We start from the raw sequence: 110,050 nt of genomic DNA, 5'->3' as shown, positions 1-110,050 counted from the left end.
CAGGCCCACGGGCATTCTATGAAGATCGTGAGGGCTACTTCGCCGAGCTCAAATCCGTTGGCACAACGGACGGGGAAATAGCGGAAATTCGGCGCTACGGGACGCCCGTGCTGCACCAGCGCATCGAGACCGCGGCCACCAGGGCCGCCCTCGCCGGTGTCGAGGGGACAGGTGAGATCGTCGGCTACCGCGGCGTTCCGACGCTCGCGTCATGGGGGCCGCTTGCGATCGCCGGCGTCAACTGGGGTGTTGTCGCCAAGATCGACAGCGCCGAAGCCTTTGCGCCGATCGACCAACTGCGCCGGGATCTGATGGTGGTTGGCGGGTTGGCATTGCTCGCCTTGACCGCCGCAGCCGCCTGGCTTGCGCGTGCGATGCTTGGGCCGCTTAGGGAGCTTACGGCCGGCGTGAAACGCTTCGCCGCGGGCGACTACGAGACCAGCGTGCCGGTTCGCACCGGTGACGAGATCGGGCAACTTTGTTCGGCTTTCAACGGCATGGTTGAGGACCTGCGCGAAAAGAACGTGGTGATCGAAAACAAGAACCGTGAGAACGAGGAGTTGTTGCTGAACGTGTTGCCCGCGCCGATCGCCAACCGGCTGCGCGGCGGCGAGGAACGGATCGCCGATGGGTTCGCGGAAGTCACGGTCGCCTTTGCCGATCTGGTGGGCTTTACCGAGCTTTCGTCCAACATGCCGCCGCATGATGTCGTGACGTTGCTCAACGGGCTGTTCACCCGTTTCGACGCGGCGGCGCAGGATCTCGGCATTGAGAAGATCAAGACGGTCGGCGATGCCTACATGGCGGTTTGCGGCCTACCCGAGCCTGTATCCGATCACGCCGAGCGCATGGTGCGCATGGCCATTCGCATGATCCATATCAGCCGCGAGCACGCGCTGGAACACAACACGTCCTTGAAGCTGAGAGTGGGCATCAACAGCGGCCCGGTGGTGGCCGGCGTCATCGGCAAGAGCAAGTACATTTACGATTTGTGGGGCGACACGGTGAATCTCGCGAGCCGAATGGAGGCTGCGGGCGTTCCGGATTCTGTTCAGGTGACGCGCACCGTTTACGAGCAGCTCCAAGGCCAGTTTGTTTTCGAGGCGCGTGGCGCGATCGAAGTTAAAGGTAAAGGGAAGGTGGAGACCTGGCTCCTCAGGCTGTAGCGATCTTCGACATCACCAGCAGAAGGTCAAGTCACCCGACATCAGCACTGGCCGCTGGGTCTATCTGCACGTGGTCGACACCGTGGGTCTCGTCCATGCGATGATCCTGCGCATGCAGGCGCTGATGCTGCCGGTGCAGACGCTGGTGCTCGGCGGCCATTGAGGGGCGGTGTAGCCTCTGAAGTGCCGCTGCGGCAGTCAATAGAAAAGGCCCCGACTGGAAACGGTCGGGGCCTTTTGCCTTTGCCTATTCTTCAAAATGATTGAGCCTCCGCGGGGAACGGAGGCTCAAGCGCGCAATAAAAACAAATAAAGCAATTGCACGGCAATAAAAACGCAACCACACTACTCTTCCGGAGATTGCATGTATGCGGTGTGCAATTACAGGTACAGTGTGACAAAAGCGGTGCCTGAAATCAATAAAATTTAAGAGGCATTTGAGTAGTCAATTAGGGCTAGGCAAGCCCGCAAGATGCCTGCCCAAGCGGGTTATGGAGGCTTCGATGGGGGTTAGGCGCCGTTCCGGGCCGCATAGCCGGGTGGCTCCTCAGCTTTCGCAGCCGCCCGGAACGGCCTCGACCGGCATCGTCCAGGGCTCCCAGATCGTATCTTGGCTGCCGCCTTCGCGCCGGTAGAAACGCTTGGCGGCGTCGTTGCTCGCCAGCACCGTCCAGTTGATGCGCGGCGCGCCGATCATGGCCGCGTGACGCTTCAGAGCCGCGATCAATGCGGCGCCTGCGCCTGAGGAACGTGCTGTTTCCTCGACGAAAAGTTCCTTCAGCACCAGTGCAGGCTTCAGGTCGTAGGTCCAGGGGATGACGTAGTGGACGGCGATGCCGACCGTGCGGCCGCAAAGCTCCGCGAGCAGCACGCCGAAGCGCGGGTTGTCGCCAAGCCCGTGTTCGACCAGATCCGCTTCGGTCACGCGGAATTTGTCGATGTAGCCCTCGAAGATTGCAAGGCCGCGCATCAGCCGCAACACGTCGGGCACGTCGTGGCGTTGGAAAGGGCGGACGGCGAGGGGTGATGCGTGCATCTCGACATCTCGTGCAAAGGGGTGATCCGTCAGGCGCGGGTTACTGAATGCCGGCGGGGGCAAGCTCAGCGGTGCTGCAAAGTGCTGCGGCGGGCTTCGCGCGTCTGGCGACGCGCGAAGCAATCGTGTGGTCTGACCGCCGGCTCAGGCGGCGAGCAAGGCCTGCGCTTCACCGGGCGCGGAGCCGGTGGCGAAGGCCAGGCCCTCATCCTCCCAGCCGGTGATGCCGCCGATCATGATCTTCACGGGGCGGCCGAGCCGGGCGAGCTTGAGGGCCGCCTGGTCGGCGCCGTTGCAGTGCGGGCCGGCGCAGTAGGCGACGAAGAGCGTATCTTCGGGCCACTCGGCCATGCGTTCGGCGCTGATCTGGCGATGGGGCAGGTGGATGGCGCCCGGCACGTGGCGGCGGGCATAGGCGGCTTCGGAACCCACCACATGCAGCAGCACGAAATCCTGTTCGCCGCTCTTCAGCGCATGGGCGACGTCCGAGCAATCGGTCTCGACGCTGAGGCGCTTGGCGAAATGGGCAATGGCGATCTCGGGGGAAGCGGCGGGGGTTTCGGTGACGATGCTCATCGGGCTCTCCTCAGGGGTTCATGCGGGTTGACGAGGAGACGTGTAGCAGCGCTTGGCGGGGACTGGCAGTTGGCAACATTGCCATATATGCTCAAGATCATGCCAAAGTCGTTTTCCGCTACCCCATCGCTTCAAAATCCGCTCGTCGTGGCGCTTGCCTATGATGGGCTCTGCACCTTCGAGTTCGGCGTCGCCGTCGAGCTGTTCGGCCTCCCGCGGCCGGAAATGGGCGAGGGCTGGTATCGCTTCGCCGTCGCTTCTGTCGATCCCGGCGAACTTAGGGCGACCGGCGGCGTGCGCCTCGTCGCCGACGGCGGCATCGCGCTTCTGGCCGAAGCCGGCACGATCATCGTTCCCGGCTGGCGGGGCGCCGACCAGCCGGTACCGGAGGCGCTCTGCGTCGCCTTGCGTGAGGCGCATGATCGCGGCGCGCGTGTCCTTTCCATCTGTTCCGGCGTCTTCGTGCTGGCGGCGGCCGGCCTGCTTTCGGGCCGGAGGGCGACGACCCACTGGCGCCATACCGACAAGCTGAAGGCGCTTTATCCTGATATCGAGGTGGTGCCGGATGTGCTCTATGTCGACGGCGGCGCGGTGCTGACTTCGGCCGGCAGTGCCGCCGGCATCGATCTCTGCCTGCATCTGATCCGCCGCGATTTCGGCAGCGAGGCCGCCAATCGCGTCGCCCGCCGCCTCGTCGTGCCGCCGCATCGCGACGGCGGCCAGGCGCAGTTCATCGAGCGGGCGGTGCCCGACATGCATGAGAGCGCCCGGCTCGGGCCGTTGCTCGACCGCATGCGCGAACGGCTCGGCGAGGATTTCTCGATCGCCGTGCTGGCGAAGGCGGCAGGCATGAGCGAGCGCACGTTCCTGCGCCGCTTCGAGGCGGCGACCGGCACGACGCCGGCGCGCTGGCTGCTTTCCGAGCGGCTGTCCCGCGCCCGGCAATTGCTGGAGGAAACGGCGCTCGGCATGGAGCAGGTGGCCGAAGCCTCGGGCTTCGGCTCGACCCAGACGCTGCGCCACCATTTCCGCCAGCAGCTTTCGACGACACCCGCCGCCTACCGCGCCGCCTTCGGACGGATGGCGGGGCCGGCGCAGGCTGCAGAGGTTGCGGCCGAGTAACGCAAGACCGCAGTACATTTTTGCGCGGCATGCTCTACGCCTCCGACAGGGCGGGTTCGCCACCCTCCTTGCGGAAGAAGGAGCGGAAGAACACCCTGTCCGGCGCGGAACTGATGACGCGGGCGACCATGGCCGTTGCCACGATGGCAAAGAGCAGGCGGCCGAAGAACACGCTGGCGAAATCCGCACCGAGGGCGACGACGACCAGCGTATCCTCGATGAGGCTGTGGCCGAAGCCCATGAAGACGCAGGCGAGGAAGACCTGGCGCGGTTCCACCCTGGCTTCGCGCGCCTCGCGGATCAAGAGCGCACCGCCATAGGATATGCCGAGGAGCACGCCGACGGCGGTGAACGGCACCGTCTCGGACCTTATGCCGGCCAGGCGGAAGAGCGGTGCCATGCCCCGGTTCAGCCAGCCGAGGATGCCGACGAGTTTGAGGATCTCGATCGTCCAGCTCAAGGTGAGCAGCACGACGAGCATGGTCGCGAGCGTCTTCAGCGTGCCGAGCGCGAAAGCGATCCAGCCCGAGCCCTCGTTGACCGGGATCCATGTGGGGTTCAGCGGCGTGGCGAGCCATCCGGTCACCGCGAAGACCTGGTGCAGCAGCGCCGCGAAGACGAGGCCGCCGCCAATCCTGAGCGCGCCCGTGACGAGGAAACTCGGGCCTGCCTTCTGGATGATGCGCTGCTCGATCGGGATGGCATGAGCCACCAGCATCAGTGCCGAAAAGACCGTCATGTCGGCGGTCGTCAGCTCCGAAACCGGCACCAGCGCGAAGACGACCACCACGGCGCCCCAGATGCCGACAAGCAGGCCGGTCAGCCAGGCGAAGGCGAGTTCGGGCGGCAACCCGACCACGGTCATCAGCGGCTCGAAGGCGGGCGCGACGGCCCTGATCACCCCGAGTTCCTGCAGCACATGCGTGACGATCGTCACGGGGACGATGATGCGTACGAGGTCCCAATAGACTTCGAGTGTGGCGAGCGTCTTGCGGTAGAGGATGATCAGAACGGCCATGACGGTGTCTCCTTGACTGGCTGTCCAAGGACTAGCGCGAGGCCATTCGCAGTTGTGGTCAAAATATGCGAGTTCGTGCAATAAAATTGCAAAAGGCTGCAACGGGGAACCGGGATGGACAAGATCGACAGCAAGCTTCTGAGGCTCTTGCAGCAGGATGCGTCGCGCACCAATGCCGAGCTTGCGGCCGAAGTCGGCCTGTCGCCGTCAAGCTGCCTGCGCCGCATCAGGCGGCTTCATCAGACGGGCGTCATCGACCGGGTGGTGGCGGTTCTCAATCCGGCCAAGGCGGGCCGAACAATGAAGGCGATCATCACCGTCGAGCTCGAGCGCCATGGCGAACAATATGTCCGCCGCTTCCTCGACATGGCCGCCAAGGAGCCGGCGGTCGTCCAGGCCTATAGCGTCAGCGGCGAGGCCGACGCACTGCTGATGCTGCGGCTCAAGGACATGGACGAGCTCGATGCGCTGACTGAACGGCTCTTCCGCGAGGAGAGCAATGTCGCGCGCTATTACACCGCGTTCGTGATCCGCACGGGCAAGGAGACCACGGAGATCCCGATCTGAAGGGTTGCCGGGGACAAGCGATTGTTCCGGATGCCGGCATTGGCGCGCCAGGGCAGCCTGCCCTGGCGCCTGTTGGGCCCTTGGCGCCCGTCACTTCACCGCGGCGTTGCCGCCATCGGCAAAGAGCGCCGCACCCGAGACGAAGCTTGCCATCGGGCCTGACAGGAAGAGGGCGGCCTGGGCGATCTCTTCCGGCTGGGCGATGCGCTTCATCGCGTGCAGGCCGGCCGCCCATTCCTTCTGCTCCTTGCTGCCGCCTGCCGGCGTATCGACGCCGCCCGGAAGCAGGGCGTTGGCGCGGATGCCGCTTGCGCCATAGTCGGCGGTGATGCCCTTGACGAGGCCCATCAGCCCGGCTTTCGCCGCGCCATAGGCGGCCATGCCGGGGATGCCGACGCTGGTGCCGACGAAGGTGGAGGTGAAGACCAGCGACCCGCCATCACGCTGCAGCATGGCGGGGATCTGGTGGCGGGCGGCGAGGAAGGCGGAGGTGAGGTTGGCGGCGAGCGTCTCCTGCCATTCGGAGGCGGTGATTTCGGCAATCGGCCTGACGGCACCGACGGAGCCGGCATTGTTGACGGCGATGTCGAGGCCGCCGAACTGTTTCAGCGCCGCTTCCACCAGCCGGATATGGGTCGCTTCCTCGGTGACGTCGCCACTGACGGCAATCGCTTCGCCGCCGTCCTCGCGGATCGCTTCGACGACGGCTGAAAGCGGTGCTTCGCCGCGGGCGTTGGCGACGACCTTCGCGCCCTCGGCGGCGAACAGCCTCGCGACCGCGCGGCCGATGCCGGACGAGGCACCGGTAACGATCACGATCTTGTCTTGCAGCATGGTCATGGACTTATCCCTTCTCTTGGTTGACGTGCGCCCTGACTACTGCCGGCGGACGGCAGCGCCCACCCGATTTCCGATCGGTGATTGTGGCGGTGCAGATTTTCAATCGCACCGGTGGCATAGTCCGGGCCGAAAGGGAGGAACGGATGCTGAGGACCTATAGCGGGAGCCATTGCGGCGCCGTGCACATCGAGGCGCCGAACATGACCAACGGGCCTTACTACTACATCACCGTCGCGTTGCCTCGACGGCGTCGATACCGACGAGCTGGTGACCGCCCCCGTGACCTATTGCGACGGGCTCAACGACAACTGGCGCGAGCCCCCGGCCGAGGTGCGGCATCTCTAGCGAGTTTCCGGGCCATGCTGCGCGTTCTCGTCCTCGTCCAGATCCGACAGCGTTCTCAAGGCCGCCAGGGTTTCGCGCAGCGCCCGGTCGAGTCGTTTGTCGCGGCGAAGGACGAGGGCGGAGCGGCGTGAGAAAGGTGGCGTGACCGGCCGCACCTCCAGCCGCTCGCGATCCCCGGCGCGGAGCGCGATTTCCGGCACGAGCGCTGCGCCGAGGCCGGCGGCGACCATCTCCTTGATCGCGTCGACGCTGCCGAACGACATGAGCGGTCTGACGTCCGTGCCGCCCGAAAGCAGCCATTCGTCGGTGATCCGGCGGGTGTTGGCGCCCGGCTCGTAGAGGATCAACGGGTACGTCGCCAAGGTTTTGGCGGTCACGCTGTCAGGCAGGTCGGTTCCCAGAGGGGCGATGGCGACGAAGCGTTCGTCGAAAAGCGGGGCCACGTCGAAGATGCGGCCGGTGACGGGAAGGGTGACGAGCCCGATATCAAGCAGATTTTCGTCCACCGCCTTGACGATGTCGGCGCTGTTGCCGGTCGTGACCGTGATGTCGAGATCGGGAAAGCGGCGCTTGAGATCGGCGAGCAGCGGCGGCAGCAGGAAGGCGCACGGGGTGGCGCCGGTGCCGAGCCGCACGCGGCCGAGGACGCCCTTGGCGTGGCGGGCCACCGCCTCGATGGCCTGGTTGGTTGCAGCTTCGATGCGGCCCGCATGTGCCAGCAGTTCCTCTCCCGCCGCACTCGGCCGTGCGGTGCGGCCGACACGCTCGACGAGGCGCACGCCGAGCTGCTTTTCCAAAGCGCGCACCTGCAGGCTGATCGCCGGCTGGGTGAGCCCCAGCCGCTCGGCGGCGGCCGAGAAGCTGCCGAGATCGGCGACCAGCGCGAAGGTTCTGAGATAGTCGAGGTTGAGCGCACCCATATCAAAGTTTTCCTTATGCATTGAATAGGAATGCTAACCTTCATTTGTGGAATGTCGAGGCGCAGACTGTGCCCATAATCAGGAACAAGACATGGGTATTCGACATGTTCAGGGAAATCGGTCTCTATCTCGTCGCCTCGCCGCGGTCGCGGTACCGGCAGTTGCAGCAGTTGCGTGAACTCGACGCGGAGCGCCTCGCCGACATCGGCATCACCGCGGGAGAGGCGCAACTGGGCAGGCGCAACGTCGCCTTAGCGCCGCTGCCGGTGCGGAAAAGAGCGGTCGCGCCACGCCACGCGGGTGCCGCGCGGGCGGCGGATATCGGCATCGGCGGCCGTTTCGCCGCTTGAGACCGCGAGACGAATGCCGCCGGCGAAACGCGTCGCAGTCTCGGTTCAATCCGCCGTCATATCCCAGCCCTCGATCCGGAGGCCCGGCCAAAAAGCGCTCCAGCGGTTGACCTTCCGCTCGTATATCTCGCGTGTGATCTGTCTCCTGTTGGCCCGCACGATGGGGGCCAACAGGTCGCCAAGGCCGAAGGGTGCGCAAATATCGAGCCCGTCTCCGGCCGGGCGAATGCCGACCGCAGTGGCCGTGGTCGGGAATGTCGCGATCGCCTCTTCGATCGAAGCATAGGGCTTGATCGGGCTGCCGAACTTCTCCTCGTACCAGAGGTGAACGCGCGCCTCGTTCTTGACGTCGATCGAGACAGGCAAATCGGCGAATAAATTTCTGATCCGGGTCGCATGCGCCGCCTCCGCATCCTCGGAAAGATCGGCGCCGTCGAGATAGACGATGTCGATGTCGTTGATGCCGTAAGCGGGTGGAAAGCCGAACGCATGGTTCCAGACGGTCTGCGCGATTGCCCCGGCCACCAGCCAGGCGTCCGGCAGGGCAATCCGGTTCCAATTCCCGAGGATCGGAGACAAGAGAGGGCTCTTGCGGACGATGATGCAGGTCAACGCGCTGGCTCATCGAATGGCACTTTCGAGGCAGGGGCGGGTTTAGAGCGTGCTGCATTTTTCCGGAATCGGGGATTCGCAAATCAGTTGGGATGTGATTCCCTGTCCATGCCGGGAGGATGGCCGGCATGGATGACGCGAGCTTATTCCGAGGACCTGCGGGAGCGGGCGCTGGCCCGATTGCGTAGCGGGGAGACGACGCGGTCGATCGCGGCCGCGCTTTCGATTGCTCCCTCCTGCGTTTCAAAATGGAAGCGGCGTCTTGCCGAGACCGGCTCTCTTGAGCCCGGCCGTGTCGGCGGACGCAAGAAGCGCACCCTGTCGGGCGAGCGGGCGGACTGGTTGCGTGAACGCTGTCAATCCGGGCCGTTTACGACACGGGGATTGGTGGCGGAATTGGCCGAACGTGGCATCAAGACCGACCGTCGAGCGGTTTGGGTCTTTGTTCGAGCCGAAGGCCTGAGCTTCAAAAAAAACAGTTCTGCCGGCTGAGCAAACGCGAGTGGACATTGCCCGCAAGCGGCTGCGATGGAAGACCCACCAGCATCGGATCGAAGCCCGTCGGCTGGTCTTTCTCGATGAAAGTGTGCTGCAGAGCAGCGGAAGGAGTTCAACATGAACTAAGACCGTAGCGTAAAGCTGCGTGAATGATGGGGGACGGCCCCCCGGGATCGGCTTTCAGGAGCGGGTCTCAAACCAGTCCGAGCTGCTGCGGTAAAGAGCCGTGGTGGTGAGCGTCGGATGAAAAGTTCGGACGAGATCCGAGCAGGTGGGTGTCCGAAAGACGAACGAAAGTGAACCCTCCGAAGACGCGTCGTTATGAATTTAAGCGTCGTCGAAACCAGGACCGTTTCATCATCCTGGGACAAGTCCGCCAGATGCCTGATGACAGGGCGGGCGGCGACCGGCGTAGAGGGGGCGTGAGTCGGACACAGGCATTCACGCGGAACTGCAGGAACCAGGCTCCTGATGCCAAGGGAGAAGCCCAAGCGGAGCAAACCGCAAGGCGAGAGTACCGATGCAGGAGACTGGGGCGGACCGATCCGTATGAGCGTTGAGGGCTCTGTAATGGGGCCGGAGCAAAGGGATCGGATCAGGTGGTCGTATTGCTTGGAACAACTGGAAACAGGATGACTTCGATAGGTACGACAGACAAGCCGTTTCGAATTGAGAAACGGCGAGTGTATGAGGCTTACAAAGCGGTCAAAACCAACCGTGGCGCAGCCGGGGTGGACGGTGAGACCTTGGAGATGTTCGAGAAAGACCTTGCAGGAAACCTCTACAAGATCTGGAATCGGATGTCTTCGGGGACTTACTTTCCGCCGCCGGTGCGCGCCGTCTCCATTCCGAAGAAGACTGGAGGGGAAAGGGTTTTGGGTGTGCCGACGGTCAGCGATCGGATCGCGCAGACGGTGATCAAGCAGATGATTGAGCCGGATTTGGATTCCCTCTTTCTTCCGGACTCCTACGGGTACAGGCCGGGAAAATCGGCTCTGGATGCCGTTGGGGTGACGCGTCAGCGGTGCTGGAAGTACGATTGGGTTCTGGAATTCGACATCAAAGGGCTGTTTGACAATCTTCCGCATGATCTCTTGCTAAAGGCGGTCAGAAAGCACGTCAAATGCAACTGGGCTCTGCTCTACATCGAAAGATGGCTGGCCGCGCCTATGGAAAAGAACGGAGAAGTCATTGAGCGAACGCGCGGTACCCCGCAAGGGGGCGTGGTTAGCCCGATCTTGTCGAATCTCTTCCTGCATTATGCGTTTGACGTCTGGATGACCCGGACACATCCGGATCTTCCATGGTGTCGGTATGCGGACGATGGTCTGGTGCACTGCCGGAGCGAGCAAGAAGCAGAGGGCCTCAAGGCCCAGCTTCAAGCCCGGCTGGCAGCATGTGGACTTGAGATGCATCCGACCAAGACCCAGATCGTCTACTGCAAAGATAATCGGCGTCGAGCGATGTATCCGGCTGTCAAATTTGACTTCCTTGGATACCAGTTCCGGCCGCGACAGGTGGCGACGTCACAGCGGAACGAGTTCTTCTGCGGCTTCACCCCAGCGGCCAGCCCGGCGGCGCTAAAATCGATGCGGGCCACGATCAAGAGCTTGAACATTCCGCGGCAAACGCCGGGGACGCTGGCTGAAATCGCCAAACAGATCAATCCGCTCCTCCGGGGGTGGATTGCCTATTATGGGCGCTTCAGTCGTTCGGCCCTGTTCTCTCTGGCTGACTATGTCAATCGGAAGCTCAAGGCCTGGATCATGCGAAAGTACAAGCGCTTTCGGTTCCACAAAACTCGGGCTTCGCAGTTCCTGCGGCAACTTGCCCGAGATAGACGGGATCTCTTCGTACACTGGCAGGCGTTCGGAACGAACACGTTTACCTGATGGGAGCGGTGTGAATCGAGAGGTTCACGCACCGTTCTGCGAGAGGCCGGCAGGTGAAACTCCTCCGGCCTACTCACCCCTGGATCAAGACGAATATGGCGGCGCTCAGGGGCTGGGCGCCGCGCGGCCGGCGGCTCGCTGCGCCGGTCCCACACGGCCACTGGAAAACCCTGACCTTCATCGCCGCCTTGCGCTGCGACCGTATCGATGCGCCTTGGGTCATCGACGGGCCGATCAACGGCGAGCTCTTCACCCTCTATGTCAAGAAGGTCCTCGTGCCCACGCTCGCCAAGGGCGACATCGTCGTCCTCGACAATCTCGGCAGCCACAAGGGACAAGCCGTCCGTCGCGCCGTCAGGGCCGCAGGGGCGCACCTCTTCTTCCTGCCGCCCTACAGCCCCGACCTCAATCCCATCGAGCAGGTCTTTGCCAAACTCAAGCATCTCATCAGGAAAGCAGCCCCACGGACCGTCGAGGCAACATGGCGCAAGGCCGGTGAATTGCTCGACACCTTCTCGCCAGCCGAATGCGCCAATTATCTCAGAAACTATGCTTCCGAATGAAAGCAGCATGCTCTAGCGACGCGCAACGGGATGGGTGCGGTCAGATCTGCAAAATCGCGAAACGGTCGAACGCGATCTCGCCCGGCGCACGCACGGTTCCCCCGGCGATCCAGAGTGGGCGCCCGATGCACTCGATCCGCCCGCCGGTCACAACGATGCCGTCGCCGTCATTGCAGGCAACGATCGGCCTCGGCGTATGCGTGCTGTAGCGGAGAAGCGCGGGAAGGTAAGTGTCGTCGTCGTTGAGATGCGGGAAGAACGCGAAGGGCACGAGGTCGAGCGCGCCGCCATCCGATAGGTCCTCGGGTCTCAGACCGATGAAGAGCGCATCGGTCGCGATCGTCGGAGCCATGAGGATGGCGCCGGCGCTGACGCCGATGAGGATGCCGCCGGACAGCGCCCAGTCGCGGAGCGGCCCGAGCATGCCGCTTCGCTTCAGCCGTTCGAGAAATCCGCCGGTATGGCCGCCGGCGAGGTGAATGGCATCCGAGGCGAAGAGTGCGGCGATGTCTTCAGCCGAGCGCGGCTGATCGAGATCGAAGAACAGCGCAAGGTCGAGGCCGTATCGGCCGTAGTAGGTTTGGGCGGCAAGGAAGAAGCCGCGATCCGGCTCCGGGCCGGAGGCGACATAGGCGATGCGCTTTCCAGCACCGCTTGCCGCCAACATCTCCACGAGCCTGCGGTCGATCGCCGCGCAGGCGGGGACGATCTGGTCGCTATAGAGGACGAGATTGAGCATTTTGTCTCCCCTGCTGGCGAATGGTTCGTAGTCGGAGGCCGGCAACCCGTCAGCCTGCCGGGGAGGGATGTAGCGTCGCGCGGCGGCCATAGCGCCAGATGCCGAGCCAGCTGAAATAATTGACGACAAATACCGGCAATAACCAGATGAGACCGATGCCCCCCTCTTTGCTTCCCGGCTGAGGCATGAAGTTCACGACGCCGATCAGCGACAGGCCGACAAGCCAGACGCCGAGGAACCAGCCGAACGGGCGCCAGAGGGCGGGAGGAGGGACGTTCAGGTCGAAGGCGTAGCCGAGGAGCCCGATCGTGGTCAGGAACGCTATGACCACGCCGGCGCAAATAAGGGCCGCAAAAGCAAGCGCCAGCTGCCGTTCCGCATGGGCGAGCAGGAGATTGGCGATCACGACCATGCCGAGAATGAAGCTGAAGCCGTAAACGACGGCAAATGCTCGCCACATCGCGAATCCTCCCCAAGTTGTACCTCTGCGATCTTGGGTTTTGGTGTGCGCTTTGTCCATCAGCCGGCGGGCGGCATTGCGCCACGCCTCAATCCGCACTCAACGCCACCGCCGGCTGCAGCCGTGAGGCGTTGCGGGCGGGCAGGAAGCCGAAGACGAGGCCGGTCAGGAAGGCGCAGGCGAAGGCGAGCGCCACCGGGCCGAGGGTGAAGGCGACGGGCATGCCGAACTGGCCGGCAAGCGCCCCGGTGCCGAGCCCGAGGAGAACGCCGAGCGTGCCGCCGATCGCCGAGACGACCAGCGCCTCGATGATGAACTGCAGGAGGATGTCGCGCTGGCGGGCGCCGGTCGCCATGCGCACGCCGATCTCGCGGGTGCGTTCGCTGACCGAGACCAGCATGATGTTCATGACGCCGATGCCGCCGACCAAGAGCGAGATCGCCGCGACGGAGCCGAGGAACAGTTTCATCGTGTTCGAGGTCTCGGTGAAGGCCTCGCGCACGGAGGACATGTTGGTGATCTGCGTGTCCTGACGCTTGTGGCGCTTATCGAGCAGCGCCTGGATCGTCTGCTGGGTGATGTCGATCGCCGAGCCGTCCTTCACCTGCACGGTGATGGTGCGCACGTTGCGCTGGCCGAAGAGGCGGATGCTGCCGGTGGTCAAAGGCACCAGCACGACGTCGTCCTGGTCGGTGCCGAAGGCGGTGGCGCCCATTTCCGCCATCACGCCGATGACCTGGAAGGGGATCTTGTTGACCAGCACATATTGCCCGATCGGGTTGTCGCCATCGGGAAAGAGCGTTTTCACCACCGTCTGGCCGAGGACGGCGACCGGCGCATAGGTGTCCATGTCGTTCTGGTTGATGAACTCGCCCTTGGCCATCTTCCAGGATTTCGCCGTCGTGAACTGCGGCACGGTGCCATTAGCGGTCGTCTGATAGTCGACATTGCCGCGGCGGAGCGTGACGCTGCTGGTCATCTCCGGCACGGCGAAGGCGACGTTCGGCACTTCGAGGATCGCATCGGCATCGGCCGGAACGAGCGTGACGTTGCTGCCGCCGGCGCTGCCGCGGAAATTCGCCATGCTCGGGCGCACCACCAGGAGGTCCGAGCCCATGGAGGAAATGCGGCTGAGGACCGAATCCTGCGCGCCGGTGCCGATCGCCAGCATGGCGACGACCGAGCCGACGCCGATGACGATGCCGAGCAGCGTCAGGATGGTGCGGAAGAGATTGGCCTTCAGCGCCCGAAGCGCCATCTTCACCGCTTCGGTGACATCGGCGATCGCCGCCGAACCCTCGCTGACATGGCGGGCAAGGGCGGCAGCACCTTCGGCGTTGCTGCGGCTCTTCTTGGCGCGGTCGGCGACGATGCGGCCGTCATGGATCTCGATCAGCCGGTCGGCCTGCTCGGCGACCTCGCGCGAGTGGGTGATGACGATAACCGTATGGCCCTGGCCGTTCATGTCGCGCAAGAGCGCCATCACGTCCGAGCCGCTCTGGCTGTCGAGCGCGCCGGTCGGCTCGTCGGCAAGGATCACGCGGCCGCCGTTCATCAGCGCGCGGGCGATCGAAACACGCTGCTGCTGGCCGCCGGAGAGCTGGTTCGGCCGGTGGTCGAGCCGCTCGCCAAGCTTCAGCGCTTCAAGCAGCGCCTCGGCGCGATCGTGCCGGTCGCGCGCCGACATGCCGGTATAGACGGCCGGCACCTCGACGTTTTCCTTGGCGCTGGCCGTGGGAATGAGGTTGTAGCTCTGGAAGACGAAGCCGAAGGTGCGGCGGCGCAGCGCCGCCAGCTCGTCGGTGTCGAGGTCGGCGACGCTTTCGCCGTCGATCAGATAGTCGCCGCCGGTCGGCTGGTCGAGGCAGCCGAGAATGTTCATCAGCGTCGATTTGCCGGAGCCGGACTGGCCGACGATCGCCACGAACTCGCCCGCCTCGATATCGAGCGAGATGCCGTGCAGGACCTCGACGGCGAGATCGCCGTTGAAATAGGTCTTGCTGACGTGCTTGAGCGAGATGAGCGGGGACATGGCCGGCAGCCTCAGAACATCGGCGGCATGCGCATGCCGCGCAGGCTGCGGCCGTCACGGGCGTTGCCGCTGCCGCCGGAGCCGGTGCCGGTGCTGACGACGATCTTCTCGCCCTCTTCGAGGCCGCTCCTGATCTCGGCGCTGACACGGTTGCGGATACCCACTTCGACGTCGCGGGTTTCGAGCGCGCCGGAGGCGGTGACGACGGTGACCTGCGCTTTGCCGACCTCACCACGCGCGCCATCCGTTTGGCTGCTTCTCTGCCCGTCACGTCGGCCGCCGCCCTGGCCCGCCGCATCGCCAGTGCCCTTGGCCGGGCGGTTCAAGGCGGCGCTCGGCACGATCAGCACGTCCTTGGCGGCGGCCTGCACGAAGAACACCTGCGCGCTCATCGACATCATCAGCTCGCCGTCGGGATTGGGGACGTCGAAGAGGGCGTAATAGAGCACGACGTTATTGGCGGTGTCGGGCATCGGCTGGATCTGCCGGAGCTTGCCGACGAAGCGCTTTCCCGGCTGGCCGAGAAGCGTGAAATAGGCGTCCATGCCGACCTTCAGCCGAGTGACATCGGCTTCCGACACCTGCGCCTTGACCGTCATGGTCGAGAGGTCGGCGATGGTGACGATGGTCGGCGTCGTCTGGTTGGCGTTCAGCGTCTGGCCTTCCTTGGCCGGGTTGGCGACGATGGTGCCTGATATCGGCGCATAGATCTTGGTGTAGCCGAGATCGACCTTGTCGCCGGCAAGGGTCGCCTGCTGCTTGCGGATCTGCGCCTCGATGGCGTTGACGTCGGCTTCGGCCGCGGCGAGATCGGCGATCGCCTGGTCGAGCGTCGATTGCGCCACGCTCTTCGCTTCGACGAGATTGCGCTGGCGGTCGATATTGGCCTGCTTCAGAACGAGCTGTGCCTTCTTGGAGATGAGCTGCGCCTGGAGGTTGGCGAGCTCCGCCTGGTCGATCTCGATGCGGTTTTCGATCGTCGCCGGGTCGATCTCGGCGACCAGTTCATTCTGCGTGACCTTGTCGCCGATCTCGACATGCAGCGCCTTCAACTGGCCGGAGACCTGCGCACCGGCATCGACGGAGTTGACCGCATCGAGCGTGCCGACGGCGGTGACGCTGTTTTCGATGTCGCCGCGCGTCACCACGTCGGTCACCATCGCCGCCGCTGCCGGCTCCTCGCCGTAGCGCACCCAGCCGTAATAGGCGGCGCCGGCGACGGCGAGAGCGACGGGCAGCCACAGCCAGGAGCGCGTGCGACGCTTGCGCTTCGCCTTCTGCACTGCACCGGGAATGAAGGTGACGTTGGGGGCCGCGTCGTCGCGGGGGGTGGTGTCGGCTCGCGCCGTCTTTGCTGTCTTGCTCATCGCTTGCGCCTAACCGGCATCGCCGATGCCAAAATGGATAGGTCAAAAATAGAAGCGATTGGGCGCGGCGAAAAGCATTGAGATCATTATATTTCCGTAACCTTCCGCCTCTGCGCTGCGGCAAAGGGCGCCCACGATCGGCGGGCGCCCGGGGTTTCGACGACCGATCAGCCGCGCGGCGCGATCAACGCGGCGACATCGACGACGGCGCCGTGGTGATCGGCAAGGCCGGCGAGCTCGGCATCATGCAGGGCACGCGCCGGAATGGTTCCGGTCGGCGAGGGAAGGTCGCGGGTGGTGCAGGCATCGGCCGCGATCGTGATGCCGTAACCGAGGTCCTTGGCGGCGCGGGCGGTCGAGGAGACGCAATTGTGCGTCATGAAGCCGGCGAAGATGACCGGCGTTCCGGCCGGACCGACGATCTCCGAGAGATCGGTGCCGGAGAAGGCGTTGGGCCGCGGCTTCTCGACGACGGTTTCGCTTGGCAGCGGCGCCAGCGCATCGACGATCGCGCCGCGATGCTGAGCCCGGTCGAAGACGCCGCCGGCAGCACCGCGATGGGCGACGTGGATGATCCTGGCGCCGGCAGCACGAGCGGCGACCAGAAGCTGCCGCGCCTTCTCGATCGCCGCTTCGGGGTCGACGAGACGCAAGGGGCCGGCCAGATATTCGTTCTGGTAGTCGATCAGGACCAGCGTCGCCTCGCCAAGCGGGGGCGGCGCAAGCGTGACGCCGGCGAGCGTGAAGAGGGTTGCGGGGGCGGGCGAAAGGGTGGCAGCGGTCATCGTCAGGCTCCTTGCTTTTCGAAGCGGGGGTGTTGATGGGCTTGATCTTATCGACTGCACTGATGCAGAGTGAGCCGAAATATTCGGAGGCAAATCTGCATGAATGCAGGGACATGGGCAGATCTCGAACTGCTGGACCATCTGGTCCGCGGTGCGACGCTGAGCCAGGCGGCGCGTTCGCTCGGCGTCGACCAGACGACGGTGTCGCGAAGGCTGGCGGCGCTGGAGCGGCGGGTGGGGGCGGCGCTCTTCGACCGCATCGACGGCCGGCTGACGCCGACGCCGGTGCTTTCTCCGGTGGTCGAGCGGCTGCGGACGATGTCCGAGGAAGCGTCGCTGTCGCTCGCGACGCTTCTGCGACGGACGGCGGAGCTGAAGGGCCAGGTGCGGGTGACGAGCATCGGCTTCGTGCTCAGCGCCATCCTGGCGCCATCGCTTGCCCGGCTGGAACAGCGCCATCCCGGCCTGACGCTCGATCTCATCGCCGACAACCAGATGCTGAGCATCGAACGGCGCGAGGCCGACATCGCCATCCGCATGGCGCGCACCGGCGAAGACACCGTGCGGGTGAAGAGCCTCGGCACGCTCCGTTTCCGCTTGTTCCGGCCGAAGGGGCAGGGGGAAGGCCCATGCCCGGTCGTGCGCTACGGCCCGGCGCTCGCGCATGTGCCGGAGATGCAGGCGCTGGACCGGCTGCGCCCCGGCGCCCGCGTGGCGCTGACCGCCGACAAGCTGGAGATCCTGATGGAGGCGGCGCTCTCGCTCGGCGCCGAGCTGATGCTGCCGGAGGTTTCGGCGATGCGAGATGCTCGCTTCGAGGCGGCGGACGAGCCGGGTGCGACGGCCGAGCGCCCGGTTTACCTGATGATGCATCCCGAACGGGCGCGGGTGCCGAGCGTGGCCGCGGTGGCCGCCTTTATCGAGGAGGCGGTGCGCGGGTGGAGGTAGGCGCTTGGATTTGCCACTCCCTGCAACTCTTCCGGGATTGGCTTGAAAATTCTATGCCAAGTGGGAGAATGTGCGCGGTAAAGGAAGCGCCTGTGGCGTACAGGCGATAATTGCCGTGAGCCCGGACACGTCAATGGACACCAACATCCCCAGCGGCCAGCTTGCTGCACTGTCTTTTCTGGTGTTCTGGGTGCTGCTGGCGATCCTGCTCTTCAGTGGCGTGTATTCTGGATTGAGCGCAGAGCTAAGCGACGATGATCGGTCCCAAGTGGGCGATCGTCCCAGCGGACGCATAGCTCGCTATCTGAATGAAAACAACAGGGCGCTTAGAGTCGCGGGGCTGGCCGTCGAAGCCAAGGCTAGTTCCCATTTCGCGCGCCGCATCGGCAAAATCCACCTGACAGCGCTGGCGTTCTTCGCGGTGACGACATTGCTTCTGACGCTCTGGAACCTGCATGAGGTCAAGTTGAAGCGGCCGTCTGAAATTGAAATCCTGTCGCCGTCGCAGCGCGTTCAGATGACCAATTTGGCAGCGATTGCTGGATAGTTCCGCGTTTGGATCAGGGTTGTGGCCGTTGCGGGGGCAGGGTGCAGGGGTGAAGGTAACCGGAACCACGCTTGTCGGCGTGCGGTGCTATCCGTCTTTTTCGATTTAAGGACATAGGTGGTGGTGGGCTTTGCCCCTCACCCTAGCCCTCTCCCGGCAGGCGGGGCGAGGGAACGTGACGACGAGGAGAAGGTCCCGGCAGGGGATAAGCGGCGGCAACAGACGTGCACCAAGACTGTCCCGCCACCTCCGCCGAAATTTCGCCCCCTTGTAAGAATCGTCTTGACGCTCCCAGGCCTCTTCACTAGAAGAATGCGAACCGTACCGTACGGTACTGATCGGGAGCGAGGCGACGTGCAGATGACTGCGGCGATGAGGGAGGCGAATGCCGGGGAGGGGCTGACGGAACGTCAGGGCGCCGTTCTCGAGCAGGCATTGCGCCTTCTGGTCGACGGCGGCGAAAAGGCGCTGACGACCGCTGGCATCGCGCGTGCGGCCAATTGCTCCAAGGAAAGCCTCTACAAGTGGTTCGGCGATCGCGATGGGCTGATCTCGGCGATGATCGGCTTCCAGGCGAGCAAGGTGCGCACCCAGGACGTTGCCGCCAGGGCGCTCGATGCCGAGAGCCTTGAGCGTCATCTGATCGTCTTTGCCAAGGATCTGCTCGAGGTTTTGGCCGGCGACGTGTCGCTGGCGCTGAACCGGCTGGCGATCGGCCAGGCAAGCCGCGACGGCTCCAAGCTCGGCCATATGCTGCAGGAGCGCGGGCGCCGGCAGATCGGCCGCCGTGCGGCGGCCTTGCTCGAGGCCGGCCGCAAGGCAGGGCTGCTCGCTTTCGAGGATGCCGACGAGGCCTATGGCGCCCTCTACGGGCTCATCGTCTCCGACTGGCACCTGAAGATGCTCTTGGGCGAAGAGGCCGGCGAGATGAAAAAGGGTTTTGGCCGCAAGGCGGAGCAGGCGGTTTCAGCCTTCCTCGCGCTTTACGGCACGAAAAGGTAACTGCAGCGCCGCGCTTCGAACGAAGTGCAAAGGCCGCTGCAGCACTGAAATTGCAGCGCCGCGCTTCGAAGGAAGCGCAAAGGCCGCTGCAGCACCAGGAATTGCCGTAGGGCGTCTGAGCCGATCCCGGTTCTGGCGCCCTATGGCGGAGACAACTGACAACAACGGGAAGGACCACAAAAATGCGCGTCTATTACGATCGTGATGCCGATATCAACCTGATCAAGTCGAAGAAGGTCGCCATCGTCGGCTATGGCAGCCAGGGCCGCGCCCATGCGCTGAACCTCAAGGATTCCGGCGCCAAGGAAATCCGCATCGCGCTGAAGCCGGGTTCGGCAACGGCTGCCAAGGTCGAGGCCGACGGCCTCTCGGTTCTCTCGGTTGCGGAAGCCGCCAAGTGGGCCGACCTCATCATGATGGCGACGCCGGACGAACTGCAGGCCGAAATCTACAAGGCCGACATCGCCGGCAACATCCGTGACGGCGCTGCGATCGCGTTTGCTCACGGTCTCAACGTTCACTTCGGCCTGATCGAGCCGAAGGCTTCGGTCGACGTCGTCATGATCGCGCCGAAGGGCCCGGGCCACACGGTTCGCGGCGAATACCAGAAGGGCGGCGGCGTTCCCTGCCTCGTTGCCGTTCACCAGGACGCCTCCGGCAACGCCCTCGACCTCGCGCTCTCCTACGCCTGCGGTGTCGGCGGCGGCCGTTCGGGCATCATTGAAACCAACTTCAAGGAAGAGTGCGAGACCGACCTCTTCGGCGAACAGGTCGTTCTCTGCGGCGGTCTCGTCGAACTCATCCGCGCCGGTTTCGAAACGCTGGTTGAAGCCGGCTACGCTCCGGAAATGGCCTATTTCGAGTGCCTGCATGAAGTGAAGCTGATCGTCGACCTGATCTATGAAGGCGGCATCGCCAACATGAACTACTCGATCTCGAACACGGCCGAGTGGGGCGAATACGTCACCGGTCCGCGCATCATCACCGAAGAAACCAAGGCCGAGATGAAGCGCGTCCTCAAGGACATCCAGACCGGCAAGTTCACCTCCGAGTGGATGCAGGAATACAAGTCGGGTGCCGCCCGCTTCAAGGGCATCCGCCGCGTCAACGACGCTCACCAGATCGAGGAAGTCGGTGCCAAGCTCCGCGGCATGATGCCCTGGATCGGCAAGAACAAGCTGGTCGACAAGGCGAAGAACTAAGCCTTACCGAACGGTCGAATGAAGAAAGCCGGGGCAATGCTCCGGCTTTTTTCGTTGGCGAGGTGTTCCAGTCTTCGGACATAAGTTCGCGTCATCGCCTTTGCCAGGGGCGGCCGGAGAGCGGTTCAATGCCGGTGGAAGATGAGGTCGCAGGCGGCCCTTATGTCGTCGACGACCGTGGTAGGCGCCGGCGCGAACCGGTTTTCGTCGCCCTCGCGATATTTGCCGCTGCGTACCAGGATCGCGCTGCCGATCCCGGCGGCAAGCGCGCCGGCTGTATCGCTTTCGGCATCGTCGCCGATCATGGTCACATCGGCCGGGTCAAGGCCCATGCTCGCTGCCGCTGCCCGGAAGAAATCAGCGGCGGGTTTGCCGAAGAGCTTCGCCTTGATGCCGCTCGCATGTTCCAGCGCCTCGACGAAGGGGCCGGCATCGAGGCTCAGTTCGCCGTCGCGATCCCGGAAGAAGCGGTTGCGGGCGAGCGCCAGCAGCGGCGCGCCGGCCATCAGGGCGCGAAAGGCGGCGTTGAGCCTGCCGTAGCTGAAGCGCTCCGCGGCATCGCCGACGACGACGGCGATGGGGCCGTCCATGCGGCAATCGGCGAAGTCCTCCTCAAGTGCTGGATGAACGAGCAGGTGCGGCTGGTGGCCGTTCGCCTCGAGCCAGGCGCGCGCGGCAGCGACCGGCGTGAACACCTCGTCGGTGGCACAATCGAAGCCGAAACGCTGGAGCTGGGCGACGAGCTGGCGCTTCGATTGCCGTGTGGTGTTGGTCAGGAAGCGGAGGGGCAGGTCGGCGGCTCTGAGGCGCGAGACCGCCGCGACGGCACCCGGCAGCACCGTGTCGCCGTCATAGAGCACGCCGGAGAGATCGAGCAGCACGCCTCTGGCCATGGCAAGAGACTGCCTGAGCCCCAGGCCATGGTCAACGGTGGGCAGCGGATGCCTGCCAATCGGTCCGCGCCTATCGCGCCGGCAGCTTGGGGACTGGCGGCTGTCTTTCCGCTGCATGCGGGAAGGGGCGGCGGTGCCTAACGCATGTCGCGCAAAAGTGTGCGGCGGTTTTGCGATAACGACATGCGAAATATCAAAGACTTAAAGCAAAGGAGCGAATCTGAAAGATCGCGACGCGCTTTAAACGTCAGGCGGCCTGCCAGGCCTGCAGCCGTTCGACCGTCGTCGTCGCGCCGCCGCAGACGATCGCCAGCACCCGCTCGAAGCGCTGCAACTGATCGGCGTGGGTATAGGCGACCGCGAGAGCCGCGCCGCAGGCGGGCTCCACCAGCACGCGATGGTCGTCGAGGAAGCGGGTGCAGGCCTCGATGACCGCCCGGTCGCTGACGACGACGCATTCAACCGGGCGGTTCTGGCTGATCTCGAAGGCACGCTCGCAGACCTTTCGGGCGCCGAGCGAGGTGGCGATGCCACTGATCGAGGGAAGCTCCGACAGCCTTCCCGCCTTGACGGAGGCTGCGAAGGATGCGGTGCCCTCGGTCTCGGCGGTGATGATGGGAATATCCCGCAGTCCGTTGCGCTCCAGCCCCTCGGCGACGCCCGAGAGCAGCCCGCCGCCGCCGACCGAGAGCACGACGGCATCGAAGGCGAGGCCGGCCTTGACGACCTCGTCGATAACAGTGGCGTGCCCGGCCCACAGCAGCGGATCGTCGAAGGGATGGATGAAGGCAGTCTCGGCATCGACCGACGCAAGCGCGCGGGCATTCGCCTCGTCCCAGCCGGCGCCGTGGACGATCACTTCGGCGCCTTGCTGGCGGATCAGCGCCTTCGCCCGCTCGGTCGTCGTTTCCGGAACGAAGACGGAGACGGGAATGGAGAGCCGGCGGCCGGCATAGGCGACCGCCATGCCGGCATTGCCGCCGGAGGAGGAGACGAAACGCCGCTTGCCGTTTCGCGCATGGTGCTCGCAGGCCGCGCCGACGCCGCGGATCTTGAACGAGCCCGGCGGTTGCAGCGCATCCATCTTCAGCCAGACGGAGCAGCCCGATGCCTGGCTTAGCGGCAGGGATTCGATCAGCGGAGTTTCGAGGTGCAGTGCCATGGGAGGTCCCGTTGAAAAGCGCAATTGGGGCAATTGCCGACTACAGCGCCGCGCGTCCGATAAGACGCGCGGCGCTGTAGTGGTGCGCGCGAAGGGGTAATGCTCGCGATGCTACCAGAGAAGGCCGCTGAAGATAACGAAGGCGACGAACAGCAGCGACAAGACCAGTGACACCTTGATTGCCGCAAGCGTGTAGTCGTACCGGCGAATTCTATGTGCGAGGTCCTGGAACATGTGGTCGTCCAATCCTGGTATTGCCTGCGCGCGTCGTCGTGCAGGCGGCCTGTGCGGCGGTCGGACGTCCCGACGGAAGTGTCGCGCTTGGCGCAACGTGCTTTCATTCCGTCGAGGCGTCGCCTCGTGCTTTCCCGTGCGTGCGCAAGATGGGACTCGATTCTGCCGGTCCGCCTGCGCTCGCGCGCGGCATTCCAGTCGCGCAAGCTTAGCCGTCGATAATGGGAAATTGGCGGGCCGTCGACCTCTTACGCCGCGAAAAGCCAATTAGGCCACTGTCGATGCATGAACCATGCGCTTCAAATACGCCCAATACAAGTTCGTTCTCTCGGGCGATGGGGCGACAGCTGCGGGTTCCTGTCGTGATCGATCACGGTCGCCGCGTCTTGCGGGAGGTCGTGGGTGCGGGAGCTGGTGCCTGCGGCTCGGCGGCGGCGCGTTCGAGGCGGAGCGCCTTCAGCTTCTCCGTTTTCTTGTCGCGAGCGACCTTTTCGGCGGCGATGATGTTCTTCGCCGAATGATCGTTGGCGCCGGCCTTGTCTGCGGCCGGAGCCTTGCCGGGTTTGAAGAGATTGCTGCCGGTAAACGCCATGACTTGTCTCCGCAGGATGGGCGTGATGCCACAAGAGGGCGGACACGCCGCAGGAGTGCTGTCTTGCTGTCAAAACCGCTGCGCTTGGGCGCAACGTTCGCTGTAGCCTTTTGATTCTCGGGGTAATTTTACCTGCAAATCGCGTCGGACCTAAAGAAAAATCGCCGACGGGATGCAAGGTTCGTTCGGGCGGTTCAGCCTCGCCCAGGGACACGCCCGGTATCCGGTCCCGGTGGCGCCTCGGCGCCACCGGCCTTGTCTTCTCGCACGTCCCGCAAGGCGGGACTGTAGCGCGATCAGCGCGACTTTGCAGCCCGCTTGGGCGCCGGCAGCAGGCCTTCGCGCTGGAGTTTCTTGCGCTGCAGCTTGCGCTGGCGCCGTACCGCTTCGGCCTTCTCGCGGGCGCGCTTTTCCGACGGCTTTTCGTAGCTGGTGCGCGCCTTGAATTCGCGGAACAGGCCTTCGCGCTGCATCTTCTTCTTCAGGACGCGCAAAGCCTGGTCAACGTTGTTGTCTCTGACAAGTACCTGCAAAATACGTTCTCCTTCATCGATTCACGGGCAGCATCAAACGATGCCGTGACTTCTGACTGTCGGCCTATCGTGTGCTCAAGGACTGAGCCAAGGTCGAGCGGTGGTGGCGGTCCGACCCCGTTGCTTCGGGGCGGAAAGCCGGTGCGGCGCAGGCCGAGAGCGCGGCTTATTCGCTCAATGCGCAGGCTTGCGGCACGATGATCTCCTTCACCGGAGATCGAAGGATCCAGAGACGCAAAAAGGCCGGGTTGTTTCCCCGACCTCTTCCCGTCATTCAAGCGCTTCCCTGCCAGTACATCCGTGGTCAGGGGAGAGCGAATGACAAATCAAGCCGCTCTGAGGTTGTCGGCCGAGCTCTTGCCGGTGCGGCGGTCGGCGACGACGTCGAAGGTGACCTTCTGTCCCTCGGCGAGCGAGCGCATGCCGGCCCGTTCTACAGCCGAGATATGGACGAACACGTCGGTGCTGCCGTCATCGGGCTGGATGAAGCCGAAGCCCTTGGTGCTGTTGAACCACTTTACAGTGCCCGAAGCCATGATGATTTCCTTTCATTCGTTGAGTTTTCCGGAAGATATTCTCCCGGCCGTAATCGATATTTGAGAGGAAATCTGGCCGCGCGGAAGCGCTTCGTCAAAGGTCACAAGCAATATTCGATGCGACGATATATAGGCGATACTTTTTTCAGTTCAACATAAATATCCGGTTTTGCGTTTTCAGGCGTTTGCGAAAACCTCTCTACGACCCTGTAATACCGAGCTTTTCGTCCGATTATTTTTCTTGGCCGAGCCGGCACGCGTCTTATTGCGGGCCGGGCCAGGAGGCTCGCGACGAGGCCGGCGCGCGGCGTCGACGGCCGATCGGCCGGGCCGGCTGCCTACAGCGCCGCGCGTCTTATCAGACGCGCAAAGGCCGCTGTAGAACTTTGACTTGCTGCATGTCTTCGTCCTTAAATCGAGGTCGATTTAAGGAGACATGCAGTAGTGACGGAATGTGTTGGCTTTGGTGGCGTGACCGGCCTCTGGAGCGCCGCGTTCGGATGACGCGGGCTTTTGCCTGGTTGCCGCCGGCTCGGCTGGAGGCGGAAGGCGGCGGCGCGCTTGTCTTTGGCGCACCGCCGCCGCTTGTCAGGCGGCGTTAAAGGTCTGCGGCGAGACCTGCAATGCGGCGGCGATGCGCTGCAGCTTGGCGGGATCGGTATCGGCGCCAAGCTCGATCTTCGAGATTTCGATTTCCGTCAGGCCGGTCGTGACCGAGAGATCGTCGACCGAATAGCCGGCAGTTTCACGCGAACGCTTGATGGCGGCTCCGATATTGACGCGGGACAGAGATGCGCCGGGGGCCTTGGTTAGGTCTTTCTTAAAGGACATGAAGTGTCTCCTTCGTTGGTCCACCGACAAAGAACGCTGTCGGTTGAAGGGGGCCCAAAACTGAAATGCGACTCGGACAGACGAGCGCGAACCTAGGGCGTCGCTAATATAAGCGAGAAGTTCTTGGGCGCAAGTTTGCGACCGAATTTTTGTGAATATCATAATTAAATCAGTTGTTTAGCCTGTGTTTTCCGGCCCCGGAAGGGCGTGAATCGCGCCGATCGGGGGCGTCATTTTCGCGGCGCGCCGGTGTCCGACTCAGCGCGAAAACGACACGGAAATTCACACGAGGCGCGCCTCGATCAGAAACGGTCCGCGCCGCGACAGCGCGGCATCGAAGAGGGCGGCGAAGGCTTCGCAGGAGGTGGCGACGGCGGCTTCGACGCCGAAGCCGCGGGCGAGCGAGACCCAGTCGAGCGCCGGCTGGTCGAGGTTCAGCATGCGGCGGGCATTGGTGCCGATCTCTTCGACGCCGACGTTGCGCATCTCGGCGTGGAGGATCGCGTAGGCGCGGTTGGAAAAGATGATGGTGACGATGTCGAGGTTTTCGCGCGCCTGGGTCCACAGGCCCTGAATGTTGTACATGGCGCAGCCATCGGCCTCGAGGCAGATCACCTTGCGTTCGGGGCAGGCGATCGCGGCACCGGTCGAAAGCGGGATGCCTTCGCCGATGGCGCCGCCGGTCTGCATGATGAAGTCGTGCGGCGCCGAGAAGGCCGAAAGCGCGAAGAAGCGCCGGGCCGAGGTGGCCGCCTCGTCGCAAACGATCGCATTTTCCGGGACCTTCCGGGCGACGATGACGGCGACTGCGTCTTCCGTCAGCGTGCCGGAAGGTTCGCCCTCGTCGGTGGGGGCGCCGGCTGCGGGCAGCGGCAGCGTTGCGCTGATACCGAGTTCGTCGCGCAGCGCTTCGAGCGTTGCCTTGAGGTCTTCGCCGTGGCGGGCAAGCGTCACGACCGCGCAGCCCTCCGGCACCAGGCGGCCGGGCTTTCCCGGATAGGCGAAGAATGCCACCGGTTCCGGTGCGCCGACGAGGATCAGAACCTTGACGTCGCTAAGCGTCTCGAGCGCCATGTCGATCGGGTAGGGGATGCGCCGTGGCGCCAAGCGCCCGCGGCCGCGCTGGGTGTGGGCGACGAGCACCTCGTTGAAAAGCTGGACATTGTGTACGGCCGCGATCCGTCCGGCGACGGCGAGGCTTTCCGCCTTCGCGGCGGCGCCGCTCAAGACCATGGCGACCCCTGCAGGATGGGCACGGATGAGACCGGCGACCTCGCGGATCGTTTCGGCGCTTGCCGGGCGCGGTGCTTCGAGGTGCACCTTTTGCGGTGGCGCGTCGGTGGAAAAGGCACCCCAGGACGCGTCTGCCGGCAGGATCATCGTGGCGACGCCCGGTGGCGTCAACGACGCGCGATAGGCGCCCGCCGCCGTCGGCCCCACGTCCGCGGGATCCTTCACCCGTCGCACCCAGTTCGACATCGGGCGGGCCAGGCTCTCGATATCGCTGGTTAGCGGTGCGTCGAGGGCAAGATGGTAGGAGGCGTGGTCGCCGACGATGTTGAGGACAGGCGTGCGGGCGCGCCGCGCATTGTGCAGGTTGGCAAGGCTGTTGGCGAGGCCGGGGCCGGTGTGGAGCAGGGTCGCGGCCGGGCGGCCGGTCATGCGTGCATAGCCGTCGGCCGCACCGGTGACGACGCCTTCGGAAAGGCCGAGAATGCAGCGCATCTCAGGTTTGCGATCGAGGGCGGCGACGAAGTGCATTTCCGACGTGCCGGGATTGGCGAAACAGACGTCGACGCCGTTTGCGAGCAGCGTATCGACGAGCATATCCGCGCCCGTGGTGCGAATTGGTTGGCCGCCTTCTCTCATGCGCCTGTCCCCCCGATTGGCCCTCGGGCGCATGATAGCTGCGCCTTGACCCGGCGCAAGCGCGGTGCGCCGGCCTCAGGAGGTGAAATCTTGCGCGCGTGGCCTCAGGCCCGCCGCCCTAGGTCCGCTGCAAGGCGAGATGGGCGCCAAGGCCGATCAGCACCGTGCCGCCGGCGCGCTGCAACAGGCGCTGTGCCCGGGTGGAGCGGCGCATCTTGACGACGACGGCATCGGCGAGGAACACGCAGGCGAGATCGGCGGAGGAAAACATCAGGTTGACGGCGGTGCCGAGCAGCAGGAACTGAACCCACACCGGGAAGGTCGCGGCGGCATCGGTGAACTGTGGCAGGAAGGCGACGAAGAAGATCGCGGTCTTCGGGTTCAGCACCTCGACGGTGATGCTCTCGAAGAAGGCGCGGCGGGCCGATTTCGCCTCGACCGCGGGCAGGTGACCATCGCCGCTCGCCTTGGCGCGCATCAGCGTGAAGCCCAGCCAGACGAGATAGGCGGCACCGGCAAGCTTCACCGCGAGATAGAGCGTCGGCACCGCGTGGAACAGGATGGAAAGGCCGGCGGCGGCCGCGACGACGTGCACGTAACCCCCGAGATGGATGCCGAGCGAGGCCATCAGCCCGGCGAAGCGGCCGCGTGCCATCGTCTGTGCGGCGGCGTAGAGCATCGCCGGTCCCGGGATATAGGCGAAGATCGCCGTGGTGACGAAGAAGGTGAGGAGAATGTCGAGCGATGGCATGGAATGCACCTCGTCTGCTGATGCGCGGCCTCTTTCGGGAGTCGTTCTACTGCATAATTCCCTAAATCGGAATCGATTAAAGGGCAAATTATGCAGCAGATCTAAAGTGTTACAGCGACGTTAGCGCGTCGGCGCTGTAAGGTCTTGCGCGGGAAAGTCGAAGGAAAGTAACAGCCGTTTCGGCAATGGGGCGCGAGCGCGATCCCGACCAGCCTCAGACCGGTATCTCCGCGGCGACTAGGCGATCCTCGGGGCGGGCGCTGGCTGCGAGCCCGGCGGCGACGCCCTCCCGGTCCTCGGCGCTGCGGTTCTGGCTGAACTTGCGCTTGCCGTCGAGCCGGTCGATCGGCAGCCTGAGGCCGGTGATGCCGCGAAGATGGGCCTTGACAAAGGCGGGGGGCGCGTCGCTCACCTGCCAGGGTTCGGCACGGACCGCTTCGTGGCGATTGGTCAGGCGGGTGACGACATCGAGAAGCCGGTCCTCGTCGGCGAAGAACTCGACCGCGCCATAGGCATGCACGGCCGAATAGTTCCAGGTCGGCACGACCTTTCCGTGTTCGCGCTTGGAGGCGTACCAGGAGGGCGTGACATAGGCGTCCGGCCCCATGAAGGTCGCCAGTGCGGCGCCGATCGGCGCCGTCGTCCCTTGCGGATTGGCGCGGGCGAGGTGGCCGTAGAGCGTGCCGTAAGGACCCTCGTCGCGATCGAGCAGCAGCGGCAGCGGGGTCGCAAGCAGGCCATCGGCGGTTGCGGTGACGAAGGTCGAAAGCGACGCGGCCTCGATGATCGCGTGCAATACGCTCAGTTCCTCCTCCTTGAAGGCCGGGGGTGTGTACATGATCTCGCTCCTTGTGCTTGCCCCTTCATAGAGGCAAACTGGACCGGACCGTATATCCAGTTTCTGTATAAATGAATGGGCCAGTTGGTGACGGAGATGAATGAGGCGAGGGGCGGGACCACCCGGCGGATCTACGAGGCGCTGAAGGCGCAGATCCTCGGCGGCACCTACGGCCCTGAGGATCGGCTGCCGTCGACGCGGGCGCTGGCGGCCGAGCTCGGCGTGTCGCGCACCACCGTGACCTCCGCCTATGAGCAGCTTCTTTCCGAGGGGTTTCTGGAAAGCCGGCAGGGCGCGCCTTCTCGGGTGGCACTGCTGCATGAGCGCGGGGGTGCCAAGCCGCTCCCCGAAGGGACGCCGTCACGGTCGGCGCCGAGATCGGCGGCACCCGTTCGGCTGTCGCGCTTTGGAGCGGCGCTTGGCGAGGGACCGACCTGGGTCCCACCGCAGTCCGGCAGGTTGATCGCCGATTTTCGCTATGGCGACCTGTCGGCGGCCGACTTTCCGGCAGAGGCTTGGCGGCGGGCGGTCAACGCCGCGCTTCGGCGGCGCCGGCCGCGGCTCGCCTATGACGACCCCGGCGGCTCGGCGGAACTGCGCGCGGCCCTTCAGGCCTATCTCTGGCGGGCGCGGGGGCTCAGATGCGCGCCGGACCAGATCATCATCGTCAACGGCTCGCAGCAGGGGCTGGACCTTGCCGCCCGCGTCCTTGCCGATCCCGGCGACCGGGTCGCGGTGGAGGATCCGGGCTACGTCATGGCGCGCCGGGTCTTTGCCGCCGCCGGCGCCGAGGTCGTTCCGATCGCCGTCGACGGGGAGGGCTTGCGAACCGAGGCGCTCGAAGGGCTCGAAGACGTCAGGCTCGCCTATGTCACGCCCTCGCACCAGTTTCCGCTCGGCAGCGTGCTCTCGGCCCGGCGCCGGCAGGAGCTTCTCGCCTGGTCGGAACGCTGCGGAGCCTATGTGATCGAGGACGATTACGACGGCGAATATCGCTACGATATCCGCCCGATCCCGCCGCTGCAGACGATGGCCCATGCGGAAAACGTCATCTATCTCGGCACGATTTCAAAAAGCCTCTCGCCGATGTTGAGGCTCGGCTATCTCGTCGTGCCGCCGCCGCTTCGTGCCGTCTTCGCCGCCGCCAAGCAACTGGTCGACCGCCATTCTCCTGTTCTCGAGCAGGAAGCCCTGGCGGCGATGATCGCAAGCGGCGCCTATGAGCGCCACATCCGCCGCAGCCGGCGCAGCAATGGCCGCCGCCGTGAAGCGTTGCTTGCGGCGCTCACGGCGGAACTCGGCGACCGGGTGACAGTCGCGGGCGCCGATGCCGGCCTGCACGTCGTCGTCTGGTTCGATCGGGTCGACAAGGCGCAGGAAGGGGAATTGATCGCGCGGGCGAGGGCGGCCGGCATCGGCCTCCATCCGATCTTGCCGCTCTACGGCGCGGATAAGGCCGAGTATCGACCCGATCGGGCCGGCATCGTCATGGGCTATGCAAGTCTCGAGCCGGCCGAGATCGGCAAGGGCGTGGCGGCGCTTGCCGAGATGTTGCGTAGCTGGGGCGGCTACTGCATGTCTCCTTAAATCGACCTCGATTTAAGGACGAAGACATGCAGCAAATCAAAGTTCTACAGCGGCCTTTGCGCGTCTGATAAGACGCGCGGCGCTGTAGTGGGCGGCGCGCGGCGCGGCTGTAGTGTGACGCTACCATCTCCGCTATAGTCTATTGGTGCCGCCGCGGGCGTGGAGCCCTCATGCGCAACGCGCTCCGTGGGCACCCGCGCGTCCGGGCATGTCCAGCCCGGGATGGATTTTTGGGGATTTGCGGAAGAGCGGCGTAATCAGGAGGCGAGGCCGATGGCAGAACGGAGCGTGCAGCCGTTGCAGCCGGGAGAACCGGCACCCGACTTCACGCTTCCGAGCGCCAATCGCGATGCTCCGGTTTCGCTCGCCAGCCTCAGCGGGCGTCCGTTTCTGATCGGCCTGTTCCGCGGATTGCATTGCCCCTTCTGCCGCCGTCAGCTCCGGCAGTTTTCCGCTGTCGAGCCAGCACTTCGCGCCGTCGGGGTGGAGACCTTGGCGGTGGTCAACACGCCGGTCGAACGCGCGCGCCTCTATTTCCGCTACCAGCCGACGCCGGTCACGCTGCTTTCGGATCCGGAATGCCGAACGCATCGGGATTTCGGTGTGCCGCGCGGCGTGTTCCTTCCGCCCGAAAGCCACGAGCCGCCGCAATGGCCGGATCGTGCCAGGCTGGCCGATTTCGAGGCGGCGCGCATCAACCCCACGGGCGAAATGCCGGAACCGGTGCAGCCGATGCGGGCCAATGATCTGCTCAATGCCATGGACGGCTTCGAGCCCAATGAAATCGACAACCGCATATACGCGGAGCATGGCACGCAGCTTGTTGGCCACTTTCTCATCGACGCGGGCGGCATTGTGCGGTGGAGCGAAATCGAGGCCCGCTTCGGGCCGGAAGAGATCGGCGTCTTCCCGACTTCGCGCGAGATCATGCTTGCCGCCGGCAAGGTCGCCGGCTGAGCGGGCGACCAGCAAACCCGTTTGAACCGCCCCCGATCGCACGGGATGCATGGCTGGCGAGTGCACTTGCCTGCCGCCGGCATCGGTGCCGGCAACCGCCATGCCGCGCGATGTCGCATTATTTTAGCGATGCTGCGGATAGTCAGCGCGGCGGATCGGGACTAAAGTTCCTCCCACCGGGGCGTGCATCGCCGAACCGGAAAGGGCAGGATGGTCGTTCCATGGTTGACGAGCGGGTTCAGCGCAGGCTTGTCGCAATCCTCGCCGTCGATGTCGTCGGCTATTCGCGGCTGATGGAATATGACGAAGCCGGAACCTTGGCCCGCCTCAAGGCGCTGCGGTGCCTTGTCGTCGATCCGGCCGTCGCGCGCCATGGCGGCCGCGTCGTCAAGCTCATGGGCGACGGGGCGCTGGTGGAGTTCGCGAGCGCCGTCGAGGCCGTGACCTGCGCGATGGAAATCCAGAAGATGGTGCCCGAACAGGAGCCCGACGCTGCACCGGGAAAGGGCATCCGCTTTCGCATCGGCATCAATGTCGGCGACGTGATCGTCGATGGCGACGATATCTATGGCGACGGGGTCAACGTTGCGGCGCGCATCGAGGCGCTGGCGGAGCCGGGCGGCATCTACATTTCGCGGGCGGCGGCCGATCAGGTGCGCGACAAGATCCCGGTCGCCATCGAAAGCTGCGGTTCGCAGACGGTGAAGAACATCGCCCGTCCGATCGAGATCTTCGCGCTCGTCGCCGACCGCCACGGCCAGCCGCGGGCGGCGCACGCTGCTGGCCGAGCCGCAGCCGAGAAGGCGTCAATCGCGATCCTCGCCTTCACCAATATGAGCGGCGATCCGGACCAGGAATATTTCTCCGACGGCATAGCCGAAGACATCATCACGGACCTTGCCAAGCTCTCGGACCTGCATGTCATCGCGCGCAACTCCTCCTTCGTCTACAAGGCCAGCGCGGTTGCCGTCAGCGAGGTCGCGCGGGCGCTCGGTGTGCGCTACGTGCTCGAAGGCAGCGTGCGCAAGGCCGGAAACCGGGTGCGAGTCACGGCGCAACTCATCGACGCGACCACGAGCGGCCATGTCTGGGCCGACCGCTACGACCGCGACCTCACCGATATCTTTGCCGTGCAGGACGAGTTGACCCGCGAGATCGTCGCAGCACTCAAGCTCAAGCTGACGCGCCGCGAAACCGAACGTATCGTCGGGCGCCGCTTCGCCGACATAGAGGCCTACAACTACTTCCTGCTGGGCCGCGAGCAGGTGTGGCTCCACACCCGCTCAGGCAACAAAAACGCCCGCGCGCTGATGGCGAAGGTGAGCGAAATGGAGCCCAGCTGTGCCGCCGCGCCGGCATTTTCTGCCTTCACGCTCGTCAATGACTATGTGAACGGCTGGGCAGAGGATCCGGACCAGGCGCTCGCGACCGGCCTCGATCTCGCTGAACGGGCTGTCGCCATGGACGACGAGGATGCCGACGCGCATCTCGCCATGGGCGTCGCGCTGTTGTGGTCGCGGGAGCTCGACCGGGCCTTCGAGGCCGCCGCCCGCTGCCTTGCCCTCAAACCGAACGGCGCCGAGGGACTATTGCTGCGCGCGCATGTCCAAAACTTCAACGGCGATGCCGCAGAGGCGCTGGAGACGCTCGAGAGGTACATGCTGCTCGATCCCCACTATCCGGAAATTGCGCTGCAGTTTCTGGCCGAGTCCCATTTTTCGCTCGGCCGTTTCGAGGTGGCGGCGGAGACGCTTCGAAGGCGGATGGAGCGCAATCCGGACTCCGCCACGGCGCACGCCCTGCTTGCATCGTGCTATGGCCACCTCGGTCGAATAGAGGAGGGCCGATCCGCTTGGGCGCAGGTGGCAAAATCCGACCCCGCCTATTCGGTGGAGCGCCGGCGGCGTGTGCTGCCGTTCAGGAATCCGGCCGAGTTCGAAAAGCGCGTGGACGGCCTGAGGCGGCTTGGCCTCGACTTCTGAGATCGTTGCCGCCGCCACCCGTGAGCGTGCGCGCTCATGTCGGCTTGCATCGCAGTTGTGTCATGCCATATTGAACAACCATTGTGGTGTGGCCTTCATGAAATCCCTTCGCATTCATCCCCATCTTCACGACGTCTTCGGCGAGGAGCAGCCGCCGGCCTATCTGCTGGCGATCCTCCTCTTCGGGGTCGGGGTTGCGGCTGTCTTTGCCCTTTCGTCCCGGCCGCTTGTCGCTGGCTTGTCCTGGTGGCGGGCGGTGCTGGCGCTTCTTCTCGTCCTCGACATCGCGGCCGGCTGCGTCGCCAATTTTACCCCGTCGACCAACGACTTCTACGCGGCACGGCCGCGCAATCGCTGGATATTCATTGCGATCCACGTCCATGTGATCATCGTTGCCGCGCTGCTTTGCGCCGGTGTTGGCGCCTCGGTCGCCGTCTGGGCCTATACGATCGCCGGCGCGGCGGTCGTCAATCTGCTTGCCGGACATGCCGCGCAGACCTTCGTCGGCGGCCTGCTGCTGGCGGCCGGCCTTGCGGGGCTGCCGCTGCTTCCGGGCCTGACGCCGGCGATGGCGGTGGTCTCGGCCCTGTTCCTGCTGAAGGTGCTTTTCAGTTTTGCGGTCGATCACTATCGTCCTCATCCGTCCAAAAGCAGGTGACCGGGCCGTCCTTGCCTTGCACGGCGGTCTTCACTAGCCTTTGAAGCGGCAGATTCGAGGAGAGACTTGATGGCGGTTTCAGCGGCAGACGTGGCATTGCGCATTCCGACATTCGAGGACGTTCAGAGAGCGAGCAGCCGCATCGCCGGCGTGGCGCATCGGACGCCGGTGCTGACCTCGCGCACGGCCGATGCCGCGACCGGGGCGCGGCTTTTCTTCAAGGCGGAGAATTTCCAGCGCGCCGGCGCCTTCAAATTCCGCGGCGCCTATAATGCGATCGCCGCCTTGCAGGAAAGCGGCCAGAAGCGGGGCGTCGTCGCCTTTTCCTCCGGCAACCACGCGCAGGCGATCGCCTATGCCGCGCGGCTCCAGGGCGTGGCCGCGACGATCGTGATGCCGAAGGATGCGCCCGAAATGAAGGTGGCGGCGACCCGCGGCTATGGCGCCGATGTCGTGTTCTATGACCGCTATACCGAGGACCGGTCGGCGATCAGCGCCAGGCTGGCGGCCGAGCGCGGCGCCGTCCTCATCCCGCCCTTCGACCATCCCGACGTGATCGCCGGGCAGGGCACGGCGGTCCTTGAACTGATCGAGGAGGTCGGCGAACTCGACCTGATCGTGACGCCGCTCGGCGGCGGCGGGTTGCTGGCGGGTTCGGCGCTCAGCGCCCGGGAGCGTTCGCCCGGCGCCGTCGTCATCGGTGTCGAGCCGGAGGCTGGCAATGACGGCCAGCAGTCGCTCAGGAAGGGCGAGATCGTTCGTATTCCGGTGCCGAAATCGATCGCCGACGGGGCGCTGACCAACCATCTCGGCGAACACAATTTCCCGATCCTCAAGCGCGAGGTCCGCGAGATCGCCACGGTGAGCGACGCCCAGCTCGTCGAGACCATGCGCTTCTTTGCCGAAAGCATGAAGATCATCGTCGAGCCGACCGGATGCCTGGCGGCGGCGGCCGTGTTGCACGGGGTGCTGCCCTCAGCCGGGCAAAGGGTGGGCGTCGTGATCAGCGGCGGCAATGTCGATCTCGCCACGTTCGGCGCACTGTTGCGGGAGAGCTAACTCCCATCACCCCAGAACGCCTGGTGGTGGCGCCGGCGCGCCATCCGGACGCCGCAGCGCCCGTCTTTCCGGTTGCCTTAAACGGCAAAAGTGGCACACTGGGCATCGCGCTTTGGCGCCGTGCTTGCCTGCGCGGGGCAGGGCTGCTGTAACGATATGATTTCCTAAAGGAATTTTTCCTCCGGGCGGTCGTCGCCGGAGTATAAACCATGGACGAAAGCAGAGGATTACAGCGGCCTTCTGGCGCCTTGCCGGGCGCGGCGCTGTCAAGAAAATAGAGTGCTTCCATAGCGCCCGGGCGGGCGCAGCGCTCACACACATTGGAGGGTATCGTGACGCTTGCAATCAATGACCTCGCACCGGACTTCGAGGTCGAAACGACCGATGGCACGATCCGGTTTCACGACTGGATCGGCGACTCCTGGGCGGTCCTGTTCTCGCATCCGAAGGACTACACGCCCGTCTGCACGACCGAGCTCGGCTACATGGCGCGCATCAAGCCGGAATTCGACCGGCGCGGCGTCAAGATCATCGGCCTCTCCGTCGATCCGCTCGACCGGCACGCCGGCTGGGCCGCCGATATCGAGGAGACGCAGGGCCATGCGCCGAACTTCCCGATGATCGCCGACGTCGACTACACCGTCTCGAAGCTCTACGGCATGCTGCCGGCGCCCGTCTCCGGCGATCCGACGCTCAGGACGCCCGCCGACAACCAGACGGTGCGCAACGTCTTCGTCATCGGCCCGGACAAGAAGATCAAGCTGATCCTCGTCTATCCGATGACCACCGGCCGCAACTTCGACGAGGTGCTGCGCGTCATCGACTCCCTGCAGCTCACCGCCAAGCACAAGGTGGCGACACCGGTGAACTGGAAGCAGGGCGACGACGTCATCATCGCCGGTTCGGTCAGCGACGAGGATGCCCGCAAGGTGTATCCGGAGGGCTGGCGCGCGCCGAAGCCCTATATCCGCATCGTGCCGCAGCCGAAGGGCTGAGGCATCGTATCGGCAGGCCCTGAGGGCAGTGCCCTTCATCTTCGCGGTGTGGGCTGCCCCTTCATCCGCCTGCCGGCACCTTCTCCCCGCCAGCGGGGCGAAGGGAGGTTGCCGCGCTCTTCGAGTTTCCCTCTCCCCGCCTGCGGGGAGAGGGTAGGGTGAGGGGCCATTCGGTGTAAGGGCCATTCAGCCCTGCGTTCGCCGCGGGGCGCCTCGATTTGGAAGCCTGCGTTATCCTCTGCAAGGGAGCCGCCGATGATCTTCCGCCAGTTGTTCGACAGCGTATCCGGCACCTACACCTACCTGATCGCCAGCCGTCAGGGCGGCGAGGCGTTGATCATCGACCCGGTCCTGGAAAAGGTCGAGCGCTACCTGCAGCTCGTCCGCGAGCTCGACCTCAGGCTGGTCAAGGCGGTCGACACCCATCTCCATGCCGATCACATCACCGGTCTCGGGGCACTGCGCGACCAGACGCATTGCATCACCGTCATGGGCGAACAGACCGCGGCCGACGTCGTTTCCATGCGGGTGACGGAGGGCGATCGGGTGTCGATCGAGGGGTTGAGCCTCGACGTGCTCTATACGCCCGGCCACACCGACGATTCCTATTCCTTCCTGATGGGCGGCGACATGGGCCGGCGGGTCTTTACCGGCGATACGCTGCTGATCCGCGGCACCGGGCGCACCGACTTCCAGAACGGCGACCCGCGGCAGCAATATGACTCGATCTTCAACAAGCTGCTGAAGCTGCCCGACGAGACGTTCGTCTACCCGGCGCACGACTACAAGGGCGACACGGTCTCGACCATCGGCGAGGAGAAGCGCTTCAACCCGCGGCTTCGGGTGAGATCCGTCGACGAATATGTCGAGCTGATGAACAATCTCAATCTGCCGAACCCGAAGATGATGGACGTGGCGGTGCCGGCCAACGTCCATATCGGCCTGCACCAGGACGAGATCGCGCGGCGCGGCTGGGCGCTTTCGGCAAAGGAAGCGCTGGCGCTCTGCGGGCGGGCGAAGATCGCGCTCGTCGACCTGCGCGAAAAGGCCGAGCGGGAAAAGCACGGGGTCATTCCCGGCTCGCTGCACGCGCCCTATCCGGACCTCGAGCAGAACATCGCCGCCGGCGGCGTGCTGCACGAACTGGCGGCGGCGACCGGAAAGCGCATCGTCTTCTACTGCGCCTTCGGCGAGCGCTCCGCCATGGCCGTGGAGGCCGCTCAGGCGGCCGGCCTCACCACCGCCTGCCATATCGAGGGCGGCATTGCCGCCTGGAAGAAGGCGGATGGGCCAGTAACGCATTGATGCCGACGCATTGACGTCGGCTCCGCGCGCACCATCTCCATCTCGAAGCGTTGCGGTTATCGAAACGCGCAAGGGACAGGTTTGGGGCCATGCACAAGTTCGCTGTCAGCGTTGCCAGGGAGTTCGAGGCCGATACCGCCGAGGAGGCGGCCTTGCTGATGTACCAGTATCTGACCCGCGAGCCGGCACCGCTGTTCTATTCCGTCACCGATGAAGCGAAGAACATCACCAGCCTGACGCTCGACCGGGAAAAGGCGGACGAATTCGCCACCATCGATCACACGGCAGACCCCGGCAACTGGTAGGCATCGGCGAGGCGTTTCCTTGCGATATCGCATGGGCGCGCGGCGCGCAGAAGAGGACATGGCGCGCACGACGGCGCCGCGCGTCGTGTCAGATGTGCAAAATGTCGCTCGGGCACTTTGAATTGCTGCATGTTTTGTCCTTTGACTGGCTACGATCAAGGGAAACATACAGTGGCCGCAGGTTCAGTCGCCGAGACTGAAGAGCGTCGCGGGATCGGCGGCCACCGGCGGCCTGAAGGTCAGCCGTACCGCATCCAGGATGAGGAGAGGCGGTGCCATTTCGCCGGCAAGCCGGCTGATCCAGTCTTGCGGGTCGCATGCCTTGTCTGCGTTACCAGCGGCAAGATCGTTCGTTTCGGACGTATCGGAAGAAAAAGTACCGCGACCCGGGTGCCGCCATGCGTGCGTCGGGGGCGGGGCCGAGATGCGACAGAAGGTTGTGCCTGTGCGGAGGCGGTTCATTCATTGTGCATTGCCAAAGGAAAAATGCTGCTATGCAATAGTATCCATGAATATTTACCTGTCAGTTGAAGTATAGTTATCGATGCGCCTTTCAATTTGCCTGAATCTGTGCTCTCATAGGTTTAGTTGGAAGGAGGAAATGCCATGTTCTCGTTCTTTGAGCACTTCGCACTTTTCGACGCCCTGATCGTTGCTGCGATCTGCACCTTGCTGATCCTGAGTTACTTCAGCCGCGAGGCTTGAGGCAAAGCGGGTTCCGGAATTGTTGCCCGCCCTTCCTGCTCGGGCAGTATCGTTTGAATGTGCCGGCCGTCAGCCCGCACGGATCGCAGACACATGCAACCAGCGGGTCGGCTCGCCGTCATAGCCGCCGCCATCCGCCTCGCCGATGCCAACCTCCGACCAGCCAGCTTCCTCGAACCGGGCGTGCAGCCATGCCGCTGACGGATAGTTGAAATAGCGGCCGAAGCGGTCGTTGCCCTCGGCTTCACCGGCCTTGAAGCTTGCTTGGAGAATGCCGCGCGGGCGCAGGGCCTGGCGGAGGCGAGCGAGCACATCGCCGAGTTCCGCGCGCGGCACATGCAAGAGCGACGCTTCGGCCCAGATGCCGTCGAAGCGATCTTGCCAGTCGATCTCCTGAAACCTGACGACTTCGACCTCGCGGCCGATCCGGGCTTCGGCTTCACGCGCCAGCTCCGCCGAGCCGTCGCAGGCGGTGACGTCGAGACCTCCTTCCAGCAGCGCCAGGCTGTCGTGGCCGCCGCCGCAGCCGAGATCGAGCACGGCGGCGCCGGACGCAAGCCGGCGCATGAAGGCGTCAAGCCGCGCCGCCGGTGGCTGGCGCTCCCGCCCCGCATAGGTGGCGGCGTTGTCGCGGTAGAAGGCGAGGGTGTCGTCGGGTTCGGGTTTTGTCATGGATACTTTTCGGCTGTCGTCGCTGGAAGAAAGAGGTGGAGTGTAGGAGGGGATTGCCTGGGGCTGTGTAGAGGATGCATTGCGCCGAGGTGATAGGCTTCCAGCGTTCCGCCCTGCCACTGCGCGATCTGCAGACGTAGGGTTTTACCGCTTACCGCTTTCTCCTGCCAAGGTTCTCTCCTGCCGATTTTGGCGACAGACTAGACCAAGATCGCGACAGGCGGAGAAAAATGTCGGCATGCCATCGGCAAACAGGCTGATCGACAGGCCGGCCGCTTCTGCGTAAGGATGCGGCAACGCATCTACCCGGACATTGCCATGGCTGATCTTCCTGTTCTGCTGACCTTCGTTGCGGCCCTTCTCGTTCTCGAGATCACGCCCGGCCCGGACATGATGCTGGTGCTTGCGCGCGGGATCGGGCAGGGGCGCCGCGTGGCGCTGCTGACGGTCGTCGGCATGGTGTTTGTCGCCGGTGTGGTGCAGGTCGGGCTCCTGGTTCTCGGTGTCGCCTCGCTGCTGAAGGCCTATCCCGCCGGTCTCATGGCACTTCAATGGGCGGGGGCCGCCTACATGCTCTATCTCGGCGCGCGGACGCTCTCATCGAGTTTCCGCAAGGCCGCCGCGAAAAAGCGGCTGGCGGCGAGCGATGTCTCCGACTGGCGCGCGGTGCGCGAGGGAACGATCAACAGCCTGACGAACCCGAAGTCGCTGCTCTTCATGTTCGCCTTCCTGCCGCAGTTCATCGACCCGACTGCCGGCCCCGTTTGGCTGCAGCTCGCCGTGCTCGGCACCGTGCAGAAGCTTGCCGGCATTCTTTCGCTCGGGTCCATTGCGCTTGCTTCGGGCACCGTCGGGCAGGCGCTCCACCGTTTTCCGCGGCTGCTCGTCTGGCAGCAGCGCTTCACCGGCGCCGTCATGTTTGCGCTCGGGTTCCGGCTTTTGTTCTCGGGCAGCGGCAGCGCGCCGGCGGTCAGAACATAAAGCCATCCTCGCCCCACTGATGGCGAGCATCGCGCGCTTGACCCTGCTGTAATGGGCAGAGTGCGCCGGCGCATTGGGCCGGGCTCTGCCTCGCCGTGTCGATCGTGGCCGGGGGGTAGACCGGCAATTCCTACGGTCTCACTTGGCGGCCTGGGTGGCGCCCAGAACGTAGCTTCCGTCCCAGTGCCAGATCTGCTTGTCGTCGACAGTGACTTTCACGACCGCCTGGAAGCCGGCGAGCGTGCCGCTGCCGGCGTGGAAGGCGCAGGTTCCAAGCGGGGGGCTCGCCGTATCGTAGACGACGCAGTATCCGAGCGCCGAGTCGCCGTTGCCGACCGCGATCACCGCCGTGCTGCTGGAGAACAGCGGATTGGCGACCACCGGCCCATAATAGAGGATCTTGGTGCCGGCCGGGATCGCCTCAAGGTTCGATTCCGTGATGGTGCAGAAGCTCGGGGTGTCGCCTGTGAACTGGCTGCACTCCTTGGAGATCTTGAGGGGTTGTGTCGCGGGTGCCGCAGGTGCCGCAAACGCCGTGGATGCCAGCGCCAGGGCGGCGCCAGCCGAGAGGATAAACAGACTGCTCATGGCCTAGTCCCTCCGGTCGAATTGACGCCGGAATTCTACTCTTGACCTCCACCTCCGACAATTTGCCCCTTTGGATCATAGGCAGGCCGAGCGATCCCATGGGAGCCAACAAACGCCATCCCGCGAGCGCCGCTCAGCGAGATGGAAGGGGCGGGGACATCGTGAAAGGGCGGCGGCCGCCATGTCCGTCCCAATGAGCGCACTGACATGACGATCAGTGAGCACGTGACTGTGTGCCGACGTCGAAACGGGCGGCAGCGATACCAGTCGGGGTCTGCTTGCATTGCGACGGGCCGCGTGGCATTCGGCTTGGGCTGACGTAACGTCAGGTCCTGGACGCTAGGGACAAAGAGCTCGAAAAGTCCGAAAAACGCACGGAATTAGGTCAATAATATTGACATAAATTAGCCGTCGTGGTCCTGTCGCTTCGCCGTCTGCAATGACGCGGGAGGAAGCGGAGAGCCGCTTTCGGCACCATAATCTCTGAGGAAACAACCCATGCTGGATTGGGAACACATATTCGCGACGCGCTCGAGCCGGATGCGCGCCTCGGAAATCCGCGAACTGTTGAAGCTGCTCGACCGTCCGGACATCATCTCGTTCGCCGGCGGCATTCCCGATCCGGCGCTGTTTCCGGATGCGGAATTCAAGGACGCCTATGCGGAGATCTTCGCAGGCCCGGCCGTCGGTGCGGCCCTGCAATATTCGGTCAGCGAAGGCTACAAGCCGCTGCGCGAATGGCTCGCCAAGCAGATGGCGGATCTCGGCATTCCCGCCGGCGCCGACAACATCTTCATCACCTCCGGTTCGCAGCAGGGCCTCGACTATCTTGGCAAGCTGTTCCTGTCGCCGAAGGACACCGCGCTCGTCACCTGGCCGACCTATCTTGGCGCCCTGCAGGCCTTCAACGCCTATGAGCCAACCTATGACCAGCTGAACCCCAACGGCAACCGCACGCCGGAAGCCTACCGCCAGGCGGCGGGCGAGGCGGGCGGCCGCGTCAAGTTTGCCTATCTCTCGGCCGATTTCGCCAACCCGACCGGTGAGACCGTCGACCGGGCCGGCCGCGAGCGCGTGCTGGCGCTGGCCGAAGAGCTCGACATCGCCGTCATCGAAGACGCGGCCTACCAGTCGCTGCGCTACGACGGCGAGCCGGTTCCGCCGATCCTGGCGCTCGAAATCGCCAAGAAGGGCGACATCAACAATACCCGCACCATCTATTGCGGCTCGTTCTCCAAGACGCTGGCTCCGGGCCTTCGCGTCGGCTGGGTCGTCGCCTCGGACAAGGTGATCCGCAAGCTGGTGCTGATGAAGCAGGCGGCGGATCTTCATTCCTCGACGATCAACCAGATGGCGATCTGCACGGTTGCCGAGCGCGGCTTCGACCAGCAGGTGGCGAAGATCCACCGGGTCTACAAGCAGCGCCGCAACGCCATGCTGGCGGCGCTCGAAAAGTACATGCCCGAGGGCGTTTCCTGGACGAAACCGGAAGGCGGCATGTTCGTCTGGGTGACGCTGCCGAAGGGCATGGACGGTGCGGCGCTGCTCGCGAAATCGATCGAGACCGCCAAGGTCGCCTTCGTTCCCGGCCGCGCCTTCTTTGCCGACGGTTCGGGCGAAAACACGCTGCGCGTCTCCTTCTCCTGCGCCAACGACCAGATGATCGACGAGGGCATCCGCCGTCTCGGCGACCTGATCCGCGGTGAGGTGGCGCTCGCCGCTTAAGGCGCGCAACTTCCTGTCTCTTAAGAAAACGCGTCCGTTCCGGCGGGCGCGTTTTCTTTTGGCCGCCGCGCCTGTCGTGACGCGGCCAAGATGACGCATTGCCCGGTATTTCCGGATGCGATAGACCGATTTGCGTGAAATGACCGGGCGTATCCCGGCCACGTAAGCGTTAACGTCACTCAACGCGTATGATCGAACGGCTCCAGCGGCTTCGATCTGCGCGACTGTGTCCTGCGGATCGAGGTTTTCGAGCCCAAAGGATGCAAATGGACAATCTTCTCAGCTATTCCGATCTTCCAGCACCGCGCATCGAGCGTGTTCGCCATGAACTGAGGCGCCGCTCGCTCGTCGTTTCCGGCATCGAGCGCGTCACGCCGGGCATGCTCCGGATCACGCTTTCCGGCGAAGACCTCGCGGACTTCGTCAGCCTTGGGGCGGACGACCACGTCAAGGTCTTCGTGCCGGGCGCTGACGGGACCGAGGAGCGCCGGGACTACACGCCGCGGCGCTACGACAACGACGCGCGCCTGCTGGCGCTCGATTTCGCGCTGCACGAGGCCGGACCGGTGACCGCCTGGGCGATGAACGCCCGGGTTGGCGACCGGCTCGAGATCGGCGGGCCGCGCGGCTCGGCGGTGGTCTCCGGAAATTTCAGGCGCTGGCTGCTGATCGGCGACGAAACGGCGCTGCCGGCAATCGGGCGACGGATCGAGGAGACGCCGGCCGGCCACGCGATCACCAGCATCGTGGCCGTTACCGGGCCGGACGAACGGCAGACATTCCGCAGCGAAGCGGCGCTCACATGCCATTGGGCCTATCGCCCGCTCGACAGGGCGAACGACCCTTCCGCGCTGCTCTCAGCCGCGCGTTCGGTGAAGCTCAAACCCGGCACCTTCGTCTGGATCGCGGCCGAGGCCGCGGTGACTCGGGCGATCCGGTCCCATTTCGTCGAGGAGCGCGGCCTGCCGCTGACCTGGCTCAAGGCGTCGGGCTATTGGGTGAAGGGCAGGGCCGACAGCACCGAGAAGTTCGAGTAGCGACGACGAGGACCAAGGGCCAGCGGTCCGGACCGTGCGGCTCTTCCGTCGTGGCCCCGTTGCACGTACGGGCCTCGGGCTTATGCGCGCGCCGGATCGAGGCTGCGAAAACCGTGCGGTCGGCTCGCTACAGCGCCGCGCGTCCTATCAGACGCGCAAAGGTCGCTGTAGGCTTTGATTTGCTGCATGTCTTCGTCCTTAAATCGAGGCCGATTTCAGGAGACATGCAGTGGGCATTTGCGTTGCGCGCGAGAGTCAGGTCATGTCGCAGGCCGACGCGACGATGATCCGCCCGGATCGTGAGATCGTTGCTTTCTTGTTTCACTTCAAGGGGTAGGGCAGGCTTGGACCTCAACGACGAGACGGACGAGAGCGATCAGCCGACGCCGCGCATGTATGCCTGGGCGCGCAATTCGGCTGCCTATCGGCTCGCCCGCCAGATGCATACGGAAAAGCAGCTTTTCGACGCGATTGCGCGCAAGGCGCGGGAGAAGTTCGAGGATATCAGCGTCAACCAGGTGGAACTGCTGGCGGCGGCGGCTGTGACCTTCGCCTATGACAATGGCGCGCTCAACGACGCGGCCTATGCCGAGGTCAAGACCCGCTCGGCCATGCGCGGCGGCAAGTCGAAACGGGCGATCGCGCAGACACTGGTGCAGAAAGGCATTGCCAGGGACGATGTCGCGGCGGCCATCGAGGAGGCCGACGACCTCTATGCCGCCGTCGTTCTTGCCCGCAAACGCGCCTTCGGACCGTTCCGCAAGGCGGCGCTCGACGAGAAGCGCTCGGCAAAGGAGCTTTCCGCCTTTGCGCGTGGCGGCTTCAGTTTCGAGATCGGCAGACGCGTCTTCGCGATGTCGTTCGAGGAGGCGGAGGAAATCCTGATTGCGGGCCGCTTGCTCTGACGAGCGTGCAACGCCCGTTCTTCACCCGCGTTTCAGCGCGGGGTCGTCGAGCGCCGGATTGTAGAAGAGCGAGAGCGTCAGGCTTCGGGCGATGCGCTCGGCCGTTGCCATGAACCACGCCTTGGCCTCCTGGTTCGGGGCGATGTCATCGAGCGTCGAGGAGAAGAGGGCCAGCCATTTCGGGAAGAGATCCGGCGTCATGTTGGCGACGCCGACATGGGCCTGCACCGGCTTGCCGCCATAGGCGCCGTTGCGGAAGGCGACGGCCGACCAGAAGCGCTTCATCTTTTGCATGTGCTCCGGCCAGCGCCCGGAAAGCCTGGCGTCGAAGTCCGGGCCAAGCTCGGGATGGGCGAGCACCCGCGCGTAGAACGTATCGACCAGATGGCCGATGAAGGTCTCGTCGACGCCGATCGCCTTCATCTCGGCTTCCGCCCGCTTGGCGATCGCCGCGACATGGGCGGCGCGGCCCTGCAGTTCGTCGTTCATCTCATGCCCTCGGCTTTACCGATCTCATATAGTCGATGCCGACGCCGGCGCCAAAGGCCGAGCGTCGATTGCGGCAATCTGTCGTCGACGGCGGGCGAGCGCTTGCGGCTTGGACGGCATGTTCAGCGCGGCACGAATTCGACCAGCAGAGATTTCAGCTCGATTTCGCGGACACGGCGCGCGGCCTCGTCCGGACTGACCCAGGCAAGGATGCGCTCGCCGCGCTCCTTGAAATCTTCGGCGATTTCATCGACCTCGATCTGGAAGATATCGACCACGCAGGGCACGACGTCGCCGTCGTCGAGCGACTTGAGATAGGTGTAACTGCCGACCGGCTTCTTCCTGACCTTGCCGCGCACGCCCGCTTCCTGCCAGGCCTCGATCGCGGCGGCCTCGTACGGCTTCTTGCGCTTCATCGGCCAACCCTTGGGAATGACCCAGCGGCCGCTCTCGCGCGAGGTGACCACCAGGATCTGGATGTCACGGCTTCCCTTCACGCGGCGGAAGCACAGGGCGGCGATCTGCTGGCGAAACGACCCGGAAAACAGCTTCTCGGGCGATCTCGCAAGTTGCTGCAAGATCGTTCCGGCCTTGCCGGTCTTTTGTCCGCTGTCCTTCCTGGTCGGCTTCATGCGTTCCTTTACTGTCGCGCGCCTTTCCCGAGCGCCGGCGATTTGCGGCGCGAATACTAATGGCAACCGCCTGTTACGCGGAAGCGGCTACGGATGGCAACCGGTTCGTCGGCTGCGTTTCATCCACCGGATAGTTGCGCCCGCGACACGGCCAACGCCGCGCGCCAGGCTTGCCCCTTCGTAACCGTTACGTACTTGTCCCGTTCTCATTGCGGCGCATCATCTCGCGCAACCGGAAATCGCAGTGCAATTCACCCCATCGACTTGAGCCAAGGAGAAAGCAATGAGCGCGCATGACGGTAAGGCCAATTCCGCGACGGCCGAGAATGGTTGCGGGGTAACGGATGTCAGTCGCCGTGACCTGCTCTTGAGCGGAACCATCTTCGCGGCAGCCTCGCTGGTCGCATCCGGCACTTCGGTAAGCCCGGCAAAGGCGCAGCAATCCTCGTCTTCGAGCGGCAAGCCACCGAACATTCTGGTGATCTTCGGCGACGATATCGGCATTCCGCAGATCAGCGCCTATACGATGGGGCTGATGGGCTATCGCACGCCCAATATCGACCGGATCGCCGCGGAAGGCGCGATCTTCACCGACAGTTATGGCCAGCAGAGCTGCACCGCGGGCCGCGCCTCCTTCATCCTCGGCCAGGAGCCGTTTCGGACCGGGCTGCTGACAATCGGCATGCCGGGCGATCCGCACGGTATCCAGGACTGGATGCCGACGATCGCCGATGTCTTGAAGACCAAGGGTTATTCCACCGGCCAGTTCGGCAAGAACCACCTCGGCGACCATGACGAGCACCTGCCGACCGCCCACGGCTTCGACGAATTCTTCGGCAATCTCTACCATCTCAATGCCGAGGAAGAGCCGGAAGGTTATTTCTATCCGAAGGATCCGGAGTTCAAGAAGAAATACGGGCCGCGCGGCGTCATCAAGTCGAGCGCTGACGGCAAGATCGAGGATACGGGTGCGCTGAACACCAAGCGCATGGAGACCGTCGACGAGGAGTTCCTGGCGGCCGCCAAGGACTTCATCGACCGGCAGGTGAAGGCCGACAAGCCGTTCTTCTGCTGGTTCAACTCGACGCGCATGCACGTCTTCACCCATCTGAAGAAAGAGTCGCTCGGCAAGACCGGCAAGGGCATCCATGCCGACGGCATGGTGGAGCATGACGGCCATGTCGGCCAACTGCTGAAACAGCTCGACGATCTCGGCATCACCGAGAACACCATCGTGCTCTACACGACAGACAATGGCGCCGAGCTGGCGCTGTGGCCGGATGGCGCCATGACGATGTTCCACGGCGAAAAGGGCACCACCTGGGAAGGCGGCTTCCGCATTCCGATGATGGTGCGCTGGCCAGGCGTGGTGAAGCCGGGAACACAGATCAACGACCCGGTGACGCTGATGGACTGGATGCCGACTTTTGCGGCCGCCGCCGGCATCGCCGACGTCAAGGAGGAGATGAAGACCGGATTCAAGGGCACTTCGAAGACCTTCAAGGTGCATCTCGACGGCTACGACCTGACGCCGTTGCTGAAGGGAGAGGCGAAGGAGCCGCCGCGCGACACGGTCTATTATTTCGACCAGGGCGGTAACCTCAACGCCATCCGCTGGAACGACTGGAAGCTGAGCTTTGCGATTGCCAGCCACGGCAATATCGCGACGGCGACCCGCGAAGTGCCGAGCTGGGCGCTGATCTCCAATCTGCGCATGGATCCCTATGAGCGCGGCATGGAGGAGGGCGGTGGCGCCACGGACTTCCTCGCCCGCAACATCTGGCTGCTGGTGCCGATCCAGGGCAAGATCAAGGCGTTCTTCGCGGACTTCGATCAGTACCCCTACCAGGCTGGAAATTCGCTGAATGCCAGCGGCATCAACTACGGCCTGCTGCAACAGCAGGCGGCGATGAAGAAGCTGAACGAGCTGGAGCAACTGACCCCACGCTGATCGAACAAACCCCGCCGCCGGGATCGCTGGCGGCGGGGCCCGTTCCCCTGGTTGCCTGGCGCAGCGCGTCGTACTAGCTTCTCGCGAAACTGCGGAAGCTGGGCCATGCAAATTCGACCTGCGGTCAAGGACGACCATCCGGCGCTCTGTGCGATCGACAGCGTTGCTGCCGACGATCCGAAGCGCAGCGACGACATCGCCAACTGGATCGAAACAGGGTGTTGCCACCTGGTCGAAATCGATGGCGCGCTCGCGGCCTATGGCGTGCTGACCTACCAGTTCTTTGGCCACGGCTTCATCGAGATCGTGATGGTCGGTGCTGCCTATCGGCGCCGCGGTCTTGGCGCTGCGTTGATTGCCTATTTCCAATCGATATGCGCCGGCTCGAAACTCTTCAGTACGACGAACATGTCGAACCGCCGCATGCAGGAGCTCTTCATCAGGGCCGGGTTCCGGCCAAGCGGCTATATCGACAATCTCGACGAGAACGACCCGGAGATCGTTTTCTTCAGCCGCCTCAAGCCGATCGAGGCTTGAGGGAACCGCTGCGACAGCGCGGGGAAACGGTCGAGCCCTATGCGGCTTCGCCGAGCTGGGCGAGGTGACCGGCGAGATCGGTGCCTTTGCCGCCGGCGTTGATCGTATCGAAATACTCGTGCCAGCCCGATTGCGCGATCCCCGAAACGAGGGCTTCCAGTGCGGTGGCATCCGGGCAGCGCCACACGGCGAAGAAGGTCTGCGAGGCCGCATGCAGCTTGGACTGGTCGACCTTGCCGAAGGTGATCAGCTCCACGCCGAGCGCCGTGAGCGCGGGCATGGCGGAACCGATCGCGGTGAAGAACTGCTGGCGCCCCTGTCGGGAAAGGGCGAGCCACGCCGGTTTGGCGCTGTAGAGTTCGGTCAGGTAATGCGGCATATTCTGCTTTCGTGTCTGTTTGTCAGTCTGAAGTCGCGGCGTTCCGGACGGTGAACCGTTTCATGCCGCTGGAATTTCAGAGTCAACACGCTGTTTCCTGTTGGCTGTGGATGGAGATCCCGGTCGCCGGCTGGAGCGGCACGCCTGCAACTATGCAGATGGCACCACAGCGCCGCCTGCCTTGGCAGGCGCACCCTACTCACCGCAACTGACCCACCGTCATGCCCGGGCTTGACCCGAGCACCCTGAGCTGTGGTCTGAATGGTTCGCCCTGGGTGGGTATGGACCCTCGGGTCAAGCCCGAGGACGACGGGTGGGGATGTGGCACGAAGGAGGCTCTACGACAACAGGATCGTGTTTACCGCCCGATCATCCGTTCCTGCATTTCCTCGCCGATGAAGCAATTGTAGTCTTGGCCGTTTTGGGCCTGGCGCACCATCGCCGGCGACAGGCGGCTTACCTCCTGGCCGGAGATCTCGGTGATGAGCTTGCGCAGGATGGCTCTGGCGAACTCGCCCGTATCAGACACTTTCACGAGGAAGGCGCCGTCGCCGCCGATGACGCATTCGCGGTAGTAGGCGTCGAGGTCGGGGATCGAGGCGGTATCCGGGTGCGACTTCAGCATGATCGGCAGGCCATCGATGACGATGCCGCGGGCGACGGTGGAGTTGCGGGCGACCGGCGCCGGGACGCCCGAATTGTTCGGCCCGTCGCCGGAAATATCGATGACACGGCGGCTGCCCTGGAAGGAGCTGACATCGAACAGCCGCCGCGTGAAGGCCAGCGTGTTGGAGATCGAGGTGAAGGCGATCCGCCGGATCGGCTGCTGGCGAAGCGCTTCGGCAAACTCAGCCGCCGTCGCCCGCCCGTCGATCAGCGTCCAGGGCGTGACCTGCACCGCTGCGCCGCCCCATTCGACATAGGTGACGGCGATGCGGCCAAGAGGGCCGTTCTCGATCGCCTGGATCAGGTCGGGTTCCAGAAAGGCGGCGACATAGCCCTGCCGCTGCACCTGCTGCTCGTCGAGTTCCATCGAATAGGAGACGTCGACGGCCAGCACCAGTTCGAGATCGACGCGAAGCGGCGGCTCGGCGGAGGCGTCGCCGCCGAGAAGGCAAATACAGCCGATAAGAGCCGATCGCAGTTTCATCGCCGCCGAGATCCGAGCGCAAACAGGGGGACCATGCTACGCCCAAGGCGGCCGTTGGCAATGTGAAGCGTCAGCTGCCGGCGTCAGCGGCCGAGCTTGTCCAGAAGCGGTTCCAGTGCCGCGATCAGCGGTTCGGGCGTCACCGGCTCGCCGCCCTCCGACCAGGCGTTCTGGAACTCGGCGATTTCCAGCCCGATCACTTGGCTCCTTGTAAGGACCGCGCAGGCTGCGCGCAGATCATCGAGCGACAGCCCGTCGTCATGCCGGTAGTCGGTCGGGACGATGCCGGGGTTGAGCACGTCGCAGTCGAGGTGGATATAGACGGGCCTGCCAACGACGGCCTCTGCCAGCCTTTGCGCAAGGTCGGCGCCGGGGCGGATATGCGGAATGCGCTTGGCCGCGATGAGGTCGGTTTCGAAGGGATCGAGGTCGCGCTGGCCGACCAGGACGACATTGCCGATCGAGAGCCCGTCGCCGAGGCCGGACTGCCAGAGGCCACAGGGCCCTGAAAGCGCCAACCCGCCGAGATAGCCGGTGCTGCTGACGTCAGGCGTGTTGAGGTCGCCATGCGCGTCGAACCAGACGATGACGGCTTGCCTGTGGTGCTTCGCGACGGCAGGCAGGGTTGCCAGCGAGACCGCGCAACGGCTTGTCGCCGCCAGGGAAAAGGCTCCCCCGGCGTAAACCGTGTCCAATCGATCCCGCATGCGCGTCAGCGCCGGCATCGCGGCTTCGAGCTCGACCGCCCAGTGGCCATTCAGCGCCGGTTCCGGATCTCCGATCACGACGGCATCGAGACCGAGCTTTTGTGCAAGATGGGTCGCGATGGACCTGGCGCCGGGAATCCCGAGGTCGTTGTGGTCGCCGGCGCGACCCTGGAAGCAGGTGAGGGCTATTGGCATCGATCACTCCAACTCGCGTTCGGACGGAACGATGCAAAGCACGGGGGCCGCTGATTTGACAAGGCCGGACGCCGAACGCCGCAGCGCGGATGCGCCGTTCGGTCGTTCCCTTACGCCGTCGCAGGACCGCCCCTGCGTTGGCTGCTCTCTATCCGAAAACCAGCGAGCGGTGCAGTTGCGCGCCCGCCCAGGCGCCGTCGCCGACGGCGAGCGAGACGGAGTGGGGAACGCGGCCGACGTCGCCGCAGGCATAGGCGCCGGGGATGGTGGTTTCCCTCGCGGCCGTGGCCCGGATCTGCAGCCCCATCGGTGTTTCCTCGATTTCGCAGTCGAGCCGTTCGGCGATGTCGCTTGCGGGCGTGGTGCGGGTGGCGACGAAGATGCCCGAGAAGGGCAGGCGGCGGCCATCGGTCAGCACCACGTCGGCATGGCCTTCGAGCCTGGCGACCGGGGTTTCGTCGATGGTGACGCCGCGTTGGGCGAGGTCGGCGCGCGCCGCGGCATCAAGCGTAACGGCGCCATTGGTGAAGAAGGTGACCTTGCCCCATTCGGGAATGAGCTGCGCCTGGTGGATCGACATCGGGCTTGCGGCAATGACGGCGATCTCGCCCTCGTTCAGCTCGTAGCCGTGGCAATAAGGGCAATGGAAGGCGCTCTTGCCCCAGCGCTCGGCGAGCCCGTCGATCTCGGGCAGGCCGTCCTTGACGCCGGTCGCGAAGAGCAGGCGCCGGCCTTCATAAGACGCGCCGTCGCTGGTGGTGACGACAAAGGCGTCCTGCTTGCCGCTGGCTTTCTCGGCGCGGCCATCGACCCAGGTGAGCGTCGGGTAGGCGGAGAGCTGCGCCCGCGCGGTGGCGGCGATCTCGCCGGGCGCGATGCCGTCCTGGCCGAGGAAGCCGTGGGAGTGGCTGGCGAAACGGTTGCGGCGAATGCCCTCGTCGATGACAGTCACGCGCCGGCGGGCGCGCAGGAGCTGGAGGGCGGCGGCCATGCCGGCATAGCTGCCGCCGATGATGATGACGTCCTGTTGCATGGATCTTCCTTTCGGTTGAGCGCAGGTCGGCCCACCGGCTTTCTGAACCAGTGTGTCGACCCGAGCTTTGGGCAATGGAATTCCGACCGGAAAACCGCGTTTCAGGCGGCTCCGGGATGGGCGGATGTTTCGGGATCGATCACGTCATGACGTGGGTCGATCGGCTGCTTTCATTGCGATCGAAGCCGGTGCCGCCGTGCGAAATCCTCGGCAAGGTCGGCGAGCGTCACATGGGCGAAGCGGTCGAGCAGCAGCGCCTCGGCCTCGGCAAAGGCGGTGTCGAGGGCGGCGTTGACCGCCTGTTCGACCAGGCATTCCGGCATCTCCTGCCGGTTGCCGATGGCAAAGATCGCGGGCTCGCCGAGCGTCTCGTGCAATTGCCGGAGCGTCACGGTCTTGAGGTCGGCGGTGATCGCCCAGCCGCCGGCATGGCCGCGGGCGGAGGAAACGATGCCGGCATCCCTGAGAAAGCCCATGGTGCGGCGGACGACGACCGGATTGGTGCGCATGCAGAGCGCAAGCTCGTCCGAGGTCAGCGGTTCGCCGCGCTCGGCCATGTGCAGGAGCGCGTGCAGGACGGAGGAAAGGCGGCTGTCTTTTTTCATGTAACTTCAATTATTACGAATCCGCGCGCGAAGCAAGGGGGCGTGGCGGGCAGGGGCGGATGGGTTTCGAATCCCGGCTTGCGATTTCAAGTCACGCGGTATGGTATTTCCGCAGCCCTCATTCCTGCGCTTGTCACGGTTGCCAGCCGTGCCGCGTCCGCGGCGCGAGGAACTTCTTCCCGCAAAGCCGGGAAGACCCCGCGCCGGGATCGCCTATTGCGCCGCGCCGAGGCGCGGCTGCTGGATCTCTGCGACGAGCACAGAGGCGGGGTCCGGTGGAGGCTTCCCTAAACGTGCCCCGGCTTCTGCGCCCTGGCGACGATGACGATGCCGAGCAGCGAGACGACGAGGCCGCCGGCCATGCTCCAGGAAAGCGCTTCGGAAAACATGATCCATGCCCAGATCATCGTCACCGGCGGGCTCAAATAGAGGATTGCCGTGACGCGGGCGGGTGAGGATTTTTTCAGCGCCAGGTAATAGAGGCTCCAGGCGCCGAAGGTGGCGACGAAGACCAGCCAGAGGATGCCACCGACGAAGCCCGGATCGAGAACGGGCAACACGCTGCCCTCGTGCCAGGCGAAGAGGGCGAAGATCGCAGCGGCCGAAAGGCACTGGATGCAGAGGCTCTGGTGCACCGGCATGGCGCCCGCCGGACTGCGCTTCTGCAGGAGCGTCGCCAGCGCCAGCGACAGGGTGCCGAGAACCGGCAGGCCGTAGGCCCAGGGCGGGACGTCGCCGAGCTCGACCGACCAGCCGGAGGCGATCAGCACGCCGGCAAGACCGATGAACGAGCCGAGCCATTGGCGGGCGGTCAAGGCCTGACCGAGAACGGGCCAGGAGAGGATGGCGACGGCCAGCGGCAGCATGTCGGCGATCAGCGCCACGAGACCGGTCGGCACCCCATGGGAGATGGCAAGCGCGAAGCCGGCGAGATAGCCGGACATGGCGAGCGCGCCGAAGACGATCTGCGGTGCCGCATCCTTCAGCCGGATCTTCGGCCCGATCGTCAGCGCGAAGGGAAGCAGCAGCAGTCCGGAGACGAGGCTTCGCCAGAGCAGGATCAGGAAGATCGGCGCGTGGTCGATGGCAAAGCGGATGCCGACGAAGCCGGCGCTCCAGGAGATCACCAGCGCCGCCTCGACGAGGACCAGCAGGAGGACGGCCAGGAGCCTGTTTGCCCGGCGATCGGGCAGCGCCGCGCAGTCGGCCATGTTTCAGGCGTCCTGCGTCGATGGCGTCGCGAGGACGGAGGATGCCTCGGTCTTGCCTCCCCTGGAGGGTGTTGCGCCCGGCGGGGGACGCCGGCCGGGCATCCGCACCGTCAGGATGAAGAGCGAGCCGACGATCAGGCCGATGCCGGCCCAGCCCTCGGCCGGCAGGCGCTCGCCGACGATCGCGACCGCGAGCACGGCGGCGATGACCGGTTCGAGCAGCGAGAGCGTCGTGGCCATGGTGGTGGAGACGCGTGCGAGGCCATAGGCGAAGAGCACGTAGGCGACGAGCACCGGCACCAGCGCCATGTAGATGCCGACGGCGATGTTCGTCCAGGAGGCGAGCAGCGGCGCGCCGGTGAAGGCGAGGACCGGCAGGAGAGCCGTGCCGCCGATGCCGAAGACCGAGCCCATGGCGGCGCGCGGCGGAATGCCGGCCTGCATCAGCCGGCGCGCCACCCAGGAATAGAGCGCGTAGAGCAGGCCGGAGACGAGGCCGAGCAGAATGCCGTAGAGGACCGCCGTCGCATCGGCCGGGCCAGCGCTGCCGTGGCTTTCCGAGAAGACCAGAAGCACGGCGCCGGCAAGCCCTGCGGCAGCGCCCAGCAGCCATCGTGTCGTCAGCCGCTGGCCGTCGAAGATGCGCTCGATCAGCGAGGCAGCCAGCGGTGCCGAGCCGATGGAGATGACGGTGCCGATGGCGACGCCGGCGAGATGCATGGAAGAGTAGAAGGCGAGCGGATAGATCGCGACCGAGAGCGAGCCGAGCAGGAGCATCGGCCATTGTGCCGCGATCCGGCTGCTGCTCTTGACGATCGAATGCAGCGCCGTCAGCGCCAGCAGCAGGCCGCCGAAGCCCATGGCGACGGCGCCGATGCCGAGCGGGCTGACACCCGAAGCGAAGGTGGCGGTGGTGCCGGTCGTGCCCCAGAGGGCAGAGGCCACCAGCACGCAGGCGAAGCCGACGAAAGAAGCGGAATTGTGGGAAGTCATAGCTGGTCCATGATCGAGATGGCGATCCTGCGCGCGCTCTTCAGCCTGAGGTCGTTGCCATCAAGCCCGGCGCGCGACATGGCGCCTTCGAGCAGGAAGGAGAGATGCTCCGCGGTCTCGTCGATCGCCGGTCCCGCATCGGGCCGCATTTCGCGGAGATATTGCTTGAACAGCGTTTCCACCTCGTCCTTCTGCGTGGCGACGATGGCGCGGGCGGGATCGCCGACGGAAAGCTCGGCGGCGGCATTCAGCAGCCCGCAGCCGCGGAAGCCCCAGCTATAGGCCATCTCGGCGTGGTCGACGTAGCTGTCGAAGATCGCCAGCACGCGTTCACGCGGCGTTGCGGCGTGCGCCAGGCGCTCACGGTAAAGTTCCTGCCATTCCCTGTGGCGGGCCTCGATATAGGCGTTCACCAGGTCGGTCTTGGACGCGAAGTTGTTGTAGAGGCTCATCTTGGCGACGCCCGCATGGGCCGTGATCGCATCGATGCCGGTGGCGCCGACCCCATCGCGATAGAACAGTTCGGCGGCCGCCTTCAGCAGGCGCTCGCGCGCCGGCGCTTTCTCGCTCATGAGCGTCTCCCAAGTTGCTAGGTAGACCGATCTACCTATTTTGAACCGGAGTCAAGGGAGCACCTGGTTTGCGCAGTGGAATTGGCGAAGCCGGGCCCGGTATTCTAATGTAACCGTTACGTACTTCCGCGCCGAACGGGCGAGGGGGTCTACTTCGCAGCGCATCATCGGCTGGCTGGGCATGTCGCATTGCGTCTGGCGGTCCAGCGGCCATTGCCGAAAGTGAGGATCGTGATGCTTCGGGCTGCCTTTACAGCGCTTGCGCTTCTTGCCGGAACGGCAAGCGTATCCGCACAGGACCTTTCACCGGAAAGCCTTCAGCGCCGCGCCTTCGAGCGCCGGGCAACGGAAGCGGTCATCTGGGGCATGCCGGCGGTCAACGCCGACCTGATGCTGCAGGAGGCGCTTTCGAAGACCAAGGCCAAGGTCAACGAGATCGTCTACTGGTCGCGGCCGGTCAACTGGAAGAACCAGACGCTGACGCCCAACCCGGATTCGATCTATCTCATGTCCTTCTGGAACGTGCAGGATGGGCCGGTTGTCATCGAGATCCCGCCGGCCGAGGGCGGATCGATCGCCGGCAACATCGTCAACGCCTGGCAGATGCCGCTGGAGGACGCCGGGCCGGAAGGGGCGGACAAGGGCAAGGGCGGCAAATACCTGATCCTGCCGCCGGACTATATGGGCGAAGTGCCGGAGGGCTTCATCGCGCTGCGTTCGGACACCTTCACCGGCTTTGCGCTGCTGCGCTCCAATTTGAAGAGCCATGCCGATGCCGACATCGAGAAGTCGGTCGCCTATGGCAAGACGATCAAGATCTACCCGATGTCTGCGGACGGCAACCCGCCGGCGACGACCTTCGTCGACGCCTATGACGTGCTGTTCGACAGCACCATCCGCTACGATGCCAGCTTCTTCGACAACCTCAACCGCGTCGTGCAGACCGAACCCTGGCTCGAGCGCGACCGGCTGATGATCGATCATTTGAAGACGCTCGGGATCGAGAAGGGCAAGCCCTTCCAGCCAAACGCCGAGACGAAGAAACTGCTCGACGCGGCGGCGACGGAAGCCAAGGCCGAGCTTTCCGCACGCTACGAAGTCGGCTTCCCGGTGATCAACGAGGGCATCCGCTGGTTCCCCGCCGGGCTGCCGGAAATGGTGGCCGCAGCGCAGGGTGCCTATTCCGATCCCAATACCTATCCGGTCGACGCCCGTGGCGTGACCTACACGCTCGGCTTCACCGGCATCAAGCGGCTCGGCACGGCGCAATTCTACCTGATGGCCAACAAGGACAAGGACGGCAATGCCTTCGACGGCAGCGCCAATTATCGCCTCGTCGTGCCGAAGGATGCGCCGGTCAAGCAATACTGGTCGGTGACGGCCTACGACCGCGAGACGCATGCGCTGATCCGCAACATGGACAAGCCGAGCGTTGCCTCGACCGGATCGGGCGTTCACAAGAACGCCGACGGCTCCGTCGATGTCTATTTCGGACCAAAGGCGCCTGAGGGCAAGGAGGCGAACTGGGTGCCGGTGGACCCCAAAGGCAAGTTCGAACTGCTCTTCCGGCTCTACGGCCCGGAAAAGCCGCTCTTCGACAAGACGTGGAAACTGCCTGACGTCGAGAAGGTGAAGTGACGCCCGGAGAGACTAGCGCCGGGCGCCGGATTTCCAGGAGCCTAGGCCCGGAACCGGCGAGGGGATGGGCTGCGGCTGTTGACCCGAAGCGACCGGGCTATACCTTTTGCCTGCAGCTCCGGTGCCTGTCGAATGCGCAAAGAGGCTGCGGCCGTTCAATTGCCGCGTATTGCGGGAGCAGCGATCATGTGCGGACGCGTCTATCTGAAGACCACTCTTGAGGGACTGCTCAGCGCCTTCGGCTTTGCGGAACGCGGCGGCGTCGAAACGCTCGCCAACCAGTTCCCGCGCTATAACGGCGCGCCGACGCTGATCTACCCGATCATCATCCGCGACGTGATCCGCGATCCCGATCTCTTCGGCCCGGTCTTCGTTTCGGCGCGCTGGGGGCTGATCCCGAGCTGGACGAAGGATCCGAAGGCGGGGCGGCCGCTCGTCAATGTCAGGAGCGACACGATCGCGGCGAAGTTTCGTTCGAGCTTTCAGCGCCGCCGCTGCCTGGTGCCGATCGACGGCTTCTTCGAGTGGAAGGACATCCACGGTACCGGCAAGGACAAGCAGCCCTATGCCATCGCCATGAAGTCGGGCGAGCCCTTCTGCCTTGCCGGCATCTGGGAGAGCTGGCGCGACCCGGCGACCGACGAGGACATCCGCACCTTCGCGATCGTCACCACGGATGCCAACGCCATGGTGACCGACATCCACGACCGCATGCCGGTGATCCTGCACCCGGCCGACTACGAGCGCTGGCTTTCGCCGGCGCCGGACGTGCCCGATCTGATGAAGCCGTTTCCGCCTGAACTGATGACGATGTGGAAGATCGGCAACAAGGTTGGTTCGCCGAAGAACGATACGCCGGATATTCTCGATCCGGTCGACTGAAGCGACCAAATCCGGCCGCTAACCGCTTCGCACTTTTCGTCGTGCTCTGGATTCTGCGTCAGGATTGGAGCGCCTCTTCCAGGGCGACCAGCAAATCGCGCGCGTCGGTCGGCTTGCCGACATTGCAGGCCCCGGCCAGGATCTCGCCACCCTGCCTTTCGGGATTGTCATAGGCGCTGGCGATCACGAAGGGTACATTCTGCGCCCGAAGCGCCTCCGCAACCGGTGTCACCGCTCCATCCGGCAGCCAAAGATCGAGAACAGCGACGGCCGGCAATTCGTCCTGCAGCAGGTCGAGCGCTTCTCTCACCGTCGCGGCCGGACCTGCCACGCGCCAGCCGCGCTGTTCGAGCAGCAGCTTGAGGTCCATCGCGATCAGGAACTCGTCTTCGACAAGAAGCACGGTCTTGCGCATGAAACCGGTCTCGTTGTTCGGAGACCGGTCACAGGGGTGTAACGATCTCTACCACCAAACCCGTCGGGGCATAGTTCAGTTCCACCCGTCCTCCCAAATCGTACCGGACAGCGAACTCGATAAGCCGCGTACCGAAGCCGGTCGTGGCCGGCGGGGTAACCGAAGGGCCGCCGCTCTCTCGCCACGTCAGCCGCAGATGCCTGGCGCTCGCCTTCTCTATCTGCCACCGGACATGAATTGTCCCCGTTTCAGTCGACAGCGCGCCATATTTAACGGCGTTGGTCGCGAGTTCGTGCAAGATCAGGCTCAGCGACGTGGTCCGGTTCGGTTCCAGCGGCACCGTCTGACCCTCCTCGATCACAATCGCCGTGCCGCCTTCGGAATAGGGTTTCAGCGTTCGCTCCAGCAATTCCTTCAGATCGGCATCAGGCGCTTCCGAGTAGGCCGCGTCATGGGCGCGCACCAGCGCGTCAAACCGGCCGAGAAACGCATCCCGATATTCCTCCCCGGACCGACCCGTCGCCGTCGTCTGGCGAGCGAGCGCCTGCACCAGGCCGAGCAGGTTCTTCATGCGATGCCGGAGTTCATCGAGGAGCAGGTCCCTTTCGGCCTCGCGCCTGCGCCGGTCGGTCGCATCCACGATCGAGAGCAGCAGGCACCTGCTGTTGTCATCGGGATGAAACAGCCGATGGGCACTGACGAGCATTGTTCTGTTCCCGATGCTCGGAAAATCGTGCTCGACCTCATAGTCGACCACCGCCTTGCTCTTCGGGATCACCTCTTCAAGCAGGCGGCGCAGCTCGGGAATGTCCCATTGCCCGTTGCCGAGGTTGTAGATGCGCTCGCCCATCGTCTCGTCGCGGCGGACCTTGAACGTCTTGAAAAAGGCGCGGCTGGCGGTCCGCACGCACAGGTTCTGATCCAGCAAGAGCAGGGGGTCGGGGACGGTGTCGATGATGCCCTGTGCTTCAAGATGGTCGTTTCGCAGCAGGCGGTAGATATCTTCCAGGTTCATTGATATTCCCCAGTCGCTCATCTTCTCCGCAGATATTTTAAAGCCAATAACGAGCAGGCAAATATTCTTGTTCCGGGCAGGGGGCTGCGTGAGCGCGCCTTGCGCGTCTTTTAAGACGCGCAAAGGATGCTGTCGCACTTTGATGCAGGAGGAGGAGGCGCGGCCGCGCTATTCGCGCGTCACAGATCGCGCGCGAAGATCTGGCCGGTGAGGTCCTTGCCGAAGCTGTGGTGCCGTTCTTCCTCGACCAGCGCGAAGCCGGCCTTGTCGTAGATGTGGCGGGCGGCGTCGAGGCCGGCATTGGTCCAGAGCACCATGCGCCTGTAGCCCAGAAGGCGCGCGTGGCGCATGCATTCCTCGACCAGGCGGCGGCCGATGCCGAGGCCTCGCGCGCTCGGCTCGACATAGAGAAGCCTGAGCTTTGCCGTCGTCTCGTCGTGCCTTACCAGAAACACCGAGCCGACGATCTTGCCGTCCTTTTCGGCAATCCAGCACCGGTCGGATGCCGGGTCGTAGTCGCGCATGTATTTGACGACGATCTCGGCGACCAGGGCCTCGAATTCGGTGCTCCAGCCATATTCCTCGGCATAGAGCGCGCCCTGGCGATGGATGACCCAGCCCATGTCACCCGGCTGCGGATCGCGCAGGATATAGTTTGGCACCCGCTCCTCCTGAAGCAGGCTCTCGATCTCGCCCATCGCTGAAACCAGTTGCCGCTGTTCCGGCACCGAGAGCTTTTCCAGCATGGCGACGACTTCGCGCTGGGAGGCATCCTCCAGGGGTTGGAACGTCGCGCGCCCAGCTTCCGTCAGTTCGAGCTGCGTGACCCGGCCATCGGCCGGCGAGCGGGTCTTTTCGACCAGCCCCTTCTTCTCGAAGCCGGCGATGACACGGCTGAGATAACCGGCGTCGAGGCCGAGCTCGCGGCAGAGATCGGATGCCGTCAGCGCCGGCCGGTACGCCAGCTCATAGAGAATGCGAACCTCCGTCAGCGAGAAGGCGCTGGCGAGCAGGTGCTCATGCAGCAGGCCCATCAGGCGGGTGTAGAAGCGGTTGAAGCGCCGCACCGTCAGGGCGCGGTCGTCGATCTGCTGCGGAGACATGGCGAATGCCTTCATGAAATTGTCTTGGGCATATAATTAGTTGCCTTAGGCAAATAATGTCAAGCGGGCGACAGTGGCGCCGCGCTAGTTAAGGAGGCTGTTGACACGAACCGGCGGGGCGATACCTTTGCCTGCCGCAACGTGACGCCATCCTCTCCGAGCGGCGGATTGGGTTTGACGATCGGCGCACTACGTCGTGTATTCCGTTTGAAGGCGCGCCTTGATCTATCTCCTCCGCCATGGCGAGACCGTCTGGAATACCCTGGGGCGTTTCCAGGGCCAGAAAGATTCACCCCTCACGAAGCGCGGCATCGAGCAGGCAGATCTCGTTGCGGGGCTCCTGCACCGCGAAATCCGGGAGACCGAGCAAGTCGTCGATCTGCATGTCAGTCCCTTGGGCAGGGCGCGGGAAACCGCGGATCGCGTGCAGCGGGTGCTGCCGCTGGCGAGACGTGAAGACGATCGGCTGATGGAGGTCTCCATCGGCTCCTGGGATGGGTTGACGATGTTCGAAATCGAAAACGAGTTTCCGGGTATGCTTGATGGTTCCGACGCCTTCGACTGGTATTTCAGGTCGCCGGATGGCGAAAGCTTCGATGCCGCGTGCGCCCGTGCCAGGAGCTGGATCGCGGATATAGACACGCCCACTGTTGCGATCTCCCATGGGTTGTTTGGTCGATTGGTGCGCGGCGTCTATGCCGGTCTATCGATGCGGGAAATGTTGGACCTGCCGGTTCCCCAGGACGGGTTCTATCGCCTTTGCCATGGGGAAGTCAGTCTCGTAAGCGGCTGAGCATCTCGCGGGGCCGCTCCCGATTTCGCTTGTCCCAGATTTCTTGGTTTGGCAGAGTTCTCTAATTTAGGTAGGCGATCCCATCGGCGTGCGATAGTATTGCATCGGGAACCTCCTGGTCCGGAACCGGCCGTTTTTCATCGTATGGCAAGCCCATGGAGCAGAGACTCGCCGCAGTGCTGGCGGCCGATATGGCAGGCTATAGTCGGCTGATGGAAGCCGACGAAGCGGGCACGCTTGCGCGGCTTCGAACCCACCGCATCGAGCTCATCGATCCCGCGATTGCCAAGAACAAGGGCCGGCTGATCAAGACCACCGGCGACGGGCTGCTGGTCGAGTTCCAGAGCGTGACCGATGCAGTCAAATGCGCCGTCGAGATCCAGCAGCGCATGAAGCGGCGCAACAGCGACGTACCGGAGGACCGGCGGATCGAATTCCGCATCGGCATCAATCTCGGCGACATCATCTTCGAGGACGACGACATTTTCGGCGACGGCGTCAATATCGCCGCGCGGGCCGAGCAACTGGCCGAGGTCGGCGGCATCTGCGTCACCGCGGCGGTGGCGACGCAAGTCGCCGACCGGCTGGAGCTGCCGATCGACGATCTCGGCGAGAAGATGCTGAAGAACATCAGCCGCCCGGTGCACCTCTATCGCGTCGGGATCGAAGGTGCGGCGCTGCCGGCCGCGACCGACAATACGGAGGCGAAAAAGGGTGTCTGCAAGCCGACGATCGTCGTGCTGCCCTTCGACAATATGAGCGGCGATCCGGACCAGGAGTTTTTCGCCGACGGCCTGACCGAGGACATCATCACCGAGCTTTCGCGAAGGCATGAGCTCTTCGTCATCTCGCGCAACTCTTCCTTCGTCTACAAGAACCAGTCGGTGAACGTGCGCGAGGTGGCGGCGAGCCTCGGGGCGCAATACCTGGTGGAAGGCAGCGTCCGCAAGATCGGCGAGCGGGTGCGCGTGACCGTGCAGCTCATCGACGCGCAGAGCGATGCCCATATCTGGGCCGACAAATACGACCGGCAGCTCGACGACATCTTCGCCATTCAGGACGAGGTGACGGCGGCGATCGCCGCCACCGTGCCCGGGCGCCTCGAGGCCGCCCAGCGCGACCAGCTTGCCCGCACGAAGCCCGCGAACATGGCGGCCTACGAATGCGCGCTCGCCGCCAAGGTGCTGCACCACCGCAGCAGCGCCGACGACAACAAACAGGCGCAATTATTGATCGACCGTGCCGTTGCGCTCGACCCCGGCTATGCCCACGCCCACGCCTGGCGCGCCTGCATTCTCGGCCAGGCCTGGGTCTATGGCTGGTGCGCCGACAAGGAAGCGACCTGGCTTGAGGTCAACGCCGAGCTCGAACGGGCTCTCGCGCTCGACGACAACGACGCCGACGTGCACCGCATCCTCGCGGCCGTCAACGTCAACAACAACGCGCTGACGACGGCGCGCTACCACCAGGAGCGGGCGCTCTTCCTCAACCCCAACTACGACCTGGTGGTGGTGCAGCAGGGCGAACTTCTCACCTGGCTCGGCCGGCCGGAGGAGGGGGTGGAATGGATCCTGAAGGCGATGCGGCTCAACCCGCACCATCCGGAGCGCTTCTGGAGCCACCTCGGCAAGGCCCATTTCGCCGCCCGCCAATATGGCGAGGCGATCGAGGCCTTCATGCATCTCTCCAGCATGGACGAGACCCAGCACGCCTTCATCGCCGCCTGCTACGGCTGGATCGGCGACACGATCGCGGCCGGCGCGCATATGGAGAAGGTGCGCACCCTGGCACCGCGCTTCGGCATCGAGGCATTTCTCGCCACGCTGCACTATGCGCAGGAGAGCGATGTGCAGCATCTGCGCGAGGGGCTGGTGAAGGCGGGGGCGGGGTGAGGCGACGAGCCTCGATCGACCCTGATTTGCTCTAGGGGCAGCAGCCGCCAGCGTTCTCCCTGGGGCCGCAGCAGGCCTGAGCCGGTGCAGCTTCGGCCAGCCAGCGGTCTCGCGGCTTGCAGCTTGCCGGTCTTGGTTCCAGCGCGACGTGAATGCCGCCATCCTTTAATACAGGCGCATCGGCGCAGTAGAGCTGCATCGGGCGCACGCCGTCGCTGACCTCGAAGGTCAGGCGGGCGGTGGCGTCGAGGCGAACGTGTTCAGAAACCTTGCGGATGATGGCCGAGAACTTTTCGGCGGAAAGATGCGTTCGGCCGGCTTCCTCGACGTCCCACAGCTGCACGAAGATCTCGGACCAGGCTTCCGGATTGGCGCCGCAATCGAGGGCCGAGAACTGGCCGGCCTTGACCTCCGTGACGTGGTAGCCGGACCTCACCGCATGGCCGTCATAGTGAAACACCAGCGGCAAATCCCGGGCGGTCCCGAGCGCGCTGATGAAGTCGGCGAGGCTGAGGTCGTGGTCGCCGATTTTTGGCTTGTCGGGAACATTCATTTGGGCTAATCCTCATTTCAACTATTCAAGGATTATTGAAATATGAATGAGCGTCAAGCCCTCGCTGCCTTCGCAGCGCTTTCCCAGGAGACCCGCCTTCAGATCGTCCGCCTGCTCGTCGTCGCCGGCGCGGGCGGCATGGCGGCGGGCGCGCTGGCGGAAAGGCTGAAGGTTTCGCCCTCCAATATTTCCTTTCATCTCAAGGAACTGGAGAGGGCGGGCCTGATCACGCAGCAACGCGAATCCCGCTCGATCATCTACCGGGCCGGCTATGACGCGCTTGGCGGGCTGGTCCGCTTCCTGATGGAGGACTGCTGCGGCGGCCATCCCGAGATTTGCGCTCCCGCCGTCGCCGCGGCGTCGTGCTGTGCACCGGCGGGAGCAAAGGCATGACCGATCGGCGAAGCAAGGCTGCCGTCCGGTCGTTCTTCCGCCCGCCGTCCGCATCCCTCTGGTCCTCGTTCTCCTGGACCCCTCGCATGAACGGGATAAACCGCCATGTCTGACCGCATCTACAACGTGCTCTTCCTGTGCACGGGCAATTCCGCCCGCTCCATTCTCGGCGAAGCCATCCTCAACAAGGAGGGGAAGGGTCGCTTTCGCGCCTATTCTGCCGGCAGCCAGCCGAAGGGGCAGGTGAACCCGCACGCGATCCAAGAGCTCGAAGCGCTCGGTTATCCGACGGGCGGATTGTCCTCGAAGAGCTGGGACATGTTCTCCGGCGCCGGCGCCCCGCAGATGGATTTCATCTTCACGGTCTGCGACAGCGCTGCCGGGGAGGCCTGTCCGGTGTGGATCGGTCATCCGATGACGGCCCATTGGGGCATCGAGGATCCGGCCGCCGTCGAAGGAAGCGAGGGCGAGATCCAGCGGGCCTTTGCTGAGGCCGCGAAGTTCCTGAAGAACCGCATCACGGCATTCGTCAACCTGCCGCTGGCATCGATCGACCGCATGGCGCTGGAGCGCCATCTGCGCGAGATCGGCGACATGGAAGGCGCGACCGGGCGGAGGGGTTCGTGATGTCGGCGTTCGAGCGATACCTGACCCTCTGGGTCACGATCTGCATCGTGGCGGGCATAGCGCTCGGCCACCTCATGCCCGGCGTGTTTCAGGCGATTGGCGCTGCCGAGATCGCCAAGGTCAACATACCGGTCGCCATCCTCATCTGGCTGATGATCATTCCCATGCTGGTGAAGATCGATTTCCGGTCGCTTTCCAATGTCGGACGTCATTGGCGCGGCATCGGCGTGACGCTTCTCGTCAACTGGGCGGTCAAGCCGTTTTCGATGGCGTTGCTTGGCTGGCTGTTCATCGGCTGGCTTTTCCGGCCGCTGCTGCCGGCCGATCAGATCGATTCCTACATTGCCGGCCTGATCATCCTGGCCGCAGCACCCTGCACGGCGATGGTTTTCGTCTGGTCGAACCTGACGAAGGGCGAACCGCTGTTCACGCTCTCCCAGGTGGCGCTCAACGACGCGATCATGATCGTCGCCTTCGCGCCCATCGTCGGGCTTCTGCTCGGGCTCTCCGCGATCACCGTGCCATGGGCGACTTTGGTGCTTTCGGTCGCCCTCTACATTGTCGTTCCCGTCATCATCGCGCAGGTGCTTCGCAAACGCCTCGAACGCTTCGTCCGCGGCGCTCGATCGCTTCCTGGCGAAGGTTCAGCCGGCCTCATTGGTCGCCCTGCTTGCAACGCTGGTGCTGCTCTTCGGGTTTCAGGGCGAACAGATCATCGCGCAGCCGACGATCATTGCTCTTCTGGCGGTGCCGATCCTCGTGCAGGTCTATTTCAACTCGGGGCTCGCCTATCTGCTCAATCGCCTGTCTGGCGAGAAACATTGCGTGGCCGGTCCCTCGGCTCTCATCGGCGCTTCGAACTTCTTCGAACTTGCCGTTGCCGCCGCCATCAGCCTTTTCGGCTTCCAGTCCGGCGCAGCGCTCGCCACCGTTGTCGGGGTGCTCATCGAGGTGCCGGTGATGCTCTCGGTCGTCTGGATCGTGAACAGATCCAAGGGCTGGTACGAGGCAGCGCCGGCCGTCGCAAGGAATTCCGTTTCGGAGCGCGCGTGACATCAAGGGGGCTAATTTAAGACGCCGAACGCGTGCCCCCACACACCTCCCGCACACACCCCCTTAACCACCGGTGCGCCGGGTCGGCATCCAGGCGGGGGTGCCAGAGCAGCGAGATGGTGATTTCGGGCAGTGTGACCGGCAGGGGGAAGGTGAAGAGGTTTGCGCGCAAGGTTCCGGTGTAGCGTTCGGGCACGCTGGCGATCAGGTCCGTGGCGCGAGCAAGCGCCAGGGCCTCGGAGAAGCTGCCGACGGATGTGGCGATGTCGCGCGCGAGGCCGAGGGCGTGAAGGGCCGCGTCGATCGGACCCATGTCGTTGCCGCGGCGGGAGACGTGGATGTGGCGGGCTCCAGCGTAGCGGGCGGGCGTGATCTCGCCATTGGCCAGCGGATGGCCGGACCGTACGACGCCGACGAAGCGATCGTGGAAGAGGGCCTGGACGCGAAGCTCCGGGCCGGTCGCATCGCCGACAACGCCGGTTTCGAGGTCGACGCCGCCTTCGCGTAAGGGGCTGCTTTCCCGGTCGGGCTTCTGCACGAAGCGAAGGCGCACGCCGGGCGCTTCCGCACCGATCCGGGCAATCAGATCAGGGCCGAAATTCTCGACGAAACCCTCGCGGTTCCGGAACGTGAAGGTGCGGGTGAGCGTCTGCAGGTTGAGGCTCTCGGTCGGGCGGAGGCAGGCCTCGGCCGCCTCGACCAGCGGGCCGAGGCGGCTGCGAAGCTCCATTGCCCTTGGTGTGGGCACGAGGCCGCGGCCGGCGCGCACGAGCAGAGGATCGCCGGTCGCCTCGCGCAGCCGTGCCAGTGCCCGGCTCATGGCGGAGGGGCTGAGCTGCAGGCGCCTGGCGGCGCGGGCGACGCTGCCTTCCGAAAGCAGCACATCGAGGGTCACGAGCAGGTTGAGGTCGGGTCTGGTCATCGCCTTTCATAGCACGAGTTCAGCCATGATGTGGCGTCAAACGCACGAATGAAGTGCAAATGCTGCGTCTTCCGCCCCATGTGCCGGGAGACTAGGTTCGCGGAGAACCGATTTAGGAGGGTTTCCCGATGCTGATACGCCGGCTGGCGCCCATGGCCTTTGGCCGTTTTCCGATGTCCCCGAGCTCCCGATCCGATGGCAGGAGACTACCGCACAAACAGAGTCATGGGGTCGCTCTATCCGTTTGTTTTTTCGTGGCTTCCTGCACGAAGTTTGCGCGTCGCCAGGCCTTGCGCGCGGGAGGTTGCCGATGACCGCGACAGATACGGCGATGGCCCCGGCCGCTCCGGCGTCCTCGCTTCGCTGGGTGCTCGCCAGCCTTTCGCTTTCGATGCTGCTCTCCTCGCTCGGCACCAGCAGCGCCAATGTCGCGCTGCCGGCGCTGGCCGACGCCTTCGCTGCGTCCTTTCAGGCGGTGCAGTGGGTGGTGCTTGCCTATCTGCTGGCGATCACCACGCTGATCGTCAGCGTCGGGCGGCTTGGCGATATTGTCGGTCGCCGGCGGCTGCTCATTGCCGGCATTGCGCTCTTTACCGCCGCCTCGGTCATCTGCGGTCTCACGCCAGGCTTTGCGCTGCTGATCGCGGCGCGGGCGCTGCAGGGCATTGGCGCGGCAATCATGATGGCGCTGACCATGGCCTTTGTCGGCGAGGCGGTGCCGAAGGCGAGGACCGGCAGCGCCATGGGGCTGCTCGGCACCATGTCGGCCGTCGGCACCGCGCTCGGGCCTTCGCTCGGCGGCGCGCTGATTGCCGGCCCGGGCTGGCGGGCGATCTTTCTCGTCAACGTGCCGCTCGGGTTCGTGGCGCTCTTCCTCGCCCAGCGGCATCTGCCTGCCGACCGGAAGACCGAGGGCAGGGCGCCCGTCCGGTTCGACGTGCCGGGCACGCTGTTGCTGGCGCTTTCGCTCGGCGCCTATGCGCTGGCGATGACCATGGGGCGCGGCAGTTTCGGCATGCTCAATGCCGCGCTGCTCACGGCCGCCGCGCTCGGGCTTGGGCTCTTCCTGCTGGTCGAGGCAAGGGTAACCTCGCCCCTGATCCGGCCTTCGATGTTTCGCGATCCGGGCTTAAGCGTCGGGCTTTCGACCAACGCACTGGTCTCGACCGTGATGATGGCGACGCTGGTGGTCGGGCCCTTCTATCTCTCCCGCGGGCTCGGGTTCGATGCAGCGCGGGTCGGGCTGGTCATGTCGATCGGCCCGGTCATCTCGGCCTTCGGCGGCGTGGTCGGCGGCCGCATCGTCGATCGGCTGGGCGCGCGCTCCGTCGTGGCGGTTGGTCTGGCGGCCATGCTTGCGGGCTGTGCCGCGCTCGTGCTGTTGCCGGGGCTTCTCGGCGTCGCCGGCTATGTCGCGGCGATCGCGCTGCTGACGCCCGGTTATCAGCTGTTCCAGGCGGCCAACAACACGGCGGTCATGGCCGATGTCGCGGCCGACCGGCGCGGCGTCGTTTCCGGCCTGCTCAACCTGTCGCGCAATCTCGGTCTCGTCACCGGCGCCTCGGTCATGGGCGCGGTCTTCGCCTGGGCGGTGGCGACGAGCGATATCCCCAAGGCCGCGCCGGAGGCTGTCGCTGGCGGCATGCAGGTGACCTTTGCGGTTGCGGGTGTGCTGACGGCGATTGCCCTTGCGATCGCGGTTGGGAGCAGGCCGCTCGGAGGAACGGTGCGCACTCGCAAGACGTGACCGGCGGCAACAGCGCGGGACACGGTGATCCGGCAGAGCCAGACACGGTGATCTGGCAGGGCGAGCGAGATCACCGTGGCCGCTTCTCAGCGGGCGGCATCCGGCCGGACGCGCCTTGTCTTGGAGGTGAGGCTATAGCTCTGATGCAGGATCTCTTCGCCCCTCGAACGAGAAGGCTTCAGCACCGTCTCATGCGGGCGAAAACCCAGCTTGACCAGGACCTTGCCGGAGGCCGGATTGTCGGCCGCGTGACCTGAGCGCAGCGTCGCGAGCCCCAGTTCCCGAAAGGCGAAGTCCACCACGGCCCGCGCGGCCTCAAGGGCATATCCCTGTCCCCAGCTTGGCTTATCGAGCCAATAGTCGAGCTCGCCCTGGTCGCCGTCGATCTCATCGAGATCGACCACACCGATCATGCGGCCGGCGCGCTCGATCGCAAATCGAAAGGCGGTGCCGGAACTCCATTCCCGCTGATGCTCGGTGAACCATCCGGTCATGTCGTCCAGCGTCGGCGGGAACCGAGCCATGCGCAGCATCCGCGTGACATCCCAATCCGACTGGATTTCGAATGCGCGGCTCGCATCCGCCGGGGTTGTCGGACGCAGGACGAGGCGATCCGTGCAGAGCCTGACGGAAGGGGACAGTCCGGGTTTCGTCGCTGGCGAAGTGGTCGTCATGAGCCTGACCGCATGTGGCCGGAAGAACGGGGCGCGCTTAGCCTGATCGCGCTCGCCGACAGCATCGAAAGAGCGCCGGTGTTACGAGTTTCACACACAAGCGGCGCTCAGGCGGCCGGCGTGCCGGCAAGCCTGGTGCTCAGCGTCTCGAAATCCGGCACGAACCAGATCGAGCTACCCTTGTTCGTCTCGCGCACGAAATCGGTCAGCGCCTTGCTGGCTTCGAGCCTGGCGCCAATATCGCCGACGATGGCGAGCCGCATGCGGTAGTTGACGAATTTCTGGAACACTTCGCCGGCAATCCGGGTCGAAAGGTCGAGGAAATCCGGGCCGAGCCGTTCCACCGGGATCGCCAGCACATTGGCCTCATGCGCCCAGGCGTCGCCGAGAAAATCATTGGCGTCGCCGGGCCGGCTGAGGAGAGGGCCGTCTTGCGCGCATTTCAGCACGCGCGCGGTTCCGATGTCGATGATCTGAGTCATGGGCGAGACATAGAGGCTGAAGCCATGGGTTGCAAGGGCGAACGGGCCCAAGCGTTGCCGCCGGGGAAGTCGCCGCCTTCGCAATCGGCGCGAATCGTCCGGCATTCGCGTCGTCCGGTTCGCCCGGGCGATTCACATTTCAGCGATAAGTTCGGCAAAATATAGCGCATATCGCAGAGTTGATTGCTATTTTCGAGTTATTTCGGCGCGCGAAGCGAGAATTGCGGCCGATTTTCGCGTTGGAATCCCGCTGCTTTGACACAGATCAATGTCCCGCTCTGTTCGGCATTTACTCTCAGGGAGGATGCATTGCTGTCATCCCTTGGTCATGGGATTGATTTTTATTTCGGGTGACGCATCTTACCGTAGATTGTGTTGGGGGGCGCAGGATGTCAGAGCTCGTTCAGCAGCAGCCGATTGAAAACCGGCCACGGTCGCGGCGCGCGGAGCTCATCACCTTCCTGGTGCTCGCCTTCGGCATCTGGCCGATCGTCGCCGTCGGCGTGGTCGGCGGCTACGGCTTCCTGGTCTGGATGCTGCAGATCGTCTTCGGCCCGCCGGGCCCGCCCGGGCATTGAGGCGAGCTATGGGGGCAGAACCTCTCTCACGCCGTGAACTCTTTACCGGCCGCGCTGCCGCCAAGCCCGTGCGCATCCGGCCGCCCGGTGTTTCGGAGTTGAGCCTTGCGGCCTGCACCGGCTGCGGCGCCTGCGGCGAGCGATGTCCGACCGGCATAATCCGTCTTGCCGACGGCCTTCCTTTCATCGATTTCGCGCGCGGCGAATGCACCTTCTGCGGCGCCTGCGAGGAGGCCTGTGCGGAGCCGGTCTTCGCCGAGAAGGACGTGCGGCGCTTCCCCCATGTGGCCGCCATCACCGACACGTGCCTGGTGCGCCGCAACGTCGCCTGCCAGTCCTGCGGCGAAAGCTGTCCGGAGCAGGCGATCCGTTTTCTCCCGCGCATCGGCGGGCCGTTCCTGCCCGAGATCAACGAAGCGAAATGCACCGGCTGCGGCGCCTGTCTCGCGGGCTGCCCGGTCAGCGCCATCGCGGTCAAGGCACCGGAAGCGGAGGGGGCTCATGTCTGAGGCCGCAACGGCAAAAGCGGGCACGCCCTATCACATTTCGAGCGCCGTCGTCGCCACGATGCCTGACAGCACCGAGGCGGTGATCGCGGCGCTTCAGGGAATGGAAAACGTCGAAATCCACGGCCACGGCGGCGGCAAGATCGTCGTCGTCATCGAAGGCGGAAGCACGGGCGCGCTCGGCGAATGCCTGTCGAGGATCTCGCTGCTTGATGGCGTGATCTCGGCCAACATGGTTTTCGAGCATGTCGAAATGGAAGAGGAAAGGCAGGAGCCATGAGCGGAGAACTGACGCGGCGTGACATTCTGAAGGCCCATGCGGCCGGCATCGCCGCCGCTACGGCCGGCATTGCGCTGCCTGCGGCCGCACAGCCGGTGCCGGGCGGTGTCAACGCGCTGGAGATCAAATGGTCGAAGGCGCCGTGCCGCTTCTGCGGCACGGGCTGCGGCGTGATGGTGGGCGTGAAGGAGGGCCAGGTGGTCGCCACCCACGGCGACATGCAGGCGGAGGTCAACCGCGGCCTCAACTGCATCAAGGGCTACTTCCTCTCCAAGATCATGTATGGCAACGACCGGTTGACGACACCGCTTTTGCGCAAGCGCGGCGGCGTCTACGCCAAGGACGGCGAGTTCGAGCCGGTGAGCTGGGACGAGGCCTTCACCGTGATGGCCGAGCAGGCGAAGAAGGTCCTGAAGGAAAAGGGGCCGACGGCGGTCGGCATGTTCGGCTCCGGGCAATGGACGATCTTCGAGGGCTATGCCGCGACGAAGCTGATGCGGGCGGGCTTCCGCTCCAACAATCTCGACCCCAATGCCCGCCACTGCATGGCGTCCGCCGCCGTCGCCTTCATGCGCACCTTCGGCATGGACGAGCCGATGGGCTGCTACGACGACTTCGAGAATGCCGATGCCTTCGTGCTCTGGGGCTCGAACATGGCGGAGATGCATCCGATACTCTGGACCCGCGTCGCCGATCGGCGCCTCGGCCAGCCGCATGTCCGCGTCGCGGTGCTTTCGACCTTTACCCATCGCAGCATGGATCTCGCCGATATCCCGATCGTGTTCAAGCCGGGCTCGGATCTGGCGATCCTCAACTATATCGCCAACCACATCATCGAGAGCGGCCGCGTCAACGAGGACTTCGTCAACAAGCACACCAAGTTTGCCCGCGGCGTGACCGATATCGGCTATGGGCTCAGGCCCGACAATCCGGTCGAGGTCAAGGCCGCCAATTCCAAGGATCCGGGCAAGACCGAGCCGATCGACTTCGAGGCGTTCAAGGAATTCGTTTCGGAATACACGCTGGAAAAGACCGTCGAGCTGACCGGCGTCGAGCCGGAATTCCTGAAGCAGCTTGCCGAGCTCTATGCCGACCCCAACCGCAAGGTCATGTCGCTCTGGACCATGGGCTTCAACCAGCATGTGCGCGGCGTCTGGGCCAACCAGATGGTCTATAACCTGCATCTTCTGACCGGCAAGATCTCGGAGCCCGGCAACAGCCCGTTCTCGCTGACCGGCCAGCCTTCCGCCTGCGGCACCGCCCGCGAGGTCGGCACCTTCGCGCATCGCCTGCCGGCCGACATGGTGGTCACCAACCCCGAGCACCGCAAACATGCGGAAGAGATCTGGCGCATTCCGCACGGCATCATCCCGGAAAAGCCCGGCTATCACGCCGTGCAGCAGGACCGGATGCTGAAGGACGGCAAGCTCAATTTCTATTGGGTGCAGGTCAACAACAACGTCCAGGCGGGACCGAACACCTCGAACGAAACCTGGCAGGGCTATCGCAACCCGGACAATTTCATCGTCGTTTCCGATGCCTATCCGACGATCACGGCGATGAGCGCAGACCTGATCCTGCCCGCCGCCATGTGGGTGGAGAAGGAGGGGGCCTACGGCAATGCCGAACGGCGCACCCATGTCTGGCACCAGCTCGTCCAGGCGCGCGGCGAAGCGCGCTCGGATCTCTGGCAGATGGTGGAATTCTCCAAGCGCTTCGTAACCGACGAGGTGTGGCCGAAGGAAATCCTCGACGCCAGCCCCGAATATCGCGGCAAGACGCTGTTCGAGGTGCTGTTCAAGAACGGCGAAGTCGACCGCTTCCCGCTGACCGAGGTCAGCGCCGAGTACGACAACAACGAGGCCAAGGAGTTCGGCTTCTACATCCAGAAGGGCCTGTTCGAGGAATATGCCACCTTCGGCCGCGGCCACGGCCATGACCTGGCGCCCTACGACACCTATCACGAGGTGCGCGGCTTGCGCTGGCCGGTCGTCAACGGCCAGGAGACGAAGTGGCGCTACCGCGAAGGCTTCGACCCCTATGTGAAGGCGGGCGAGGGCGTGAAGTTCTACGGCCAGAAGGACGGCAAGGCGGTCATCCTCGCCGTGCCCTACGAGCCGCCGGCCGAATCCCCGGATGAGGAATACGACACCTGGCTGGTGACCGGCCGCGTGCTCGAACACTGGCATTCGGGCTCGATGACCATGCGGGTGCCGGAGCTCTACAAGGCGTTTCCCGGCGCGCGCGTCTTCATGAATGCCGAGGACGCCCGCAAGCGCGGCATCAACCAGGGCATGGAAGTGCGCATCGTCTCGCGGCGCGGCGAAATCCGCTCGCGCGTCGATATCCGCGGCCGCAACCGCATGCCGCCCGGCGTCATCTTCGTTCCCTGGTTCGACGCCAGCCAGCTGATCAACAAGGTTACCCTCGACGCCACCGATCCCATCTCCAAACAGACGGATTTCAAAAAATGCGCGGTCAAGATTCTTCCCGTCACCCTCTAGGGTTTTCTCGGCTGAAGCGGATTTGCGGAAACGTCCTGTCTCGTCGTTTCGCGGCCGTTCCAAAACCGCTTCTGAGCGTCACTGGCCCGACGCGATCCGTCTGGATGGCGATCGCGGCCGGGCTGATGGTGTTCGTCACGACTGCCGCCGTGGCTCAAGTGGTGGAAAAGCTGGTGCCGCAGCTCGAAGGGCCGACGCCGCAGATGGCGACGGAGGCGGCAGCACCGCTGCCGAAATGGGTGGTCGACGACAAGCGCAAGATGCGCGCCTATCCCGACCAGCCGCCGGTTATCCCGCATTCGATCGAGGGCTACGAGCTTTCGGTCAATGCCAACCGCTGCCTTTCCTGCCACAAGCGCGAGTTCACCCAGGACTCCGGCGCGCCGATGATCAGCGTCACCCATTACATGACGCGCGACGGGCAGATGATCGCCGACGTTTCGCCGCGGCGCTATTTCTGCACGGCCTGCCACGTGCCGCAGGCGGACACCAGCCCGCTGGTGCCGAGCAACTTCAAGGATATGAGTGAGTTGGGTTTCAAGCCGGCCGGAAGCGAGTGACGACATGATCGCATGGATCAGGAAAGCCATCCTCTGGGCCTGGGGGATCATGACGACGCCGGCCGGCACGCTGGGCCTGGGCTTCCTCACGCTCGGCGGCTTCATCGGCGGCGTGATGTTCTGGGGCGCCTTCAACACGGCGCTCGAACTCACCAACACCGAGAAGTTCTGCACCTCCTGTCACGAGATGCACGACAACGTCTACCAGGAGCTGACGCGCACCATCCACTTCTCCAACCGCTCCGGCGTGCGCGCCACCTGTCCGGATTGCCACGTGCCGCACCAGTGGACCGACAAGATCGCCCGCAAGATGCAGGCCTCGAAGGAGGTCTGGGGCAAGATCTTCGGCACGATCAACACCAGGCCGAAATTCCTCGAGAAGCGGCTGGAACTGGCGCAGCACGAATGGGCGCGCATGAAGGCGAACGACAGCCTGGAATGCCGCAACTGCCATTCCTCGGTCGCCATGGACCTGCAGAAGCAGACGCAGCGGGCGGCCGAGATCCACACCCGCTACCTGCTTTCCGGCAAGGCCACCTGCATCGACTGCCACAAGGGCATCGCGCACGAGCTGCCCAACATGGAAGGCATCGACCCCGGCTGGAAGATGCCGCCGGAGCTCGAGGGCAAGAAGATGGCGGGCCAGACGCCGATCGACGATCTCAGGCAGGCGCTGGCGGAACTGCACACGCAGGCGCAGTAGAACGCTGCGGCCGAGGGTTTCGGCGGGAGACAGCGATGACAAAGGGCCATGCCGCTGCGGCGTGGCCCTTTCTTTGTGGCCATCGGGGCAGTGTGCCCCCAAACCAAAGCCTCCCTTATTCCTGCGCTTGTTACAGTTGCCAGGTGCGCCGCGTCGACGGCGCAAGGGACTTCTTCCCGCCAAGCCGAAAGTCAGCGCCCGAGGATCACATCTCCCGCCGTGCCGACGCGCGGCTGCTGGATCTTTGTGACGAACACAGAGATGAGGGTGGAGGGTGCTGCGACCGCCGAGGCCTGCGGGACCTTCTTTCCTGGATGACTGCGATACGCCGCGCCGTCGCTTTCCGTTCGCTTCCTCAACACCATCTTTTTTCTGAAAAAATTCGCCACCATTGTCGGCACCGTCGTTTGCCGTTCGTCATTAAGCCAGGGAGGCCAATTCGGCTTCCTTCACCGGAGCGGGATAGGAAAAAAGTCCGCGCGGGCCTTTCGCCTGCAACCCGCTCGCACTACTTGGGTTTCACCACGCCGACACCCCAGGGCTCGCAACGACCCGGACCGGCGTGACAGAGGAGAATGGACAATGCGCGTAGTGGTTTTTGTAAAGGCGACCGAGGACAGCGAAGCGGGCAAGATGCCGACGACCGAGCTTCTCGAAGCCATGAGCAAATACAACGAGGAACTGGTCAATGCCGGCATCATGCAGGCGGGCGAGGGGCTGCAGCCTTCGTCGAAAGGTGCCCGCGTCGCCTTCGACGGGCCGAACCGCCTGGTCATCGACGGTCCCTTCGCCGAGACCAAGGAACTGGTCGCCGGCTTCTGGATCTGGACGGTCAAGGACATGGACGAGGCGATCGCCTGGGTGAAGCGCTGCCCGAACCCGATGCCGGGCCCGAGCGAAATCGAAATCCGCCCGATCTTCGAACTCGAGGATTTCGGCGACGTGCTGACGCCGGAGATCGCCGAGCAGGAGGAGCGCCTGCGCGAGAAGATCGCCAAGGGCTGAGACCGCATAGGCTGGCGCACCCGCGCTACAGGGAGGTTTGCCCCTCACCCTGGCCCTCTCCCCGCAGGCGGGGAGAGGGGAGCCTGCGGCGATGTCGCTGTCAGCGATCCGCCAGAGCTGTTTACCCGTAGAGATTGTATTAACCATGTTCGCTTACCTATCCTCAGGGTTTCAAGCGGAGTGGGGCAATGGTCAGGGCGAGCGGTTTCGTCATTTTTCTTTTTTCAAGCGTTTCGTTCGCGGCCGCTGCCGATATCGACGGTCCGCTCGTCGGGACGCAGGACGCCTATGAAGTGCCGGTGGAGCAATCGCTCGGGGGTATCGCCGGCTATATCGAAGGCTCTTACGCAGGCGGCGTCGATACGCCCGGCGATATTGATACCAGCGCCTGGGATTTGCGGGGTGCAGTGAACTTCAACGCCGGTGCCGGCATGAACCTGCAGGTCGATCTCGGCTACACGCGCGCTTCTTATGAAGATGTCGATACGAACAGCTATGACGGCGCGCTGCACGGCTATTACCGCAACGATCTTTATGCGGCCGGCGTCTTCGTTCAGGGCGCGCGCCTCGACCCGGGCATCGGCGTCGACCTCAACGATTACATGGGTGGCGTCGAAGGGGCCTATTTCCTCGACACCTGGACGCTGCATGGCGCGGTCGGCTATGGCCAGGCGAGCGTGGAAGACTTCGACGATATCGACGCCAACCACTATATGGGCTCGCTCGGCGCTCGCATTTACGCGACCGACAACCTGCGCTTCGACGTCGACGGCTCGCTCCATCGCATCAGCGAGGACGACATCGATTACGATCTGCGCAGCCTGAAGCTGACGGCGAACTACCGGCTGGAGACGGTCCCGGTCACGCTCTTTGCCGGCTACAAATATACGAACGAGGAGCTTTCGGGCCTGAGCGCATCGGTCTCCGGCGACACGAGCACCATCTTCGGGGGCCTGCGCTTCTCCTACGGTTCCGCCACGCTCAAGGAAGAAGAGCGCCTCGGCCCGGTCTGGTCCAGCAATCGCCTGTCGTTCTGATCGGCTGCTATGCAGTGCCAGGCATCCTGTGCGCGCGCTGCCCGGCGCCTTCGAAGGCGCCGGGACTACAGCGCCGCGCGTCTTATCGGACGCGCAAAGGTCGCTGTAGCATTTTGAATTGCTGCATGTTTTGTCCTTTGATCGGGTCCGATCAAAGGAAGCATGCAAGTGGCGATCAGGCCGCGGGTCCGCGCTTCGGCAAGACGAGATCGCCGACCGTATAGGTGTGAAACTCGCTGCGGGAGACCTCATCGAGCTTGCGGAACTTCTCCACGAACACCGGATCGGAGAAGAATTCGTCCACATTCCCGGTTCCCTGGATTGCTTCGACGTTGACGACAGTCTCGCCGTCCGTGCTCTTCGACAAGGTGCTCCACAGAAACCCTTCCTTGCGCTCGGCGACGTAGTGTACGACGTCCTGGATAATCGTAAAGGCTTCCTCCTGCTTGCCGGGATGGGCGTGGATGACGTTGACGACAAAGGTCGTCGGAGCGGGGGAGGCTGAGAAAGCGGCGGTAGGGATTGTGGTCATGGGTTTCTCCATTTGAACGCCGCGCCGATCCGGCTGCGACGACATCTGGATATCCGGCGCGAAATAGCGGATAAACGAGCGGGTATTCTCATCACTTCGGAAAATAATTCCGCAATCGGTTGGCGATGGACAAGCTCGGAACGCTCAGCATTTTCATTCAGGTCGCAGAGGCAGGCAGCTTCGTGGCCGCCGGTCATCGCCTCGGCCTTTCGGGTTCTGCTGTCGGCAAGGCCATCGCACGGCTCGAAGACGAGATGGGCGTGCGCCTCTTCAATCGGTCGACGCGAAGCATGGCCCTGACCGAGGACGGGAACTTCTTTCTCGACACCTGCCGCCGCATCCAATCCGAATTCGAGTCAGCCCAGGCGCAACTGTCACGGTCGCATGCGACACCGCGTGGGCAGCTTCGTGTCAGCCTGCCTTTGGCCGGCATGCTCTTGATGCCGACCATATCGGATTTCATGCGCGCCTACCCGTTGATCAACCTCGACCTTGATTTCACGGATCGGCTGGTCGACGTTATCGAGGAGGGCTTCGATGCCGTTATCCGAACGGGCGAGGTCAAGGATACGCGGCTCATGAGCCGCAAGCTCGGGACGTTCCGGCACAGGATCGTCGCGGCGCCGGACTATCTCGCCGCGCACGGTCGGCCGAAAGTGCCGGAAGACCTGCTCGGGCACCGCTGCCTCCATCACCGCTACGCGAACTCCGGCCGCCTCGAGCCCTGGCCGCTCGTTCGTGACGGGCGCGAGGTCAAGCTCGACCTGCCCGTGACCACGGTTGCAAGTACACTTGAGCCCTTGATCTTCCTGGCGGAGCGCTCCTTCGGCATCACCTGTCTGCCCCCTTTCGCCGTGTCGTCGGCACTGGCGGAAGGCAAGCTGATATCGCTGATGGAGGATTGCCTTCGCGAAACGGGCACATTCCGTGTCCTGTGGCCGACCAACCGATATCTCTCGCCAAAGGTCCGTGCCTTCGTCGATTTCATGGCCGCGCACCTGTTTTCCGAGTGACGGCGGCGCCGCACGGCCGGCGTCTCCTATTATTCCAGCCGTTGCTAAAACGCGGAAAATGGCAGAAGCTTCGTCCACGCCCCTCGGGCCATGCGAGCCGGAGATGCAGACCATGACCGAAGCCTCTACCATCCAGCCGGCCCAGCGCGGCGAAGCCAGGATCTGCCGGGGATGCTGGGATCAGATGCATGTGCCGATCCCCATTCGCGGGCCGCTGGCGCTGCCGTTTCGCGCCTTCGGCATTACCCGCAGCAAGATGAACCCGAACATCTGTACGATCTGCGAGCGCTCCTTCCGCTACGTCAAGAAGCAGAGCCATGTGGCGGCGAACGCGACGATCCTGTTTGCCGACATCCGCGGCTTCACCCATCTTTCGGAGCAGATCGAGCGGGTGAGATTGAGCGAGATCGTCAGCCTGTTCCAGGATCGCTGCGCTCAAGCCATCTGGGCGCATGACGGCATCGTCAACAAGACGATGGGCGACGGCCTGATGGCGATCTTCAACTTTCCGATCGTGCGGAAGGACCACGCGCAAGCCGCGATCCTGGCGGCACGGGACATCCAGCGCCTGTGCGCGGCAGCGCTTGGCAGCCTGCAGCTCGACGATCTCCAGGGCCAGCCGCTCGGCGTCGGTGTCGGCATCCACTCCGGTGACGTCGAGATCGGCGAATTCTTCGAGCTTCCGCAGCGACTTCACGGCGATCGGCGGCACGGTCAACCTGGCCTCCCGGCTCGAATCCCAGGCTGAAGCCGGCGAGATCCTGATCTCGCCCGAGAGCGCCGCGGAGGCCGAGGCGCTGATCGCGGGCGCGACGACGCGCTTGCTCGTGCTCAAGGGCATCGACCAGCCGGTCGAGGCGAGGGTGCTCGCGACGCACTGATCGCCTGCGCAGTCGGGATGTGGAGGGAGCCTGCTGCCGTAGGCGGCCGGCTACGCCCAGAGGTCGCGCACGCAGCGGCCGTCGGACGGCAGGTCTTCGAAGGTGTCAAGGCCGTCGAAATGGTCGATGGGCAGGTCTGCGACCAGCTCCGGCTCTGCAAGCCTGAGGTTGACGGCCATGCGCCGGCGGCCGCGCTTGTCGAGATGCAGGCTGCGCCAGGCGACGACGCCGGCGCAGGTCGGGCAGAACAGGATTTCGAGCGACGGGTTCTTCTCGTCGGCGCGGACGTAGGAGGTGGTCTTCCCGGCAAGGGTGATCCGTTCGCCTTCGTAGTCATAGGCCCAGAGCGTGCCGTAGCGGCGGCAGAGCGTGCAATTGCAGGCGGTGATCGAGCCGGGGTCGCCTTCCAGTGTCCATTTCGCATTGCCGCAATGGCATGAGCCGTCGAGCATGTGCCACTCCCGCTGTTGGTGCGCGGGCAAGATACTGCCGCGATCGGCAGGCGTGCGCAATGCGGACCCGTGGCACGGTGCCTTCCGCGCGCCGCGAAAAACCATGCGGCATTGGCAACAAATCCGGGCTTGCCGCCCCGTGCCGCCCGGTGTTAAGTGCCGCCATCGCGAAAAGCGACTGCTTCCCTTGATCCGCTCAGTGGCGGAGTAAACAGGTGGACGAATTCACGTCCAGGCAGTCAAGCACACGCCATCCCTGCCTATTTCAGCACGGATCGGCCAGCGTTTCCAAAAACCTCATCGCCTGCAGTCGTCAGGTCACCCAATCGCAAGGCATCGACGCCTGTTGGCGTGCGCGTGCTTGCGTCGATCGGAACGCATCATGAAGAAATCCCTCATCGTCATTTTTACTGCCATCTTGCTCGATGCCGTGGGCATCGGCCTCATCTTTCCCATCCTGCCTTCACTGCTGAAGGAGGTGACCCAAGCCGAAAACGTGGCGCCCTATATCGGCACGATGACCGCGCTCTACGCGGTCATGCAGTTCATCTTCGCGCCGGTGCTGGGGGCGCTCAGCGATCGGCTGGGCCGCCGGCCGGTGCTCTTGATTTCGCTGGCGGGTGCTGCCGTCAACTATCTGTTCCTCGCCTTTGCGCCCAATCTCTGGATGCTCTTTGCCGGCCGCGCGATCGCCGGGCTGACGAGCGCCAACATGTCGGTGGCAACCGCCTACATCACCGACATCACGCCGGAGGACAAGCGCGCCCGGCGCTTCGGCCTGTTCAACGCCATGTTCGGCATCGGCTTCATCATCGGCCCCGTTCTCGGCGGGGTCGCTGGCGATCACTCTCTGCGGCTGCCCTTTGTCGCTGCGGCGGTGCTGAACGGCTGCAACCTGGCTCTGGCCTATTTCGTGCTGCCGGAGTCACGCACGCCGAGCTGCGGAAAGATCGACCTCGCCGCACTCAACCCGCTTCGGCCGCTGCGCTGGGTGTTCTCGGTGAAGAGCGTGCTGCCGATCGTCTTTCTTTTCCTGATCTTCAGCGCCACGGGCGAGGCCTACGGCACCTGCTGGGCGCTCTGGGGCAGCGAAACCTTCCAGTGGAACGGGTTCTGGATCGGCCTTTCGCTCGGCGCCTTCGGCGTCTGCCAGACGCTGGCCCAGGCGTTTCTTCCGGGACCGGCCGTCAGAGTCTTCGGCGAGCGCGGCGCCATCCTGGCGGGTGTCGCCGGCGTTTGCCTTGCCCTGACCGTCATGGCCTTTGCGACCGAGGGCTGGATGATCTTTGCGGTCATGCCGGTCTTTGCGCTCGGCGGCATCGGCGTGCCGGCGCTGCAATCGCTCGCGACCCGGCAGGTCGACGAGAGCCGGCAGGGCCAGTTCCAGGGCGTGCTGGCCTCGGCCGTGAGCCTGGCGTCGATCATCAGCCCGCTTGCCTTTTCGAGCATCTATTTCGCCGTCCGCGAGCAATGGCCGGGTGCGATCTGGCTTTCGGTCGTCGCCGTTTATCTGCCGGGCGGGCTTTTGGTTCTCGGCCTGCGGCCGACGAAGCCGGTGGCGGCCTCGGTCGCGTCGTAGTGCAGCGCGGGGTGGTCATGTGGATGCGGATGGGACCGTCATGGTCCCATCCGCGCCTGAGCGGGACGACGTCCCGCGGGCTATTTCGACGTGCGGTCCAGCCGCATCACCTTTTCCTCGCCGAGGATCATGCCGGTCTCGCGGAAGCCGAAACGGTGATAAAGGGCGTAGGCGCGGGTGTTTTCCGGGTAGACGCCGAGATAGATGTCGCCGCATTCGGGGATCGTCGCCATGTGTTCGATGAGGGCTGAAAGCGCCTTGGCGCCATAGCCCTTGCCCTGATGGCGGGCATCGATCATCAGGCGGTAGATCCAATGGTTGCCGTCATCCGGATCGAGCGCATACATGGCGAAGCCGACCGGCGCGCCCTCGGCCATCACGGCAAAGCCGACGCATTCGGGGCGTTCGGCGAGTTCTTCCAGCGACTCCTCGTTGCTGGCGATGAAGTCCATCTGGTTTTCATGCACGTCCAATTTTCGGATGACATCGGCATCGACGGCATCGATTGGCAAAAGTGTAATCGTCATTCGTTTCCTCATATTCGACGCCCGGTGCCTTTTTCGGCTGCAGCGCCTACAGCGCGCCCTTTATCCGCCCGGTGTAGGATTTGCCCCTCATCCGCCTGCCGGCACCTTCTCCCCGCGGGCGGGAGAACGGACGCTCTCGCGACCGTCCGCATTGATCCCCCCAGTTCTCAAGATCCGGCCGTTCGCATCGCAGCCTATGCGAAACGGGCGGTGATCAGGTGGCGCGAGCGGCCGCCGATTTCGCTCTCCCCACAGGCGGGGAGAGGGGGAGTCCTCGGGTTAAACCCGAGGAGAGGGGCAAGGCTTGCGGGGCGCGCCGATGGCGTTCAGCCGGGCAAGGGCGTCAATAACAATTTGATTTATAAGTGGTTTATGTTTCGGCCGAATCCGGCCTCGGCAAGTCTAGCGCGGGAATCCGGAAAGGCGAGCCCTTGTCGGTGGGATATATTGCGGGAACATTGCGGCCCGCTTTAAGGGTCCGCATTTCCATCCGCTCCTGCCGGCTCAGTCTTCGTCCAGAATGCGCGGCTCGGGCGCGCCGGTCCACTCGAAGGTGATGGTGCGGCCCTGGCGGATGTTCTGGATGACCGAGGGGCGGAAGACGGCGAGGCATTCGCCCTCGGGGTCGCGGGCGGAGGGATAGATCAGGCCGTTGCCGCCCTCGGCGAGGATGGTGGCGGCGAGCGCCTGGCCGGCGGGGTAGGCGACCGCCGTATCGGCATCGAGATAGGCGGCGCCCTTTTCTCCGCGCGCATCATGAAAGCGGCAGGTGAAGCCGGCGATCAGCTCGCGGTATCGGCCGATGTCGTGGAAGCTGCCGGCTTCGCGAAGCGCCCGGGTGCGGTGGTAGACGATTTCCGCCTGGCAGGTCTGAAGCGCCCGCGGGCCGAAGGCGCAATACCAGGCGCCGCGCTCCTCGCCGTTGAAGCGGTTGCCCGGCGGGCGGGCATGGCAGAAGGCGGCATTGATCAGCGACCAGCCGTAGCCGAAGGTCTCGTTCAGCAGCTCGGCCGGGTCGACGCCGACAGGCAGGGCAAGCGGGCTCAAGCGCGCCGAGGTCATTGCCTCCAGCCGGTTGAGGATCTCAATCTCGTCGTCATCGTCGGCGAGCGGCCTCACGGCGGGCTCGGTGATATGGGCGGTTGAGATCAGCCGGACGGTCGCCGGCTCGTTGAAATCGATCTCCGGGATCATCGATTGGGCGATCACAGGCCGCCGCGCAGGCCGTCGAGATAGCGCCGTACCTTCAGCATCACGGGAATGCCGCCCTCGATCATCAGATCGACCGGCGAGTGGCCATTGAAGAGCGGGCCGGTATTGACCGCCTTCGGCCATTGATAGGTGAGCGGGCCGTTGAAGTAGAGCCGCAGCCCCTTGAAGATGCCGACGATCAAGCTGGCGCGCATGCGCTTGTCCTGGTCGAGCTTGCCCTTGAAGTCACCGGCCTTCATGCGGTTCCAGGTGGCGATCGGCACGTCGAAGAGCTGGGCCGCCTCCTTGTTGGTGAGGTTCCAGAGGTCGCAGGCTTTGACCACGGCCTTGACGATCACGGCTTCCTCATGCCGGGCCGTTTGCCGATCGAGGGCGAGAATCGGTTGAGCGCTGGCCATTTTCGACTCCTATGAAATACTGATGCATATCATATGATATAAAATGGGCGCATTGTGTGGGAAGTCAAGGCTTCATCGCTCGATCAATCTGCATATTCTTATTGTCTAATATTATTGCGCTTGCTACTTATAGTTTAGGCCTATGGCGTGCTCGCAACATATTCAGTGTGCGCCCGCCGTCTCGCCTGTCTCAAGCTGAGCCAAGTTTGCACAAGTACGTGACGCGCTAGGAAGAGTGGCGGGGGGCCGGATTTGCAGCGCCGTCCAACGAATCCGTGGAGGCTCGCCTCGAGAGGCACCGATTGGAGCAATGTATGCATTGGCTGACATCGAGACCGTGGCTATTCGACAGAATCCTTTTTCACACGCTGTGGATAATGTACACGCTTCTGACGGGTGGCGGGTTCTTTGGGTTGTTATTCGGAATAGTAATAATTGGGCTGTCTTCTGAGGTTTCCAAGGCTCTTGTGTGGTTTGTCGGGATATATAGCCGTAAGATAAGGCCATATAAAGTATACATATCGTCAATATTGTTTGGTTTATTAATATTAGTGGAGGAACTTTATTTTTACAGTGATTACATTGAATTTGTTATCGGACAGACTTATTTTGTCAAGGACGGATATATAACGCCAGCTGGCTACTTTTGGATCACTTGTTCAAACTTGCCATTCATCCTGTTCTTCGCCGCTTCGCAAATAGCTTCACAACGCTGTCATCGAAGTCACGGTCACCAATCCGAAGTATTTCCTGAATCCGGCCAGCAATCATGATTGCCGCGTTCAGTTCGCGGTGTATCGCCGTCCTTTCGAGCCGTGCGTGGGTACCCTTCGTGTCCTTTGTCTGCCATCAAACATGTGGCCCCAGCAGCGACAGGTCGGCCGCGCCGAGCCGGTCCTTGGCGGTCTGGAGCTGGTGCCAATAGGGCTAGATGACCGGCGTCAAACAGGGCCGTCGTCAGCGACCAACCGAGCCTCGGGGACAAATCCAGATGCTTGCCGTCGAGGCGAGCGGTTGCCACACGTGTCCTTCTCCCCGTGAGGCCGGGCGAAGGTGGCCGGCAGGCCGGATGAGGGGCGGAACCCGTCAATTCAGGCCGGCACGGGCAAGTCCCTCGATCAGGCGCGCCCGATCCTCGGCGCGGACGAAAGACGATGTTGCTCCGATCGCGTCCCGTGAGATGTCAGGAACGAGCGATTTGAGGTGTCCGAGCAAGTCCGTGGCGGCCTCCTGGTTGCCCAGAAGTCCGGCGCAGGCCGTGCCGATGATCAGCGGCACCACGTGGCCGGACCGCAAGCGATGCGCCTCCCGTGCGTAACTCAATCCAAGTTCGTAATTTGCGCCCTGGAAATGAGCCATGGCGTAGTAAAACTGAAAGTCGCCGAGAAAAGCCTCGCGCGGGCTCAGCCTGAGGGCGTAGTCGATGCAAGGAATGGCGTCCGCCGCGCGGCCCCCGTTGGCATGCGCAAGGCCCAACTGGCCGTGTGCAAACGCGGAGTTGGGGTTGATCGCGACAGCCTGGCTGATCGCTGCCATAGCCAGGACATTGTCGCGCGTCGCAAAGGCTATCATCGCCTGCGCAAGGTACGTCCACGGTTCCTTATCGTCGGCGGTAATGGCTTGCTGGACAAGATCCCTGGCAAGGGTCAGGGCATATCCCATGTCCTCCCACCCCTGGAACGCGCGCCACATGGTAATCCAACCTTTCATGGCGAGCGCCTGGGCATAACCGGGAGCCAGTTCGATTGCCCGATCGAGCAGCGGGAGCATCTTCCCACTGCTCTCCTCAGACAGTTGGGAACACAGGAACACCGACCGCACGACACATTCCCAGGCATCAAGGCCATGATGCGGCTTGGGGCTTTCGCGGGCATGCTCCGCCGCCAGGAGTTCCGGCCCGATGCGGCCGACGACGCTTGCGGTGATTTCGTCCTGAATGCTGAACATGTCGCCGAGGTCGCCGTCGTACCTCTCTGCCCAGAGATGGACGTCGGAGGCCGCATCGACGAGCTGCGCGGTCACCCTCATCCGGTTGCCGGACTTGCGGACACTCCCCTCGAGAATATAGCGGACCCCGAGTTCGTGCCCGATGGCGCGCACATCCACGGGCTTTCCCTTGTAGGTGAACATCGTGTTGCGGGCGATCACGAAGAAGCCCTTGAGCTTGGACAGCGCGGTGGTGATGTCCTCGGTGAGCCCATCGCTGAAGAAGTCCTGCTCCGGGTCCGCGCTCATGGCGTTGAACGGCAGCACGGCAATGGATGGTCGGTCCGGAAGTGCGGGCCTCAGCGATGCCGTTCGTGCGTTCGTCCTTTCCAGAAGGGCGCGGTACAGTCGCACCGGCCTCTCCATGTTCTTGAGCGCGCGTTCGCCGAGATACTCGTAGTCGCAGTCAAGCTTGCCCCGGAGGTGATCATACGCCGTGCCGGAAACGCAAATGCCGCCTGGGTCCGCCAAGGTCTGTAGGCGGGCCGCGATATTGACGCCATCGCCGTAGAGATCCCCATCAACCTCGTGGATCACATCACCGAGATTGACGCCGATCCGGAAGATGATGCGTTGCTCCGTCGGGATATCGGCCTGGTTCTCGGCAACCCCCTTCTGGATGGCGACCGCGCATGCGACGGCATCGACGACCGAGCCGAACTCCACGAGCGCACCGTCGCCCATCAGCTTGACAATACGGCCCTGATGCTCGGCCAGCAGCGGATCGATCACCTCCCGGCGCAGAAGCTTCAGGGCCGACAACGTCCCGGCCTCGTCATGTTCGACGAGGCGGGAATAGCCGACGACGTCAGCGGCAAGGATCGCGGCCAGCCGCCGCTCTGCTTTTGCAGTTGCCATGGCTGTCTCCCCCTCAGGAGATTCGCCGCATGAAGCCCAGCCGATTGACGCGACATGCACCATCCGGCTGCCCGACGCCGCGACCGTGCGGGTTCATGATACCACCGAGACGGTCGCATGGCGACGCTTCACGAGGGGGCGCGACTCTCGAGGCACCTTCCGGAGACAGCATCAGCCTTCATCGGAATCGTGCGGCACTTGCTCCAAAATGCCGAAGAAGCGTTGGCGCGCCGGATAGGGCGCCGCCTTCTACAAATGCGGCCCCAACAGCGAGAGATCGGCCTCGCCGAGCCTATCCTTGGCGGTCCAGAGCTGGTGCCAGTAGGGGTAGATCACCGGCGGCAGGCTGACGGCGTCGAGCAGTTCGCGCTCCTCGTCGGAGAGCTTCAGGTTGGCGGCGGCGAGGTTGTCCGAGAACTGGGCGTCGGTGCGGCCGCCGATGATGACGGAGGTAACGGCCTTGCGGCCGATCAGCCAGGCGAGCGCGACCTGTGCCGGGGAGACGCCGCGTTCGCCTGCAATCGCCACCAGCATGTCGACGATCTTCCACAGCCGCTCCTCGTCGCGGATCGGCGGCTCATTCCAGCCGGCGAGCTGGCGCGTTCCCTCCGGCGTGTCGTTTCGCCGGTGCTTGCCGGAGAGCAGGCCGCCGGCGAGCGGGCTCCAGACGAGCACACCGAGCCCCTGGTCGATCGAGATCGGCATCAGTTCGTATTCGGCTTCGCGGGCTTCGAGCGTGTAGTGGATCTGCTGGCTGACGAAGCGCTGCCGGCCTTCGAGCGCGCTGATGCCGAGCGCCTTCATGATGTGCCAGCCGGAATAGTTGGAGCAGCCGATGTAGCGGACCTTGCCGCTGCGAACGAGGCTGTCGAGTGCTTCCATCGTCTCTTCGAGCGGTGTCTCGCCGTCCCATTCATGCACCTGGTAGAGATCGATGACGTCGGTCTTCAGCCGCTTCAGGCTTGCCTCGCAGGCGGCGATCAGGTGCTGGCGCGAGAGGCCGCCGTCATTCGGTCCCGGCCCCATGGAAAAGCGTGCCTTGGTGGCGATGAGCACGCCGTTCTTGCGCTTGCCGCCGAGCACCTCGCCGATGATCTCCTCGCAATGCCCGGTCGAATAGATATCGGCGGTGTCGATCAGGTTGACGCCGGCGTCGAGGCAGAGATCGACGTAGCGGCTTGCCTCCTTGAGGCCGACATTGCCGACCTCGGCGAACTTGCCGCGGCCGCCGATCGTCATCGTGCCCATGGTGATAACAGAGATTTTCAGGCCGGAGCGGCCGAGCAGCCGGTATTCCATGGTCTCGGGTCCTTTGCTGGTTCGGGCGGAGCGAACGGGGACACAAGCCTCCGTCGTGGATCAAGCCGAAGATGACAGAGCCCGTAAGGTAGCAGCCTGTGCCCGACGGGCAAGGTGTGCAGGGCCGTCATGCCCTGCAATCGGGCATTGCGGCTCTTGAGACTGCCGGTTCCTGAAGCACGCCGCGATCTCAAGTTCCCGGCACTTTCGCATGTCGCGCGAACCGCTGCGCCCTTTGGCGCTAGACGCTTTCGGGCTGGCTCGGACACGTCAAAATGGTATCGTCGCGGGCGAGAGATGAGGGGAACCACTCGATGACGTTCGCGAAGAGCTTGCTGTCCGCATCGGCAATCGCTGCCGGCCTGTGTTGCGTGGGCGCGCCTTCGACGGTCAACGCGGCCGAAAACGGCGCCGGCTTCTACCTGCTCGGTGCGCGCGGCCCCATGGCCGGCCTGCTGGCGCCGCCCGGAACCTATTTCGAGAGCGACACCTATTTCTATGTCGGCGAGCTCAAGGGCAACAAGCAGCTTCCGCTCGGCGGCGAGATTGTCGGTGACGTCGATGCGACGCTGATCGGCATCTTCGGCACCGGCCTCTGGGTCATGCCCGAGGAGGTGTTGGGCGGCAATCTCGGCTTTACCGCGATCGTGCCTTTCGGCGGTCCCAATGTCGATGCGACGCTTTCCGCGCCCAGGGCCGGCCGTTCCGCTTCGGTCAGCGATTCGGTCTTCACCATCGGCGATCCCGTCGTCGGCGCCGTGCTCGGCTGGCACGAGGGCGATTTCCACTGGACGGCGAACGCCACCGTCAACGTGCCGATCGGCGACTATCAGAAGGGCGAGCTTGCCAATCTCTCCTTCAATCGCTGGGCAGGGGACCTCACCCTTGCCGGCACCTGGTTCAATCCGGAAACCGGCCTCGACCTCTCGGGGGCTGCCGGCTTCACCTTCAACGGCGAGAACCCGGCGACCGACTATCGCACCGGCACGGAATTCCACGCGGAATGGGCGGTGACCCAACATTTCAGCCCGCAATTCTCCGCCGGCGTCGCGGGCTATTTCTACCAGCAGGTGACGGGCGACAGCGGCGCCGGCGCAAAGCTCGGCGATTTCAAGGGTCGCATCGCCGGACTTGGCGGCACCATGGGCTACAATTTCAAGATGGGCGAGACGCCGGTCTCGCTGACCCTGAAGGTCTTCCAGGAATTCGGCGCCAAGAACCGGCCGGAGGGTACGGCCGGCTTCGTCTCCGTCGCCTTCCCGATCGGCACGCCGCCGGCACAGGTGAAGTAGGCGGAGGCTTTGGCCCTCATCCGCGCGGTGAGGGAAGGCCCTCATCCGCGCGGTGAGGGCAAAGCCCTCATCCGCTGGAACGAACGTAATCGGCAGCGAACGGAGCGCTAAGACGGCCGCGTCTTGTCTTTCCGATTCACCGAAGCGATCCATTTCCTTGTAATCGCTTAGCTTTCCGCCGTGCCTACATCTCGAGAAAACGCGCCGGCATCAGGTTCTTGTAGGGGAACATGTGGAAATAGGGCTGGGCTTCGGCGAGGACGCGGCGCACGGAGGCGCGCTCGAGCAGGCGCTCGAAATAGGCTGCGAGATGCGGATATTTCTCGTCGAAGGGCTCGACGATGCCGCCATAGAAGAGCGCGGGCGTGGCGGCGCAATCGGCAAGGCTGAAGGCATCGCCGGCGGCGAAGGTGTTTTCGGCGAAATGCTTGTCGGCCATGCCATAGGCAACGGCAAGGGAGGCGCGGGCGTCGCTGACGCCGCGATGGTCGTTTTCGCCGGACGCACGCAGCGTATCGGTGACGATCTTCTGCATCGGCACGTGGACATAGAGATCGAAGAAGCGATCCCAGAGGCGCACCTTCAGCGCCGTGTCGCGATCGTCGGGGATCAGCCGCTGGCGGCCGGGATAGTGGCGGTCGAGATATTCGATGATGATGGAGGTCTCGGGCATCACGACGTTGCGCGCGCTGTCGGTCAGAACCGGCATCTTGCCGACCGGCCAGAGCGCGGCAAAGCGAGCCGCTTCCGCGGGGTCGAGCAGATCGACCAGGCTGCTCGTGAAGGGAGTTTTGTTCTCGTAGAGCGCAATCAGCACCTTGTGGCAGAAGGACGCAAGCGGATGCTGGTAAAGCGTAAGGGACATGCGGAGGGTCTCCGGTTCGGACGATTCCAATAGGGCGCTTCGATAGAACTAGCGCCACGCTTTCGGTTGTCTATGTACTGATATCAAAATTCAACTGGTATAATATTGCAATCGGAATATGGCGCCTGACAACGTCGCTTGTCAATGCGGCGGGCAGCGGAACTGTGCCGAATTTGCGCAGGGCCATTTGAAAGCGCGAAAGCTGCCCTAGAATTAGTAGAGTAAGGGCGTCGCAACGCTCGGCGCCTCTGCGGCACGCGCGTCTTCATCGGACGGGCAAAGTTCGCCGCAGCAATTTGATCTGCTGCATGTCTCTGACCTTAAATCGACACCGACTTGAGGAGACATGCGTTGGCAATCGCGACAGGGGAGGATCGCCGATGCGCTGCTTCACGGTACTTGGGCCCTCACAGACCGGAAAAACCACGCTGGTCGAAAAGCTGGCCGGTCTGGAGGGGGCCTCCAGAAAAGCTGTTTCACCCTACGGATTGAATATCACGGAATTCGAGTTTGGCGGCGAACCCTGGTGTGCGCTCGATGCACCCGGCGGAACCGAGGCGCTCGGCCATGCGCAGCATGCGCTGCTCGCCAGCGATGCCTGCGTGCTCTGCGTCTCGCCGGCGCCGGACGAGGCGGTGCTGGCCGCCCCCTATCTCAAGGCGATCGAGGCCTCCGGCACGCCCTGCATTCTCTTCATCAACCGCATGGACGAGCCGCGGGCGCGGCTGCGCGACGTGATTGCGGCCCTCCAGGACTATTCCGGCCACATGCTGCTCATGCGCCAGGTGCCGATCCGCGAGGGCGACAAGATCGTCGGCACCTGCGACCTGATCTCCGAGCGCGCCTGGCGCTACCGCGACGGGCAGACCTCGGCGCTGATCGAGATCCCGGATACGGTGATGGAGCGCGAGAAGGAGGCGCGCGCCGAACTGCTGGAACATTTCTCCGAATTCGACGACTGGCTGCTCGAAGAACTGATCGAGGATCGGGCGCCGGCAAACGACACGATCTACGCGATCTCCACGCGGCTCCTGAAGGAGAACCGGATCATCCCGGTGCTGGTGGGTTCCGCAAGCCATGCCAACGGCATCCTGCGGCTGATGAAGGCGCTGCGCCACGAGGCGCCTGATGTCGATGCGCTGCGCAAGCGGCTGGCGGCCGCCGGCTCCATCGCCGAGGGCGCGCTTTCGGCCGTCAGCTTCCATGCCTACCACCGCGCCAATGTCGGCAAGACCGTGCTGGTGCGGGCACTGACGCCAGGGATCAAGCAGGGCAGCTCGCTCGGCGGCGGCAGCCTCGGCTCGCTGCAGGACCCGGCGACCGGCAAGCCGCTGCCAAACGCCACGCCGGAGGAGGGCGCGATTTTCGCCGCGGTCAAGTCCGAGCATCTGCCGGTGCCGGCGCTGCTTGCCGGCAACAGCACGGCCGAGGCCCCGGAATGGACGGTGCCGCCGACGCCGATGCTGGAGCGCATCCTGGTGCCCGACAGCGAGCGCGACGAGACCAAGCTTTCCGGCACGCTCGCCAAACTCGCCGAGACGGACCGCGGGCTCGCGGTCATGCAGGAGGAGGGAACCGGCGCGCAACTGGTCTGCGTGCAGGGGCCGATGCATCTGCGCGATCTCTGCAAGACGCTGGCCGAGGTCTTCCATGTCGGCGTCACCGACAGGCCGCCGAGCCCGACCTATCGCGAGACGGTGCTGAAACCTTCCGACGTGCATTACCGCCACCGCAAGCAGACGGGCGGCGCCGGGCAGTTTGCCGACGTCAAGCTCAGCGTGCATCCGAACGAGCGCGGGACCGGCTTCTCCTTCGCTGAGACGGTGAAGGGCGGCGCGGTGCCGCGCAACTTCATCCCGGCGATCGAGGCGGGTGCGCGCGAAGCGATGGAGAAGGGCCCGCTCGGCTTTCAGGTGATCGATGTCGGCGTGACGCTGACCGACGGCCAGCACCATTCCGTCGACAGCAACGACTTCGCCTTCCGCGCGGCGGCGAAGATGGGCGTGCGCCAGGCGCTGTCGCAGGCGTCGGCCGTGCTGATGCAGCCGGTCATCCGCATCGAGATCCACATCCCCTCGATCTATTCAGGCAGCCTGGTGCCGATCGTCTCCACCTACAAGGGCCAGGTGCTCGGCTTCGACCGGGACGAGACCGCCAAGGGCTGGGACATCTTCCGCGCACTGGTGCCGGGATCGGCGCTCGACGACCTTGCCCGGGCATTGCGCGCAGCGACGCAAGGGATCGGCTATTTCTCCAAGAGCTTCGACCATTTCGAGGAGCTCTACGGCAAGGAGGCCGACGCGGTGATCCACGCGCACGGGGCGCAGCAGGCGGGGTAACCGGGAATCAAGGGCTGGAGCCTGTGCGGAGACCCAGCGGCGACGCTCTTCATGCTGTTCGCCGAGACTTGCATCACGCCCCTCATCCGGCCTGCCGCCCACCTTCTCCCCGCAGGCGGGGCGAAGGGACGTTGCCGCGCCCGCTCGCCCGCCTCACCACTCTCGGCATTCCTTGAAGCGACAAGCGCGGCGGACGAGGCATCAGCGGTTCATCCGCGTTCCGACGCCCGTCCGCGGGGAGTGGGCAGGAAGGGGCGAGCCTACCGGGACCGCGATACGGCCGCGATGCATGCATGGTAACTGTTACGTACTTCCGCACGCCTGAGCTCCAGGTCTAGCGTTCCTGCCGTGAAGGGGAGCGGAACTTCATGAGCTTTATCGATCTTTTCGCCTGGATCGTGCTGATCGTGCTCGTGGTGAGCACGGTCGCCGTCCTCATCTTTCTTGCCATGCTGCCGGGGTCGATCGCCAGGCGGCGCAATCACCCCTCAGCCGAGGCCGTCAATGTCGCGGGCTGGGTGACGCTGTTCCTCGGTTTCGCGCTGTGGCCGATCGCGCTTGTCTGGGCCTATGTCGACGTGCCGCGGCCGAACACGGCGCATTCAGCCGAGGCCCATCCAATCGAGGCGGGCCAGCCATGATCGTCTTCCTCTTCAACGTCTATCTGGCGATCCTCTTCCTGCTGGTGAAGCTCAGGATCGTCACCTTCAACCTTTTCTGGAAGATCTCACCGGCGATCGTGTTCCTGCTGCTCCTCGTCGGCCTGTTCATTCCGATGAACTGGGGGGCGCCGCAGGGCAAGGCGCTGGTGGTGCGCAATTCCGTGGCGATCGTGCCCGATGTCGCCGGCGAGGTCGTAGAAGTGCCGGTTGCCTCCAACAGCCCGCTCAAGGCCGGCGACGTGCTCTTCCGCATCGATCCCGTGCCCTACAAAGCGAAGGTTGACGCGCTGCAGGCGCAGCTCTCGCTGGAGGAGCTCCGGCTTTCGCAGATGACGCGGCTGCAGTCGCGCGATGCCGCGACCGAATTCGATGTCCAGCAGCGCCAGGCGGATGTCGACAATCTGAAGGCGCAGATCACCAACGCCGAATGGGAGCTCGACAAGACGACGGTCCGGGCGCCGGCCGACGGCTACGTAACCAACCTTGCGCTCCGGAAGGGGGCGCGCGTCGCGACCCTGCCGCTGTCGCCGGCCATGGCCTTCATCGACACGTCCGAAACGATCATCGGCGTCGAGATCAACCAGATCGACGCGCGCTACATAAAGCCCGGGCAGATGGTGGAGGCGACCTTCAAGTTCGCGCCCGGCGAAACCTATACCGGCAAGGTCGAAAGCGTGCTGCAGGCAATCGCCTCCGGGCAGGCCCGCGTCTCCGGTACGGCGGTGACGCCGGAGGTGGTATCGGCCGCGCCGTTCATCGTGCGGGTGAAACTCGACGACCAGGCCTTCGCCGCCCGGCTGCCGGCCGGCGCCACGGGGGATGCGGCCATCTTCACCGACCGGGTGAAGGCGGCGCATGTGATCCGCCGGGTGCTTCTGCGCCAGATCGCGATCACCAACTACGTCAATCCGTTCTGATCCTCAGTTTTCCGCAGGCGGGCGGCACGGTGTGGCCGGCTGCCCCGCCCGCAGGGTGACGGGAGGGGAAAGCGGAGGTGGGCGGTCAGCCGGCGATCGGCAGCGGCGCTTCAGGGTTGACGAGACCGGCTGCCCTGAGTTCGCGCCAGAAGTCGGCCGGCACGGCCTCGTTCAAGGCGGCGCGATCCTCGGCGATGCGGCTCGGCTGGCTGGCGCCGGGGATCACGGCGGCGACCGCGGGATTGGCGAGCGAGAATTGCAGGCCTGCCGCCTTCATGCTGATGCCGTAACGGTCGGCGATCGCCTTGATGCGCGCGACCTTGTCGAGGATTGCCGGCGTGGCCGGCGCATATTCGAAGTTCGGTCCGCCAACGAGCGCGCCGGAACTGTAGGGACCGCCGACGACGATGCCGAGGCCGCGTTTCGTGACCTCGGGCATGACACGCTGGAGGGCGCGGTCATGGTCGAGCAGGGTGTAGCGGCCGGCGAGCAGGAAGCCGTCGGGACGCGGACCTTCGAGCGCCAGCAGCAGTTCGATCGGCTCGACCCGGTTGACGCCGAGACCCCAGGCCTTGATCACGCCCTCGTCGCGTAAGCCGTCGAGCGCCCTAAAGGCGCCCTTGCGGGCCTTCTCGAAGACATCGAGCCATTCGTCGCCATAGAAATCCTGGGCAACGTCGTGGACGAAGGCGATCTCGATCCGGTCGGTTTTCAGGCGCTTGAGACTGTCTTCGATCGACCGCAGGGTCGCGTCATGGGAATAATCGTTGACGATCTTGTTGGGGCGGCCATAGCGGAAGACATCGCCTTTTTCGCCAAGGTCGCGGGCGCTGACATCCTCGATCTCGTCGAGGATCACCCGGCCGACCTTGGTGCTGATGACGTATTCGGCGCGCGGCCGTCCGGCGAGCGCCTCGCCCATGCGGATCTCGGCAAGGCCGGCGCCGTAGAAGGGGGCGTTGTCGAAATAGCGGATACCGTCGTTCCAGGCGGCTTCGACGGTCGCAAGTGCCTCCTTTTCGGGGATTTCACGGAACATGTTGCCGAGCGGCGCGGCGCCGAAACCAAGCTTTCCGGGCAGAATATCCTTGAGTGTCATTGTCCTGTCCTTTCCTGAGCAATGGGAAGGCGATGTCTCTGTGAGTTACTGCTATCGGTGAGGCATCGCTGTTGGACAAAGAAATAGGTCAGGCGGTCGATGGCCGGTAGCCGGGCGCGTTTCGCAACATCTGGGAAGCGAATTCACAGATGCCGGAACGACCGATCTGCCGGGGTATGGCATCGCGCTCGCAATCTTGCGCCGGAGGGTTCGATGCCGAATGGGACAGCGCGCCATCTCCACGAGACGATCAGGCTGGCCGGGTATAGCGCCGGCGGGCAACAGGGCAACAAGCTGCTTGGGAGGTTCAGAGGGGGGAGGTCGAAACCTCGTGGAGAGCAGGGACCTTCATGCTGTCACGGTGTTTGAAAGCGCCAGCTTCGTCCGTCCCAGAACGCCTGACGAAGTTCCCCGTTCCACCATGCGGGCCGGCCGCGTTCCAAGCTTCGGGAGAGCCCTGAAAGAGCGGGCCGTCGGGGGTGAGGGCGAAGGTCGCCCCAACCGTCGACGGAAAGCCCCGCAATGCATTTTACCAGTTGTTGTAACCGCGAATCGGGCAGTTGGGCTGAAGGCCGAAGACGATCGTCCGACGGTGCGACCCTCTAATTTCGATCCATTGATTGGTGGTTCGACCGACTCTGGCGCCCTGCAGGCCCTCGGCCCGCGCTATCGCCAAGGCGCGTTGCGGGGTACAAAGGCGCCGCTGGGCACGGCGATCGCGATAATAGCGGTCACGATAATCACGGTCACGATAGTAGCCGTCGCCATAGTCCTCGTCGTAATAGCGTCGGCCATCGTCATATCTCGGCCCACCGCCATCGATGTAGAGCTCTACGCCCTGGGCCAGTGCTGCGCCAGGTATCAGCGACGCGAGCAGCAGGCTGATCGAAATGATCTTCTTCATGTATGTCACCTCCTAAACGGCGGTCCCATTTAGCGCTTGTATTTATGAACGCAGCCAGAACGTGAATTGTTCATGCAACGAAAGACGCGGACGCCCGCGTCGATCGCCGGGATGCCTGCATCGCTATACGTGAGTCCCGCGCAAACGCGCATGCTTTTGCGCGATTTGCATTTGCCCATGTCGGCATCGGCCGCCTTCATTCGTCCTTGGAACGCTCGAACGGAGGACCAAGCCGCATGAAGCTTTATTTCAGCCGTAACCCCAATCCGCGCCTGGCGGTTTCTGTCGCGCGGTTTCTGAAGGCGGAGGTTGCCCTTGAATTTGCCGAGCCCATGGCTGCGGGGCAGGCCGAGCGCTATCGGGCGCTCAATCCAAATCTGCTTCTGCCGATCCTGGAGCGCCCCGGCCGGCCGCTCTGGGAGACGGATGCGATTGCCTGTTATCTTTCCCGGCATACCGGCTCCAGCTTCTGGCGCAGGGATGACGACGAACCGGAGATGATCCGCTGGGTGAGCTGGGGCAAGGAGAACTTCGTCAGAGCATGCGACATGGTGCATTGGGAGCGGGGGACCAAGCTGCGCTACGGCATCGGCCCGTGCGACGAAGCGATGGTGGAGGAGGGGCTGAAGGCCTTTCACAAGGCGGCCGCGATCCTCGAGGCGGAACTCTCCGGTCGCGCCTGGCTGGTGGGCGACACCGTCTCCTTTGCCGATTTCCGCATGGCGACGTTCCTGCCTTTCAATGATGCCGCGCGGCTGCCGATCGGGGACTATCCGGCGCTTGCGCGCTGGGCCGGTCAACTGGACGAGATCGGGGCCTGGCGCGATCCGTTCCGCGGGCTGGTGGCGCCGGAACTGCCGCCGATACCGGGCTGAACGGGGGTTTGCGCATCGTCGAGCCCTGTTGCATGATGGCGCGCAACGGGTTTTCGCCGCGCCCCGCCAAGCGCTGCAATCGGCGGTCCGGCCGGCTTTTGCGGAGGGGCGCAGCGGCCAAATGGCGGCCGCGCCCATTCCCAATGAATATCCGAAAGGTGTTTCGCTTTTTTTAGGAAGGCGGGATTTGCCGTCCTTCAGTACCTTTTTGGTTGTCCCGCGGGAGACGGGGCAATCACAAAGGTATGGAGGAGATACCCTTGGCAAGCATTGCAGAGGAAAACGCACTACCGGAGAATCCCGAAGACGAACGGCTGAGCATCGGCGCCAACCTGGCCTTTGGCCTGCAGCACGTCTTGACCATGTATGGCGGCATCGTCGCTGTTCCGCTGATCCTCGGCCAGGCCGCCGGGCTGAACTCCGCCGATGTCGGCCTGCTCGTCACCGCCTCGCTCTTTGCCGGCGGTCTTGCGACCATCCTGCAGACGATCGGCCTGCCGTTCTTCGGCAGCCGCCTGCCGCTGGTTCAGGGCGTTTCGTTCTCGGGCGTCGCGACGATGATCGCGATATCCGGCAATGGCGGCATTCCGGCCATCCTTGGCGCCGTCATCGCCGCCTCGCTGATCGGCCTCCTGATCACACCGGTATTTTCGCGCGTCACCCGCTTCTTTCCGCCGCTGGTGACCGGCATCGTCATCACCACCATCGGCCTCACGCTGATGCCGGTGGCAGCACTCTGGGCCATGGGCGGCAACAAGGCGGCGCCGGACTTCGGCAGCACCGCCAATATCCAGCTTGCGGCGGTGACGCTGATCATCGTGCTGCTCTTGAGCAAGCTCGGCAATGCGTCGATCTCCAGGCTTTCGATCCTGCTGTCGATCGTGATCGGCACCGGCATCGCCTATGTCGCCGGCATGACCGACTTTTCGCAAGTTGCAAACGGCCCGGTCTTCGCGCTGCCGAAGATCTTCCATTTCGGCTATCCGACCTTCGAGCTTGCCGCGATCATCTCCATGCTGATCGTCATCATGGTGACGCTGGTCGAAACCTCGGCCGACATTCTCGCCGTCGGTGAGATCGTCGAGACCAAGGTGGATTCGCGCCGGCTGGGCGACGGGCTGCGCGCCGACATGCTGTCGAGCATCCTGGCGCCGATCGTCGGCTCCTTCACCCAGAGCGCCTTTGCCCAGAATGTCGGCCTGGTGGCGGTCACCGGCGTCAAGAGCCGCTATGTGGTGGCAACGGGCGGCCTGTTCCTGGTGACGCTCGGCCTTCTGCCGATCATGGGGCGCGTCGTCGCTTCCGTTCCGACCTCCGTCCTTGGCGGCGCCGGCCTCGTGCTCTTCGGCACGGTCGCGGCCAGCGGCATCCGCACGCTTTCCAAGGTCGAGTACAACAACAACATGAACCTGGTGATCGTCGCCACCTCGATCGGCTTCGGCATGATCCCGATCGCAGCCCCCGGCTTCTACGAGCATTTCCCGGCCTGGGTCGCGACGATCTTCCATTCGGGTATCTCGTCGGCCGCCGTGATGGCGATCCTGCTCAACCTTCTGTTCAACCACCTCACGGCCGGCAATTCCGACCAGCAGTCGGTGTTCGTCGCGGCAACGGAGCGGACGATCCGCTACCAGGACATCGCCCGCCTGCACGACGGCGACTACTTCCTCAACGGCAAGCTCTACGATGCCAAGGGCATCGAGGTGCCGCTGATTGCCGCGGAGGCGCATTGAACCGGCTCGATTTTTGGAACCCGCAATCCCGGACCGCGAAACCGGGATTGCTTTTGAAACCCGCAATCCCCAGGAAAACCGCCTCGCACTTTTCCTGGGATTGCTCTGAGATCCCTGCAATCCCGGACGGAAAACCGCTTCGCACTTTTCCTGGGATTGTTCTGAGGCCCGCAATCCCGGACGGAAAACCGCTTCGCACTTTTCCTGGGATTGCTTTGAGACCCCGCCATTCCGGGCAGGAAGCCGCTTCCTGTTTTTCCTGGCGTTGATTGAAAACCCAACAAAAGGACATTGGGAATGACACAAGAGACCGACAACTACGCACTCCTCGACGCCCTGCTTGGCACCATGGAGCGCGGCATCATCCCGGCAACGGAAGCGGGCGTTGCCGCCGGCAACAAGATCTTCGGCGCGGCGCTCATGCGGAAGTCCGATCTTTCGACCGTGCTCGTCGAGACCAACAACGAGACGGAGAACCCGCTCTGGCACGGCGAAGTGCACACGCTGAAGCGCTTCTACGAGATCGAAGGCAGCGCGCGGCCGGATAGCCGCGACCTCATCTTCCTCTCCACGCACGAGCCCTGCTCGATGTGCCTGTCGGCCATCACCTGGGCGGGCTTCGACAATTTCTATTACTTCTTCAGCCACGAGGATTCCCGCGACTCGTTCTCCATCCCGCACGATCTCAAGATCCTGAAGGAGGTCTTCACGCTGGAGCCCGGCGGCTACAACCGGACGAACGCGTTCTGGAAGGGCCAGTCGATCCACGCGCTGATCGATGGCCTGCCCGAGGCGCAGCGCAACGAACTGAAGTCGCGCGCCGATGCGATCCGCGCCAAATATGACGAACTCTCGGCGGCATATCAGGCGAGCAAGGACGGCAATGCCATCCCGTTGAACTAGGCCGTGGACCCATAGAAACCGAGATCGGGTGGATAGCGGCCTGTCCATTTCTTGCGACCGGAAGGGACAGGCTGCCGTCTAAGGGCGCTATTTCAGCGGCAGAAACAGTTCCGCGACCGCCTCATGCTCCGGCACCTCCGGGAAGAAGCTCAGCCGCTGGCAATAGATCGGAAAGTCGCGTGCTTCCTCGCCGCTGGCCGGAAGCCAGTCGCGATAAAGATAGAGCGCGGCGGGCTCCAGATTGTCGGTGTTGCCAACGACGCGGAGCACCGCGCAGCGTCCGCCAGGGATCTCGCCGGCTTTGATCTGCTCGCCGTTCGCCTCGATCGGTTGGTCGGTCCCGACACAAAGGTCCACGCTATAATCGGCAGGTGATGCAGGACGTCGCTCAGAACGCCAGACATTGAAGGTCGGACTTGTCCTGGGGTGCAGGCCAGCGGCCTTGCGCCACGCGATGAACCGCTGGATGGTGGCAGCGAGCATCGCCGGGTCGCCCCGGTGCTCCATGATCGCCACCGGCGTGGGGGACACATTGCGAATCGTCACGTCGTCAGTGGTAAAGGTCTTTTGCATGAACTTGCTCCTCGCGTTGTCGAAAGGCCCGAAAGCCGCAAGCCACGGCTCCCAGTCGGGAGACTTCCGGAACGATGAAGGCGATTGCCCGAACCGTTGCCGAAAGGCGCGGGCGAAGGCGTCCGGTGCATCGTAACCGGCATCCATCGCTATGTCCGTGACGCTTTGGGCGTCCATGTAGGCCAGCCGGTACGAAGCGCGCTTCATACGGGCAAGCTGGACATAGCGATGCACGGATAACCCGAAGGTCGCCGCAAACTGCCGGTGGAAATGAAACTTCGAGAAGGCGGCAACACCGCTCACCGTTTCCAGGTCCAGATCAGTGTCAAGATGCCGGTCAATATAGTCCTGCACCCGCCGCATCCGGGCCTGATAGTTTTGTAGCGCCGCCTTCATCATTCCTCCTCCGTGGCAGCACCAACTAAGCGCACGCAGACATGACGCGCTCGACCAATCTTGCGGTTTTGTCATGGGCCGCAGAACATTGCCAAGGACCGTTTACGGGTACACCCAATATATGGATGAACGGCAAAAAGGGGCGTTCGCAGACTGGTGGCTTTCATTTCGCGCCGCACCCTGATTCAAGCTCAAAATGAGCCGAACTGACCTTGCCGACTTCGAATGGCGCGTGATCAGGCCGCTGCTGCCCACAAGCCGAGAGGCGTGCCCGGTGTCGATGATCGGCGCGTGCTCCAACTCGCCTCGTGCGGCGGTGGCTGCGCGCTTACGAGTGTACGGCGCTTTCCGCTCCGGGCCACCTGCCGAAAACCGGGCCATTTCATTGTCTCCCCAATTCAATAAAATGGCCTATTTCCTTGAAAGATTGCACATTCCTGCCAACGCGGGCAGGTGCTAGGTTCCCCGAAATTCAGTCGCGTTTTTGGGGGGAATTGCGTGAACTGGTCCAAGCCTCTCAGAGTGCATCTCAGCGTCCTGGTCGTCGCGCTGTTGCTCCTAACGGCGACGCCGATCATCTGGATGGCGTTCAGCCAAGGGCGACAGGCGGCGATCCTCGCCGGCGAGAAGCACATGCGGGAAATGAGCCTGCGGCTGATCGAGGGATACAGGAATGCGCTGGAGGGCGGCCAGGAGGCGGTTGCGCTTGCCTCCACGGTGCCGCAGCTTGCCGTCGCACCGCCGCAAGATCTGGAGCCGAAGGCGCAGTTCTTCCTGGAGGTACTCAAAAGCGTTTCCAACGCGACGAGCATCTATGCCGGCTATCCTGACGGCTCCTACCTGCAGGTGATCAACACGGAGAGGGATTATGTCCGCCAGACGCTCGCGGCACCGGCGGGCACCGCGTTTGCCGTCCGGGTGCTCGCCCACGGGCAGACCGTCGGTTCCGTGTCGACGCTCCGGTTTCTCGATGGCGAAGCGCGTCCGATCGGGGAGCGCCCGTTCGAGCGGACGAATTTCGATCCGCGGCAGAGCCCCTGGTACCAGGCGGCGCTGCGAAGCGGCGGGCCGGTTTCCGTCGGACCCTATGTCACCGGAACGCTCAAGGTGCCGACCTTGGCGCTCGCGACCCCCTTGAGGGGCGCCAGCGGCATCGTGGTCGGCACCAACATTCACCTGCAGACCATCAGCCGCCTGCTCGATGCGCGACAGATTTCGCCGCGGGCTCGCTCCTATGTCATCGGCAGCGACGACAGGCTCGTGGCCCACTCCGATCCGGCGCTCATGAGCACGATCCTGGGCGTGTGGTCGGGCGGCGGCGGGGCCGACATGCGCAGCCTCGACCCGAGCCTCGAGGTCGTCGCCCGGCTGCGCAAGGAGCCGGCCTATGCGGGCGGCGGTCTTGCCGAAGCCGATCTCGCCGGGGAGCGCTATCTGATCCAGATGGCGCCGGTCAGCGTTTCCGGCCTGTTCAAGGGCAGCTCGGTCGCAATCGTCGTGCCGCTGCAGGACCTGGTGGCACAGGCGAACCGGCTGCTCATCCGCAACCTCCTGATTGCCGCGAGCCTGCTGGTGGCCGGTGTCGTCGGATCGGTCCTGCTGTCGCGCGCGATCAGCCGCACGCTCTACCGGCTTGCGGACGAGGCGCGGCGGATCGGCGACCTGAACTTTGCCGGGAAGGGGACGCCGCATTCCTTTATCACCGAGATCAACACGCTGGCCGGCGCGCTGGCCGCCAGCCGCCATGCCATCCGCCAGTTTGCCCTCTATGTGCCGCGCGAAGTGGTGCGGCGGATCGTCAATCCACGTGGGGAGGCGGTCGCCAAGGCGGCGCGGCAGGAGGTGACCGTGCTCTTCAGCGATATCCGCGACTTTACCACCATATCCGAACGGCATTCGCCCGAGGACGTGGTGGAGATCCTCTCCGCCTATTTCGAGGAGCTGAACGGGATCGCCGAAGCGCATGCCGGCACGGTGGTGCAATATCTCGGCGACTCGCTGTTCGTCATGTGGAACGCACCCGTTCCGGATCCGCGGCATGCGGAAAACGGCTGTCGCTCGGCGCTGGCGATGAAGGCGGCGGTCGAGCGTCTGAACGAGGCCAACCGCCGGAACGGGCGACCGGAATTGTTCACCCGCTTCGGCTTGCATACCGGCCCGGCCGTCGTCGGCAGCTTCGGCGCGATCTCGCGCCAGCAATACACGGCCATGGGCGACACGATCAACGTCGCCTCGAGGCTCGAAGGATTGAATAAGGAGTTCGGCACGACGATCCTCGTCAGCGGAGCCGTGCACGACGCCGTTGCCGATACCTTCGACTTCCGCCCGATCGGGCTCATCCCCGTGAAGGGGCGCCACGAGAAGGTCGACCTCTGGGAACTGGTGGGCGAGAGGGCCGGGTAGAGCGCCGTAGTACCGGGGCCGCAAGCGCTGCGGCGACGCCCGACGGGACGCGTGGGCGCTTCAGCGTTCCGCCAGAAAGCCGGAAACCATCGACCGGAAGGCGTCGATCGCCTTCGGCAGCACCGCCTTCGGATCGTCGCTGGCGGCCACCCAGAGAGCGGCGTTGAGAGCGGCGCCGCTCAAGAGCCTCGCCGCTGCTTCCGGGTCGACGGGTTTCAGGATGCCCCTTTCAAGCAGGCGCTCGACGGTCTCCCGCGTCGCCAGCAGGCAGCTGTTCTGGCTCGGCCATTTCGAGGGGTCGCCGAGCACGGCGGGCCCGTCGAGCAGCACGATCCGCTGCACCTCCGGATCGAGCGCCATCTCGATATAGGCGGCGCCTTCGGCGAGCATCGCCTGCCAGCCGTCTTCGTTGCCGCTGCCGATCTCCTTGGCGCGCGCGGCCATTTCACTGTCAATCTGGTTGACGACGGCGGCGAGCAGCCCGCGCTTGTCGCCGAAATTGTGGTAGAGCGCGCCGCGCGTCAGGCCGACATCGGCGGTCAGCTCGTCCATCGAGGCCGCGGCATAGCCCTTTTGCGCGAAGGCCTTCCGACCCGCCGCGATCAGCTTGGCGCGGTTCTCTTCCATCGTTTCCTGGCGGCGTCTGGCCATGCGGTCCTCAAATTCATATACGGCGCGTATATGATTTGACATACGCGTCGTATTTGGTTAGTTCATATACGTGGCGTATATCAAATGGAGCGGGTTTTGTGAAGTTCTGCCTGATCGGGCAGCGCTCGCCCGTTTCTGCGCCCTAGATTTCAAAAAAGGACCAGACCGATGACTTCACGCGACGCAATCTTTCCCGCCAACCGCCACGCGCTCTACGAGGCGCACGGTTATTCCGCCGCGATCCGCTCCGAGGACCTGCTGTTCGTTTCCGGCCAGGTCGGCAGCCGCGAGGACGGCACGCCCGAGCCGGATTTCGCCCGCCAGGTCGAGCGCGCCTTCGACAATCTCGGGGCAACGCTCAAGGCGGCCGGCTGCAGTTTCGACGACATCGTCGACGTCACCACCTTCCACACCGACCCGGAAAACCAGTTCGAGACGATCATGGCCGTCAAGAACCGGATCTTCCCCGAAAAGCCCTATCCGAACTGGACCGCAATCGGCGTCAACTGGCTCGCCGGCTTCGACTTCGAGATCAAGGTGATTGCGCGGATTCCGGCGAGCGCGGGAGTTGGGCGCGAGCGGGCGGCATAGTTCGCGCGGGATCGGCGGCACATGCTGAGCCGAAGATGCCTTCTGGCGAGCGGGAATCCCAATCTCCCTCATCCTCGCCCCTGTGGCGGCGATCCAGCGACCCGACGTTCGTCGGGTCAAAAGAGCCTTTCAGCCCAAAGGCTTGGGCTGATCCCGCAGTTCCAACGGAACTGCCGGAGATTCCCGTGACAGGCACAGGAATGACGGAGATCTTGGCTGACGCACCGGCTTCCCTCGCAAGCCTACAACAATGTTCGCCAGTCTGTCGGCGGCTTAATGCGCCGGCCAATCCCGAGCCTAATGCAGATGCGCAAGCTTGTCCGGATTGCGCACCACATAGATCGCCACGACCTTGCCGTCCGCGATCTCCAGCGCGGTCGATTGCAGCTCGCCATCGGCCTCGCGGGTGACGAAGCCGGGCAGGCCGTTGATGAAACCGGTGCGCACGAGCGTCGAGCCGTGTTTGGCGAAGAGGGCGGCGAGTTGCTCGTGCACCTTCATCACGGCGTCGTAACCGAGGATCGGCCGCATGGCTGCCGGGCGCTTGCCGCCGCCGTCGGAATGCACGCTGACATCGGCTGCCAGCATGGCGCCGAGCGTCTTCATGTCGCCGCTGCGGGAGGCCGCGTAGAAGGCGTTGGCGATTTCGAGGCCGCGCTGCTGCTCGATCTGGAAGCGTGGCCGCTCCTCGCGCACATGGGTGCGGGCGCGGGCCGCGAGCTGGCGGCAAGCGGCGGCGTCGCGCTCGATCGTGGTGGCAACTTCGTCGAAGCTCAGGCCGAAGACGTCGTGCAGCAGGAAGGCGGCGCGCTCCAGCGGCGAAAGCCGCTCGAGCGCCAGCATCAGGGGCAGGGTGACGTCATCCTCCGGCTCCTCCTCGACGACGGGGTCGGGAAGCCAGGGGCCGACATAGGTCTCGCGCTGGCGCCGGGCGGATTTCAACTGATCGAGGCAGAGCCTAGTCACCGCGCGGCGCAGGAACGCTTCGGGTTCGCGCACCGCCGCGCGGTCGGCCCCCATCCAGCGGATGAAGGCCTCCTGCACCATGTCCTCCGCATCGGCGACGGAGCCGAGCATGCGGTAGGCCACGCGGACCAGCTTCGGGCGCAGCGGATCGAAAGCCGCCGCTGCGTCCTCCTGGGGCGAACTCGCCATCAGGCGGCGGCCTGGGCGGCCTTGGCTTCCGCCGGCTCGACCCAGAGCCCGAAGCCGACGGCGAGGCGGTTCCAGCCATTGATGACGTTGATCATCAGCGTGAGCTTCACCTGTTCCTCCTCGGTGAAATGGTCCTTGAGCGCTTCGTAGGCCTTTTCGTGGGTGTGGCCTTCCGAAAGCCTGGTCAGCGCTTCGGTCCAGCCTAGCGCGGCGCGCTCGCGATCGGAATAGCACGGCGCCTCGCGCCAGGCCGAAAGCAGATAGATGCGCTGCTCGGTTTCGCCCTTCTCGCGGGCTTCCTGAGTGTGCATGTTGATGCAGTTGGCGCAGCCGTTGATCTGCGACGCGCGGATCTTCACGAGCTCGACGATGGTCTGGTCGAGGCTCGCGGCAACGGCGACGGAGGTGCCCAGCCAGGTCTTCATCAGTGCGGGGGCAGCGGCGAAAAGGTCGATCTTGGCAGTCATGGTTCCGTTTCCTTTCGTTGGTTCCGATACCATGACGAGCGAGCTACGGCCGGTGTGACATCGGCGCGAAATTTTTTACGGAATCCTGTGCGGCGAGCGTGTCGGCAGCTTGGGTGATGCAGCATTTGAAGGCCGACCGATCGCCGGCCTCACCCGCGATCCGCGCGGTCGGCAGCGCCTATTCGGCGGAAGGCTGGCTGCGGCGTTCCAATATGGACTGAAACAGATCGGCCTGGCGCTCGGTGGCGAGGCGAATTTTCTTGAGCTGTCCGAGCAACGAGCCGAAGGCCGCAAGCGCGACGCCTGCGCCGATGCTGGGCGATGCGGACTGCAGGGCAAGGAGAACGCCCATCCAGCCGAAATACGGCACGGTTGCTTGCAGCGCGAACGCCAGCGATACGACGATGACCACCGCTCCGGCAATTTTCAGAAAAGTGTCCATGGCAGTTCCTCCACACGCATTCCGTGCAGGCTTTCTCGGCCTGCAAATTATGTCAAGGGAGCTTGGGTTCTCCCGGTGAGGGAGCGCGATACGCGACTTGCCGTTCTACAGCGCCGCGCGTCTTTTAAGACGCGCAAAGGTCGCTGTAGCATTTTGATTTGCTGCATGTCACACCCCTGTAAAAAGGCGGCTCTATCCCTCGGCGCCAGTTTCAACACGAGGGTATATTGATGAAATCGTTCGTTTCCGTCCTTGCCGGCGCTGTCGTCGCAGGCCTGCTTTCGACCGCCGCTTACGCCGAAAACCTGGTGCTTTATACCAGCCAGCCGAACGAGGACGCGCAGGCGACCGTCGATGCCTTTGAGGCGGCCAATCCCGGCATCGAGGTGGAATGGGTGCGCGAGGGCACGACGAAGATCATGGCCAAGCTGATGGCCGAGATCGAGGCCGGCAATCCGGTCGCCGACGTGCTCTTGATCGCCGACACGGTGACGATGCAGCGGCTGAAGGAAGCCGGGCATCTCGCCGACTACAAGTCGCCGGAAGCGGCCAGCTACGATGCCTCGCTCTATGATGCCGACGGCGCTTACTACTCCACCAAGATGATCACGACCGGCATCGTCTACAACACCTCTGCTGCCATGAAGCCCGCGGGCTGGCAGGATCTCAGCAAACCGGAAGCCAAGGGCCTCGTCACCATGCCGAGCCCGCTGACCTCGGGCGCGGCGCTGATCCATGCGCAGACGCTGACCGGCATCCAGGGCCTCGGCTGGGATTATTACAAGGCGCTCGCGGCAAACGGCGCCACGGCGGCCGGCGGCAATGGCGGCGTGCTGAAGGCGGTTGCAACCGGCGAGAAGGCCTATGGCATGCTCGTCGATTTCATGGCGATCCGCGAGAAGGCCAAGGGCGCGCCGGTGGAGTTCGTCTTCCCGGCCGAGGGCGTTTCGGCCGTGACCGAGCCGGTCGGCATCCTGAAGACCGCCAAGAACGTCGAGGCCGCCAAGAAGTTCGTCGACTTCCTACTGTCCGAGGAAGGCCAGAAGACGGCGGTGAAGATGGGCTACATTCCGGCCCGCAACGGCGTGGCGCTGCCCGAGGGCTATCCGGCGCGCGAGACGATCAAGGTGCTGCCGGTGAACGCCGCTGACGCCGTGAAGAATTCCGACGCGGACCTCAAAACCTTTTCCGGCATCTTCGGCACGAACTGATCGGAATGCTCGAACGCAATGACCTGCGCAGCCGGCCCCGCTGGCTGCGCTTTCCCTTTCAAGGCCGAGCGATAAAGGCGCCGCAGGTGCCGGCGAGGGCAGGCGTGAGCCCCGCTGCCGAGCCGCGCTGGCTGGCGCCCTTCGTTTTCGCCTGCCTGTTTCTGCTCTGCCTGCTGCCGCTCTTCAGCCTGGCGAAGGCCGGCTTTGCCGGGCTCGTCTCCGGCCAATCCATCGGCGTGCTCACCGAGCCCGCGACCTTTGCGGCGATCCGCAACACGCTGATAACGGCAACCGGCGGCATGGTCGTCGCCGTCGTTATCGGCGCGCTCTTTGCCTTCTCGGTGGCGCTGACGGATGTGCGCGGCAAGCTGGCCCTGAGTTTTGCCTTCATGCTGCCGATGATGATCCCGCCGCAGGTGACGGCCCTTGCCTGGGTGGAGATGACCGGGCCTGCGAGCCCGCTGTTAAAGACGCTGGGGATCGCGCCGCCGCTCGGCAGCCCGCAGCCGCTCTATTCGCTGTCAGGTATTTCGCTGCTCCTCGGCGTCCAGCACGCGCCGCTCGTTTTCCTGGCGCTAAAAGCGGGGCTTTCGGCCTCGCCGCGCGACGGAGTGGAAGCGGCGCGGCTTGCGGGCGCCACGCCATTCCGTGTCTTTCGCGATATCGTCGTACTGCTGTCGCTGCCGGGGTTGATTGCCGGTGCTGCGATCGCCTTCGTTTCCGGTGTCGGCAATTTCGGCATACCGGCGATCCTCGGCATTCCCGCCGGGATCGCGGTGCTGCCGACCCTGATCTATACGCGGCTTGCGAGCTTCGGCGCCGGCACCTTCGGCGAGATCGCGGCTTTGTCCAGCCTGATCGCCATGATCGCCGCCGCCGGGCTGATCCTGCAGCAGCGCGCCCTTTCCGGCCGGGACTATCGCATCATCGGCCTCTCGGGCGCGAATGCCGCCTTCTCGCTCGGTCGCTTCCGCCTGGTTGTCGAGCTGGCGCTGGTGGCGATCCTGTTTCTCGTGCTGGTGGCGCCGCTTGCGGCCCTCGTCGCGAGCTCGCTGGTGCCGGCCTATGGCGTGCCGCTCACTCTTCAAACCGTGTCGCTCAGCGCTTACGAAGAAATCCTCTTCCGCCAGTCGATGACGCTGAAAGCATTCGCCAATTCGATGTTCCTCGCGACCGCTTCGGCGTTCGGCCTGCTCGCCGTTTCGGTGCCGGCCGCTTACCTGATGACCCGGCGCAAGGGGTGGCTTGCCGATGTGCTCGGCATCCTGATCGAAATTCCCTATGCGCTGCCGGGCATCGTGCTGGCTGTCGCCTTCATCCTCACCTTTGCGGCACCTGTGCCCGTCCTCGACGTCTCGCTCTACGGCACGATCTGGATCATCCTGATTGCCTATTTTTCCTCGTTCCTCGCCGTCAGCCTCAAGCCGGTGATGAGCGCCTTCCTGCAGATGGATCCGTCGCTCGAAGAGGCCGCACGTCTCTCCGGTGCCGGCTTTGTCCGGCGCATGCGCGACGTGATCCTGCCCTTGGTGGCGCCGGCCGCGGGCGCTGCGATCATCCTCGTCTTCCTGATCGCCGCCAACGAGCTCACGGTCTCGGCGCTGCTCTGGTCGGCCGGAACGCAGACGCTCGGCGTCGCCATCTTCAATCTCGACGACAGCGGCTCGTCGGACCTTGCCGCGGCACTCTCCGTGCTCGTCGTGGTGATGGTCGTTGTCTTGATGGCCGCGCTCGAGGCGCTTGCGAAATATCTTCCCGGGGGCGTGCTGCCGTGGCGCAATTGATCCTCAACCACCTCACCAAAGATTTCGGCGATGGCCGGCCGGCGGTGTCGGATGTGTCGCTGACGGTGCGGGAAGGCGGCTTCCTGGCGCTGCTCGGACCGTCCGGCTGCGGCAAGACGACGGTGCTCAGGATGATCGCCGGCTTCGAGCGCCCGAGCGACGGCTCGATCGATTTCGGCGAAAGGCGGCTGTCCGACGCCGCGCGGGCGCTGCCGCCGGAACGGCGCAACATGGCGATGGTGTTCCAGTCCTATGCGCTCTGGCCGCATATGACGGTGGCGGAGAATGTCGGCTATCCCTTGAAGGTGCGCGGCATTTCGGGGAACGCGTGGCGCAGAAGCGTCGGCGACGCGCTTTCGCTGGTGAAGCTCACCGACTATGCCGAGCGCCGGCCGGCCGCCCTTTCCGGCGGTCAGCGCCAGCGCGTGGCGCTCGCCCGCTGCCTGGTGACCTCGCCCGACGTGGTGTTGCTCGACGAACCGCTCGCCAATCTCGACCAGCATCTGCGCAAATCGATGGAAGAGACCTTCCGCATCTTCCACGAGCGCTCCGGCGCGACGATGATCTATGTGACGCATGACCAGGCCGAGGCGATGGCGCTCGCGACCGATGTCGCCGTCATGTCGGAGGGGCGGCTGATGCAGCTGGCGCCACCCGCCGAAATCTACGCAAGGCCCGAAGGCGCCGTCGTCGGCGGCCTGATCGGCCGCGGCTCCGTCCTGAAGCTGGCCGTACCGGCGGGGGCGCCGAGGGCGCTGGAATGGGCGACGTTGCGCGCCGCGCTGGGTGGCATCGGCGAGGCGGGTGCGGGCAGTGGGGCACTTCGCGACGTCCTCGTGCGGCCGGAGCATGTGCGCCGCGACGGCGAGGGGATGGCGTTTCGGGTCATCTCCTGCGTGTTCGAGGGCGAACGTTTTGCGCTGACGCTGGCGCTGCCCGACGGGCAGGTGCTGAAAGCCTATGGCGAAAGCGCAATGATGCCCGGGGATACGGTGCGCTTCGTGCTGAGCCGGGGCTGGCGGTTGTAGCCGTTCAATCGCAATCGGGCTTGTCGAGTTGGACCTCGAATTGCCGCGGGCCGACCAAGCCTGGCTTTGACGGCAGGCCGACGATCCTTGCGATAACCGTGCATTTTCCGGCGATAACCGCATAGCGGTCGCGGCCTTGGCTGATGACCTTGTCGATTGGATATTTGGGAACGGCGACGGCGACCGCATTGATGACGGCGTTCAACTCGCGGGCGCGCTGATAGTTCGGCGCAAGGGTTGCTTCGGCCTGGCTGGCGACGAGGAGGACGGCGAGGCAAAGGGCGGCAGACCGGGCGAACATGGCGTGGCTCCTGTTTCAAGGAGGCAAGCATGATGGCCGGCGATATTCAAGCTGCCCGGCTTCCGCTTCATCCTCCGTGATGGGAAACTGCGAGCAGAGTTCAAGAGTTTCGGTCATGGCGAAATAAACCATTGAGTTAAATGAAACCGGTTGCTATAAACAATCAGTGTCCGCTTGGATGCGGTTGAGGAGGAACGAGGCGAAGCGCGCCTCATCGACAGGAGGATAGGATGAAGCTCTATCAGGGCATGGGACCGAATTCGTATCGCGTGCGCATCTTCATGGCGGAGAAGGGGATCTCGCTGCCGATGGTGAATGTCGACTTCGCCAAGGGTGAGCACCGGGCGCCGGAGTTCCTGGCGGTCAATTCGCTCGGGCAGATTCCGGTGCTGGAGCTCGACGACGGCACGATCATCACCGAGAGCGTTGCGATCTGCCGCTATCTCGAGGAGACGAAACGCGAGCCGCAGCTTTTCGGCCACGATGCCGTCAGCCGCGCCAAGGTGGAGATGTGGAACCGGCGCGCCGAGCTGGTGATCCTCGGCACCGTCGGCAATGTGGCGCTGCATTCCGATGCCTTCTTTGCCGAGCGGCTGACGCAGTTTCCGGCCTTTGCCGA

110 protein-coding genes and 6 pseudogenes (2 of these 116 only partly in view) are annotated in these 110,050 nt (G+C 64.3%); 59 read left to right on the top strand and 57 right to left on the bottom strand.

Annotated elements, in window-relative coordinates:
- Together AC1Z3V_RS29430 and AC1Z3V_RS29425 are read left to right on the top strand one after the other, a co-directional pair.
- Nucleotides 1-1,166 carry the 3' portion of an adenylate/guanylate cyclase domain-containing protein gene (locus tag AC1Z3V_RS29430; protein WP_483503378.1) on the top strand. The gene continues 970 nt to the left of window position 1, outside the view, so only the last 1,166 of its 2,136 coding nucleotides appear in the window; its start codon lies beyond the left edge, outside the window; its stop codon occupies nt 1,164-1,166.
- A gap of 28 nt (nt 1,167-1,194) precedes the next feature.
- Nucleotides 1,195-1,329, top strand: a pseudogene (locus tag AC1Z3V_RS29425) (HlyD family secretion protein); the annotation flags it as partial.
- 384 nt (nt 1,330-1,713) lie between these two features.
- Here the strand turns inward: AC1Z3V_RS29425 and AC1Z3V_RS29420 are convergent.
- The gene (locus AC1Z3V_RS29420) at nt 1,714-2,202 is read right to left on the bottom strand and encodes an N-acetyltransferase family protein (protein WP_483503376.1); all 489 of its coding nucleotides are present in this window, start codon (nt 2,200-2,202) and stop codon (nt 1,714-1,716) included.
- A gap of 144 nt (nt 2,203-2,346) precedes the next feature.
- Entirely contained in the window at nt 2,347-2,778 is a 432-nt protein-coding gene (locus AC1Z3V_RS29415) for a rhodanese-like domain-containing protein (protein WP_429806772.1), read from the bottom strand.
- Between the two features lie 87 nt (nt 2,779-2,865).
- Here AC1Z3V_RS29415 and ftrA point away from each other — a divergent pair, with 87 nt between their 5' ends.
- A complete protein-coding gene (ftrA, locus tag AC1Z3V_RS29410; RefSeq protein ID WP_483504175.1) occupies nt 2,866-3,900 on the top strand; it encodes a transcriptional regulator FtrA in 1,035 nt (344 codons plus the stop codon).
- Nucleotides 3,901-3,934: 34 nt separating this feature from the next.
- Here ftrA and AC1Z3V_RS29405 read toward each other — a convergent pair whose 3' ends face one another.
- Nucleotides 3,935-4,918: a nucleoside recognition domain-containing protein gene (locus AC1Z3V_RS29405; protein WP_483503374.1), complete on the bottom strand. Its 984-nt coding sequence runs from the start codon at nt 4,916-4,918 to the stop codon at nt 3,935-3,937.
- Between the two features lie 114 nt (nt 4,919-5,032).
- On the opposite strand from AC1Z3V_RS29405, the gene AC1Z3V_RS29400 reads away from it, so the two are divergent.
- A complete protein-coding gene (locus tag AC1Z3V_RS29400) occupies nt 5,033-5,485 on the top strand; it encodes an Lrp/AsnC family transcriptional regulator (protein ID WP_483503372.1) in 453 nt (150 codons plus the stop codon).
- Nucleotides 5,486-5,575: 90 nt separating this feature from the next.
- Here the strand turns inward: AC1Z3V_RS29400 and AC1Z3V_RS29395 are convergent, their stop codons facing one another.
- Together AC1Z3V_RS29395 and AC1Z3V_RS29390 are read right to left on the bottom strand one after the other, a co-directional pair.
- Complete coding sequence (locus AC1Z3V_RS29395) at nt 5,576-6,325, bottom strand: SDR family oxidoreductase (protein ID WP_483503370.1); 750 nt, start codon at nt 6,323-6,325, stop codon at nt 5,576-5,578.
- Nucleotides 6,326-6,666: 341 nt separating this feature from the next.
- The gene (locus tag AC1Z3V_RS29390) at nt 6,667-7,590 is read right to left on the bottom strand and encodes a LysR family transcriptional regulator (RefSeq protein WP_483503368.1); all 924 of its coding nucleotides are present in this window, start codon (nt 7,588-7,590) and stop codon (nt 6,667-6,669) included.
- A 104-nt stretch (nt 7,591-7,694) separates the two neighbouring features.
- On the opposite strand from AC1Z3V_RS29390, the gene AC1Z3V_RS29385 reads away from it, so the two are divergent.
- Entirely contained in the window at nt 7,695-7,940 is a 246-nt protein-coding gene (locus AC1Z3V_RS29385; RefSeq protein ID WP_429806787.1) for a YjiS-like domain-containing protein, read from the top strand.
- Between the two features lie 45 nt (nt 7,941-7,985).
- On the opposite strand, the gene AC1Z3V_RS29380 is transcribed toward AC1Z3V_RS29385, so the two are convergent.
- A complete protein-coding gene (locus tag AC1Z3V_RS29380) occupies nt 7,986-8,552 on the bottom strand; it encodes a nucleotidyltransferase family protein (RefSeq protein ID WP_483503366.1) in 567 nt (188 codons plus the stop codon).
- Between the two features lie 132 nt (nt 8,553-8,684).
- Between AC1Z3V_RS29380 and AC1Z3V_RS29375 the strand changes: the two genes are divergently transcribed.
- The 3 genes and pseudogenes from AC1Z3V_RS29375 to AC1Z3V_RS29365 form a co-directional block, all read left to right on the top strand.
- Nucleotides 8,685-9,044 carry a helix-turn-helix domain-containing protein gene (locus tag AC1Z3V_RS29375; RefSeq protein WP_483503364.1) on the top strand — a complete coding sequence of 120 codons (360 nt, stop codon included), beginning with the start codon at nt 8,685-8,687 and terminating at the stop codon, nt 9,042-9,044.
- Nucleotides 9,045-9,682: 638 nt separating this feature from the next.
- A complete protein-coding gene (gene ltrA / locus AC1Z3V_RS29370) occupies nt 9,683-10,942 on the top strand; it encodes a group II intron reverse transcriptase/maturase (protein ID WP_483503362.1) in 1,260 nt (419 codons plus the stop codon).
- 80 nt (nt 10,943-11,022) lie between these two features.
- Nucleotides 11,023-11,505 (top strand): annotated as a pseudogene (locus tag AC1Z3V_RS29365) (IS630 family transposase); the annotation flags it as partial.
- Between the two features lie 40 nt (nt 11,506-11,545).
- On the opposite strand, the gene AC1Z3V_RS29360 reads toward AC1Z3V_RS29365, so the two are convergent.
- From AC1Z3V_RS29360 to AC1Z3V_RS29340, 5 genes are all read right to left on the bottom strand, one after another.
- The gene (locus AC1Z3V_RS29360; RefSeq protein ID WP_483503360.1) at nt 11,546-12,244 is read right to left on the bottom strand and encodes a Type 1 glutamine amidotransferase-like domain-containing protein; all 699 of its coding nucleotides are present in this window, start codon (nt 12,242-12,244) and stop codon (nt 11,546-11,548) included.
- A 49-nt stretch (nt 12,245-12,293) separates the two neighbouring features.
- Nucleotides 12,294-12,803: a hypothetical protein gene (locus AC1Z3V_RS29355; RefSeq protein ID WP_483503359.1), complete on the bottom strand. Its 510-nt coding sequence runs from the start codon at nt 12,801-12,803 to the stop codon at nt 12,294-12,296.
- Entirely contained in the window at nt 12,793-14,736 is a 1,944-nt protein-coding gene (locus AC1Z3V_RS29350; protein ID WP_483503357.1) for a MacB family efflux pump subunit, read from the bottom strand. The genes AC1Z3V_RS29355 and AC1Z3V_RS29350 overlap by 11 nt, the downstream gene beginning before the upstream one ends.
- An 11-nt stretch (nt 14,737-14,747) precedes the next feature.
- On the bottom strand, nt 14,748-16,103 hold the full coding sequence (locus AC1Z3V_RS29345) for an efflux RND transporter periplasmic adaptor subunit (RefSeq protein ID WP_483503355.1): 1,356 nt from the start codon (nt 16,101-16,103) through the stop codon (nt 14,748-14,750).
- 167 nt (nt 16,104-16,270) lie between these two features.
- Nucleotides 16,271-16,888, bottom strand: a complete 618-nt coding sequence (locus AC1Z3V_RS29340) for an isochorismatase family protein (protein WP_483503353.1) — start codon at nt 16,886-16,888, stop codon at nt 16,271-16,273.
- A gap of 99 nt (nt 16,889-16,987) precedes the next feature.
- Here AC1Z3V_RS29340 and AC1Z3V_RS29335 point away from each other — a divergent pair, with 99 nt between their 5' ends.
- From AC1Z3V_RS29335 to ilvC, 4 genes are all read left to right on the top strand, one after another.
- Complete coding sequence (locus AC1Z3V_RS29335; protein ID WP_483503351.1) at nt 16,988-17,836, top strand: LysR family transcriptional regulator; 849 nt, start codon at nt 16,988-16,990, stop codon at nt 17,834-17,836.
- Between the two features lie 133 nt (nt 17,837-17,969).
- A complete protein-coding gene (locus AC1Z3V_RS29330) occupies nt 17,970-18,383 on the top strand; it encodes a hypothetical protein (protein WP_483503349.1) in 414 nt (137 codons plus the stop codon).
- 354 nt (nt 18,384-18,737) lie between these two features.
- Nucleotides 18,738-19,385 (top strand): TetR/AcrR family transcriptional regulator C-terminal domain-containing protein, encoded by a 648-nt coding sequence (locus AC1Z3V_RS29325; RefSeq protein WP_429806803.1) that lies wholly within the window; start codon nt 18,738-18,740, stop codon nt 19,383-19,385.
- A 155-nt stretch (nt 19,386-19,540) separates the two neighbouring features.
- The gene (gene ilvC / locus AC1Z3V_RS29320; RefSeq protein WP_429807659.1) at nt 19,541-20,587 is read left to right on the top strand and encodes a ketol-acid reductoisomerase; all 1,047 of its coding nucleotides are present in this window, start codon (nt 19,541-19,543) and stop codon (nt 20,585-20,587) included.
- Between the two features lie 125 nt (nt 20,588-20,712).
- On the opposite strand, the gene AC1Z3V_RS29315 is transcribed toward ilvC, so the two are convergent.
- The 10 genes from AC1Z3V_RS29315 to AC1Z3V_RS29270 all read right to left on the bottom strand — a co-directional run bounded on the left by AC1Z3V_RS29315 (nt 20,713) and on the right by AC1Z3V_RS29270 (nt 28,826).
- Complete coding sequence (locus AC1Z3V_RS29315; RefSeq protein WP_483503347.1) at nt 20,713-21,480, bottom strand: TIGR01458 family HAD-type hydrolase; 768 nt, start codon at nt 21,478-21,480, stop codon at nt 20,713-20,715.
- Nucleotides 21,481-21,727: 247 nt separating this feature from the next.
- Entirely contained in the window at nt 21,728-22,642 is a 915-nt protein-coding gene (locus tag AC1Z3V_RS29310) for a pyridoxal-phosphate dependent enzyme (RefSeq protein ID WP_483503345.1), read from the bottom strand.
- Between the two features lie 111 nt (nt 22,643-22,753).
- Nucleotides 22,754-22,876, bottom strand: coding sequence for a hypothetical protein (locus AC1Z3V_RS29305; RefSeq protein WP_429806811.1), 123 nt, complete (start codon nt 22,874-22,876; stop codon nt 22,754-22,756).
- 370 nt (nt 22,877-23,246) lie between these two features.
- On the bottom strand, nt 23,247-23,468 hold the full coding sequence (locus tag AC1Z3V_RS29300; RefSeq protein WP_483503343.1) for a hypothetical protein: 222 nt from the start codon (nt 23,466-23,468) through the stop codon (nt 23,247-23,249).
- 296 nt (nt 23,469-23,764) lie between these two features.
- Nucleotides 23,765-24,001: a 30S ribosomal protein S21 gene (gene rpsU / locus AC1Z3V_RS29295; RefSeq protein WP_173517078.1), complete on the bottom strand. Its 237-nt coding sequence runs from the start codon at nt 23,999-24,001 to the stop codon at nt 23,765-23,767.
- 326 nt (nt 24,002-24,327) lie between these two features.
- Nucleotides 24,328-24,537 (bottom strand): cold-shock protein, encoded by a 210-nt coding sequence (locus AC1Z3V_RS29290; protein WP_173517077.1) that lies wholly within the window; start codon nt 24,535-24,537, stop codon nt 24,328-24,330.
- Nucleotides 24,538-25,125: 588 nt separating this feature from the next.
- A complete protein-coding gene (locus tag AC1Z3V_RS29285) occupies nt 25,126-25,368 on the bottom strand; it encodes a helix-turn-helix domain-containing protein (protein ID WP_429806815.1) in 243 nt (80 codons plus the stop codon).
- A gap of 282 nt (nt 25,369-25,650) precedes the next feature.
- The gene (locus AC1Z3V_RS29280) at nt 25,651-27,237 is read right to left on the bottom strand and encodes an acetolactate synthase large subunit (protein ID WP_483503340.1); all 1,587 of its coding nucleotides are present in this window, start codon (nt 27,235-27,237) and stop codon (nt 25,651-25,653) included.
- A 118-nt stretch (nt 27,238-27,355) separates the two neighbouring features.
- Nucleotides 27,356-27,988, bottom strand: a complete 633-nt coding sequence (locus AC1Z3V_RS29275; protein ID WP_429806819.1) for a LysE family translocator — start codon at nt 27,986-27,988, stop codon at nt 27,356-27,358.
- A gap of 214 nt (nt 27,989-28,202) precedes the next feature.
- Entirely contained in the window at nt 28,203-28,826 is a 624-nt protein-coding gene (locus AC1Z3V_RS29270; protein WP_483503338.1) for an FMN-binding negative transcriptional regulator, read from the bottom strand.
- 96 nt (nt 28,827-28,922) lie between these two features.
- On the opposite strand from AC1Z3V_RS29270, the gene pdxR reads away from it, so the two are divergent.
- The 8 genes from pdxR to AC1Z3V_RS29230 all read left to right on the top strand — a co-directional run bounded on the left by pdxR (nt 28,923) and on the right by AC1Z3V_RS29230 (nt 37,674).
- Nucleotides 28,923-30,413, top strand: a complete 1,491-nt coding sequence (gene pdxR / locus AC1Z3V_RS29265; protein WP_483503336.1) for a MocR-like pyridoxine biosynthesis transcription factor PdxR — start codon at nt 28,923-28,925, stop codon at nt 30,411-30,413.
- Nucleotides 30,414-30,686: 273 nt separating this feature from the next.
- A complete protein-coding gene (locus AC1Z3V_RS29260) occupies nt 30,687-31,370 on the top strand; it encodes a peroxiredoxin-like family protein (RefSeq protein ID WP_483503334.1) in 684 nt (227 codons plus the stop codon).
- 221 nt (nt 31,371-31,591) lie between these two features.
- Nucleotides 31,592-33,352 (top strand): adenylate/guanylate cyclase domain-containing protein, encoded by a 1,761-nt coding sequence (locus AC1Z3V_RS29255; protein WP_483503332.1) that lies wholly within the window; start codon nt 31,592-31,594, stop codon nt 33,350-33,352.
- Between the two features lie 97 nt (nt 33,353-33,449).
- Entirely contained in the window at nt 33,450-34,010 is a 561-nt protein-coding gene (locus tag AC1Z3V_RS29250) for a hypothetical protein (RefSeq protein ID WP_483503330.1), read from the top strand.
- A 69-nt stretch (nt 34,011-34,079) separates the two neighbouring features.
- Nucleotides 34,080-35,069, top strand: coding sequence for a threo-3-hydroxy-L-aspartate ammonia-lyase (locus tag AC1Z3V_RS29245; protein ID WP_483503328.1), 990 nt, complete (start codon nt 34,080-34,082; stop codon nt 35,067-35,069).
- Between the two features lie 332 nt (nt 35,070-35,401).
- The gene (locus AC1Z3V_RS29240) at nt 35,402-36,064 is read left to right on the top strand and encodes a peroxiredoxin (RefSeq protein ID WP_429806833.1); all 663 of its coding nucleotides are present in this window, start codon (nt 35,402-35,404) and stop codon (nt 36,062-36,064) included.
- A gap of 255 nt (nt 36,065-36,319) precedes the next feature.
- Nucleotides 36,320-37,369, top strand: a complete 1,050-nt coding sequence (locus tag AC1Z3V_RS29235) for an MBL fold metallo-hydrolase (RefSeq protein WP_429806836.1) — start codon at nt 36,320-36,322, stop codon at nt 37,367-37,369.
- A gap of 89 nt (nt 37,370-37,458) precedes the next feature.
- The gene (locus tag AC1Z3V_RS29230) at nt 37,459-37,674 is read left to right on the top strand and encodes a hypothetical protein (protein WP_483503327.1); all 216 of its coding nucleotides are present in this window, start codon (nt 37,459-37,461) and stop codon (nt 37,672-37,674) included.
- A 774-nt stretch (nt 37,675-38,448) separates the two neighbouring features.
- Here AC1Z3V_RS29230 and AC1Z3V_RS29225 read toward each other — a convergent pair.
- A complete protein-coding gene (locus tag AC1Z3V_RS29225; RefSeq protein ID WP_483503325.1) occupies nt 38,449-39,051 on the bottom strand; it encodes a class I SAM-dependent methyltransferase in 603 nt (200 codons plus the stop codon).
- A gap of 318 nt (nt 39,052-39,369) precedes the next feature.
- On the opposite strand from AC1Z3V_RS29225, the gene AC1Z3V_RS29220 reads away from it, so the two are divergent.
- Nucleotides 39,370-40,032 carry a LysE family translocator gene (locus AC1Z3V_RS29220; RefSeq protein WP_483503323.1) on the top strand — a complete coding sequence of 221 codons (663 nt, stop codon included), beginning with the start codon at nt 39,370-39,372 and terminating at the stop codon, nt 40,030-40,032.
- A gap of 138 nt (nt 40,033-40,170) precedes the next feature.
- Here the strand turns inward: AC1Z3V_RS29220 and AC1Z3V_RS29215 are convergent, their stop codons facing one another.
- Nucleotides 40,171-40,620 carry a hypothetical protein gene (locus AC1Z3V_RS29215; protein WP_429806847.1) on the bottom strand — a complete coding sequence of 150 codons (450 nt, stop codon included), beginning with the start codon at nt 40,618-40,620 and terminating at the stop codon, nt 40,171-40,173.
- A 498-nt stretch (nt 40,621-41,118) separates the two neighbouring features.
- Here AC1Z3V_RS29215 and AC1Z3V_RS29210 point away from each other — a divergent pair, with 498 nt between their 5' ends.
- The 3 genes from AC1Z3V_RS29210 to recX all read left to right on the top strand — a co-directional run bounded on the left by AC1Z3V_RS29210 (nt 41,119) and on the right by recX (nt 44,287).
- Nucleotides 41,119-42,345: an aminotransferase-like domain-containing protein gene (locus tag AC1Z3V_RS29210; RefSeq protein ID WP_483503321.1), complete on the top strand. Its 1,227-nt coding sequence runs from the start codon at nt 41,119-41,121 to the stop codon at nt 42,343-42,345.
- 266 nt (nt 42,346-42,611) lie between these two features.
- Nucleotides 42,612-43,382, top strand: a complete 771-nt coding sequence (locus AC1Z3V_RS29205; protein ID WP_483503319.1) for a siderophore-interacting protein — start codon at nt 42,612-42,614, stop codon at nt 43,380-43,382.
- A 344-nt stretch (nt 43,383-43,726) separates the two neighbouring features.
- Nucleotides 43,727-44,287, top strand: a complete 561-nt coding sequence (recX, locus tag AC1Z3V_RS29200) for a recombination regulator RecX (protein WP_483503317.1) — start codon at nt 43,727-43,729, stop codon at nt 44,285-44,287.
- A gap of 21 nt (nt 44,288-44,308) precedes the next feature.
- Here the strand turns inward: recX and AC1Z3V_RS29195 are convergent, their stop codons facing one another.
- Nucleotides 44,309-44,776: a group III truncated hemoglobin gene (locus tag AC1Z3V_RS29195; RefSeq protein ID WP_483503315.1), complete on the bottom strand. Its 468-nt coding sequence runs from the start codon at nt 44,774-44,776 to the stop codon at nt 44,309-44,311.
- 122 nt (nt 44,777-44,898) lie between these two features.
- Nucleotides 44,899-45,408 carry an NUDIX hydrolase gene (locus AC1Z3V_RS29190; RefSeq protein ID WP_429806869.1) on the bottom strand — a complete coding sequence of 170 codons (510 nt, stop codon included), beginning with the start codon at nt 45,406-45,408 and terminating at the stop codon, nt 44,899-44,901.
- A 283-nt stretch (nt 45,409-45,691) separates the two neighbouring features.
- Here AC1Z3V_RS29190 and AC1Z3V_RS29185 point away from each other — a divergent pair, with 283 nt between their 5' ends.
- Together AC1Z3V_RS29185 and AC1Z3V_RS29180 are read left to right on the top strand one after the other, a co-directional pair.
- Complete coding sequence (locus AC1Z3V_RS29185) at nt 45,692-47,359, top strand: arylsulfatase (protein ID WP_483503313.1); 1,668 nt, start codon at nt 45,692-45,694, stop codon at nt 47,357-47,359.
- Between the two features lie 105 nt (nt 47,360-47,464).
- On the top strand, nt 47,465-47,896 hold the full coding sequence (locus AC1Z3V_RS29180; protein WP_483503311.1) for an N-acetyltransferase family protein: 432 nt from the start codon (nt 47,465-47,467) through the stop codon (nt 47,894-47,896).
- A gap of 37 nt (nt 47,897-47,933) precedes the next feature.
- Here AC1Z3V_RS29180 and AC1Z3V_RS29175 read toward each other — a convergent pair whose 3' ends face one another.
- The 8 genes from AC1Z3V_RS29175 to AC1Z3V_RS29140 all read right to left on the bottom strand — a co-directional run bounded on the left by AC1Z3V_RS29175 (nt 47,934) and on the right by AC1Z3V_RS29140 (nt 54,741).
- Nucleotides 47,934-48,275: a DUF6616 family protein gene (locus AC1Z3V_RS29175; RefSeq protein WP_429806878.1), complete on the bottom strand. Its 342-nt coding sequence runs from the start codon at nt 48,273-48,275 to the stop codon at nt 47,934-47,936.
- Nucleotides 48,276-48,633: 358 nt separating this feature from the next.
- Nucleotides 48,634-49,425, bottom strand: a complete 792-nt coding sequence (locus tag AC1Z3V_RS29170) for a DUF1194 domain-containing protein (protein ID WP_483503309.1) — start codon at nt 49,423-49,425, stop codon at nt 48,634-48,636.
- Nucleotides 49,426-49,508: 83 nt separating this feature from the next.
- Nucleotides 49,509-50,327: an arginase family protein gene (locus AC1Z3V_RS29165; protein WP_483503307.1), complete on the bottom strand. Its 819-nt coding sequence runs from the start codon at nt 50,325-50,327 to the stop codon at nt 49,509-49,511.
- A gap of 148 nt (nt 50,328-50,475) precedes the next feature.
- Nucleotides 50,476-51,360, bottom strand: a complete 885-nt coding sequence (locus tag AC1Z3V_RS29160) for an NAD(P)/FAD-dependent oxidoreductase (RefSeq protein WP_483503305.1) — start codon at nt 51,358-51,360, stop codon at nt 50,476-50,478.
- A gap of 170 nt (nt 51,361-51,530) precedes the next feature.
- A complete protein-coding gene (locus AC1Z3V_RS29155) occupies nt 51,531-51,965 on the bottom strand; it encodes an Rrf2 family transcriptional regulator (RefSeq protein WP_058322403.1) in 435 nt (144 codons plus the stop codon).
- A 287-nt stretch (nt 51,966-52,252) separates the two neighbouring features.
- Complete coding sequence (locus AC1Z3V_RS29150; protein ID WP_483503303.1) at nt 52,253-53,176, bottom strand: DMT family transporter; 924 nt, start codon at nt 53,174-53,176, stop codon at nt 52,253-52,255.
- Between the two features lie 3 nt (nt 53,177-53,179).
- On the bottom strand, nt 53,180-54,169 hold the full coding sequence (locus tag AC1Z3V_RS29145; RefSeq protein WP_483503302.1) for a DMT family transporter: 990 nt from the start codon (nt 54,167-54,169) through the stop codon (nt 53,180-53,182).
- The gene (locus tag AC1Z3V_RS29140; RefSeq protein ID WP_483503300.1) at nt 54,166-54,741 is read right to left on the bottom strand and encodes a TetR/AcrR family transcriptional regulator; all 576 of its coding nucleotides are present in this window, start codon (nt 54,739-54,741) and stop codon (nt 54,166-54,168) included. The genes AC1Z3V_RS29145 and AC1Z3V_RS29140 overlap by 4 nt, the downstream gene beginning before the upstream one ends.
- A gap of 234 nt (nt 54,742-54,975) precedes the next feature.
- On the opposite strand from AC1Z3V_RS29140, the gene AC1Z3V_RS29135 reads away from it, so the two are divergent.
- Together AC1Z3V_RS29135 and AC1Z3V_RS29130 are read left to right on the top strand one after the other, a co-directional pair.
- Entirely contained in the window at nt 54,976-56,379 is a 1,404-nt protein-coding gene (locus tag AC1Z3V_RS29135) for a DUF1254 domain-containing protein (protein WP_483504174.1), read from the top strand.
- Between the two features lie 186 nt (nt 56,380-56,565).
- The gene (locus AC1Z3V_RS29130; protein WP_483503298.1) at nt 56,566-57,261 is read left to right on the top strand and encodes an SOS response-associated peptidase; all 696 of its coding nucleotides are present in this window, start codon (nt 56,566-56,568) and stop codon (nt 57,259-57,261) included.
- 58 nt (nt 57,262-57,319) lie between these two features.
- Here the strand turns inward: AC1Z3V_RS29130 and AC1Z3V_RS29125 are convergent, their stop codons facing one another.
- The 3 genes from AC1Z3V_RS29125 to AC1Z3V_RS29115 form a co-directional block, all read right to left on the bottom strand.
- The gene (locus AC1Z3V_RS29125) at nt 57,320-57,676 is read right to left on the bottom strand and encodes a response regulator (RefSeq protein ID WP_483503296.1); all 357 of its coding nucleotides are present in this window, start codon (nt 57,674-57,676) and stop codon (nt 57,320-57,322) included.
- 28 nt (nt 57,677-57,704) lie between these two features.
- On the bottom strand, nt 57,705-58,691 hold the full coding sequence (locus AC1Z3V_RS29120) for a sensor histidine kinase (protein WP_483503294.1): 987 nt from the start codon (nt 58,689-58,691) through the stop codon (nt 57,705-57,707).
- A 179-nt stretch (nt 58,692-58,870) separates the two neighbouring features.
- The gene (locus tag AC1Z3V_RS29115; RefSeq protein WP_483503292.1) at nt 58,871-59,809 is read right to left on the bottom strand and encodes a bifunctional helix-turn-helix transcriptional regulator/GNAT family N-acetyltransferase; all 939 of its coding nucleotides are present in this window, start codon (nt 59,807-59,809) and stop codon (nt 58,871-58,873) included.
- A 205-nt stretch (nt 59,810-60,014) separates the two neighbouring features.
- Between AC1Z3V_RS29115 and AC1Z3V_RS29110 the strand changes: the two genes are divergently transcribed.
- Nucleotides 60,015-60,587 (top strand): histidine phosphatase family protein, encoded by a 573-nt coding sequence (locus tag AC1Z3V_RS29110; RefSeq protein ID WP_483503290.1) that lies wholly within the window; start codon nt 60,015-60,017, stop codon nt 60,585-60,587.
- Between the two features lie 155 nt (nt 60,588-60,742).
- Complete coding sequence (locus AC1Z3V_RS29105; protein ID WP_483503288.1) at nt 60,743-62,479, top strand: adenylate/guanylate cyclase domain-containing protein; 1,737 nt, start codon at nt 60,743-60,745, stop codon at nt 62,477-62,479.
- A 31-nt stretch (nt 62,480-62,510) separates the two neighbouring features.
- Here AC1Z3V_RS29105 and AC1Z3V_RS29100 read toward each other — a convergent pair whose 3' ends face one another.
- Nucleotides 62,511-63,032 carry a DUF6428 family protein gene (locus tag AC1Z3V_RS29100; protein WP_483503286.1) on the bottom strand — a complete coding sequence of 174 codons (522 nt, stop codon included), beginning with the start codon at nt 63,030-63,032 and terminating at the stop codon, nt 62,511-62,513.
- Between the two features lie 42 nt (nt 63,033-63,074).
- Between AC1Z3V_RS29100 and AC1Z3V_RS29095 the strand changes: the two genes are divergently transcribed.
- The 3 genes and pseudogenes from AC1Z3V_RS29095 to arsB all read left to right on the top strand — a co-directional run bounded on the left by AC1Z3V_RS29095 (nt 63,075) and on the right by arsB (nt 65,105).
- The gene (locus AC1Z3V_RS29095; RefSeq protein ID WP_483503284.1) at nt 63,075-63,425 is read left to right on the top strand and encodes an ArsR/SmtB family transcription factor; all 351 of its coding nucleotides are present in this window, start codon (nt 63,075-63,077) and stop codon (nt 63,423-63,425) included.
- Nucleotides 63,426-63,530: 105 nt separating this feature from the next.
- Nucleotides 63,531-64,052, top strand: a complete 522-nt coding sequence (locus AC1Z3V_RS29090) for an arsenate reductase ArsC (RefSeq protein WP_483503282.1) — start codon at nt 63,531-63,533, stop codon at nt 64,050-64,052.
- Nucleotides 64,052-65,105 (top strand): annotated as a pseudogene (gene arsB / locus AC1Z3V_RS29085) (ACR3 family arsenite efflux transporter). Before AC1Z3V_RS29090 ends, arsB begins: the two are co-directional and overlap by 1 nt.
- A 16-nt stretch (nt 65,106-65,121) precedes the next feature.
- On the opposite strand, the gene AC1Z3V_RS29080 reads toward arsB, so the two are convergent.
- On the bottom strand, nt 65,122-66,027 hold the full coding sequence (locus AC1Z3V_RS29080) for a LysR family transcriptional regulator (RefSeq protein ID WP_483503281.1): 906 nt from the start codon (nt 66,025-66,027) through the stop codon (nt 65,122-65,124).
- A 310-nt stretch (nt 66,028-66,337) separates the two neighbouring features.
- On the opposite strand from AC1Z3V_RS29080, the gene AC1Z3V_RS29075 reads away from it, so the two are divergent.
- Nucleotides 66,338-67,774, top strand: a complete 1,437-nt coding sequence (locus AC1Z3V_RS29075; RefSeq protein WP_483503279.1) for an MFS transporter — start codon at nt 66,338-66,340, stop codon at nt 67,772-67,774.
- 86 nt (nt 67,775-67,860) lie between these two features.
- On the opposite strand, the gene AC1Z3V_RS29070 is transcribed toward AC1Z3V_RS29075, so the two are convergent.
- Together AC1Z3V_RS29070 and AC1Z3V_RS29065 are read right to left on the bottom strand one after the other, a co-directional pair.
- The gene (locus AC1Z3V_RS29070) at nt 67,861-68,448 is read right to left on the bottom strand and encodes a GNAT family N-acetyltransferase (RefSeq protein WP_483503277.1); all 588 of its coding nucleotides are present in this window, start codon (nt 68,446-68,448) and stop codon (nt 67,861-67,863) included.
- 107 nt (nt 68,449-68,555) lie between these two features.
- On the bottom strand, nt 68,556-68,981 hold the full coding sequence (locus AC1Z3V_RS29065) for a DUF4180 domain-containing protein (protein WP_483503275.1): 426 nt from the start codon (nt 68,979-68,981) through the stop codon (nt 68,556-68,558).
- Nucleotides 68,982-69,319: 338 nt separating this feature from the next.
- On the opposite strand from AC1Z3V_RS29065, the gene napE reads away from it, so the two are divergent.
- The 6 genes and pseudogenes from napE (at nt 69,320) to AC1Z3V_RS29035 (ending at nt 74,061) form a co-directional block, all read left to right on the top strand.
- Nucleotides 69,320-69,508: a periplasmic nitrate reductase, NapE protein gene (napE, locus tag AC1Z3V_RS29060; RefSeq protein WP_483503273.1), complete on the top strand. Its 189-nt coding sequence runs from the start codon at nt 69,320-69,322 to the stop codon at nt 69,506-69,508.
- Nucleotides 69,509-69,516: 8 nt separating this feature from the next.
- Nucleotides 69,517-70,017 (top strand): ferredoxin-type protein NapF, encoded by a 501-nt coding sequence (gene napF / locus AC1Z3V_RS29055; protein ID WP_483503271.1) that lies wholly within the window; start codon nt 69,517-69,519, stop codon nt 70,015-70,017.
- Nucleotides 70,010-70,316, top strand: a pseudogene (locus AC1Z3V_RS29050) (chaperone NapD). Before napF ends, AC1Z3V_RS29050 begins: the two are co-directional and overlap by 8 nt.
- Nucleotides 70,291-72,798 carry a periplasmic nitrate reductase subunit alpha gene (gene napA, locus AC1Z3V_RS29045; protein WP_483503269.1) on the top strand — a complete coding sequence of 836 codons (2,508 nt, stop codon included), beginning with the start codon at nt 70,291-70,293 and terminating at the stop codon, nt 72,796-72,798. Before AC1Z3V_RS29050 ends, napA begins: the two are co-directional and overlap by 26 nt.
- 104 nt (nt 72,799-72,902) lie before the next feature.
- Complete coding sequence (locus AC1Z3V_RS29040; RefSeq protein ID WP_483497781.1) at nt 72,903-73,358, top strand: nitrate reductase cytochrome c-type subunit; 456 nt, start codon at nt 72,903-72,905, stop codon at nt 73,356-73,358.
- A gap of 4 nt (nt 73,359-73,362) precedes the next feature.
- Nucleotides 73,363-74,061: a NapC/NirT family cytochrome c gene (locus tag AC1Z3V_RS29035; protein ID WP_483497779.1), complete on the top strand. Its 699-nt coding sequence runs from the start codon at nt 73,363-73,365 to the stop codon at nt 74,059-74,061.
- A 191-nt stretch (nt 74,062-74,252) separates the two neighbouring features.
- On the opposite strand, the gene AC1Z3V_RS29030 is transcribed toward AC1Z3V_RS29035, so the two are convergent.
- Nucleotides 74,253-74,453 carry a hypothetical protein gene (locus tag AC1Z3V_RS29030; protein ID WP_483503267.1) on the bottom strand — a complete coding sequence of 67 codons (201 nt, stop codon included), beginning with the start codon at nt 74,451-74,453 and terminating at the stop codon, nt 74,253-74,255.
- 190 nt (nt 74,454-74,643) lie between these two features.
- Here AC1Z3V_RS29030 and AC1Z3V_RS29025 point away from each other — a divergent pair, with 190 nt between their 5' ends.
- Together AC1Z3V_RS29025 and AC1Z3V_RS29020 are read left to right on the top strand one after the other, a co-directional pair.
- Nucleotides 74,644-75,066, top strand: coding sequence for a YciI family protein (locus tag AC1Z3V_RS29025; protein WP_483503266.1), 423 nt, complete (start codon nt 74,644-74,646; stop codon nt 75,064-75,066).
- 188 nt (nt 75,067-75,254) lie between these two features.
- Nucleotides 75,255-76,103, top strand: coding sequence for a hypothetical protein (locus AC1Z3V_RS29020; protein WP_483503264.1), 849 nt, complete (start codon nt 75,255-75,257; stop codon nt 76,101-76,103).
- Between the two features lie 175 nt (nt 76,104-76,278).
- On the opposite strand, the gene AC1Z3V_RS29015 is transcribed toward AC1Z3V_RS29020, so the two are convergent.
- Complete coding sequence (locus tag AC1Z3V_RS29015) at nt 76,279-76,635, bottom strand: antibiotic biosynthesis monooxygenase (protein WP_429806967.1); 357 nt, start codon at nt 76,633-76,635, stop codon at nt 76,279-76,281.
- 125 nt (nt 76,636-76,760) lie between these two features.
- Here AC1Z3V_RS29015 and AC1Z3V_RS29010 point away from each other — a divergent pair, with 125 nt between their 5' ends.
- Nucleotides 76,761-77,648 (top strand): LysR family transcriptional regulator, encoded by an 888-nt coding sequence (locus tag AC1Z3V_RS29010; protein WP_483503262.1) that lies wholly within the window; start codon nt 76,761-76,763, stop codon nt 77,646-77,648.
- Between the two features lie 112 nt (nt 77,649-77,760).
- Nucleotides 77,761-78,529, top strand: a pseudogene (locus tag AC1Z3V_RS29005) (adenylate/guanylate cyclase domain-containing protein).
- Nucleotides 78,530-78,579: 50 nt separating this feature from the next.
- Here AC1Z3V_RS29005 and AC1Z3V_RS29000 read toward each other — a convergent pair.
- Nucleotides 78,580-78,981 (bottom strand): GFA family protein, encoded by a 402-nt coding sequence (locus AC1Z3V_RS29000; protein WP_483503260.1) that lies wholly within the window; start codon nt 78,979-78,981, stop codon nt 78,580-78,582.
- Between the two features lie 382 nt (nt 78,982-79,363).
- Here AC1Z3V_RS29000 and AC1Z3V_RS28995 point away from each other — a divergent pair, with 382 nt between their 5' ends.
- Entirely contained in the window at nt 79,364-80,560 is a 1,197-nt protein-coding gene (locus AC1Z3V_RS28995; RefSeq protein ID WP_483503258.1) for a TCR/Tet family MFS transporter, read from the top strand.
- Between the two features lie 80 nt (nt 80,561-80,640).
- Here AC1Z3V_RS28995 and AC1Z3V_RS28990 read toward each other — a convergent pair whose 3' ends face one another.
- The 5 genes from AC1Z3V_RS28990 to AC1Z3V_RS28970 all read right to left on the bottom strand — a co-directional run bounded on the left by AC1Z3V_RS28990 (nt 80,641) and on the right by AC1Z3V_RS28970 (nt 86,840).
- Entirely contained in the window at nt 80,641-81,087 is a 447-nt protein-coding gene (locus AC1Z3V_RS28990) for a GNAT family N-acetyltransferase (RefSeq protein ID WP_429806982.1), read from the bottom strand.
- A 504-nt stretch (nt 81,088-81,591) separates the two neighbouring features.
- On the bottom strand, nt 81,592-82,281 hold the full coding sequence (locus AC1Z3V_RS28985; protein WP_483503256.1) for an RES family NAD+ phosphorylase: 690 nt from the start codon (nt 82,279-82,281) through the stop codon (nt 81,592-81,594).
- Nucleotides 82,282-82,292: 11 nt separating this feature from the next.
- Nucleotides 82,293-82,697, bottom strand: a complete 405-nt coding sequence (locus AC1Z3V_RS28980) for an antitoxin Xre-like helix-turn-helix domain-containing protein (RefSeq protein ID WP_429806988.1) — start codon at nt 82,695-82,697, stop codon at nt 82,293-82,295.
- 1,086 nt (nt 82,698-83,783) lie between these two features.
- Entirely contained in the window at nt 83,784-85,604 is a 1,821-nt protein-coding gene (locus AC1Z3V_RS28975) for an adenylate/guanylate cyclase domain-containing protein (protein ID WP_483503254.1), read from the bottom strand.
- Between the two features lie 186 nt (nt 85,605-85,790).
- Complete coding sequence (locus AC1Z3V_RS28970; protein WP_483503252.1) at nt 85,791-86,840, bottom strand: aldo/keto reductase; 1,050 nt, start codon at nt 86,838-86,840, stop codon at nt 85,791-85,793.
- 314 nt (nt 86,841-87,154) lie between these two features.
- Between AC1Z3V_RS28970 and AC1Z3V_RS28965 the strand changes: the two genes are divergently transcribed.
- Complete coding sequence (locus tag AC1Z3V_RS28965; RefSeq protein WP_483503250.1) at nt 87,155-88,132, top strand: SphA family protein; 978 nt, start codon at nt 87,155-87,157, stop codon at nt 88,130-88,132.
- A gap of 184 nt (nt 88,133-88,316) precedes the next feature.
- Here AC1Z3V_RS28965 and AC1Z3V_RS28960 read toward each other — a convergent pair whose 3' ends face one another.
- The gene (locus AC1Z3V_RS28960; protein WP_483503248.1) at nt 88,317-88,997 is read right to left on the bottom strand and encodes a glutathione S-transferase family protein; all 681 of its coding nucleotides are present in this window, start codon (nt 88,995-88,997) and stop codon (nt 88,317-88,319) included.
- 380 nt (nt 88,998-89,377) lie between these two features.
- On the opposite strand from AC1Z3V_RS28960, the gene AC1Z3V_RS28955 reads away from it, so the two are divergent.
- The 3 genes from AC1Z3V_RS28955 to AC1Z3V_RS28945 all read left to right on the top strand — a co-directional run bounded on the left by AC1Z3V_RS28955 (nt 89,378) and on the right by AC1Z3V_RS28945 (nt 92,915).
- Nucleotides 89,378-91,336: an elongation factor G gene (locus AC1Z3V_RS28955; RefSeq protein WP_483503246.1), complete on the top strand. Its 1,959-nt coding sequence runs from the start codon at nt 89,378-89,380 to the stop codon at nt 91,334-91,336.
- Between the two features lie 368 nt (nt 91,337-91,704).
- Nucleotides 91,705-91,977, top strand: a complete 273-nt coding sequence (locus AC1Z3V_RS28950) for a DUF3302 domain-containing protein (protein WP_483503244.1) — start codon at nt 91,705-91,707, stop codon at nt 91,975-91,977.
- Nucleotides 91,974-92,915, top strand: coding sequence for an HlyD family secretion protein (locus AC1Z3V_RS28945; protein WP_483503242.1), 942 nt, complete (start codon nt 91,974-91,976; stop codon nt 92,913-92,915). Before AC1Z3V_RS28950 ends, AC1Z3V_RS28945 begins: the two co-directional genes overlap by 4 nt.
- A gap of 85 nt (nt 92,916-93,000) precedes the next feature.
- Here the strand turns inward: AC1Z3V_RS28945 and AC1Z3V_RS28940 are convergent, their stop codons facing one another.
- Both AC1Z3V_RS28940 and AC1Z3V_RS28935 read right to left on the bottom strand, forming a co-directional pair.
- On the bottom strand, nt 93,001-94,014 hold the full coding sequence (locus tag AC1Z3V_RS28940; protein WP_483503240.1) for an aldo/keto reductase: 1,014 nt from the start codon (nt 94,012-94,014) through the stop codon (nt 93,001-93,003).
- Between the two features lie 529 nt (nt 94,015-94,543).
- Nucleotides 94,544-94,918 (bottom strand): hypothetical protein, encoded by a 375-nt coding sequence (locus tag AC1Z3V_RS28935; protein WP_429807017.1) that lies wholly within the window; start codon nt 94,916-94,918, stop codon nt 94,544-94,546.
- A gap of 236 nt (nt 94,919-95,154) precedes the next feature.
- Here AC1Z3V_RS28935 and AC1Z3V_RS28930 point away from each other — a divergent pair, with 236 nt between their 5' ends.
- The 3 genes from AC1Z3V_RS28930 to AC1Z3V_RS28920 all read left to right on the top strand — a co-directional run bounded on the left by AC1Z3V_RS28930 (nt 95,155) and on the right by AC1Z3V_RS28920 (nt 98,429).
- Complete coding sequence (locus AC1Z3V_RS28930; RefSeq protein ID WP_483503238.1) at nt 95,155-95,793, top strand: glutathione S-transferase family protein; 639 nt, start codon at nt 95,155-95,157, stop codon at nt 95,791-95,793.
- A 260-nt stretch (nt 95,794-96,053) separates the two neighbouring features.
- The gene (locus AC1Z3V_RS28925) at nt 96,054-97,526 is read left to right on the top strand and encodes a nucleobase:cation symporter-2 family protein (protein WP_483503236.1); all 1,473 of its coding nucleotides are present in this window, start codon (nt 96,054-96,056) and stop codon (nt 97,524-97,526) included.
- A gap of 297 nt (nt 97,527-97,823) precedes the next feature.
- Entirely contained in the window at nt 97,824-98,429 is a 606-nt protein-coding gene (locus AC1Z3V_RS28920; protein ID WP_483503234.1) for a deaminase, read from the top strand.
- A gap of 87 nt (nt 98,430-98,516) precedes the next feature.
- Here AC1Z3V_RS28920 and AC1Z3V_RS28915 read toward each other — a convergent pair whose 3' ends face one another.
- Nucleotides 98,517-99,398, bottom strand: coding sequence for an AraC family transcriptional regulator (locus tag AC1Z3V_RS28915; protein ID WP_483504173.1), 882 nt, complete (start codon nt 99,396-99,398; stop codon nt 98,517-98,519).
- Between the two features lie 196 nt (nt 99,399-99,594).
- Here AC1Z3V_RS28915 and AC1Z3V_RS28910 point away from each other — a divergent pair.
- Together AC1Z3V_RS28910 and AC1Z3V_RS28905 are read left to right on the top strand one after the other, a co-directional pair.
- Nucleotides 99,595-99,695, top strand: a pseudogene (locus AC1Z3V_RS28910) (IS5/IS1182 family transposase); the annotation flags it as partial.
- Between the two features lie 201 nt (nt 99,696-99,896).
- A complete protein-coding gene (locus tag AC1Z3V_RS28905) occupies nt 99,897-101,801 on the top strand; it encodes an adenylate/guanylate cyclase domain-containing protein (protein WP_483503232.1) in 1,905 nt (634 codons plus the stop codon).
- 60 nt (nt 101,802-101,861) lie between these two features.
- Here AC1Z3V_RS28905 and AC1Z3V_RS28900 read toward each other — a convergent pair whose 3' ends face one another.
- A complete protein-coding gene (locus tag AC1Z3V_RS28900) occupies nt 101,862-102,452 on the bottom strand; it encodes a TetR/AcrR family transcriptional regulator (RefSeq protein WP_483503230.1) in 591 nt (196 codons plus the stop codon).
- A gap of 168 nt (nt 102,453-102,620) precedes the next feature.
- Between AC1Z3V_RS28900 and AC1Z3V_RS28895 the strand changes: the two genes are divergently transcribed.
- Nucleotides 102,621-103,043 (top strand): RidA family protein, encoded by a 423-nt coding sequence (locus AC1Z3V_RS28895; protein WP_483503228.1) that lies wholly within the window; start codon nt 102,621-102,623, stop codon nt 103,041-103,043.
- Between the two features lie 297 nt (nt 103,044-103,340).
- Here AC1Z3V_RS28895 and AC1Z3V_RS28890 read toward each other — a convergent pair whose 3' ends face one another.
- From AC1Z3V_RS28890 to AC1Z3V_RS28880, 3 genes are all read right to left on the bottom strand, one after another.
- Nucleotides 103,341-104,198 carry a sigma-70 family RNA polymerase sigma factor gene (locus tag AC1Z3V_RS28890; protein WP_483503226.1) on the bottom strand — a complete coding sequence of 286 codons (858 nt, stop codon included), beginning with the start codon at nt 104,196-104,198 and terminating at the stop codon, nt 103,341-103,343.
- The gene (locus tag AC1Z3V_RS28885; protein WP_483503224.1) at nt 104,198-104,665 is read right to left on the bottom strand and encodes a carboxymuconolactone decarboxylase family protein; all 468 of its coding nucleotides are present in this window, start codon (nt 104,663-104,665) and stop codon (nt 104,198-104,200) included. The genes AC1Z3V_RS28890 and AC1Z3V_RS28885 overlap by 1 nt, the downstream gene beginning before the upstream one ends.
- 178 nt (nt 104,666-104,843) lie before the next feature.
- The gene (locus AC1Z3V_RS28880; RefSeq protein ID WP_483503223.1) at nt 104,844-105,107 is read right to left on the bottom strand and encodes a hypothetical protein; all 264 of its coding nucleotides are present in this window, start codon (nt 105,105-105,107) and stop codon (nt 104,844-104,846) included.
- Between the two features lie 230 nt (nt 105,108-105,337).
- Between AC1Z3V_RS28880 and AC1Z3V_RS28875 the strand changes: the two genes are divergently transcribed.
- The 3 genes from AC1Z3V_RS28875 (at nt 105,338) to AC1Z3V_RS28865 (ending at nt 109,130) form a co-directional block, all read left to right on the top strand.
- Nucleotides 105,338-106,318, top strand: a complete 981-nt coding sequence (locus AC1Z3V_RS28875) for an ABC transporter substrate-binding protein (protein ID WP_483503222.1) — start codon at nt 105,338-105,340, stop codon at nt 106,316-106,318.
- A gap of 104 nt (nt 106,319-106,422) precedes the next feature.
- The gene (locus AC1Z3V_RS28870; RefSeq protein WP_483503220.1) at nt 106,423-108,102 is read left to right on the top strand and encodes an ABC transporter permease; all 1,680 of its coding nucleotides are present in this window, start codon (nt 106,423-106,425) and stop codon (nt 108,100-108,102) included.
- Nucleotides 108,090-109,130 (top strand): ABC transporter ATP-binding protein, encoded by a 1,041-nt coding sequence (locus AC1Z3V_RS28865; protein ID WP_483503218.1) that lies wholly within the window; start codon nt 108,090-108,092, stop codon nt 109,128-109,130. The genes AC1Z3V_RS28870 and AC1Z3V_RS28865 overlap by 13 nt, the downstream gene beginning before the upstream one ends.
- 4 nt (nt 109,131-109,134) lie before the next feature.
- Here AC1Z3V_RS28865 and AC1Z3V_RS28860 read toward each other — a convergent pair whose 3' ends face one another.
- Nucleotides 109,135-109,431 carry a hypothetical protein gene (locus tag AC1Z3V_RS28860; RefSeq protein ID WP_483503216.1) on the bottom strand — a complete coding sequence of 99 codons (297 nt, stop codon included), beginning with the start codon at nt 109,429-109,431 and terminating at the stop codon, nt 109,135-109,137.
- A 230-nt stretch (nt 109,432-109,661) separates the two neighbouring features.
- Here AC1Z3V_RS28860 and AC1Z3V_RS28855 point away from each other — a divergent pair, with 230 nt between their 5' ends.
- Nucleotides 109,662-110,050, top strand: partial view of a glutathione S-transferase family protein gene (locus AC1Z3V_RS28855; protein WP_429807057.1) — the 5' portion only. Its footprint extends 220 nt past the window's final position; the window shows 389 of its 609 coding nt (coding positions 1-389); its start codon is at nt 109,662-109,664; the stop codon falls past the right edge of the window.

This window comes from Ensifer sp. 38_S197, assembly GCF_056924495.1.
This window is presented reverse-complemented; position numbering and strand designations above follow the sequence as displayed.

Coding starts and splice junctions, on each gene's coding strand:
- AC1Z3V_RS29385 (WP_429806787.1), top strand. CDS start 7,695: ATGTTCAGGGAAATCGGTCTCTATCTCGTCGCCTCGCCGCGGTCGCGG.
- AC1Z3V_RS29415 (WP_429806772.1), bottom strand. CDS start 2,778: ATGAGCATCGTCACCGAAACCCCCGCCGCTTCCCCCGAGATCGCCATT.
- AC1Z3V_RS29195 (WP_483503315.1), bottom strand. CDS start 44,776: ATGAACGACGAACTGCAGGGCCGCGCCGCCCATGTCGCGGCGATCGCC.
- AC1Z3V_RS29350 (WP_483503357.1), bottom strand. CDS start 14,736: ATGTCCCCGCTCATCTCGCTCAAGCACGTCAGCAAGACCTATTTCAAC.
- AC1Z3V_RS29160 (WP_483503305.1), bottom strand. CDS start 51,360: ATGCAACAGGACGTCATCATCATCGGCGGCAGCTATGCCGGCATGGCC.
- AC1Z3V_RS29080 (WP_483503281.1), bottom strand. CDS start 66,027: ATGACCAGACCCGACCTCAACCTGCTCGTGACCCTCGATGTGCTGCTT.
- AC1Z3V_RS28955 (WP_483503246.1), top strand. CDS start 89,378: ATGCGCTGCTTCACGGTACTTGGGCCCTCACAGACCGGAAAAACCACG.
- AC1Z3V_RS29205 (WP_483503319.1), top strand. CDS start 42,612: ATGGACAATCTTCTCAGCTATTCCGATCTTCCAGCACCGCGCATCGAG.
- napA (WP_483503269.1), top strand. CDS start 70,291: ATGAGCGGAGAACTGACGCGGCGTGACATTCTGAAGGCCCATGCGGCC.
- AC1Z3V_RS29015 (WP_429806967.1), bottom strand. CDS start 76,635: ATGACCACAATCCCTACCGCCGCTTTCTCAGCCTCCCCCGCTCCGACG.
- AC1Z3V_RS29215 (WP_429806847.1), bottom strand. CDS start 40,620: ATGAGCAGTCTGTTTATCCTCTCGGCTGGCGCCGCCCTGGCGCTGGCA.
- AC1Z3V_RS29225 (WP_483503325.1), bottom strand. CDS start 39,051: ATGACAAAACCCGAACCCGACGACACCCTCGCCTTCTACCGCGACAAC.
- AC1Z3V_RS29140 (WP_483503300.1), bottom strand. CDS start 54,741: ATGAGCGAGAAAGCGCCGGCGCGCGAGCGCCTGCTGAAGGCGGCCGCC.
- AC1Z3V_RS29090 (WP_483503282.1), top strand. CDS start 63,531: ATGTCTGACCGCATCTACAACGTGCTCTTCCTGTGCACGGGCAATTCC.
- AC1Z3V_RS29230 (WP_483503327.1), top strand. CDS start 37,459: ATGCACAAGTTCGCTGTCAGCGTTGCCAGGGAGTTCGAGGCCGATACC.
- AC1Z3V_RS29150 (WP_483503303.1), bottom strand. CDS start 53,176: ATGGCCGACTGCGCGGCGCTGCCCGATCGCCGGGCAAACAGGCTCCTG.
- AC1Z3V_RS29310 (WP_483503345.1), bottom strand. CDS start 22,642: ATGGCACTGCACCTCGAAACTCCGCTGATCGAATCCCTGCCGCTAAGC.
- AC1Z3V_RS28970 (WP_483503252.1), bottom strand. CDS start 86,840: ATGGAATACCGGCTGCTCGGCCGCTCCGGCCTGAAAATCTCTGTTATC.
- AC1Z3V_RS29260 (WP_483503334.1), top strand. CDS start 30,687: ATGGCAGAACGGAGCGTGCAGCCGTTGCAGCCGGGAGAACCGGCACCC.
- AC1Z3V_RS29275 (WP_429806819.1), bottom strand. CDS start 27,988: ATGCCATCGCTCGACATTCTCCTCACCTTCTTCGTCACCACGGCGATC.
- AC1Z3V_RS29280 (WP_483503340.1), bottom strand. CDS start 27,237: ATGAGAGAAGGCGGCCAACCAATTCGCACCACGGGCGCGGATATGCTC.
- AC1Z3V_RS28995 (WP_483503258.1), top strand. CDS start 79,364: ATGAAGAAATCCCTCATCGTCATTTTTACTGCCATCTTGCTCGATGCC.
- AC1Z3V_RS28915 (WP_483504173.1), bottom strand. CDS start 99,398: ATGAAGGCGGCGCTACAAAACTATCAGGCCCGGATGCGGCGGGTGCAG.
- AC1Z3V_RS29010 (WP_483503262.1), top strand. CDS start 76,761: ATGGACAAGCTCGGAACGCTCAGCATTTTCATTCAGGTCGCAGAGGCA.
- AC1Z3V_RS29145 (WP_483503302.1), bottom strand. CDS start 54,169: ATGACTTCCCACAATTCCGCTTCTTTCGTCGGCTTCGCCTGCGTGCTG.
- AC1Z3V_RS28935 (WP_429807017.1), bottom strand. CDS start 94,918: ATGAAGAAGATCATTTCGATCAGCCTGCTGCTCGCGTCGCTGATACCT.
- AC1Z3V_RS29190 (WP_429806869.1), bottom strand. CDS start 45,408: ATGAAGCCGACCAGGAAGGACAGCGGACAAAAGACCGGCAAGGCCGGA.
- AC1Z3V_RS29375 (WP_483503364.1), top strand. CDS start 8,685: ATGACGCGAGCTTATTCCGAGGACCTGCGGGAGCGGGCGCTGGCCCGA.
- AC1Z3V_RS29405 (WP_483503374.1), bottom strand. CDS start 4,918: ATGGCCGTTCTGATCATCCTCTACCGCAAGACGCTCGCCACACTCGAA.
- AC1Z3V_RS28930 (WP_483503238.1), top strand. CDS start 95,155: ATGAAGCTTTATTTCAGCCGTAACCCCAATCCGCGCCTGGCGGTTTCT.
- AC1Z3V_RS29305 (WP_429806811.1), bottom strand. CDS start 22,876: ATGTTCCAGGACCTCGCACATAGAATTCGCCGGTACGACTACACGCTT.
- AC1Z3V_RS29075 (WP_483503279.1), top strand. CDS start 66,338: ATGACCGCGACAGATACGGCGATGGCCCCGGCCGCTCCGGCGTCCTCG.
- AC1Z3V_RS29030 (WP_483503267.1), bottom strand. CDS start 74,453: ATGGTGGCGAATTTTTTCAGAAAAAAGATGGTGTTGAGGAAGCGAACG.
- AC1Z3V_RS29395 (WP_483503370.1), bottom strand. CDS start 6,325: ATGACCATGCTGCAAGACAAGATCGTGATCGTTACCGGTGCCTCGTCC.
- napE (WP_483503273.1), top strand. CDS start 69,320: ATGTCAGAGCTCGTTCAGCAGCAGCCGATTGAAAACCGGCCACGGTCG.
- AC1Z3V_RS28920 (WP_483503234.1), top strand. CDS start 97,824: ATGACACAAGAGACCGACAACTACGCACTCCTCGACGCCCTGCTTGGC.
- AC1Z3V_RS29335 (WP_483503351.1), top strand. CDS start 16,988: ATGAATGCAGGGACATGGGCAGATCTCGAACTGCTGGACCATCTGGTC.
- AC1Z3V_RS29100 (WP_483503286.1), bottom strand. CDS start 63,032: ATGAATGTTCCCGACAAGCCAAAAATCGGCGACCACGACCTCAGCCTC.
- AC1Z3V_RS28990 (WP_429806982.1), bottom strand. CDS start 81,087: ATGACGATTACACTTTTGCCAATCGATGCCGTCGATGCCGATGTCATC.
- AC1Z3V_RS29165 (WP_483503307.1), bottom strand. CDS start 50,327: ATGCCAATAGCCCTCACCTGCTTCCAGGGTCGCGCCGGCGACCACAAC.
- AC1Z3V_RS29345 (WP_483503355.1), bottom strand. CDS start 16,103: ATGAGCAAGACAGCAAAGACGGCGCGAGCCGACACCACCCCCCGCGAC.
- AC1Z3V_RS29420 (WP_483503376.1), bottom strand. CDS start 2,202: ATGCACGCATCACCCCTCGCCGTCCGCCCTTTCCAACGCCACGACGTG.
- AC1Z3V_RS28980 (WP_429806988.1), bottom strand. CDS start 82,697: ATGGCCAGCGCTCAACCGATTCTCGCCCTCGATCGGCAAACGGCCCGG.
- AC1Z3V_RS29400 (WP_483503372.1), top strand. CDS start 5,033: ATGGACAAGATCGACAGCAAGCTTCTGAGGCTCTTGCAGCAGGATGCG.
- AC1Z3V_RS29040 (WP_483497781.1), top strand. CDS start 72,903: ATGGCGATCGCGGCCGGGCTGATGGTGTTCGTCACGACTGCCGCCGTG.
- AC1Z3V_RS28960 (WP_483503248.1), bottom strand. CDS start 88,997: ATGTCCCTTACGCTTTACCAGCATCCGCTTGCGTCCTTCTGCCACAAG.
- AC1Z3V_RS29130 (WP_483503298.1), top strand. CDS start 56,566: ATGTGCGGACGCGTCTATCTGAAGACCACTCTTGAGGGACTGCTCAGC.
- AC1Z3V_RS29170 (WP_483503309.1), bottom strand. CDS start 49,425: ATGAAACTGCGATCGGCTCTTATCGGCTGTATTTGCCTTCTCGGCGGC.
- ftrA (WP_483504175.1), top strand. CDS start 2,866: ATGCTCAAGATCATGCCAAAGTCGTTTTCCGCTACCCCATCGCTTCAA.
- AC1Z3V_RS29210 (WP_483503321.1), top strand. CDS start 41,119: ATGCTGGATTGGGAACACATATTCGCGACGCGCTCGAGCCGGATGCGC.
- AC1Z3V_RS29125 (WP_483503296.1), bottom strand. CDS start 57,676: ATGCGCAAGACCGTGCTTCTTGTCGAAGACGAGTTCCTGATCGCGATG.
- AC1Z3V_RS29300 (WP_483503343.1), bottom strand. CDS start 23,468: ATGGCGTTTACCGGCAGCAATCTCTTCAAACCCGGCAAGGCTCCGGCC.
- AC1Z3V_RS28885 (WP_483503224.1), bottom strand. CDS start 104,665: ATGACTGCCAAGATCGACCTTTTCGCCGCTGCCCCCGCACTGATGAAG.
- pdxR (WP_483503336.1), top strand. CDS start 28,923: ATGAATGAGGCGAGGGGCGGGACCACCCGGCGGATCTACGAGGCGCTG.
- AC1Z3V_RS28940 (WP_483503240.1), bottom strand. CDS start 94,014: ATGACACTCAAGGATATTCTGCCCGGAAAGCTTGGTTTCGGCGCCGCG.
- AC1Z3V_RS28880 (WP_483503223.1), bottom strand. CDS start 105,107: ATGGACACTTTTCTGAAAATTGCCGGAGCGGTGGTCATCGTCGTATCG.
- AC1Z3V_RS28975 (WP_483503254.1), bottom strand. CDS start 85,604: ATGGTGCATGTCGCGTCAATCGGCTGGGCTTCATGCGGCGAATCTCCT.
- AC1Z3V_RS29025 (WP_483503266.1), top strand. CDS start 74,644: ATGCGCGTAGTGGTTTTTGTAAAGGCGACCGAGGACAGCGAAGCGGGC.
- AC1Z3V_RS29285 (WP_429806815.1), bottom strand. CDS start 25,368: ATGTCCTTTAAGAAAGACCTAACCAAGGCCCCCGGCGCATCTCTGTCC.
- AC1Z3V_RS29185 (WP_483503313.1), top strand. CDS start 45,692: ATGAGCGCGCATGACGGTAAGGCCAATTCCGCGACGGCCGAGAATGGT.
- AC1Z3V_RS29330 (WP_483503349.1), top strand. CDS start 17,970: ATGGACACCAACATCCCCAGCGGCCAGCTTGCTGCACTGTCTTTTCTG.
- AC1Z3V_RS29175 (WP_429806878.1), bottom strand. CDS start 48,275: ATGCCGCATTACCTGACCGAACTCTACAGCGCCAAACCGGCGTGGCTC.
- ltrA (WP_483503362.1), top strand. CDS start 9,683: ATGACTTCGATAGGTACGACAGACAAGCCGTTTCGAATTGAGAAACGG.
- AC1Z3V_RS29250 (WP_483503330.1), top strand. CDS start 33,450: ATGAAATCCCTTCGCATTCATCCCCATCTTCACGACGTCTTCGGCGAG.
- AC1Z3V_RS29035 (WP_483497779.1), top strand. CDS start 73,363: ATGATCGCATGGATCAGGAAAGCCATCCTCTGGGCCTGGGGGATCATG.
- AC1Z3V_RS29390 (WP_483503368.1), bottom strand. CDS start 7,590: ATGGGTGCGCTCAACCTCGACTATCTCAGAACCTTCGCGCTGGTCGCC.
- AC1Z3V_RS29020 (WP_483503264.1), top strand. CDS start 75,255: ATGGTCAGGGCGAGCGGTTTCGTCATTTTTCTTTTTTCAAGCGTTTCG.
- napF (WP_483503271.1), top strand. CDS start 69,517: ATGGGGGCAGAACCTCTCTCACGCCGTGAACTCTTTACCGGCCGCGCT.
- AC1Z3V_RS28900 (WP_483503230.1), bottom strand. CDS start 102,452: ATGGCCAGACGCCGCCAGGAAACGATGGAAGAGAACCGCGCCAAGCTG.
- AC1Z3V_RS29180 (WP_483503311.1), top strand. CDS start 47,465: ATGCAAATTCGACCTGCGGTCAAGGACGACCATCCGGCGCTCTGTGCG.
- AC1Z3V_RS29235 (WP_429806836.1), top strand. CDS start 36,320: ATGATCTTCCGCCAGTTGTTCGACAGCGTATCCGGCACCTACACCTAC.
- AC1Z3V_RS29220 (WP_483503323.1), top strand. CDS start 39,370: ATGGCTGATCTTCCTGTTCTGCTGACCTTCGTTGCGGCCCTTCTCGTT.
- AC1Z3V_RS29340 (WP_483503353.1), bottom strand. CDS start 16,888: ATGACCGCTGCCACCCTTTCGCCCGCCCCCGCAACCCTCTTCACGCTC.
- AC1Z3V_RS29255 (WP_483503332.1), top strand. CDS start 31,592: ATGGTTGACGAGCGGGTTCAGCGCAGGCTTGTCGCAATCCTCGCCGTC.
- AC1Z3V_RS28950 (WP_483503244.1), top strand. CDS start 91,705: ATGAGCTTTATCGATCTTTTCGCCTGGATCGTGCTGATCGTGCTCGTG.
- AC1Z3V_RS28985 (WP_483503256.1), bottom strand. CDS start 82,281: ATGATCCCGGAGATCGATTTCAACGAGCCGGCGACCGTCCGGCTGATC.
- AC1Z3V_RS28945 (WP_483503242.1), top strand. CDS start 91,974: ATGATCGTCTTCCTCTTCAACGTCTATCTGGCGATCCTCTTCCTGCTG.
- AC1Z3V_RS29070 (WP_483503277.1), bottom strand. CDS start 68,448: ATGACGACCACTTCGCCAGCGACGAAACCCGGACTGTCCCCTTCCGTC.
- AC1Z3V_RS28875 (WP_483503222.1), top strand. CDS start 105,338: ATGAAATCGTTCGTTTCCGTCCTTGCCGGCGCTGTCGTCGCAGGCCTG.
- AC1Z3V_RS29155 (WP_058322403.1), bottom strand. CDS start 51,965: ATGAAAAAAGACAGCCGCCTTTCCTCCGTCCTGCACGCGCTCCTGCAC.
- AC1Z3V_RS29115 (WP_483503292.1), bottom strand. CDS start 59,809: ATGAAGGCATTCGCCATGTCTCCGCAGCAGATCGACGACCGCGCCCTG.
- AC1Z3V_RS29270 (WP_483503338.1), bottom strand. CDS start 28,826: ATGTACACACCCCCGGCCTTCAAGGAGGAGGAACTGAGCGTATTGCAC.
- AC1Z3V_RS29135 (WP_483504174.1), top strand. CDS start 54,976: ATGCTTCGGGCTGCCTTTACAGCGCTTGCGCTTCTTGCCGGAACGGCA.
- AC1Z3V_RS28965 (WP_483503250.1), top strand. CDS start 87,155: ATGACGTTCGCGAAGAGCTTGCTGTCCGCATCGGCAATCGCTGCCGGC.
- AC1Z3V_RS29105 (WP_483503288.1), top strand. CDS start 60,743: ATGGAGCAGAGACTCGCCGCAGTGCTGGCGGCCGATATGGCAGGCTAT.
- AC1Z3V_RS29360 (WP_483503360.1), bottom strand. CDS start 12,244: ATGCTCAATCTCGTCCTCTATAGCGACCAGATCGTCCCCGCCTGCGCG.
- AC1Z3V_RS28895 (WP_483503228.1), top strand. CDS start 102,621: ATGACTTCACGCGACGCAATCTTTCCCGCCAACCGCCACGCGCTCTAC.
- AC1Z3V_RS29245 (WP_483503328.1), top strand. CDS start 34,080: ATGGCGGTTTCAGCGGCAGACGTGGCATTGCGCATTCCGACATTCGAG.
- AC1Z3V_RS29290 (WP_173517077.1), bottom strand. CDS start 24,537: ATGGCTTCGGGCACTGTAAAGTGGTTCAACAGCACCAAGGGCTTCGGC.
- AC1Z3V_RS29315 (WP_483503347.1), bottom strand. CDS start 21,480: ATGGCCAGAGGCGTGCTGCTCGATCTCTCCGGCGTGCTCTATGACGGC.
- AC1Z3V_RS28890 (WP_483503226.1), bottom strand. CDS start 104,198: ATGGCGAGTTCGCCCCAGGAGGACGCAGCGGCGGCTTTCGATCCGCTG.
- AC1Z3V_RS29000 (WP_483503260.1), bottom strand. CDS start 78,981: ATGCTCGACGGCTCATGCCATTGCGGCAATGCGAAATGGACACTGGAA.
- AC1Z3V_RS28860 (WP_483503216.1), bottom strand. CDS start 109,431: ATGTTCGCCCGGTCTGCCGCCCTTTGCCTCGCCGTCCTCCTCGTCGCC.
- AC1Z3V_RS29095 (WP_483503284.1), top strand. CDS start 63,075: ATGAATGAGCGTCAAGCCCTCGCTGCCTTCGCAGCGCTTTCCCAGGAG.
- AC1Z3V_RS29120 (WP_483503294.1), bottom strand. CDS start 58,691: ATGAACCTGGAAGATATCTACCGCCTGCTGCGAAACGACCATCTTGAA.